The organism is Marivirga lumbricoides (genome assembly GCF_014636295.1).
GTDB classification, from domain to species: Bacteria; Bacteroidota; Bacteroidia; order Cytophagales; family Cyclobacteriaceae; genus Marivirga; species Marivirga lumbricoides.
The window spans coordinates 173,014-261,341 of the sequence record NZ_BMEC01000011.1; the positions used below are offsets into that span (position 1 = coordinate 173,014).

Annotated in this window: 68 protein-coding genes and 1 tRNA gene (1 of these 69 running past the window's edge); 42 read left to right on the forward strand and 27 right to left on the reverse strand. The window is 35.9% G+C overall.

Going from position 1 to position 88,328, the window contains the following annotated elements:
* Positions 1-1,007: the 3' portion of a dihydrolipoyl dehydrogenase family protein gene (locus IEV85_RS17095; protein WP_188465683.1), read on the forward strand. 478 nt of this gene lie to the left of the window's left edge; only the last 1,007 of its 1,485 coding nucleotides appear in the window; its start codon lies beyond the left edge, outside the window; it ends in the stop codon at positions 1,005-1,007.
* A gap of 114 nt (positions 1,008-1,121) precedes the next feature.
* On the forward strand, positions 1,122-1,691 hold the full coding sequence (locus IEV85_RS17100) for a hypothetical protein (RefSeq protein WP_188465685.1): 570 nt from the start codon (positions 1,122-1,124) through the stop codon (positions 1,689-1,691).
* Positions 1,692-1,785: 94 nt separating this feature from the next.
* Here IEV85_RS17100 and IEV85_RS17105 read toward each other — a convergent pair whose 3' ends face one another.
* The gene (locus IEV85_RS17105) at positions 1,786-4,995 is read right to left on the reverse strand and encodes an FG-GAP-like repeat-containing protein (RefSeq protein WP_188465687.1); all 3,210 of its coding nucleotides are present in this window, start codon (positions 4,993-4,995) and stop codon (positions 1,786-1,788) included.
* A gap of 27 nt (positions 4,996-5,022) precedes the next feature.
* Entirely contained in the window at positions 5,023-6,324 is a 1,302-nt protein-coding gene (locus IEV85_RS17110; RefSeq protein WP_188465689.1) for a PorP/SprF family type IX secretion system membrane protein, read from the reverse strand.
* A gap of 177 nt (positions 6,325-6,501) precedes the next feature.
* Here IEV85_RS17110 and IEV85_RS17115 point away from each other — a divergent pair, with 177 nt between their 5' ends.
* From IEV85_RS17115 to IEV85_RS17130, 4 genes are all read left to right on the forward strand, one after another.
* The gene (locus tag IEV85_RS17115) at positions 6,502-7,329 is read left to right on the forward strand and encodes a porin family protein (protein ID WP_188465691.1); all 828 of its coding nucleotides are present in this window, start codon (positions 6,502-6,504) and stop codon (positions 7,327-7,329) included.
* A gap of 470 nt (positions 7,330-7,799) precedes the next feature.
* A complete protein-coding gene (locus IEV85_RS17120) occupies positions 7,800-13,886 on the forward strand; it encodes a T9SS type B sorting domain-containing protein (protein WP_188465693.1) in 6,087 nt (2,028 codons plus the stop codon).
* A gap of 4 nt (positions 13,887-13,890) precedes the next feature.
* The gene (locus IEV85_RS17125) at positions 13,891-14,847 is read left to right on the forward strand and encodes a PorP/SprF family type IX secretion system membrane protein (protein WP_188465695.1); all 957 of its coding nucleotides are present in this window, start codon (positions 13,891-13,893) and stop codon (positions 14,845-14,847) included.
* 335 nt (positions 14,848-15,182) lie between these two features.
* On the forward strand, positions 15,183-16,670 hold the full coding sequence (locus tag IEV85_RS17130) for an alpha-amylase (protein ID WP_188465697.1): 1,488 nt from the start codon (positions 15,183-15,185) through the stop codon (positions 16,668-16,670).
* Positions 16,671-16,776: 106 nt separating this feature from the next.
* Here IEV85_RS17130 and IEV85_RS17135 read toward each other — a convergent pair whose 3' ends face one another.
* The gene (locus IEV85_RS17135; RefSeq protein WP_188465699.1) at positions 16,777-17,001 is read right to left on the reverse strand and encodes a hypothetical protein; all 225 of its coding nucleotides are present in this window, start codon (positions 16,999-17,001) and stop codon (positions 16,777-16,779) included.
* A 482-nt stretch (positions 17,002-17,483) separates the two neighbouring features.
* Between IEV85_RS17135 and IEV85_RS17140 the strand changes: the two genes are divergently transcribed.
* From IEV85_RS17140 to IEV85_RS17150, 3 genes are all read left to right on the forward strand, one after another.
* Positions 17,484-17,885, forward strand: a complete 402-nt coding sequence (locus IEV85_RS17140) for a hypothetical protein (RefSeq protein WP_188465701.1) — start codon at positions 17,484-17,486, stop codon at positions 17,883-17,885.
* Between the two features lie 31 nt (positions 17,886-17,916).
* A complete protein-coding gene (locus IEV85_RS17145; RefSeq protein ID WP_188465703.1) occupies positions 17,917-21,693 on the forward strand; it encodes an FG-GAP-like repeat-containing protein in 3,777 nt (1,258 codons plus the stop codon).
* Between the two features lie 286 nt (positions 21,694-21,979).
* Positions 21,980-22,819 (forward strand): endo alpha-1,4 polygalactosaminidase, encoded by an 840-nt coding sequence (locus IEV85_RS17150; RefSeq protein WP_188465705.1) that lies wholly within the window; start codon positions 21,980-21,982, stop codon positions 22,817-22,819.
* A gap of 106 nt (positions 22,820-22,925) precedes the next feature.
* On the opposite strand, the gene miaA is transcribed toward IEV85_RS17150, so the two are convergent.
* Entirely contained in the window at positions 22,926-23,837 is a 912-nt protein-coding gene (gene miaA / locus IEV85_RS17155; RefSeq protein WP_188465708.1) for a tRNA (adenosine(37)-N6)-dimethylallyltransferase MiaA, read from the reverse strand.
* 67 nt (positions 23,838-23,904) lie between these two features.
* Between miaA and IEV85_RS17160 the strand changes: the two genes are divergently transcribed.
* From IEV85_RS17160 to IEV85_RS17195, 8 genes are all read left to right on the forward strand, one after another.
* Positions 23,905-27,183 (forward strand): PAS domain S-box protein, encoded by a 3,279-nt coding sequence (locus IEV85_RS17160; protein ID WP_188465710.1) that lies wholly within the window; start codon positions 23,905-23,907, stop codon positions 27,181-27,183.
* 4 nt (positions 27,184-27,187) lie between these two features.
* Positions 27,188-27,565: a response regulator gene (locus IEV85_RS17165; protein WP_188465712.1), complete on the forward strand. Its 378-nt coding sequence runs from the start codon at positions 27,188-27,190 to the stop codon at positions 27,563-27,565.
* Positions 27,566-27,841 (forward strand): hypothetical protein, encoded by a 276-nt coding sequence (locus IEV85_RS17170; RefSeq protein WP_188465714.1) that lies wholly within the window; start codon positions 27,566-27,568, stop codon positions 27,839-27,841.
* Positions 27,838-28,599, forward strand: a complete 762-nt coding sequence (locus tag IEV85_RS17175) for an MBL fold metallo-hydrolase (protein ID WP_188465716.1) — start codon at positions 27,838-27,840, stop codon at positions 28,597-28,599. Before IEV85_RS17170 ends, IEV85_RS17175 begins: the two co-directional genes overlap by 4 nt.
* Position 28,600: 1 nt before the next feature.
* Positions 28,601-30,175, forward strand: coding sequence for an NFACT RNA binding domain-containing protein (locus IEV85_RS17180; RefSeq protein WP_188465718.1), 1,575 nt, complete (start codon positions 28,601-28,603; stop codon positions 30,173-30,175).
* 107 nt (positions 30,176-30,282) lie between these two features.
* Complete coding sequence (locus IEV85_RS17185) at positions 30,283-31,245, forward strand: hypothetical protein (protein WP_188465720.1); 963 nt, start codon at positions 30,283-30,285, stop codon at positions 31,243-31,245.
* Positions 31,246-31,247: 2 nt separating this feature from the next.
* On the forward strand, positions 31,248-33,806 hold the full coding sequence (locus IEV85_RS17190) for a CHAT domain-containing protein (RefSeq protein ID WP_188465722.1): 2,559 nt from the start codon (positions 31,248-31,250) through the stop codon (positions 33,804-33,806).
* Positions 33,807-33,817: 11 nt separating this feature from the next.
* Entirely contained in the window at positions 33,818-34,333 is a 516-nt protein-coding gene (locus tag IEV85_RS17195; RefSeq protein ID WP_188465724.1) for a YdeI/OmpD-associated family protein, read from the forward strand.
* Positions 34,334-34,496: 163 nt separating this feature from the next.
* Here IEV85_RS17195 and IEV85_RS17200 read toward each other — a convergent pair whose 3' ends face one another.
* From IEV85_RS17200 to IEV85_RS17215, 4 genes are all read right to left on the reverse strand, one after another.
* Positions 34,497-34,997 carry a hypothetical protein gene (locus IEV85_RS17200; protein ID WP_188465726.1) on the reverse strand — a complete coding sequence of 167 codons (501 nt, stop codon included), beginning with the start codon at positions 34,995-34,997 and terminating at the stop codon, positions 34,497-34,499.
* Positions 34,998-35,195: 198 nt separating this feature from the next.
* On the reverse strand, positions 35,196-36,134 hold the full coding sequence (locus IEV85_RS17205; RefSeq protein ID WP_188465728.1) for a hypothetical protein: 939 nt from the start codon (positions 36,132-36,134) through the stop codon (positions 35,196-35,198).
* Between the two features lie 98 nt (positions 36,135-36,232).
* Positions 36,233-36,793: a helix-turn-helix domain-containing protein gene (locus IEV85_RS17210; RefSeq protein WP_188465730.1), complete on the reverse strand. Its 561-nt coding sequence runs from the start codon at positions 36,791-36,793 to the stop codon at positions 36,233-36,235.
* A complete protein-coding gene (locus IEV85_RS17215; protein WP_188465732.1) occupies positions 36,794-39,061 on the reverse strand; it encodes an ATP-dependent helicase in 2,268 nt (755 codons plus the stop codon).
* Positions 39,062-39,187: 126 nt separating this feature from the next.
* On the opposite strand from IEV85_RS17215, the gene IEV85_RS17220 reads away from it, so the two are divergent.
* Together IEV85_RS17220 and IEV85_RS17225 are read left to right on the forward strand one after the other, a co-directional pair.
* Positions 39,188-40,513, forward strand: a complete 1,326-nt coding sequence (locus IEV85_RS17220) for a sensor histidine kinase (protein ID WP_188465734.1) — start codon at positions 39,188-39,190, stop codon at positions 40,511-40,513.
* A 122-nt stretch (positions 40,514-40,635) separates the two neighbouring features.
* Positions 40,636-41,211 carry a DUF3109 family protein gene (locus IEV85_RS17225; RefSeq protein WP_188465737.1) on the forward strand — a complete coding sequence of 192 codons (576 nt, stop codon included), beginning with the start codon at positions 40,636-40,638 and terminating at the stop codon, positions 41,209-41,211.
* 4 nt (positions 41,212-41,215) lie between these two features.
* Here IEV85_RS17225 and IEV85_RS17230 read toward each other — a convergent pair whose 3' ends face one another.
* From IEV85_RS17230 to IEV85_RS17240, 3 genes are all read right to left on the reverse strand, one after another.
* Positions 41,216-43,513, reverse strand: coding sequence for a sensor histidine kinase (locus IEV85_RS17230; protein ID WP_188465739.1), 2,298 nt, complete (start codon positions 43,511-43,513; stop codon positions 41,216-41,218).
* Between the two features lie 211 nt (positions 43,514-43,724).
* Positions 43,725-44,528 carry a 3'-5' exonuclease gene (locus IEV85_RS17235; protein WP_188465741.1) on the reverse strand — a complete coding sequence of 268 codons (804 nt, stop codon included), beginning with the start codon at positions 44,526-44,528 and terminating at the stop codon, positions 43,725-43,727.
* Between the two features lie 2 nt (positions 44,529-44,530).
* Entirely contained in the window at positions 44,531-45,910 is a 1,380-nt protein-coding gene (locus IEV85_RS17240; RefSeq protein ID WP_188465743.1) for a UDP-N-acetylmuramate--L-alanine ligase, read from the reverse strand.
* 309 nt (positions 45,911-46,219) lie between these two features.
* Here IEV85_RS17240 and dnaB point away from each other — a divergent pair, with 309 nt between their 5' ends.
* The 4 genes from dnaB to IEV85_RS17260 all read left to right on the forward strand — a co-directional run bounded on the left by dnaB (position 46,220) and on the right by IEV85_RS17260 (position 51,126).
* Positions 46,220-47,782 (forward strand): replicative DNA helicase, encoded by a 1,563-nt coding sequence (dnaB, locus tag IEV85_RS17245; protein WP_188465745.1) that lies wholly within the window; start codon positions 46,220-46,222, stop codon positions 47,780-47,782.
* A gap of 73 nt (positions 47,783-47,855) precedes the next feature.
* Positions 47,856-48,851, forward strand: coding sequence for a zinc-binding dehydrogenase (locus tag IEV85_RS17250; protein ID WP_188465747.1), 996 nt, complete (start codon positions 47,856-47,858; stop codon positions 48,849-48,851).
* A gap of 204 nt (positions 48,852-49,055) precedes the next feature.
* The gene (locus IEV85_RS17255) at positions 49,056-49,724 is read left to right on the forward strand and encodes a LytTR family transcriptional regulator DNA-binding domain-containing protein (RefSeq protein ID WP_188465749.1); all 669 of its coding nucleotides are present in this window, start codon (positions 49,056-49,058) and stop codon (positions 49,722-49,724) included.
* A gap of 136 nt (positions 49,725-49,860) precedes the next feature.
* The gene (locus IEV85_RS17260; RefSeq protein ID WP_188465752.1) at positions 49,861-51,126 is read left to right on the forward strand and encodes a sterol desaturase family protein; all 1,266 of its coding nucleotides are present in this window, start codon (positions 49,861-49,863) and stop codon (positions 51,124-51,126) included.
* Between the two features lie 67 nt (positions 51,127-51,193).
* Here the strand turns inward: IEV85_RS17260 and IEV85_RS17265 are convergent, their stop codons facing one another.
* A complete protein-coding gene (locus tag IEV85_RS17265) occupies positions 51,194-52,447 on the reverse strand; it encodes a cystathionine gamma-synthase family protein (protein ID WP_188465754.1) in 1,254 nt (417 codons plus the stop codon).
* Positions 52,448-52,562: 115 nt separating this feature from the next.
* Between IEV85_RS17265 and IEV85_RS17270 the strand changes: the two genes are divergently transcribed.
* From IEV85_RS17270 to IEV85_RS17285, 4 genes are all read left to right on the forward strand, one after another.
* Complete coding sequence (locus IEV85_RS17270; protein WP_188465755.1) at positions 52,563-53,060, forward strand: Lrp/AsnC family transcriptional regulator; 498 nt, start codon at positions 52,563-52,565, stop codon at positions 53,058-53,060.
* 208 nt (positions 53,061-53,268) lie between these two features.
* Positions 53,269-53,649: a rhodanese-like domain-containing protein gene (locus IEV85_RS17275; protein ID WP_188465757.1), complete on the forward strand. Its 381-nt coding sequence runs from the start codon at positions 53,269-53,271 to the stop codon at positions 53,647-53,649.
* The gene (locus IEV85_RS17280) at positions 53,646-54,404 is read left to right on the forward strand and encodes an EI24 domain-containing protein (RefSeq protein ID WP_188465760.1); all 759 of its coding nucleotides are present in this window, start codon (positions 53,646-53,648) and stop codon (positions 54,402-54,404) included. Before IEV85_RS17275 ends, IEV85_RS17280 begins: the two co-directional genes overlap by 4 nt.
* 16 nt (positions 54,405-54,420) lie before the next feature.
* Entirely contained in the window at positions 54,421-55,788 is a 1,368-nt protein-coding gene (locus tag IEV85_RS17285; RefSeq protein WP_188465762.1) for an NAD-dependent succinate-semialdehyde dehydrogenase, read from the forward strand.
* 73 nt (positions 55,789-55,861) lie between these two features.
* Here IEV85_RS17285 and IEV85_RS17290 read toward each other — a convergent pair whose 3' ends face one another.
* On the reverse strand, positions 55,862-58,024 hold the full coding sequence (locus tag IEV85_RS17290) for a glutamine synthetase III family protein (protein ID WP_188465764.1): 2,163 nt from the start codon (positions 58,022-58,024) through the stop codon (positions 55,862-55,864).
* 280 nt (positions 58,025-58,304) lie between these two features.
* On the opposite strand from IEV85_RS17290, the gene IEV85_RS17295 reads away from it, so the two are divergent.
* Together IEV85_RS17295 and mtaB are read left to right on the forward strand one after the other, a co-directional pair.
* On the forward strand, positions 58,305-60,140 hold the full coding sequence (locus IEV85_RS17295; protein ID WP_188465766.1) for a sulfatase-like hydrolase/transferase: 1,836 nt from the start codon (positions 58,305-58,307) through the stop codon (positions 60,138-60,140).
* Positions 60,141-60,230: 90 nt separating this feature from the next.
* Complete coding sequence (mtaB, locus tag IEV85_RS17300) at positions 60,231-61,550, forward strand: tRNA (N(6)-L-threonylcarbamoyladenosine(37)-C(2))-methylthiotransferase MtaB (protein ID WP_188465828.1); 1,320 nt, start codon at positions 60,231-60,233, stop codon at positions 61,548-61,550.
* Between the two features lie 265 nt (positions 61,551-61,815).
* Here mtaB and IEV85_RS17305 read toward each other — a convergent pair whose 3' ends face one another.
* The 4 genes from IEV85_RS17305 to IEV85_RS17320 form a co-directional block, all read right to left on the reverse strand.
* Complete coding sequence (locus tag IEV85_RS17305; protein WP_188465768.1) at positions 61,816-62,406, reverse strand: hypothetical protein; 591 nt, start codon at positions 62,404-62,406, stop codon at positions 61,816-61,818.
* Between the two features lie 142 nt (positions 62,407-62,548).
* Positions 62,549-63,586 (reverse strand): vWA domain-containing protein, encoded by a 1,038-nt coding sequence (locus IEV85_RS17310; RefSeq protein ID WP_188465770.1) that lies wholly within the window; start codon positions 63,584-63,586, stop codon positions 62,549-62,551.
* Positions 63,576-64,457: a hypothetical protein gene (locus tag IEV85_RS17315; RefSeq protein WP_188465772.1), complete on the reverse strand. Its 882-nt coding sequence runs from the start codon at positions 64,455-64,457 to the stop codon at positions 63,576-63,578. The genes IEV85_RS17310 and IEV85_RS17315 overlap by 11 nt, the downstream gene beginning before the upstream one ends.
* A gap of 1 nt (position 64,458) precedes the next feature.
* Positions 64,459-65,337, reverse strand: a complete 879-nt coding sequence (locus IEV85_RS17320) for a DUF58 domain-containing protein (protein ID WP_188465774.1) — start codon at positions 65,335-65,337, stop codon at positions 64,459-64,461.
* A 144-nt stretch (positions 65,338-65,481) separates the two neighbouring features.
* On the opposite strand from IEV85_RS17320, the gene IEV85_RS17325 reads away from it, so the two are divergent.
* The 3 genes from IEV85_RS17325 to IEV85_RS17335 all read left to right on the forward strand — a co-directional run bounded on the left by IEV85_RS17325 (position 65,482) and on the right by IEV85_RS17335 (position 68,535).
* The gene (locus IEV85_RS17325) at positions 65,482-65,850 is read left to right on the forward strand and encodes a DUF4296 domain-containing protein (RefSeq protein ID WP_188465776.1); all 369 of its coding nucleotides are present in this window, start codon (positions 65,482-65,484) and stop codon (positions 65,848-65,850) included.
* A gap of 3 nt (positions 65,851-65,853) precedes the next feature.
* Positions 65,854-68,256 (forward strand): endonuclease MutS2, encoded by a 2,403-nt coding sequence (locus IEV85_RS17330; RefSeq protein ID WP_188465778.1) that lies wholly within the window; start codon positions 65,854-65,856, stop codon positions 68,254-68,256.
* A gap of 205 nt (positions 68,257-68,461) precedes the next feature.
* Positions 68,462-68,535, forward strand: a tRNA-Arg gene (locus IEV85_RS17335).
* Positions 68,536-68,623: 88 nt separating this feature from the next.
* On the opposite strand, the gene IEV85_RS17340 is transcribed toward IEV85_RS17335, so the two are convergent.
* A complete protein-coding gene (locus IEV85_RS17340; RefSeq protein WP_188465780.1) occupies positions 68,624-68,854 on the reverse strand; it encodes a hypothetical protein in 231 nt (76 codons plus the stop codon).
* A gap of 19 nt (positions 68,855-68,873) precedes the next feature.
* Complete coding sequence (locus IEV85_RS17345; RefSeq protein WP_188465782.1) at positions 68,874-69,224, reverse strand: SH3 beta-barrel fold-containing protein; 351 nt, start codon at positions 69,222-69,224, stop codon at positions 68,874-68,876.
* Between the two features lie 138 nt (positions 69,225-69,362).
* Here IEV85_RS17345 and IEV85_RS17350 point away from each other — a divergent pair, with 138 nt between their 5' ends.
* The gene (locus IEV85_RS17350) at positions 69,363-69,641 is read left to right on the forward strand and encodes a helix-turn-helix domain-containing protein (RefSeq protein ID WP_188465783.1); all 279 of its coding nucleotides are present in this window, start codon (positions 69,363-69,365) and stop codon (positions 69,639-69,641) included.
* Complete coding sequence (locus IEV85_RS17355; protein ID WP_188465785.1) at positions 69,641-69,814, forward strand: hypothetical protein; 174 nt, start codon at positions 69,641-69,643, stop codon at positions 69,812-69,814. The genes IEV85_RS17350 and IEV85_RS17355 overlap by 1 nt, the downstream gene beginning before the upstream one ends.
* 240 nt (positions 69,815-70,054) lie before the next feature.
* On the opposite strand, the gene IEV85_RS17360 is transcribed toward IEV85_RS17355, so the two are convergent.
* From IEV85_RS17360 to IEV85_RS17395, 8 genes are all read right to left on the reverse strand, one after another.
* The gene (locus tag IEV85_RS17360) at positions 70,055-70,333 is read right to left on the reverse strand and encodes a hypothetical protein (protein ID WP_188465788.1); all 279 of its coding nucleotides are present in this window, start codon (positions 70,331-70,333) and stop codon (positions 70,055-70,057) included.
* Positions 70,334-70,360: 27 nt separating this feature from the next.
* Positions 70,361-71,599 (reverse strand): HNH endonuclease, encoded by a 1,239-nt coding sequence (locus tag IEV85_RS17365; protein WP_188465790.1) that lies wholly within the window; start codon positions 71,597-71,599, stop codon positions 70,361-70,363.
* Between the two features lie 12 nt (positions 71,600-71,611).
* On the reverse strand, positions 71,612-72,271 hold the full coding sequence (locus tag IEV85_RS17370) for a hypothetical protein (RefSeq protein WP_188465792.1): 660 nt from the start codon (positions 72,269-72,271) through the stop codon (positions 71,612-71,614).
* 105 nt (positions 72,272-72,376) lie between these two features.
* Positions 72,377-74,716, reverse strand: a complete 2,340-nt coding sequence (locus tag IEV85_RS17375; protein ID WP_188465794.1) for a hypothetical protein — start codon at positions 74,714-74,716, stop codon at positions 72,377-72,379.
* On the reverse strand, positions 74,706-74,987 hold the full coding sequence (locus IEV85_RS17380; RefSeq protein WP_188465796.1) for a helix-turn-helix domain-containing protein: 282 nt from the start codon (positions 74,985-74,987) through the stop codon (positions 74,706-74,708). The genes IEV85_RS17375 and IEV85_RS17380 overlap by 11 nt, the downstream gene beginning before the upstream one ends.
* Before the next feature lie 67 nt (positions 74,988-75,054).
* Positions 75,055-76,020, reverse strand: a complete 966-nt coding sequence (locus IEV85_RS17385; RefSeq protein WP_188465798.1) for a hypothetical protein — start codon at positions 76,018-76,020, stop codon at positions 75,055-75,057.
* Positions 76,007-77,305: a tyrosine-type recombinase/integrase gene (locus IEV85_RS17390; protein WP_188465800.1), complete on the reverse strand. Its 1,299-nt coding sequence runs from the start codon at positions 77,303-77,305 to the stop codon at positions 76,007-76,009. Before IEV85_RS17390 ends, IEV85_RS17385 begins: the two co-directional genes overlap by 14 nt.
* 275 nt (positions 77,306-77,580) lie before the next feature.
* The gene (locus IEV85_RS17395; RefSeq protein ID WP_188465802.1) at positions 77,581-78,201 is read right to left on the reverse strand and encodes a hypothetical protein; all 621 of its coding nucleotides are present in this window, start codon (positions 78,199-78,201) and stop codon (positions 77,581-77,583) included.
* Between the two features lie 238 nt (positions 78,202-78,439).
* Between IEV85_RS17395 and IEV85_RS17400 the strand changes: the two genes are divergently transcribed.
* From IEV85_RS17400 to IEV85_RS17430, 8 genes are all read left to right on the forward strand, one after another.
* Entirely contained in the window at positions 78,440-79,630 is a 1,191-nt protein-coding gene (locus tag IEV85_RS17400; RefSeq protein ID WP_188465804.1) for an ABC-three component system protein, read from the forward strand.
* Positions 79,627-80,121 carry a three component ABC system middle component gene (locus IEV85_RS17405; RefSeq protein WP_188465806.1) on the forward strand — a complete coding sequence of 165 codons (495 nt, stop codon included), beginning with the start codon at positions 79,627-79,629 and terminating at the stop codon, positions 80,119-80,121. The genes IEV85_RS17400 and IEV85_RS17405 overlap by 4 nt, the downstream gene beginning before the upstream one ends.
* A 2-nt stretch (positions 80,122-80,123) precedes the next feature.
* On the forward strand, positions 80,124-82,067 hold the full coding sequence (locus IEV85_RS17410; RefSeq protein WP_188465808.1) for a DUF3732 domain-containing protein: 1,944 nt from the start codon (positions 80,124-80,126) through the stop codon (positions 82,065-82,067).
* Between the two features lie 64 nt (positions 82,068-82,131).
* Entirely contained in the window at positions 82,132-82,320 is a 189-nt protein-coding gene (locus IEV85_RS24920) for a hypothetical protein (RefSeq protein ID WP_229712637.1), read from the forward strand.
* Between the two features lie 138 nt (positions 82,321-82,458).
* A complete protein-coding gene (locus IEV85_RS17415) occupies positions 82,459-84,072 on the forward strand; it encodes a site-specific DNA-methyltransferase (RefSeq protein WP_229712638.1) in 1,614 nt (537 codons plus the stop codon).
* A 5-nt stretch (positions 84,073-84,077) separates the two neighbouring features.
* On the forward strand, positions 84,078-86,738 hold the full coding sequence (locus IEV85_RS17420) for a restriction endonuclease (RefSeq protein WP_188465810.1): 2,661 nt from the start codon (positions 84,078-84,080) through the stop codon (positions 86,736-86,738).
* 31 nt (positions 86,739-86,769) lie between these two features.
* Positions 86,770-87,258 (forward strand): hypothetical protein, encoded by a 489-nt coding sequence (locus tag IEV85_RS17425; protein ID WP_188465812.1) that lies wholly within the window; start codon positions 86,770-86,772, stop codon positions 87,256-87,258.
* A gap of 6 nt (positions 87,259-87,264) precedes the next feature.
* Complete coding sequence (locus IEV85_RS17430; RefSeq protein ID WP_188465814.1) at positions 87,265-88,230, forward strand: DUF4238 domain-containing protein; 966 nt, start codon at positions 87,265-87,267, stop codon at positions 88,228-88,230.
* The last annotated feature ends 98 nt before the right edge of the window (positions 88,231-88,328 follow it).

Below are 88,328 nucleotides of genomic sequence, written 5' to 3' on the forward strand. Positions count from 1 at the left end.
TTGATGAGGAGCATATCCTTAGTAGCGATACCATTGAACACATGACTGATTTCCCCAAGAGCCTTGTAATTGTAGGTGCCGGTGTGGTAGGCTGCGAGTACGCTACTATTTTTTCAGGCTTTGGTCAAACTAAGGTATTTTTAATAGATAAGGGAGATAGCATTCTTCCTTTTGAAGATGCTGATGTGGTAGCTGTAATAGAAAAAAATCTGGAAGAACAGGGAGTGCATATCCATAGGAATTCTACATTAACAAAAATGGAGATTGTTAACGGAAAAGTGATGTATGAACTGGCCTTATCCGATGGACGCACCGAGACTTTTGAAGTGGAAAAAGCCTTAGTTTCTGTCGGCAGAGTACCTAACTACGAGAAAATCTGGTCGGATGCTGTACCTATTAAAATGAATTTAAGAGGTATTGAAGACCATGACACAAACACTTCAATTAAAAATATCTTTGCTATTGGAGACATTACTGCGGATATTAACCTGGTGAACGTAGGAGAATTGGAAGGACGATATGCAGTAGAGAAAATTTTTAGCCACCCTACAAAAAAACTGGTCTATGAAAACATCAGCACCATTATGTTTTTAAACCCGGAAGTGGCTGGTGTGGGGCTTAATGAAAAAATGGCTAAAGAGAAAGGTTATAATTATAAAGCTGTAACTGTGGATTATACTACCATTCCCAGAGCGATTGCCAAAAGAAATACACAGGGTTTTATTAAACTGTTGGTTACTAATGATGATGAAATGAAAGTATTGGGTATGCGCGTAGTGGGTGAACAGGCATCCTCAGCCATACAGGCAGTAGCATTATTAATCAGCATGAATAAAGGTATTGAGGAGCTGGCGGAGTGTGTACACCCCCACCCCAGCATTACGGAAGGCATTCAGGAAAGCGTGCGGGCACTATTGGGTAAATCCATATTAAAGTCCGGTCTGCTCAACAATAAGGTAAACTGCTATTGCTATGATTGCGAGAGAGGTGAAATTGAGAGCTTTTAGGTGATAATTGAATGAAATTATAAATTATTTGATGTCAGTATATTAGTAATTTAGCAATATTGATGTTTTTAACTATCATTCTTTATCCTCACAACTAGAATATATTAACCAAATGTGAAAATATTCAAGGTCGGAAATAACGAATTACATATTGAACCTAACAAGATTTATTGGGACAATAAGCTTCTAAACAGTCAATTAGAAAATCCAACACAAATCCGTTACGGACTTGCCCCTATTCAAATAGATATGTTCACAATAGGAACAAATTTCAAAATCCAACTTCGTAACGAAAATAAAGATCGATTGAATATATCACTTAAATCTTATTTCGGAATTGGGAAAACTAAAAAGCATCAACATTATAATCATATAGCAGATGTCATTTGGGATGCCTATTTCTCGATACTATTTACAGAACTGACACAAAAGTGGGAAAAGGGAGAAACTATTGACATAGATAAATTTCGCTTTGATCTTTATGGAATAACAAAATCAATCGGAACAAATAAGATAACTATAACCTTTGACGAGATGAAACTACTCCCAAGATTTGACCATCTTCTTATTAACTCTAAATTAAATACTGAAAAGTTTATAAAGCTACACTATTTAGATCATTGGAATTGGCCGCTAATTAATGAAATACTAAACCTGGGAATAAGAAAACATGAGGTGTATTAATAATAAGAAGTAGAAATCTTCTGGATATTATGGTAATGGAAATATGGAAAATAATTAAATAACCTTAATAAATCCATTCCAAAAAGCTCCCCTCCTACCTCAACAATGTAATACTTCCTGATTTGGCTATTTCACTGTCACCACATTTTATCACGTAGTAATATACTCCATCAGGCACAGGACTACCATTATCTGTTGTACCTTCCCAATCGTTATTGTATGGTTTCGCCTGGTAAATCCTATTGCCTTGCTGATCATAAATTTCCACCCCGCATTGGGTAAAATTCTCAATGTTCTCCACCTTCCAAAACTGCGCAATGGCATCATTGTTAGGTGAAAAGAATTTCATTGGTGTGATTCTGTCTCCGATATTGGTTTCTTCAACGATCACCGTCACTTCCGCACTTCCAAAGCAGCCGTTGGCATCTATACCTTCTACCTTGAAAGTAGTGGTGGCAGGTGGTGCAAATTCAATCTGGCTGCCAGTTTCATTTAACGTTTCTGTTCCCGCAAACCATTCATAATCCACTAAACCAGAAACTACTATTGAAACAGTATCCCCCGACTTGATTGTAGCACTTGAAGGGGTTAAGCTTACATTAGGCATAGGAAAAGTTTGAATCTGGATTTCTGAAAAGCCTTCGCAGCCGTTAGCATTTGCCACTGTTACAGAATATGTACCACCTTCATCCACCGTGATTTCAGAAGTTGTTTCTCCCGTGCTCCACTGATAAGAGGAAAATGCACCATCCACTGATAAAACAGTACTTTCGCCTTCACAAACAGTTGTTGAAGAAGCTTCAACGGCTACATTAAGTGCTCCATTCACAGTTATATCCTGCGAAGATTGAGATGTACAAGTGGCAAACCCATCATAAGAAACTTCCAAAGTAACTTCAAATGTACCCGCTGCGCTATAAGTATGGGTAGGGTTTTGAGATGAGGAGGTTTTCCCATCTCCAAAATTCCAGGAGTAGCGGGCAAGTGATTCATCTGCTACGGTAGACTGATTAGTGAAAGAAACAGCACTCGCAATGCAGGCAGAAGCAGGTAAACTAAAATTTGCTGCAGGAGCTGCAAGAAAAGCCACTTCTAATGTATCAGAATGAATAGTGGGACAAAAGCTATTCACATTGTCAGTAATCTCCACATGGTATTCACCTGAGCCTGAAGGGGCGTAAGTTGCACCGGTAGCTCCAGAAATGGGAGATGTTCCCTGGTACCACTGATAGCTAAAGCCTGGTGTGTTAGGAGATACATTTAGGGAAACAGGATCCCCTTCGCAGTAGGTTCCTGCACCTGATTGCTCTAAGAAAAAGGATGGTGCTGAAATTACATCTACAACAATGCTTTTAGTTTCAATAATACAGCTACCTACATACACATCAAGGTAGTAACGACCTGCTTTACCCGCATTAAAATTGGTTACATCTACGCTTAAACCGGTTGCGGAATACCCCTGTGGCCCTCGCCATTCATAAGAGGTTGCACCAACATCAGAAGCTACGTTTAAGGTCAACACACCTCCATTACATACCGGATCATTAGCGGTTAATGTAGCTGAAGGCAAAGTACCGGATGACACTATCGTTACGGTAACTGTTTCAGATACCTCAGCGCAACTTCCTCCATCAGATATAATAGATACGGTGTAATCTCCTGAAGAAGTAGCATTAGTTAATTCTATAAAATTATCCGAACCTGATTTTACAACGGCTCCATCCTTTCTCCACTGATATGTAAGACCGGGAATATCCTGAACCTCAAGCCTTACAGGATTACCTACACATGCATTTACCGGCCCCTCGGGAGTAATGATTGGTTTGATACATCTATTATTCCTTAGTACAGAAATTTTAGATGAAAAAATACCATTACTTGCATCATCCACACTTGCCAGGACAATGTCAGGTTTACTATCACCATCAATATCAGCAATCTTAATATTCCTGTTAATATAAGTAACAGGAATTGCCACTTTAGTAAAATTTAATCCAGTACCATCATTATTCAAGATATTAACAGTTCTGGCCGGGCCAACAGTAGCAACTGCTATATCTATGTTGCCATCTCCATCCACATCTCCAAAATCCAAACCCCAAGGTCTGCTATCTGTTGCTACATTACGTGCAGATCCAAATTGTGGAGCACCTCCTACCTGGCTAGTTTCATTAAGAAATATTGCTACAGCAGAACTTAAAAACAAAGTAGCTACTATATCAGGTTTATTGTCGTTATTGATATCCCCTACTTTCAGGTTAACAAAAGTACCGGGTGAATTATACTGATTAAAACTATTAAATGAGATGTTACCCGGAGTACTTTGGTTAGTGGCAATGTAAAACCCTCCACCATCTGTTAAAAATTGGTTGGCAACAATATCCGGTTTCCCATCACCATTTAAATCTTCCACATCCAAACCAGCTGTACTTTGAGCATTACCTACATTCAGTTCGATTATATTAGGATCAAAAGAAATGTTCCCCCCTACAGAAGTATTTTTAACAATTGAAATTTTATTGTGGGCCTGATCTGATACAACTAAGTCGGGCTTCCCATCCAGATCAATGTCTTTAATAATAATTCGTTTGGTAGAAAATCCCGTTAAAGAAATAGTGGTTGTAGAACCAAAAGTTATACTACCAGGTGTACTCATATTTTCTTTAATAGCAATTCTGTTTCCTTCATTTAAGGCGTCTGAAAACTCAGAAAACACCAATTCAGGCTTACCATCACCATTTAAATCGCCTACAGTTAGGTTTAATGTATTAAATGGTACACCAGCTGGGATTGTTGAGGAAGGACCAATATTACCAGGTGAGCCTTGGTTTTCCCATATCTTACCTCCGTTAATATTAGTGTAAGCACCAATCATATCATTTTTGCCATCACCATCCAGATCACTAACAACTACATCATATAATCCACCCCCACCAGGACCATCAATTTGCGTATCGAAATCTGTGCTTGCCACACCCTGCTGGCCACCATAGCTTAACATAAAATGTTCACTACTATAGTACAAACGAGTAGATGAGTTTAAAACAGTGATATTGTCATAAGTTGCTCCGGTGGGCACTTTAGCCTCTATCAATTGATCTGAAACTTCAGTGATTTCCCCTTCCATACTCCCAAAAAAAATTCTGCTGGCTCCTGTGAGGCCAACGCCTTTAACCTCTACTAATTGGCCTGCATAGCCTTTTTTAGGAGTCACAGATTCAATGTAAGTGCTTTGGCCAAGCGTATCTACAGCAAATGTGCAAAGGCAAAAAAATAGAAAATATTTGGATAAATAATGAAGCATATAAACTATTAAATGAACCTTTTGAATTTACTTTATATCAATAATAATCACTTTAACATTTTTAAATTTCATCAACTCTTCTGCAGCCTTTTTGTCTTTTTCGGCATCTCTTCTTGAGAAGGTTTCATAAATATAAACATAATAAATTCCGGTTTTCTCATTATAAAAAATATCAGATGTGACATCCTGATCCTTTTTTAACTTTTTCACTAACCTGTCAGCTGTATTAAAGTCTTTAAATTCCTGTACTACTACATAATACTTCTTCTTTCGTACCTGGTCTTCATCGCCACCTAACTGTACATCCTGACTGGAAAACCTTGGTGCTCTGTCGTTAGATCTATCCAGAGACTTCAATTTTGGTCTTTCAATAAGCTCTTTAATTTTATCACCAATGGTGAGTTTTAATTGAATCTCATGAGCCCCATCAGCAATACCATTAACTAATTTGCTTGATGGTTCGTAGGCATAGCTGAAGGACAGTTTTTTCATATTAAAACCAATAATTCCTGACATTCCATAATTAAGCCTGTAGGAGCCACCAATCCAGAAAGATTCATTGAAAGTAAGCGTGCTCAACAGTTCTACTCTTTTTCCAATAAGAGGAGAATAATGATAAATAGCATACATTTGAAAGGGTGAGTAAACATCCTCAATTTTCACCCTTCTTTTGTATCGCCCTGCTCCTCTGGTAACAATCTTAGAGGCTATCGGCTTTTTAAAATAAGCCATCAGAATGAATTCCTCGAACGGTGATATTTCAAGCGCCTCAAAATTCTGACTATTCACATATTGAAGTTTAAACAAGCGGGGCAGTGATGCTCCAATATTTATACCACTGGAGGTGGCTAACTTAAAGCCTACATTTGAGATAGGTTGTATATTATTGTTAAGAAAATTAGTTATTGCAGGATCGCTAAGGTCTTGTACTTGCGTAACATCAATACTGTTTGCAGTCAGGCCACCGGAAATACCGAAGTGAAATGTACTGTTCCTGGTTAAGTTCATTTTATAGGAATAGGTAGCTAAAAAGTCAGTAGTAGATAAAAGTCCTCGGTTAAAATGCCTTAATGTAGCCCCCACACCAAATTTCTTATAGGTGAAAGGAGATTCAAAAGTTAAAGTAGTTACTACAGGCGCCCCTTCTACTCCTCTCCACTGCTGACGATGATTTAACGATACATTTCGAAAAGGATAAGCAGCAACTTCAGCGGGATTGTATAAATAGGGAGTTGAATAAAAGTGGTTATATACGGGTAATTCCTGAGCTTCTGAAGGAAGCACAAGAAGTAATAAATAAAACAATAATGCAAAAATAAATTTGACCATAGAAAGGGTGTACTTTTATTCTCTCTTTTTGCAAATGATTAAAGAATTAATAGGCAATGTATTAAATACCTACTCAATTAACAGCATAACAAATAACAAATTTAACTTATTTTTAAGCATTTATTTCAGGATAGTGAATACCTTTAAGTAACTTTATAACCAGATTTCAACCTCTTTATGTATAATCTTAGAATAAGTAAAAAAAAAATTGATGATATTTTGAAAGTCGTTGCTCTTTCTCTCTTGATAACTTTTCTATCTGTGTTTAATAGCCAATTATTAAATGCCCAGATACTTATTGGCCCTAAAGCAGGCGCACGCTTCTCATGGCTAAAATATGAGGATTTTGCTAAAGATGAATATAAAAAGAAACCTGTATTTGGATATAGTGCTGGTATAACAACTGCCTTTAAGGTAAAAAAAAGGTTTTTACTGCAACTGGACATCATGTATGCGCAGAGTGGAAAAAAAATAGAAGGTATCACTGATCCTTCATTGGAAAATCATGCTAAATATCATTATTTAAACACTCCAATTGTATACAAATTGGACTTTAAAGAGACTTTAGGTAACAGGTCTTTCAAATGGTATGTAGGTGCAGGGCCCAATGTCAATTTCTGGCTGGGTGGCAAAGGCACTTTAGAATCTGTTGAATTGAGGGAAGAAAACATAGAAAGGCTTGATTACAAAATTATATTTGATAGTATCCCCGCCAGCCCTGAGTATGGAGGGTTATATATCAAAGAACCTAATAAGATACAGGTTGGGTTAATTGTTTCAACAGGTTTAGTACTTGAACCTAGTCCCGGCCAGTCATTAATGATTGATTTTAGGTATGAATGGGGACATAGTTATATGGCTCGAGAAGAAGGCAGATTTGCCAATGTAATAGCGTATGAGGATAATGTTAGGGCGCGAACACACGCTTTACAAATTTCGGTTTGTTATGTTTTTGATATAATTAACAGAGGCAAAAAGGTAAAAAAGATGTATTACGAAAACTAAGTTCTTATCCGTTCTATTTACAAAAACAATTCATACAGACTTTCTTAATATTGTCCATATCATTATTACTAAAAAAAAGGAAAATAAAACCTTTTAATAGGCTTTAATGAGAGTAATATCTTAAGTAGCGAAATTCTTCTATCTTTAATAATTACAAAAACCTTACATAAGTGAGATGAATATCATATTTCAAAAATAAATCGTCCCTGTAAACTTAGCATTTCAGGTATTGATTCAACTGATTTATTTTTCCAATATAAATTTAATCTTAAAAAATTGCTATTTCATCGATTTATTTATGGTTTTTATAAGAATTTAATGCATATACATTTACTTTAATTTATATCCATAATTTATATTTTCCTTACATATAACATATTAATTGTAATTACTACTCACCCTATAAGCTATCAATTTGCTATCATGCATCATATTTCGACTAAATTAAAAGCTAATAGTTCCATTGTACCATGAAAAAAATTCTACTACTACACATACTTACCTTATTTTCAATAGGTTACCTGAAATCCCAGGAGATTTGCAACGATGGCATAGACAATGATGGCGATGGCTTTATCGATTGTTTCGATGGAGACTGTTCAGAGAATAGCGATTGTGACGGATTCTATCTTGGAAACGATGCCTCTTGCGAAGCGAAACCTTCCGATTTCCCGGTTTTCTCACTCCAATTGGGTTATCAGTCCGTTGATTATGCTGCTAATAATTTGAGCAGAATAGCCATAGGCGACCTGGATAGAGATGGAATCCCTGAAATTCTATCGCAAAATCAAAACGGGAATCGTATTTTCCTCTTAAATGGGGATGATGCTACCATTAAATATGAAGCAACTATTAATAAGCCGGAATGGAGGGCTTCAATGGCTAACGTTCAGGATGATAATTGTGGTGAAGTATTTGTTGTATATAATGATGGTGGTTACAGAATAAGTTCATACGATTGTACACTTAACCACATTTGGACTTCAGAGAAATTGCCAAATGACCCTATGTTCATCAGCCATGCAGATTTCGATCATGACGGTAACCCCGAGCTTTACTATAAAGACGAAATAAGAGATGCGGTTACAGGTACACGTATTATTAAAAATTCAGGAACAAGTTGGAATAATATACCCGGAGGCCCGGTAGCAGTGGATATATTGGGAGATGATAAACTGGAATTAGTTTTAGGAAATAAGATTTACGCAGTTAACTTAGGTAACAGATCACAAGATGCTGGTTCATTAACTTTATTAAAGACAATGCCCAGTTCTTATCAGAATAAAAATGGAGGGTATGCCTCCGGTCAAAGTGCTACTACCTCAATAGCTGATTATAACCTGGATGGCAATCTGGATGTAATACTTACAGGGGCAAATTCCGGAAACGTATCAACCGTCTTCTTTTGGGATGTATTCAATAATACAGTTAAAACTTTTAGTGACCCTTTCGGTGGTGGTAGCTATCAATATGGCTGGAAAAGAGGGATGGGAAGAGTAAATATTGCGGATTTAGATGGTGATGGACAACTTAATGCTGCCTTTGTATCAGGAAAATACCTGTATGCCTTAGATGAAAATTGGGATTTGCTGTGGAGAGAATCCGTAAATGAGGAAACATCCGGTATTACGGGTTGTACTTTATTTGATTTTAATGGAGATGGCCAATCAGAAGTGGTCTACAGGGATGAAGATTACCTCTACATCATAAATGGTAATAATGGTAGCGTTAATACGCAAATCCATTGCAGATCAAGAACCTCTGTAGAGTATCCTATTGTAGCAGATGTTGATGCGGATGGTTCAACTGAAATCTGTATTGTTTGTACGAGTGAAGACTATCGGACAGGTACACCAGGTAGAGATCTTGGTACTAATGACCCTTCTGAAGTAAGAATATACAAATCTGCCGGGGAGCCATGGGTGCCTGCCAGAAGGTTATGGAACCAACATGGCTATTTCAATGTAAATATCAATGACGACTTGTCAGTTCCTATAAACCAGCAAAAACATCACCTGGTTTGGTCAAATGGAACTTGTGCAGCTGGGGCGGTTCGTCCTCTAAACAGCTTTTTGAATCAGTCTCCTTTCTTAAGTTCTGATGGTTGTCCTACCTATGCTTCACCTGACTTGAACATCATTGAGTCTACTTTTACTGTTTCTCCTCCTACATGCCCGGATGAGAATTTTACTGTAAGCTTTGATTTTGAAAACATAGGAGATGTTCCTTTATCCGGAGAAGTACCAGTTACATTTTATGACGGTGACCCATTAGTAGCAGGAACCAATAAATTAAATACTGTATTGATAACACTTAATAGATTTGCAGTAGGAAGTGTGGGATCAGCTGTGGATCTGATAGTGAATGGTACAGGTGGCCAATTTACTTTATTTGCTTCTTTAAATGATAATGGATCCAGTACTCCAACACCTATAACCCTCCCAAACACCAACTTCCTGGAGTGTGATTATGCCAATAACATAGTTTCTGCAGCTGTAAATCCCGTTCCTTTTGCGCTTTCAGCTGAAACTACTAATAATATAACCTGTTCTGCAAGCACGGTTGCTCCAAATGGTTCTGCAAGAGCATTTAGACTTCTTGGAACTACTGAAGAAACTGCAGCATACGACTTCTATTGGTTCAATGGCACTACAGTAGATAGTACACCTGATTATACCGGTGCTATTTATACAGGCTTAAGTGCAGGTACTTATACTGTATTTGCTTCAAACAAATTAGTAGGATGTACTTCTGATACTGTACAAGTGGAAGTGAAAGATAGCATAAGAACAATTAACGCTAATATTACAGTAGAGAGAGGAAACAGTAACTGCGAAAGTCCTAATGGGAAATTAAAAGTTAGTGTGAATGGTGGGGAGCCTGTAGGAAAATTTACATATGAGTGGTACGAAGGCAATACTGTTGGTGGTGGATTACAAATAAGCAATAGCCAGGTAGCCAATGGTTTAAAAGCAGTTACTTATTCGGTTTTAGTAACTGAAAAGGCCACAGGCTGTCAAACTATTGCATCTGAAGTAGTACCCGATTCAACCAGTATTCCTGTAGTGACGGCATTAGCAACGGATATTGCTTGTTCCGATCTCAATTCAGGAAGTCTAAGTGCTTCTGTAGACGGAGTAACTGCTGGCTATACCTTTGAGTGGTTCAGAGGAGTTAGTGAAAAACCAACCCCTGATTTCACAGGGAGTACAGTGAACAATTTACCAAAAGGTACTTATGTTGTAAAAGCTATAAATGATGTTTCTAAGTGTGAATCATTACTTGACACTGTTGTCATTAATCAAACACTCGCTCCTGTAATAAATTCTATTTCAAGCACAGAAGATAACTCTTGTGACAGGAACACCCCCAATGGAACTGTAACTGTTTCCATTGCTGGTAATCCTTCAGAGCATACCATGGAATGGTTTAAAGGTGCTAATACTTTAGCAATAAACCGTGTAGGAAACGGACTATCATTAGGTAATCTGGAGGGCGCTTCTGAGTATACAGTAAAGGTTACAAATAACATTACAGGTTGTTTTGTTACTGAAAGAGTAAATGTTATTAGAAAAATTGTCGTGCCTGAAGTAAGTCTCATTTCAGATCCTGTAACAGCCTGTTCGCCATATAATGGACGAATCGAAGCTACTGTAGATGTAGATACGGAAAGTGATTACACCTTTTCGTGGTACATTGGAAAACAAGCAAAGGCCACTCCTGACTTTAGTGAAACAGGAAATGTTTTGGACAACCTTGAACCCGGTTTTTATACAGTTCAGGCTTTTCATAATACCCGCAGATGCTTAGCAGATGAAGTATTTATTGAGGTGATAGACCAGGCTATAGTTGCAATAATACAAAATGAAAGTGTCATAACTTTACCAAACACTTGTTCTTCCAATGATGGTGTATTAGAGGTTTCTGTGAACTCTCCCAATAACACTTCAGGGTTTTTGTTGGAATGGTATAATGGCACATTAACAACAGGAACTCCATTTTTTACTGAAACAGGGGTTAAAGTTTCAAGGGCTGCTAACTTGGTATCAGGAATTTATACTGTTGTAGCTACCGATTTGGATAATGGATGCTCTAATTCCCAGGTATTTAACTTACCTTATGCCGATTCACATTTACTAAAAACTACATCCGTAGTAAATAATACAAACTGTATGCCTGATGATGAGGGTGAAATCACAGTAGATTTAACACCAACACCACTAACCGGTTTTGATAGATCTAATTATACTATCAATCTTTATATTGGTGATGATTTAAGTGTACCACCTATTGCAAGTCAACCAGGTGTTGTTAATCAGGCAAACTATACTTTTATAGGATTATTAACTGGCACATATACTATCCAGGCTATAGCAGATGCAACATTAGGTAACTGCTCTGTTTATTCTTTTGCAGAAATTGAATTAGTTGCTACTGACCCTGTAATTAACACAGTAAGTAAAGTTCCCAACACTAATTGCTCTTTGCGTTTTGCAAATGGCTCAATAGAAATTGATATTGACAATGGTTCAGATCCATCAGACTATAGAATAAACTGGTTTGAGGGTGAAGATACTTCTACACCACTAAGTATAGGAAGTACAGCAGGAACCAATGGTGAAGTCGCTACAGGCTTAATTGAAGGTAGTTATACAGTTGAAGTAATTAATGACAACACAGAATGTTCAACAATTCGGACTTTCCGCATAGTTGATAACCCTATGGTGATTTCTATACCTTCCAATGAATTGGTTGTTTCACCCGTAACAAGATGCGACATCAACAATGGAGAGGCAACTATCAATAACGTTTATGAAAATGGAATTGTAGCCAATATCGCTAATTATACTTTTGAATGGACTGATGATAGTGGCAACATTCTTGCTAATAACACAAATACCATTTCAGGGCTTGCTGAAGGCACCTACTTTGTAAAAGCAACAAGCACTACAACAGATTGCGAGTCATCATTAATTGAGTTCTCCATTGAAACTGATATAACTGAGCCTACAATCAGCTTAATTTTCAGAAATCCTGAGCGATGTGTTTCTCCTGTTGCAAGTGAACTGCGAGTGAATGCTACAGCGCCTTCTACAACTTTTTCTTACACATGGTATAGGGGAACTAATACTTCCGGAGCTTTTATACAAACAGGACCTGATCTCCTGGGTGAACCAGCCGATTTTTATACAGTTGAAATCACGGACCAAACTTCTAATTGTGTGTATACTGAAACCTATGAATTAGTGGAAGAGATAAATGCTGTTAATATTTCATCCTCTGCCACTGCGGTAACCAATTGCGACACTGATAATGGATCAGTATTCGCTACAGTAACTTCTTCAGGAAACTATTCCTACACCTGGAGAGACGTAAATGGAAACATAATAGGTACAACGAAAGAAGTAGAAGATCTGAGTGTTGGAGAATATACTGTGGAAGCAATTGATAATTCAGATGCTTTCTGTACAAGTACCGCCACTGTGCAGGTAGTGAATGATGAGGTTACTCCTCAGCTTTCTATAGTACAGGTTGCACCACTATCAGTTTGTGATCTATCTTTAGCAAACGGTGCTGCAAGAGCAACTGTTGATGGCGGCTTTATTGGGTACACTTTTGAGTGGTTTGAGGGTACTTCAGCAAGTGGTAGTATAGTTTATGTAGGTCCTGAATTCTCAGGATTGAGAGACATTACTTACACTGTTAGAGTGACAGATAATATAACCCAATGTATCAATGTAGCTAGTATTACTATCACTGCTGACATCCCGGAAGTGGAAGCTCCTACTATAGAAGTAATTTCCAATGATGTCCATTGCCAAATAGATAATGGAGCATTAAGAGTAGATGTTGGTGGCAATACGGGAAATTATCTTTTTAACTGGTATAGGGGAAATAATGCAAATGGAACCCCTTTTGCTACTGGTGATAGAATTACTGAATTATCAGCAGGAGAATATACGGTAGTTGCTACTGACCTAAGAACTGGTTGTGTTTCTCCACCAGTAACTGCTGAAATATTTGAAAATTTAGTATACCCTGAAATAAAGATAGAAATACAAGGTACGAATTGTAATGAAGACAATGGAGCTGCCTCTATTTATATCACAGGTGCAGTAGAAATTGGCAGAATAGAATGGTACAATAGTTTTGGTTCCCTGGTTGCTACAGGTCCTAACATAGACGAGGTGTCATCTGGAACTTATGTGGTAAGCGTTGAAACAGCTAATGGCTGTTCGGTTGAGGAAGAGTTTACTATTATGTCCGAAATAAATGCTTTCAACGGAATATCAAGAAACGGTGACGGATCAAACAGCTATTTTAAGATTGATTGTATAGAACAGTATCCTAGAAACAATGTTAAAATCTATAACAGAGCGGGAACATTAGTTTACGAAGCAATAGGTTATGACAATAATAACATCAAATTTGATGGTGTATCTAATAGAGGTATTAATATGCTTGGAGTAGACTTACCTGATGGTACTTACTTTTATGTAATTGAAAAGAATGATGGTTCTAAGATTCAAAATGGTTATTTAGAAATTGTAAATTAAAATTATGTTTAAAAATTTTAAAAATAAGTCTTTAAATCTGTTAGCGCTCCTGTTATTGTTAACAGGTACTTTAAAGGCTCAGCAATATCCTATTTACTCGCAGTATATTTTCAATGGGCTGATCTTAAACCCTGCATATGCGGGAAGTCATGTGCAGTTGAGTGCTTCTGCTATGTATAGAAATCAATGGGTGAATTTTGAAGGTTCACCCAAAACATTGTTTTTCAGTGCGCACACTTCTCTAATGAAGGAAAAAATGGGGCTTGGACTAATCGTTAATAATGATAAAATAGGAAGCTATTCTAATCAGAATATTTATGGCAGTTATGCTTTCATTATTAAAATGCCCAGAGGTAAGTTGGCAATGGGAGTTCAGGCAGGTCTCAATATTTTATCGGCAGACTTTAAAGACCTCAACTTAGATGACCCTGGTGATGTTTCTTTTGCAAGTGTAAAAGGTAATTTGAAGCCAAATTTTGGAACAGGTGTTTATTATTACAACAAAAAATTTTATGCAGGTTTCTCAGTTCCGTTTTTACTAAATAATGGATACGGTGAATTAAATTTGGAAAACACCTTAAATGAGATCAGATCTGCCAGGTATTATTATCTTAATGGAGGCTTAATGCTGCCTATGAACCGTAATAAAACAGTTCATTTACAGCCCTCTGTTCTCATAAGAGGACAGGAAGGGGCACCTCTGAATTTCGATATCAACACGAGTGTGCTCTTCTATGACCTATTAAATGTGGGGGTATCCTATAGAAATATTGATGCTGTTATCTCATATATAGATTTTAAGTTAAGTGAATCTTTCCATTTTAGCTATTCTTACGATTGGACAACCTCCGATATTAGGAAAGCCTCCAGTGGTACTCATGAATTTATGCTTAATTACAGAGTTCGTTTAAGAAATATTCATGACAATGTGATTTGTCCGAATTTTCATGAGTTTATGTAATACGAGGGTATAAAAGATTAAATATCATTTTGCATATTAATTATAATGCTAGATGGCTTGATTTTAGCATCTTATTATATTTTATAAAATTAGAATATTGAAATACATACAATATTTCACCTGATTCCGCAGAATCACTTGTGAAATACTTAATTGAATCATTTACAAAATTTTGAACAGTTGAAATCATTCTCAAGAAAGTTACTAAATGTGGTGAAAACACCTCATATTGAGTAAAAAGCAGTGCTTATATAAAAATTGACAAGTCAAAATTTCAATTTTAAGGTATATTTATTTGGTGCATGATTTGATAGGTGTATTTAAATTAATCATAAATGCACAACGAAAATCAAACCCTCATACAATTTTTCCATTGGTATTATCCTGTCGATGGATCACTTTGGAATAGACTTAACGCAGAATTAGAGAATTTAAAAAACCTCGGAATTACCAAAATTTGGATTCCCCCTGCAACAAAGGCAGATGGTGGTTCAAACAGTGTCGGTTATGACATCTATGATTTGTATGATCTCGGTGAATTTGATCAAAAAGGATCTATAAGAACTAAATACGGAACAAAAGAGGAGCTCCTAAAAGCCATAGAAAATGCGCATCAACTGGGAATAGAGGTTTTAGCTGATGCGGTTCTAAATCATAAAGCCGGGGCAGATGAGGTAGAAACAGTAACAGCTGTTGAAGTAAAGCCTACAGATAGAAATGAAATCCTTACTGAGCCTTATGAAATTGAGGCATTTACCAAATTTACTTTCCCCGGCAGGCAAAACAAATACTCCAAATTCATTTGGGACAGGTCCTGTTTCTCAGGTGTGGATTATGATAATAAAAACGAAAGATCCGCTATTTTTTCTATAAGGAATCCCTTTGGAGATGACTGGGAACAAGTATGTAGTGAAGAAAATGGAAATTATGACTATCTGATGTATTCCGATATTGAGTACAGAAATCCGCAAGTTAGAGAAGAGGTAAAAAGATGGGGAGAGTGGATGATGGAAGCTCAAAAAATAGATGGCTTTCGTCTGGATGCGGTAAAACACATTCCGCCAGATTTCTTGAATGATTGGATAGATTATTTAAGAGAGAAAAAAGGGCCAGAGGTATTTTTTGTAGGAGAATATTGGGAAAACAATATAGAAAGTTTAAATCACTTTATGGATTGTACGGAAGGACGTATGAATTTATTTGATGCACCTCTTCATTACAATTTCCATATCGCTTCTACAGGAGGAAACCAGTATGATCTCCGGCAAATATTTGACAATAGTCTGACTCAGATAAATCCTACTAAAAGCGTTACTTTAGTTGATAACCACGATTCTCAACCCCTGCAAGCTTTAGAGTCTCCAATTGAAAATTGGTTTAAGCCTTTAGCTTATGCATTGATACTTTTACGGGTAGATGGCACCCCGTGTATTTTTTACCCGGACCTGTATGGTGCAAAATACACAGATAAAGGTGCAGACGGTCAGGATCATGAAATCACGCTCCCAAAAGTAGAGGAACTGGAGAAATTACTTAGCGCAAGGCAAAATTATGCCTACGGAGATCAATACGATTATTTTGATCATGATACTTGCATAGGTTGGACAAGGTTAGGCATTGAGGAAAAAGAAAAGTCAGGATTAGCCGTGGTAATAAGCAATGGTGATAGCGGTTCTAAAGCTATGGAAATGGGGCAGGATTTTGCAGGTAAAAGATTTATTGATTTAATGGCCAAATCTAAAAAAGAAGTGGTAGTGAATAAAAGTGGTTGGGGTGAATTCCTCTGTGAGGCAGGAAGTGTATCTGTATGGGTGCAGGTTTGACACTAATTAGAAACATCAATTGGATTAAGCTTCAGTCAATAACTATAATAAGTCTCCATTTTGCGGCAAAACTTACCCTGCTAAGCAGGGTAAGTGATTTTATTAATCAAGCCTGAGTGAGTAGGTTCAATCCATTATGCTTTCTTCTTACCTGAAAAAAAACATTTATTTCTTCATAGATATAATAACTTAGTAAATGATCTCTTTGTGAGGCGAGAGTGGTATCTCTATGCTTTTCGTCAATCTCATCTCCATTAACCAATATAAAACCTGCATTCATCAATACAACGCCTTTTGCGCTAAGTCTTAAAAAAAAATAAAATACTTTCAAAACTCATTGTAAAACTGCAGAAACAGCAGACAGCGCAACAAAATCAATTAGAGAGTTTATCCTGTTAAAATTCCAAAATTGATCAGAATGCTCACAACCGGGGAATTCTGAATGAAGGGACAGGTGTGTATTTAGTAATCAGAACAATATTACTAAATTACTTATCTGAAAACATGGAATCATTCATAGCTGAAAAAAATGAAGTTATCATTCAAAAACTAATGTAAGTTTACTGGTTTCGTTATTTCAATTGACGTAAGATACATTTGCTCTCTTCCGGTGCTTTTATCTGCTCAACCTTACATCCTATAAATCGCTGCAAGATAATTACTTATATTTGACTCGGATTTATATTTATTTAACATACTATCCTACAGTTGATGGTTAATCTTGTTTAATAGAATTTTTAATAAATACGAATAGAAAAAGTAATCATTAAATTGACTTACTGAACTTTTTGAGTTAAAACAACTCCTGAAATTATGAAAAGAAAATCCAATATTTTTATTTTCATTATGATGACCTCCTCCGTAGCATACTTTCTAATTCAGAGGCCTTTATCCAGCTGCACAAATTTCACTTCTTTAGATGAAATTCTAAATTTTCCATACAGCAGTTTTAACAGAAATTTACCTATTGGTGAGGTTGTATTTATTAGTAAAAAATCAACTGCATATTTAGCATTAGCCAAATATACTAAGGCATACTCACAAGACATAACATTGCTTTTACATGATGCAAAGGTAATAATAGAGCATACAATCCATAAGAGCAGAGGTATTGCCAATGGTAATTCTAACAATTATAAATCGTTGAAGAAAAAAGGCTTTATCATAGTACTATTACATTTTATGTCTTTCGCACACAATAACACACAATTTTGAAAAAATCAGCTAACTATTAATTAACCAAAACATGATAAAAATTAACCTAACCACTTTTCTCATTTTATGCAGTTGTATTTGTACATATGCTCAAATCAACTTTCAGCAAGTACTTCCACCAGCGCCAGCACCTCAGATCATTCCTGTATTTGAGGAAGTAGAGATGGGTGCGATGGCATATGCAGATGTAGACGGCATAAATGGCCTTGATGTATTAATTACAGGAACAAATAATAAGAATGAGCTTATTTCCAAACTTTACATCAATGATGGAACCGGTAATTACACTGAAAAGATCGGAACCCCATTTGTTGGAGTAACAGAAAGCTCTGTAGCCTTTGCTGATGTAGATGGTAATGGAAGTCCTGATGTTCTTATTTCCGGCTATAATGGTACTGAGCCCTCCACCCTACTTTACACCAACGATGGGCTTGGAAACTTCTCATTAAGCAGCGTAACCTTCGAAGGGGTTCGGGAATGCGACATTGCTTTTGCTGAAGTAGATAATGTTCCGGGACCAGATGTATTGATAACAGGCAAAAACAGTGCTAACCAACTAGTAGCTGAGCTTTACCTGAATGATGGAACGGGGGCTTTTACTTCTAAGCCTGTATCTTTTGGTGGTATAAATAAAGGGGCTGTAGCGTTTGCTGATATAGATGGGAATGGTACACAAGATGTTGTAATTACAGGCTTGTTTGTTTCTGAAATATCACCAGGGGCAACACCTGCAGCCTCAACAAAAATTTATGTAAATGACGGAAATGCAGGATTTACCCCTCTCTCAGGTACAGCTTTTCCGGGAGTAAGGGAAAGCGATGTAGCTTTTGCTGATGTAGATGGCGATAACACACAAGATCTCTTATATTCTGGTTTCAATAGCTCAGGCATGCCTATTACTAAGCTCTATACCAATGAGATAATTAGTGGTAAGGCAAACTTTACAGAAGTATCCACACCTTTTGATAACTTAGGAAATAGTGCTGTCGCTTTTGCTGATGTTGATGCAATAAATGGTCCGGATGTATTAATCACAGGAACAAATAGCACCAGCAAACCGGTAAGTAAACTTTATGTCAATAATGGAAGTGGTGTTTTTAGTGAAGCGAGCGGCTCCTCTATAACCAATGTGTCTAGAGGTGCAGTGGCCTTTTTAGATATGGATCTCGACAATAATCTTGACCTGGTAGTCTTAGGACGTGATGTGACCAATAAACCCATTACCAAAGTTTATTCCAATAATAGTACGGGTGAATTTAACATAGCTACTGGTATGCCTTTTACCGGAGTGCGCGTGAGTTCTTCTGCTTTTGCTGATGTAGATGGAAATGGTACAATTGATGCCATCATTTCTGGTACTACTGATGATAATGAAACTATTACCAAATTGTATATTAATGATGGAAACGGAAATTTCACTGAAGATACCAGCGCTCCTTTTGTAGGAGTTGGAAATAGTGCGGTAGCTTTTGCTGATGTAGATGGTGAAAATGGCCCTGATGTGATGATTTCAGGACTTACCAACTCATTACCTGAAGAGTATTTAACTTTGCTTTATATAAATGATGGTGCTGGCAACTTCACTAAGGTAACTGATCCGCTTTCCAAGAACCTCATTGGGGGTTCTATTGCATTTTCTGATGTAAATGACGATGGTTTTCAAGATGTTGTAATTACGGGAATAGACAATAGTATTACTAAGTTCACTAAATTATCTACTAACAATGGCAGCGGTAATTTTTCAGAAAATACAGGAACTGCTTTTACTAATCTTACTGGAAGTTCTATTGCTTTTGCTGATGTAGATGGTCAAAACGGGCCTGATCTAATCATTTCAGGAGAAAGTGATGACTTTTTTGCACCAGGAATCACAGAGTTATATCTCAACGATGGAAGCGGAAATTTCTCTTTAAAAACAGGTTCCGGCTATACTTTCACACCTGTAATAAATAGCTCAATTGCTGTAGGAGATCTTAATGGCGACAGTAGTGATGATTTATTGGTTACCGGGCTTGATAATTCTAATACACCAGTTGCAACGCTTTATTTAAACAATAATGATGGAACAGGAAGATTTACCAAAGTTAATGGAACCCCTTTTGAAGCCGTTGAAAATGGTTCAGTTGTTATTGCAAACATAGATGGAGTTGATGGAAACGATATAATCATTTCAGGAGAAAATGCTTCCGGTCAATATATTACCAAGCTATATACAAATAATGGCAGTGCCGTATTCACTGAAGTGACAGGTTTACCTTTTGACGGAGTTTTCGAAGGAGACATATCTTTAGCAGATGTGGATAGTGATGGACTGCTGGACGTGTTGATTACTGGAAAAAACAATTCAGGAATCAATATTTCTAAACTGTATAGAAATACAACTGATTTTGTATTGCCTACCATCACATCTCCTGCTACTGTTTCAGTAGACGAAAACGTAATTCTCAGTTTTTACACTGCCACAGCAGATGAAGAGGTAAGCTTTAGTTTAGGTAACACAAAAGATGAAGCATTTTTCAAAATAAATGGAGCTGCTATCAGTTTTATAAATGCACCAGACTTTGAAACTCCTCAGGATGCCAACGCAGACAATGTATACCTCATAGATTTGATAGCTGTTGATAAAGGTGGCAATGAAGTTAAAAAAGAAATAGCCATAACTGTGGTTGATGTAAATGAGTCAGGCCCGGTAATTACCTCACCAGCTTCAGTTTCGGTAGAAGAAAATGTCACAGGTACAGTTTACACTACCACTGCGGATGTAGCTGTTACCTTTAGCTTAGGTAGCAGTAAAGATGAAGCCCTTTTTAGCTTAGCAACCAATGATATCAGTTTTAAGAGTTCACCAGACTTTGAAACTCCAAAGGATGCCAATTCCGATAACGTATATAAATTAGATCTTATCGCTACAGATGGCGATGGAATTATTACTACTAAAGCGATACAAATTATCGTTACTGATCTAGATGAGACTTATCCTATATTCACTTCAGCAGCCACTGCATCAGTAGCGGAAAATACAACAGGAACTATCTATACAGCCATTGCTACCGGTACTAATCCAATTACCTATAGTTTAGGATCTGACAATGATGAAAGCTTTTTCGATATTGATGAAAACACTGGCGAAGTTACTTTCAACAGTATACCTGACTATGAAAATCCATCTGACGCAAATGCTGATAATGATTACGTAATAACTGTTATCGCTAGTGATGGAGTCAATTCAGCTAATCAGGTGGTAACTATTACAGTGACTGATGTAGTGGATGAAACGCGACCTTCTGTAAGCATCACTAGTGAGGCTTCTTCACCTGTTAGTGAAGCATTTGATGTGGAAATAACATTTAGTGAAATGGTAACAGGCTTTACTAAGGAAGACTTAATACTTACAAACGCCATGGCTAATAACTTCTCCGGAAATGGTACTGTATTTAAAGCCACTGTTACACCAATGCAAACCGGAACTCTAACAATATCAATAGCCGCTGAATCGGCAACAGATGCATCCGGAAATGGCAATATAGCAGCGGACTTCAGTATTGGAGCAGTGATTGACGTTCTATCATCAGGAAAGCAAATTGATATGCAATTACTGGTCTATCCTAATCCAGCAACTGATTTTATTAGAGTAGAAACAAATCGTAAAGTAGATAGCTATCAATTACTAGATGTGAATGGTAAGCTGCTCAAAACCCTACATACAACTGATGAAGAAATTGAAATAGGTGATTTGGATTTAGGTGTATACTTTATTAAAGCAATTATTAACAATCAGTTTGAAGTAAAGAAATTTATCAAAAAATAAATTCTATAAGTAAAAAAGCTCTATTTCGAAGAGAATCCGAGCTTACTTAGTTTTTTCAATCTTTATAAAGAAGGCCATGTTCAATTGGTCTTCTTTTTTCAGGAATCATTCTAAATACATGTTGAAGCATTAACTAAGATTCACTTTGTACAATATACATGATATTCTTTATTTATTTTAAGCTAAAGATTCTAAAGTAATTTGAAGAAGAAACACCATACAACTGTTTTCCATCTATAGATTTTTTAATTATGCTTACATTTACATTCCCAAATCAAAATTTCATATGAAGGCTTATATTTTATTTACCGCTTTAGTATTTACATTACTCTCCTGTGGCGATGACGATATTATAACAGATACTACAGAAAAGCCATCAGGCTCAGACAAAGCCCTAGCGGTATATAATAACGCCTATATTGAGAATTACGAGCCTGATGAAATTGAATATATTGTATTAAATGCTACAGATGCCTATGTACTGATGGATCCATTCCAGGAGAATATTTCAGAATCCATTCAGATGATGAAAGCCAATGGAAATGAAGTGGGAGCCTACATAAGTATTGGTACAGGTGAAGACTGGCGAGAAGATTTTACTGACTTAAAACCCTATCTTGTTGATCAGCAGTGGGGAGAATGGCCCGGAGAGTATTTTGTAAATAATACCACAACAGGAATTATTGACGTAATGAAAGCCCGTATTGATAAAATAGCGGCCTGGGGTTGTGATTGGGTAGAATTTGACAATATGGACTGGGCATTATATGATGAAGTAAGAGATGCTTATAATTTAGAAGTTACCAAGGAACAAAGTATATCGTATTTTCAGGAATTATGCGAATACGTTCACGAGAAAGGGATGAAATGCATGGCTAAAAACTTTGTTGAAAATGCCGGGAATTTCGATGGGGTAACCTATGAATCTTACAATAATGACAAAAACTGGTGGGATCAATCCGGAGCCCAAAGCTTTTTAGATGCAGGAAAACTAGTGGTTATTGTTCATTATAATGAAAGCAACTGCAACAAAGTGTATTCAGATTATATGGACATTTACAACAAAGATATTTCTTTCATCTGCGAAGGTACCGGTGTTAAAAAATATATTCATTATAATGAGTAATTTAACACCGTATTAATATATTTAAAAGGTTAAATAAAGAAGGTTTTAATAGATCGCAAAGAAAGACTACGAATGAAATAATTGGCAACGCTTTATTATCTCTCTCTTACATATCATTCTCAATCGCTTTAATAATTTCAGCTTCCTGGTTAGGATGAAACCATTGAAACTGCTGGTCTTTTTTAAACCAAGTGAGCTGCCTTTTGGCATACCTCCTGCTATTCCGCTTTAAGAGTCTCACTGTCTCTTCCCTATCGTATTGGCCTTCCAGAAAGTTAAATATTTCAGAATAACCCACTGTTTGTAATGCGTTTAAATCTTTAAAAGGTAATAACTGCTCAGCTTCTTCAAACAAACCCTCATCGATCATTTGATCCATTCTTCTATCAATTCTCTCGTAAAGGATTTCCCGTGGTCGCTCCAGCCCTATTTTAGTGATAGCAAAAGGTCGTTTTACTTCCCGGCTCTGCTCACGATAAAAACTCATGTTTTTACCAGTGGTTTGGTATAACTCCAGTACCCTGATAAGTCGCTGAGGATTATTTTGATCTACAATTTTATAATAGTCCGGATCTACTAAAGCAACCTGCTGCTGTAAATATCCAATTCCTTTTTCGGTAAAGTCCCTATTTAATTTTTCCCTGATGGCTGAGGGGATGGCAGGCATCTCATCAATTCCTTCACACAAAGCTTTTACATAAAGTCCCGATCCACCCACTACAATTACTACCTCTTTAGTTTTAAATAGGTCATCAAGTACATTAAGGGCGTCCTTTTCAAATTGTCCTACATTATACTCGTCTCGAATGCTTAGAGTATTAATGAAATAGTGAGGTACCTCCTGCATTTCTTCCGCTGTAGGTTTAGCCGTTCCAATATTTGTTTCTTTGTAAAACTGCCGGGAATCAGCAGAAAGAATTTCAGTATTGAAATACTTTGCCAGTTTTACCGACAAGGCCGTTTTGCCCACAGCTGTAGGCCCAGCGAGTACAATTATCCTTTTAGAATTATTATTCAATTGATTACTTTATTCGTTACGAAAGAATTAAATTGTGCGATCTAAATATTGCTTAAATCAACATACCTTGGATTTACAAAATTACGATAAAGAACAATTAATAAAAGAGATAGAAAAACTCCGTTTGGCGTTGTACCAAAACAAGTACTTCCGCAAAAATGCAAAGTCTCATACATCTAATTATTCTTTTGAAGATAGTATTGACCTGAGCATGGAATTTACTGTAGATGGCAAGCTGATAAAAACCAACAAAAACTGGCGCAAGTCTCTGGGCTATACTATCGAGGAGTCCGGTAAACTTTTTATCAGAGACATACTGCATCAGGAAGATTACCCTGCTTTTCGAAATATGAAAGTAAAGGTAGGAAAAGATGGGGTGCAATCTTTTATAGATACGCGCTTAAGCACTAAATCAGGAGAAATACTTTATGTAAGCGGAAGTATTTTTCCCAATCAAAAAGGGCACCTTACTGCTACCTTTCATGATATTACGCACCAGGTAAATGCAGAAAAAGCGCAGAACCTTTATTACAACATCACTAATCTTACTTTGCTAAGTAATGATCTGGATGATCTATTTAAATCGGTACATAATATTTTAAACCAAACCATAGACGCCCGCAATTTCTTTATTGCACTATTCGATTTTGAGCAAAACCTCTTAAATTTCCCGTACATTTTTGATGAGCACATAGCCAATAGCCCCACCACGCAATCGCTGGATCTCAGAAAGGGTATCTGTGAATATGTTTACCACCATAAAAAACCTCAGATACTGAAGGAGGCACAAATTATGGAGTTAATATTGGAAGGAAACATTATACAATATGGTCCTATCCCAAAAGCTTTTTTGGCAGTTCCTTTTCGCACGGAAAAAGGTATTCCGGGAGTAATAGGGCTACAAAACTACCGGGATGAAAATAGCTTTAGCAAGCGAGATTTAGAATTGCTTAATTTTGTTTCCGCACAGGTAGTACTGTCTGTAGAAAGAAAAATAAACACAGAGAAAATCGCTACTCAGGCTGCCAGATTACAATCTATTTTCGACAGTAGCAACCACCTCATATGGTCATTAAACAGCGATTACTTACTTACTTCCTTTAACCACAATTTTTCTTACGAAATATTAAAACACTATGGTTTTAAACCAAAGGAGGAGCATTCTATAAAGGAAAAGAAGCTGTTTGAATTATTACCGGAATCGCAATATGCTTTCTGGAAAGGGAAATTTGATGAAGTGCTAAGAGGCAATCCTCTTACATTTGAAATCAAATATAAAGATGCTGCCAGCGACAGGCTCAATTGGAAAGAAATTTACCTCAACCCTATTCACACAGAAAATGGCGAGGTAAAAGGAATTTCAGGCATAGCACACGACATTACAGAAAAGAAAGTGGCTGAGCTGAAAATTCAAAAAAGTGAAAGCCGCTTCAGAAGGATTTTTGAATCTTTTCAGGATATTTATTTCAACTGCCGGTTCAATGGAGAGGTTATCCTTATAAGCCCATCAGTAAAAGATATGATTGGTTACTCTCAGAAAGACGTAACGGGTAACAACGTAACCAATTACTATCTTTATACCAAGAAGACCAAAGATTTATTGAAAAAGCTGGTGGCAGAACGTAAGGTTCAGAATTTTGAAGCAACCTTAATTACCAGTGATGGAAGGTTGGTAAATTGCATTTGCAACGTAAGGCTGGCGAGAGATAAAGATAGCAGAGAAGTAACAATAGAAGGTGTGGCAAGGGATATCACCAAGCTTAAACAGGCTAATAGAGAATTGATACACGCTAAAAACGTGGCTGAAAATTCATTAAAAGTAAAAGAACAGTTTTTGGCAAATATGAGCCATGAAATACGCACCCCTATGAATGGTGTAATAGGGATGGTGGATTTACTTTCACAAACAGCTTTAAATCCCGAACAAAAAAACTTTGTACAAACAATTAAACGCTCTTCCGAAACACTTCTGACTATTTTAAATGACATTCTGGATCTATCAAAAATAGAAGCAGGAAAAATGAAAATCCAGCTTCAGGTAACAGAAGTGCAGACACTATTCGAGAAAGTGCTATCACTTTTCCACCAGTTAGCGAGAAGTAAAAACATCAACCTGAGCTACAGAATTGACAAAAATGTACCTAAATACTTAATGCTGGACGAAACAAGAATACTCCAGGTACTCTCTAATTTAACTTCTAATGCCTTAAAATTTACTGAAGACAAGGGCCGGGTCATTCTCCATCTATCGAAGGAATTGAAAGATGACTTATACCGTATTTCCGTAGAAGACACAGGCATAGGAATTTCACAAAATGATCAGCAAAGGCTTTTCCAGTTATTCAGCCAGGTAGATAATACCAGTACTAAAAATTTCAGTGGTACAGGACTTGGGCTGGCCATATCAAAACAATTGAGCCACATGATGGGAGGTGAAATTGGAGTTAGCTCAGAGCCAGATCAGGGAAGCGTATTTTGGTTTTCAGTAGCCGGCAGCCTTCCTACAGAGCAACAGGTAAAGGAATATACAGAAGCGAAAAAGAATAATAGCGAAACCAAGAAATTACACTTTAGTAACGAAAAACCACCTTTCATCTTAATTGTGGATGATAACACCATCAACAGACAAGTAGCCAGCCAGATTTTAATGAAATCCGGCATAACCACAGACCTTGCTGCAGGAGGCCAGGAAGCAATTGATAAAGTTAAAACCAACGATTATGATTTGATTTTAATGGATATTCAAATGCCACACATGGATGGAGTTACAGCAACCAGACACATTAAATCGCTGGAAAAACATTCACCTCCTATTATAGCAATGACGGCCTATTCTATGAAAGAAGATAAAGACAAATTCATTTCAATGGGCATGGATGATTACCTGGCCAAACCCATTGTTTCGGATATCTTAATTTCCAAAATTGTTAATTACTTGCCGGATTTTGCTGTTAATGAAGAAAAAAATGATGCTTCTAAATATAACAATATACCTGAAATAGCAGTTAAAAGTGAGGTGATAGATCAAAGTACACTTCAACAACTTAGGAAGTATGCAGATAAAGAAACCATTAATTCTTTTTTTGAAGAATTTGAAATAGAGGCTAAAGGTTTAATTCTGGACAGTATCAATGCTGAAAAGACCTCGGACATACAAAAAATTTTAAGTAATTTGCACACTTTGAAGGGGAATGCAGGCACGCTGGGAATCAGAAGTCTGGAAAGTCAGGCAAAACAAATTGAACAGGACCTGAAAGAGGAGAAAACTGAAAACCTGAGTAGGAATTTAAACAACTTACTGGAAAATTTTAATAAATTTACTGATCAGTATCAGTCAATCATATAATAACATGGCAGAAAATAAAAAAGTACTCATTGCTGAAGATAGTTCAGTTATCCAAAACCTAACGAAGAAAATCTTAATGATGCAAAATTATAGTATCCATTCAGCTAAAAACGGGAAGCAAGTGATGGATATATTAGCGAAAGAAGATTTTGACATCATCCTGATGGATATTAACATGCCAATAATGGATGGTATGGAATGCTCCAAGGCTATTAGAAGCTTAGATAATAAAGAGAAAGCCAACATTCCTATCATTGCTATAACAGGAAATGCAAAAAACTACAGCATTGAAGATTTTAAAGAAGTGGGTATTAATGAATATTTACCAAAGCCACTCAACTTTGATCAATTAGTAGAAACAGTGAAAAGATTATCCAGTTAAATGCAGATAAAATACACAAATTCATTTTTAAATAAACTGGAAGATGTCTTCTCAGAATCTGATTATATCCTGAGATACGAGAAAGGGAATTTCAAATCAGGATATTGTGTATTGAAGGATCAGAAGATAGTGATTATCAATAAGTTTTTTGATACAGAAGGCAAGATAAACTGCCTTGTTGATCTGGTAAAAAACCTTGATCTGGATGTAAAAGCTTTCAGCGATAAAAACAGAAGCTTCTATTTAGAATTGAAACAAACGCAATTAGCACTTTGAAAATTACATTTCTAGGAACAGGAACTTCCCAGGGAGTGCCGGTTATTGGCTGCCAGTGTGAGGTGTGCCGGTCATTGGACTTCAGGGATAAACGACTTAGAACAAGTATACACATTGAAGTAGATGAAAAAAGCCTGGTTATAGATACCGGGCCGGATTTCAGGGCTCAGATGCTCAGGGAAAGAATTGACCACCTGGACGCGGTATTGATGACGCACGAGCACAAAGATCATACTGCAGGCCTGGATGATGTGAGAGCCTATAACTTCAAGCAGGATATGGATATGCCTGTTTATGGCAGAAAACCTGTTTTAGAACAAATTGAGAGAGAATTCTCCTATATTTTTGCTAGTAATAAGTATCCTGGTATTCCCAGGGTAAAACTGCACGAAATCATAAATGAACCTTTTGAAATAACAGGTACAAAAATACTTCCCATAAATGTACTCCATTATAAATTACCTGTTTTTGGCTTTAGAATAAAAGATTTTACCTACATAACCGATGTAAACTATATTTCTGAAGAAGAAAAGCAAAAAATAAGAGGTAGCAGTGTGGTAGTGTTAAGCGCACTTCAAAAAAATGACCATCTCTCCCATTTCAACCTGGAGCAAGCCATTGATGTGGTTAAAGAACTTGAAATTCCTACCGCCTATTTTATACATATGGGACATCGTATGGGATTACACAGTGTAGTTGAAGAAGAATTACCTAAAGGCATGCACCTGGCCTATGATGGTTTGAAACTGGAGCTTTAATATGCATAATAATTATTACGCTTTTCGTGCTTTAGTACAGGAACTACAAAGCATTATTACTGGCAGTACATTGAATGAGTGCTTTAGCCAAAGTAAAGATGAACTCATTCTGGTCTTTGAGAATGAGCAGAAGAAGCCATTTTACATTAAGGCTTCTTTAACCCCTGAATTTTCATGCATTTGCTTTCCAGATAATTTTGCCAGAACCAAGAAAAACAGTGTGAACCTTTTTGAGGAATTCATCGGTCAGCACTTAACTGAAGTGATCCAGTACCAGAATGAACGCTGCTTCAGTTTTCACTTTACCAATGGTTTAGCATTGCTGTTCAAAATGCATGGAAATCGTTCCAACATCGTGGCTTTTGAAGGAAATGATGCCTTTAAGCTATTTAGAAGTAATTTCCCACAGGATCTGGAACTTAGTCTGTCAGAATTACACAGGCCTATTGAACAAAGTGAAGAAGCATTTTTTAAAGCGGAAGGCAACTACAAGAAGATTTTTCCTACTTTCGGTAAATTAATCAGTAAATATTTAGAGTCAATATCTTTAGCTAATAAACCCCTGGAAGAACAATGGGAAATAATACATTTATTGCATAAAGACCTACTCAATCCCCGCTCCTTTTATACTGTATTGTGGGAAGATGAAATATACTTTTCCCTCGTTGCGGTGGGGGAAGTGCTTCATGAAGAAAAAAGTATTACAGAAGGTATTACCCGATTTTTCTATACTTATTCCAAAGAAAATTTCATCAGAAAGGAAAAAAAGCAACTTCTGAAGACACTGGAAAAAAAGCGGAACCAAAACATTAATTACATTAGTAAATCCAGAACTAAACTACAGGAAATTCAGGATAAACCAGGCTATAATGAACTGGCAGATATCTTAATGGCCAACTTACACCAGATTCCTCCCCATGCAAATGAAGTGGAACTGTTTAATTTCTATACGAATGAGCCAGTAAAAATCTCCTTAAAAACCACTTTGAGTCCACAGAAAAATGCGGAAAACCTTTATAGAAAATCAAAGAATCAAAAAATAGAACTGAATCAGATTGAAGAAGCCATTGCCTCAAAGGAAACCGCTTTAGCTGAAGTGGAAAAAGAGATTGAAATGATAAGTGCGGCTGAAGACGTAAAAAGTATAAAATCTTTCATTAAAAGAAACCCTAAAGCTGAGCATGCACAAGTGGAAGAAAGGGTACCCTACAAAAAATTTGAAACTTCCGGGTTCACTATATTGGTAGGAAAAGGGGCGAGAGAAAACGATGAACTAACATTAAAATACGCTAAAAAAGATGACTTATGGCTTCATGCCAAGGACGTCAGTGGTTCCCATGTTATATTAAAACAACAAAGTAATAAGCCTTTTCCCAGGGAGGTGATAGAAAAAGCTGCTCAACTGGCTGCATTTTATTCTAAAAGAAAAACAGATAGCCTTACACCAGTTATTGTTACTCCTAAAAAATTTATTAGAAAGCCAAAAGGTTTACCTCCAGGCTTAGTACATGTGGATAAAGAAGATACAATTCTTGTTACTCCTAATGACTGGTGGACTGCCAATCCTAAAGTTTAGTTACTTATACTGCACCAAAAAGCAAGAAGAATTTCTCATTAAGGTAATTCACATTGCATACTTTCAAGATTAACTTTACCTTAGCCATTATATGTAATCGCTAATAGATGAGATATATTCAAATACTACTCTTTTTACACTTTATTACTGTGGGGCTCTCTTTAAAAAGTTGGGCTCAAGGCTGTAGCGATGCAGGTTTTTGCACCATGGGAGCCATGCGGCCTGATCAGAATTTTAATGGAAATCCGATAATAAGATTGCGCTCTGTTTCCTTTAATTTTTATGAAGGACAGAGTAATAACTCCGCCATCATTCGAGCAGGTATAGTAGATCTCAGTTTCGAAACTAAAAGCGAAGTTAATCTGCAATTCAAAGTTCCCTACATGTGGATAAATGGCAATTTCGGAAAGACATCAGGAATAGGTGATATTTCTTTAAGTGCCACTAAAGAAATTGCTGACATTTCGGACTATAAGTTATTAGCTACAATGGGGGCTAAAATACCTACAGGACATTCTGATTTAAAACAACAATCTCATGATGTGGTACTGCCCATGTACTACCAGGTTTCACTTGGTACATATGACCTTGTATTAGGCTCTTCATTAATCAACAGAGAGTGGCTATTTTCAGTAGGTTATCAGCAGCCCATCATCCATCAGAATGAAAATTCTTTTGGGGCCGACCCGGTTGAATGGGGATGGTACCCGGGACCGGGAGGTTTTGATTATGTGCAAAAACATGATGAAGCTGTTGACTTAAGGCGTGGAGCCGACATCATGATAAGAATAGAACGTAACTTCAGGCTCTCCCGACTCAATTTCAACTTTGGTATTCTTCCCATCTATAGAATTACTAAAGATCAGGGCAAAGATGAAACTGGTGAATACCAAAAACTACCGGGAACTACGGGGTTAGCACTTTCTGCTCTGGCAGGAGTAGGGTATCGGTTCAATATTTTTTCTTCACTGAAGCTTATCTATGGCCAAAAAATTACAGACAGAGATTATAACCCTGATGGCCTTACCAGAAAACACGTCCTCAACCTTTCCTATAATTATAACTTTTAAAAATGCGTGCTACTCTCCTCTTTATTTTACTGCTTCATGTTGTAAGCCGTATCTCCGCTCAGCAAATACCTCAATTTTATGAAGAATACATAAACCGATCTAAAAATCAGAACCTGGATGTTTTAATATCTGAAGTAAAAAACCTAAATCACATTGAAGGAAAAACAGCTTTACTAGGCGAACTCTATCTTTTAAAAGGAAGAAATGACCTTTCACTTAACTATTTTGATTCCGCCCTTTCTGAAAAGAAACAAGATTCTCACTTCAATTCTTCTGAGCTTTATTGCAGAACTTTAAGCAATAAAGGAATTTTATTATGGAATGAAGGAAAAGATGAACTGGCACTGGAGCACCTTCAGCAGGCTCTTTACCTAAGGAATAAAAGAGAGCAGCTGGACCATAATATTCTGGCTGACAATTTTAATAACCTTGGTCTAATTTATAGTGGAATAGATTACGATGAAGCCATTGATTTCTATAAGAAATCTCTCATTTTATATGGAGAAAATAAAGACGTAAATCTCTCAAAGATTATACAAACTACTATCAATATTAGCTTACTGGAAGCTAGCAAAGGAAATTACAAGCAATCGTTATCGGCACTTAATCAGGCAATGGAAGATTGGAAAAAAGTATTTCCGGATCCAACCACCACTGAAGCTTTTATACTCGTAAATTTAGCTAATAATTATTCAAAAATTGGTGACCCCGTTTTGGCAGAATATAATTATCTGGAAGCTATAGAAATCTATAAAAATGCCTTAGGAGAAAAAAACACAGAGTTAGCCAGTGCTTACATGTTGCTAGCTGACGTTTATAAAAACCAAAATGAATTTAAAAAAGCACTAAATTTTAATCAAAAAGCACTTATCTCTAATAGTTTTGAATTTTCAGATACAGATGTCACTCAAAATCCTGAGTTAGATGATGCCATTAAACCTTATAATCAACTAATTATACTTCTCAGAAAATCTGAGATTTTTGAAGCATACTACAATAGCTATTCTCTTAAAAAACAACATCTTCTGCTGGCACTTGAATCACTGGAGTCAGCTGATCATTTAATTCAAATATTAAGAAGTAGCCGTACAAGTAAAAAGGATTTACTTGCCTTAAGTGAGTTAGCTTCGGATGTATATGAAAATACTCAAAGAATTACCATAAAACTAAATGAGGTTTCTTTATTCACTAAAGAGCACTATAAAAAGGCACTTTTATATGCGGAAAAATCAAAGGCTTCTTCACTACTAGGTGCTTTGGCGGAGTCAGAAGCTAAGTCTTTTGGAAAAATTCCGGAAACATTGCTCACCGAAGAAAACCAGCTTAAAAACGAAATAGCCTATCTAAGCACACAACTTTCGCTTGCTTCTACTATAAAGAATGAAAGCTTTGCCGAAAAATTGAGAGAAGATCTGTTTCAGAATAAAAGTCAGTATGAGACACTGGTTAGCACCATCAAAAATGAGTATCCTGATTACTACAACCTTAAACATAATTTGCAGGTAGCAAACCTTTCCTCCATCCAAGCAGGACTGGAAACGGGGGAAGCTATACTCAATTATAGCTATGACCGGGATATAAATGAAATTTATCTGTATTATATCAGTAAAAGAAAGTTTGAAGTATATCGGATAAAATCTTCCAACGAAATAGATAAGTGGATAAGAGCCTACAGAAACACGCTTTCGTACAACCTGAAGAAAGAATTTGAGCAGATTTCCTATCAGCTCTTTACTAAGCTGCTACCTTTTAAGATTGAGAAAGAAATAAACAGATTAACTGTAATTCCTGACGGAGATTTAGCAAAAATTCCATTTGAGGCTTTACTCACCTCGAAGCCTGACAATAGCACTAACTATTCAAGCCTTCCTTATCTTATAAAAGAATATGAAATCAATTATGGGTTTTCAACCACCTTACATTTGGCCGACAAAAAACAAATATTTAATAAAGAAGCTTTGTTGGTTGCACCAGTGAGCTTTCAATCTTTATCATTGCCTGATTTACCAGGAACAAGCACCGAAACTACTTTAATCAGTGAAATATGTGGAAGAAACAACATACATCCCAGCTTATTAAGAGATGTTAAAGCCACTGAAAATAATTTTAAAAACAGTGAATTAAAGAGATATCAATTTATTCATTTTGCTACTCATGGACTTGTTGATATTGAAACTCCTGAACTTTCAGGTGTTTTCTTTAACAAAGCTGACTCAGCAGAAGATGGAGTTCTTTATGCCGGGGAGATTTACGCTTTAGAGATTAATGCGGACCTGGTTTCTCTCTCAGCCTGTGAAACGGGTTTAGGAAAAATCAGCAGAGGAGAAGGTGTTTTGGGACTTGGCAGGGCTTTTTCTTATGCAGGTGCAAATAACCTGATGGTTTCCATCTGGAAAGTAGCTGATAGCTCAACAGCCGCCCTGATGGGAGATTTTTATACTAATAGCATTGGAGAAGGTGAAACTTATTCCTCAGCCTTAAGAAATGCAAAATTAGAAATGATCAGGTCAGATTCTTCTTCTCCTTATTTCTGGGCTCCTTTTATTTTATGGGGTAAATAGGTCTTATAAATATGAAAAAGCTGACTTCTAAAATCCGTAAATTTGATTCTAACCTTTGGTATTATCATTTTTCTATACCTGATGAAATTGCCAAGGAGGTGATAATTGGTGATAATAAACGCGTTATTTGCACTGTGAATGGCGAATTTTCATGGCCTGCTGCCATTATGAAGAGTGAGCACTATTGGTTCATTCTTGTTAATAAATCTACCATGAACAAACTATCACTACAGGAAGGGGCTTCAGTGGAAGTTACCTTAGAAAAGGACAATTCAACTTATGGTTTCGAGATGCCTGAGGAGTTTCAGGCACTAATTGATCAGGATGATGAGGTTAGTCAATATTTCCATCAGCTAACAAAAGGTAAGCAGAGAAGCTTAATTTATATCATCACCAAAGTTAAAAGCCCTGACAGCCGACTCAGGAAGGCACTGGCAATAGGTTACCACCTGAAGGATGTACAAGGTAATCTTAATTTCAAACTGCTGAATGAAACCATTAAAGCTTTCAATAACAAAGCTCTTTAAATAAAAAATCCACTCCTAAAGCTTTGGCTTTAATGAATGGATTTTGAATAGAGTTTAATTATATGCTTATATGTAATCTAAAATCAGATTACACAATGGGTAATCAATTGATGCTGACTTTCAGACTCACATCATTGATTGTTGTGTAATTGCCTAATAGGCGCTATTTAATTGAAACTACTAGTTGAGTACCCCCTTCTTCAAAAGTAAACCCTCTGTATAAATGTGCTATATGGCCATTGTAATCTAACATTTGCTTGCTCTCATTTACTACTACCTGTATAATAATATCCTCTACCTCAGGTTTTTTCATTTTTAAATTCATATCTATAGAAGCCAGCAAATCTCTAACATTTTGCTTTTCCCATCGGTTGTTTAAAAACAAATAAAAGCCAGGGTTTTCATCAGTAACATATACTACCTGATTAAACCTTATATTCTCGTATCCCTCTAAATCAGCTTTTAATACTTTAGGAACCAGAATATCGTAGTCAAAATCATTCAACTTAACTTTCATACTGCTGGTTACTTTCGCATAATCACTTCCTAAAACAGGACTCTGAGCTTTAAGCTTCATGCTTAAACCCAATAAAGTAAATAGCACAATAAGCGCAATCACAAATTTGTGATCCAAAACTCGAAGACTTCTATTATATGTTTTCATGGCAATAAACTTTATAATTGGTGACCACTCATCTGGGAGAGCGCTTCTGGCGATTAGCTTAAAATCACCTTAGAGCTTTACCCCACTTAGTAATCATTGATTTATTTTGTTATTCAAAAGTCACAATAAATCATAGGAAGAACATGAGTACTTTGCCGAAATTTTCATTAGGTGATTCACCTAGGCATTAGCCAATTGCTATAAAACAGCCATTTTCTCGTTTGCTGCGTCCAAAATAAGTATTCTATCCATAAATAATTTATTCCCTATCATTCCCCTCATTCCACTGAAATACATTAAAAGATTTTGAACCATAGAAGTACCTTCAATATAGGTGACATAATTTAAGGGAATAACTTCGTTACCAAATGTTATAGAACCTCTACTTGCTATATTATGTACTTTTAATGGGTTCCCTAATGAATTAGCCTTATAAGTTTGCTCCACAGCACCTGAAGTTGCCAATTTACCCCATTGCTCATGGTTTGTAATTAATTCAAAAGCACTACTACCGGAGTCGTAGTAAAGCAACGTTTCTTCACCACTCACTTTTGCAGGAAGTAAAACTTTCCTCTCTCTAAATTGAAATGGTAAAATTGACTCCTTTTTTACCTCTTCGGGAAAAGTATTTAAAAAATGAATTGTATGATGTTTAAAATCAAAAGCTACCACTTTATGCTCAAGGATATCTGCGCCTAATGTGCCTATTATATTTACTGCTGATGAATTCAGGTCTATTTTTGCTCCGTAATTAAGAGTACGGACATCATTTGTTGAGACAGCAACATTTCCGAGGGTAAAATTGAAAGCTCGTTTTTCATCTAACCCTGAGCTAAATATATTCTGATCTTTCAAAGATTCTAAAGTTCTACTGTAAAAAAGAGTGGAATGTGAACCGAGGTCAAATTGCATATAAAATGTATCGGGAATTCCCTCTAACAGTACAGGCAATAGTAAGGCAGAAATCTCACTATCATTATTGGCTGTCCATTTAATTTTTAAAGTATCTTCTCCATTGGAAACCCTTAATTGGTTATCAGGCGGAGTGAATTTTTTTTCAAAATAAAAGTAGCCAAGGATAGCGCCAGATAATAATAAAAGCAATAAAGTAAACGCTGTAATTTTAATAATTCTCATGATGCAAAGGTTTAAAAATCCTGTGCAAAACTGGGAATAAGAAAGTTGTTAGTAAGCGTCAGTGATATGCCAATTATATGACATTCATAAAAACCATGTTATAATAGCTGATAAGTTACCTTTAGCTGATCTAAATTTCCTCTGGAAATGATGGTTCCCAATCTAAAAATCATTCCAATATTTGTACAGTAACTCCCTAAGAGTACTAGTAAAATCAGAGGAGTTGTTAGCTGAAAATAATTTTGAACAAAAGGACTTACAGAAAGCAAAACGGAAACCAGTAGGGTCCAAATAATCTGAAAGTTCAAAATGAATCTACCGTTTTTATTTACCAAAGGATTTGTTTTATACTTTCTCCAAAGAATGAATGGAAAAACAATATTCCCGAAAGGAATTAAGATGAATGTTAAAGCAGATATATTGATCAATTTTAATTGGTCGGTCAGCTCATCGCTCAACTGATCATTCCTGTTATTTATACCAATGAGTTCTGAAGGTTCTACCCCCATTAACTTGGAAAGCACAGTTAGCGTATGGCCTTTCGGGACAGTTTCTCCAGCCTCAACCCGCTGAATAGTTCTTAAAGATAAACCGGATGCATCAGCCAATTCTGACTGAGTTAAGCCCTTATTCTCCCTATATTCTCTGACTTTTAGCATTTAGTCCATGATACGAAGTTTGGCAAATGTTAATAAAAGGGTCTTCTCACCAAAATTTTCAAATTCGATAGTCGCCTTTCTATTAGCTCCTTCAATATCCATCTTTTTAACTTCTCCAAAACCAAACTTCGGATGTTCTACCCGCATTCCAGTGTCAAGTTTTCTGGTGTCACTAGGCGCAAAATCTGCAGAAGGTGTATGAAGTTTCTTGCCCGGCGGTACTTTATTGCTTTCAACTTTCCTTTGTGCTACCAGGTTTCTGGCATAATTACTTCCACTAACTCCTGAATTAAGGCTGCCCATTGGCTCCGGATTATTAAATTTTCTATCTACCTTAATAAATTCAGGTGAAATTTCTTCAATAAACCTGCTCGGCTCACAACTTTTAAGCCGCCCGAACCTGTAACGCGTTAAGGCATAGCTAAGAGTGATTTTTTCCATTGCCCTCGTAATCGCCACATAAAAAAGCCTTCTTTCCTCTTCCAAATCAGCGCGACTATTTAACATCATCTGAGAAGGAAATAAATCTTCTTCCATCCCAACTACATACACATGCCTGAATTCAAGACCTTTAGCAGAGTGAATTGTCATCATATTGACATAATCTGTGTCATTAGGGTCATCTTTATCTGCATCAGTAAGCAAGGCTACATCTGCAATAAAAGCTTCTAATGATTTATCTTCCTGCCCAGGGGTATCAACAAATTCCTTGATAGCGTTTAAAAGCTCCTGAACGTTTTCATACCTATTGAGTCCTTCAATGGTTTTATCATCATACAGCTCTCTTAGCAATCCTGACTGCTTAGCTATAAATGAAGCCGTTTCATACGCATCTGCTCTCTCTATTTTAATTTTGAAAGTTTTAATCTGATTGACAAAATTCTCTACAGCATTAGCTGTTCTGCCAGGTAAGAAATTTCTAATATTTTGCAGCACTTCCCAAATGCTTTTGTCATTCTCGAAAGCTGCAATTACAATTTTATCTACTGAGCTGGCACCAATTCCTCTTTTTGGCAAGTTGATAATCCTTCTGAAGGATTGCTCATCATTTTGGTTGATGGTGAAGCGCAGATAGCCGAGTAAATCTTTAATCTCTTTTCTTTGGTAGAACGAGAGGCCTCCGAAAATACGATAAGGGATATTCATTTTCCTTAAGGCTTCCTCCATTGAACGAGACTGGCTATTTGTTCGGTAGAGTATGGCAAAATCCTTATTCTGCAACTTTTTATTGTTTCTATCTTCAAATATGGAAGAAGCCACAAGCCTACCCTCTTCATTATCCGAAGTAGACTTTATTAAATGTACCAGCTCACCACTGTCATTATCTGTCCAAACATTTTTCTGCAACTGAGCTGAATTTTTTAGAATGACAGAGTTGGCCGCATTAACAATATTTTGGGTGCTTCTGTAATTCTGTTCCAGCTTAATTACGCGTAAATCAGGATAATCTTTTTCAAAATTCAAGATATTCTGGATATTGGCGCCACGGAATGCATAGATACTCTGTGCATCATCACCCACCACACAAATATTTTGATGGACAGATGACAATCTTTTTGTAATTAAATACTGGGAGATATTAGTATCTTGAAACTCATCAATCATCACATACCTGAAACGCTGTTGGTATTTATTCAGCACATCCAAATGATCCCTAAATAATACGTTGGTATTAAACAAAAGATCATCGAAATCCATTGCTCCTGAACGGAAACATCTTTGTACATACTCTTTGTAAATAGCGCCCATTTTAGGTTTCTGAGCCTGCTCATCTTCAGATATGTATAAAGGATTATTGAGGTAATTCTGCCACGAAATCAAATTATTTTTGGCGCCTGAAATACGATTATATACAACATTATGTTTATATACCTTATCGTCCAATCCCATTTCCTTTACAATACTTCTTATGAGCGACTTAGAATCATCTGTATCATAAATTGTAAAGTTGCTGGGATAACCTAATTTATCAGCTTCAGAACGCAGAATTCTAGCAAACACGGAGTGGAAAGTACCCATCCAAAGGCTTCTAGCATCAGTGCCTGCTACCTTTTCAATTCTGGCACGCATCTCCTTTGCTGCTTTATTGGTAAACGTTAACGCTAAAATGCTGAATGGATCCACGTTTTTCATCCTGATTAAATGGGCAATCCTATAGGTAAGCACTCTCGTTTTTCCTGACCCGGCACCTGCTATAATCATGGTAGGGCCATCTAAATTTTCAACGCCTTCTCTCTGTGGGGAATTTAACTCTTCTAAATAATCCATAGACAAATTTATAACCAATTCCTCACTTCACATCGTAATTAGGAGGAAATATCAACATATCATTAATTCTTATCTAAAAATATTTAAAGGCTGATATTTTTTAGCTATATTATATTTTATTAGCGTATGAAAAAAGGGCACCAGTACAAATTGAACCCGTTTTTGTTATCATTTTACAATAGCGAGGTTGACGCAGAATTTAATAAAAATTTCTTTAAGCAAGACCTCTATGCCCTCAGGCTCGTGATTGGACTTGGAGCTATACTTAGTCTTGTATTTGTCTTCATAGATATGTGGAGATATGAGAACAATAAATTGGTTTCAGCCATTTTCAGAAGTGTAATAGCACTAATTCTTCTAATCTTTGGAGCTTCTACTTTCTTTTTTAAAGATAAGCACTATGCCCTTACTCAACTTATAGCAATGGCCGTGTCATTTTTTGTGGCAGGAGTATTTTTTATGCACTATCATTTCAATGAAGACCCTGCGTTCGATATTTTCCTGTCCAATATTTTAATGGTTTTAATTTTTATTATTTCTACCATTATGGGCTTCCGGTTTAGATATGCTATTTTAATAAATACTTTCTTTTTTGCTACTTATATAATATATATTCAGCTATTCAACTATTCTACAATTGCTTCCCGGCAAATTAGTCAGCTAGCTGTAATTTATTCTGTGGGATTTTTAGCAGCTTATTTATTGGAAAGGCAAAAGATCAACCTTTTTCTAAGTAAGAAAGAGCTTCATGCAGAAATTCAAAAGGTAGATAACCTAAATAATATAAAAAATAAGCTCTTTTCCATTATTTCGCATGATGTTCGCGGCCCGATAGTCTCTTTAAAAGGAATTGTTTCCTTATTTAACAAAGAGGCACTCACGCACGAGGAATTTAAAACCCTCAGCAAAGACCTGGAGAAGGATTTGCAAAACACTTCTATTTTAATGGACAATCTTTTGGCCTGGTCTAAAAGTCAGATGGAAGGCATAGCACTTAAAAAGGTTAAAATTGATATATGGCGCGAAATAAAATCCCTGGAAGAGCTATACAGAAATCAACTCATTTCTAAAGCTATTTTATTGAAAGTAAAGCCTGAATCTAATATTTTAATAAACGGAGATAGAGAAATGATTCAGATTATTCTAAGAAATCTGTTTTCTAACGCCATTAAATTTACTCCTCATGGGGGAGAAATTTCCATCTCCGGTAAACCAATGGATAGAAATTATATGATCATTATAAAGGATTCTGGCCCCGGAATAGAACCTGACAAGCTTCAGAGTCTTTTTGAAATCAATAAAAACAATGTTGTTGGCACCTCATCCGCGAGCGGGGCAGGTATTGGCCTGATGCTGGTAAAAGAATTTATTGATGCAAACGATGGTCAAATTAAATGTGAAAGCTCTGTAGGAAAAGGTACGGTTTTTAAAGTGTTTCTACCCATGATCTAACATGATTGTTTTTTCAAATGGAACTTTTCCAGCGAAAAATTACTACTTTAACAAGTATTTAATTATTCCAGATAATTAGTCAATAATTAGGCAGAACAAAGGAATAGCTATAATTTTACGACATGATTTTAATAGGGAACACAGTAATATCAGAGGACATAAAAGATAAAAATTTTGTGTGTAATCTTGAAAAATGTAAAGGAGCATGTTGTGTAGAAGGAGACTTAGGCGCACCTCTTAATAAAGAAGAGCTGCCTATCATGGAAGAGATTTACGAAAAAGTAAAGCCCTATCTTTCTTCTGAAGGAATTAAGGCAATTGAAGAACAGGGCACCTACATAAAAGATTGGGAGGGTGATTACAGCACTACCACAATTAATGAGAAGGAATGTGCTTATGCCATCTATGATGAGAAAAACATTTTAAAATGTGGAATTGAAGAAGCTTATAATGATGGCAAGATAAATTTCAAAAAACCTATTTCTTGCCACCTCTACCCTATCAGAATCACTGCATATGAACAATATGATGCATTAAATTATGACAGGTGGGAAATCTGTAATCCTGCTTGCGACTTTGGTGAAAAATTGGGCGTTCCTTTATACAAATTTGTAAAGGATGCACTTATCCGTAAATATGGTGCTGAGTGGTATCAGGAATTAGTGAATGAAATTGAGAATAAAACAGAAACAGAGTAAGTACTTAAGCTATTTCAGGTAACTCAAGCGCTTGCTCCTTTCTTTGGTTGGGCAGAATGATTTTAAACTCGCTGCCCTCTCCCTCTACAGATTTTACTTTTATTTGCCCATTCAGTTTATCAATGGTTTCTTTCACTATATATAAACCAATTCCTGAGCCTTTGCTACTATCTGTAGCTCTGAAAAACATTTCAAAAATCCTCTTTTGATACCTCTTATCAATGCCTATCCCGTTATCTGAAACACAAATAACTGCTTCATTTTCAGTATTTTTCACCTCAACTTTTAGGTAAGGATTTGAAGCCTTAGGGTTATAATACCTGATAGCATTAGAAATAATATTACTAAAAATAATCATTACTCTTCTCTTGTCCGAGTAAAATTCGCATTGCTGGTCAATCTCTAATACATATCTAATCCGTTCAAAATTTGGTAAGTATTTAAAGTTATCCAACGTATCCTCAACGATCCCTGCAAATTCTATAAGTTCCTTCGAAACCTCCAACCTCGAGTTTCTTGAAAGGTTGATAATATCTTCAATAAATTCATCAAGCTTAGTGACGCTCTTTTCAATTAGATGCAGGTATTCATCTGTTTTTTCTTTATCCTTTTCCAGTTTAGCCAGATAAATTAAACCTTTTACTGAACTTAAAGGAGCTTTTAAATCATGTGAGGCACTGTACACGAAGCTATCTAATTCGCTGTTGAGCTTAGTGAGTTCCTCATTTTGTTCCTTCATTCGTTCCTGAGCTATTTTAATGGCTGTTACATCTCGAATAGCACCATCAAAGTAATTAATGCCGTCCTCTCCAACAGTTAACATGCTGCTTAATAAACCTGTGAAAGTCTCTCCATTTTTCCTTTTAAATAGGACTTCAACATTAGTATACTGCTTCTCTCTGATCAATCTTTCTCCTAACCTTTTCCGATCTTTAGCATCCGCGTATAGGCTTGGCAATGAACTATTATTATAAAGCTCTTCCTTGGAATTATAGCCAAACATGGTAACAAAAGCTTCATTTACATAAATGAGACCTTTCTCTGCAGTGCTTCGGTATAATGCTTCAGAAATATTCTTATTAACAGAAGCTAAAATCTTTTCACTTCTTTCAATTTTTTCCTTATTGAAATAACTTTCAGTAATATCTGTTGTAAGGCAGGCTGCTCCTATTACTTCATTCCCTATTACCACGGGAAGTATTTTAGAACTTACAACCTTAACAACTTCTTCACCTTCTTTATATTGATCAATATAAACTGACTCCTTTCCTGACAATGCTATTCCAACACGCTCCTTAATTCCTTCAAACCTATTTGCAATCTGAGGTTGTTCTAAAATATTCATCCCTACTTCCGGAACAAGACCAAAAATAGACTTTACATGTCTGGTAAAATTTTTATTAAACGCTACCAGGTTAAAGTTAGAATCCACGTACCACACAACTGAATCAAGGCTATCAAAAATTGCACGTAAGCTCGCTTCCTGATGAAATGTTTGACCTACTTTTGCGCTTAAACGATTTTTAAAATCTTTCTTCAGTGCCAGCAATTGATCCTTCATCTTACTATAATCCCTGATTGTAGTATTTAAAATTCCGTAAACAGATGCAAAAGGATCATCTTTTTCCACTTCATTCAACTTAACAGAATTGATATTTTCCCATGATAGTTGTGAGATCACCTCAAATACTTTTCCTATCTGGCTTTCAACCGCTTTTTTCTGTTGAATATTTTCCTCTTGAAGCTGCTGTACCATTTGAATTAGTTCCTGCTTGTTTAATGATTGAAGTTTCATTGTATCAACAGTTGTTTCCTTTTTAGAACTATTGTTTAAGGCGCAATCAAGAGCTTCCTCCATACATCTTACTTTTTGGATTCCTTTTAGATAAGTTGGCTTTTGAAGATCAAACATATCAAATATTACTTTGGCTATACCATCATTTATATAGAGTATATTTTTCCATTTGTTTATAAATTCAGGCATCAAGAAAGTCTCCTTCTTTCTTGCAGAAAAAGGCATATTTTTTAGACCGGTGGCGTCAACAATTAAAGTAAGTTTTTCTGACTTACTTCCCTTAAATTGATAAGCATTTAATAGTTTTTGAAAGAATGCGATGGACTTATCTCTATCAGCCTCGCCTGCGGAAAACACGTATAATATTCTTTCTTCAACCAGAACAAAATAACAGCAATAGTCCTTGAAATGAGTAATATTATGCTCATCAAGCAGCCTGTAATTGTACTTTCCGGCTAATAAATAACTTGTTAATTGAATAAATTTATCAGAACCTAAAGAATGCATTTCTTATCAAGAATAACATTAAAGATAAGATAAAGACAATTTTTGTTTTCTACTAATGAGACCTAAATCTTTTTAATGTATGATTCTGGCTAAATTCAAACAATAAATGGAAGGAAATACAATATCATCAAAGATGTAAATCTTTTAAGTAATCAGGGAATAATCCATTGCCTGAAAACACATAGTTATTCCCTGATTAATATTTTGTAATCTATCTTTTAAAGCCTCTCAGCTTTATTTCAGTAAGTTTTCTCTTGGTATCCATTGGGAAATCACCTTTCATCATCCAGTCATAATAACCAGTTTCCTTTTTTAAAACTTCCTCAACTACCATTCCTTTAAACTTTCCAAAATTGAATACTTCTATACTTTTTTCGTTAAAAACGAATCTGCCGGCAAGGTCAACCATATTTTCATTAGTAAGTTGATGTAATGTTTCCACATCATTTTCTATAGTTCCAATTACGTTTCCCTTCAAGTCCTTAAGTGTTTGCCCTTCATACTTTTTCACTTGAGCATCAAGCACTTCCAATGTGGCCATTGTATCTGCTTCAGCACTATGTGCATCAACTAAATCCTTATTGCAATAAAATTTATAGGCTGCAGTTAGTGTCCGTTTTTCCATCATATGAAAAATTTTCTGTGCATCCAGAAGCTTTCTTTTAGAAATATCGAAATCTACATCTGCCCTTAAAAACTCTTCTACTAATACCGGTACATCAAACTTTAGAATATTAAACCCTGCCAAATCGCATCCTTTTAAAAAAGTAGCCAACTCTTTAGCCATGGCTTTAAAAGGCGGTTTATCTTTTACATCTTTATCGTAAATACCATGAATAAGACTTGATTCCAAAGGGATTGTACGCTCAGGATTTACCTTTTCTGTGTTATTGATAACCTCACCTCCCGGCATTACTTTAATGAACGAATATTCCACTATTCTATCAGAAACAATATTAGTTCCTGTGGTTTCAAGATCAAAAAATACCAGTGGGTTTGTGAGTTTTAAATACATAATTAAGAAACTAATTCGTTTGCGATGGATTTGAAATTTATATGATTAAAATGCCCTGAACTTAAAAAAGCAAATGTGCATTTAGAGTGGCTGGCTTTGAATTCCTTCATGGCGTTCACCAGTTGATCAGCATCATTAAAATAATGAATAGAAGATCGGTCAAACGCCTTTTGTATCTCTTCCTCAGTGTATCCTTTGCCCTCTTTCAGCTTAAGGTTATTGGGATTTACAAATACAAAAGCCTGGTCAGCATGTTTCATGGTACCGCTATATTCTTTCATATAGTCAGGATCTAAACTACTGAATGTATGCAGCTCATAAGCTACACATAATTTATTGTCCGGATATTGATAATGCAGGGCGTTTACAGTAGCCTTAAGTTTTGAAGGCGCATGAGCATAATCTTTATATACAAAATTACCATTGGACTCTGCCAAAAGCGTTAACCTGTTTTGAGCTCCTTTAAAAGAAGCAATAGCCTCATAAAAAGTTTTTTGAGCTATACCTACAGCTTTGCAAACTTCATAAGCTGCACTAATATTCTGCAAATTATGTTTTCCGAAAACTTTAACCTCAACTTTATCTTTGTCAGGCGTAATGAGGTAGGTTTTGCCATCCTTTATCTCCGATGGATGGGCATTATAAGGCAATTTCCTGACATCTTCTCTTTCTTTAGAGCCTACAATATTGGCAAGATTGTCTGCTTCACAATAAATTAATGATCCTGCTTTAGGGGTTTTGTCAGCAAAATCATCAAACTGCTTTGTGTAATCATCTAATGTAGGGAATACATTTTTATGGTCCCACTCGATACCTGAAATGATACCAATGTGATGGTCGTACTTTAGGAATTTTGACACAGGATCCAATTTGGAAGATAAATATTCATCACCTTCAATTATGATTATTGGAGCATCAGAAATAGAAACAGTTAGGTCAAATCCTTCTAATTCAGCACCCACCAGATAATCAAAAGCTTTACCAGCATACTTCAATACATGCATTATCATTGCTGTGATGCTACTTTTTCCATGGCTACCCCCCACCACTATTCTTTGCTTGTTTTCTGAAAGCTTTTTGATAAACTCGGGAAAAGAATAGATTTTTAAACCAAGTTCTTTGGCCTTTAATAGTTCAGGGTTATCTGCCTGAGCATGCATCCCTAAAATTACAGCATCAAGGTCAGCAGTAATTCTTCCTGCATCCCATCCATTTTCAGGTTTAATTCCGGCTTTTTCTAACTTACCCGCAGCAGGTTCATATATTTCATCATCAGAACCACTCACTTTCAAGCCTTCTTTATGCAGAGCTAATGCTAAATTATGCATTACACTTCCACCTATCGCTATAAAATGTACTTTTTCAATATCTTTTAACTTCATTTGTTTATCACTAGCTTTTAATTACCACTAACTCACCCAAAATATTGGGACAAAATTTTATAATTATATACCTACCAACCTCAGGATCAATTAATCTGATAAGTCTGTAAAGGATAATATATCTTTGCTTACCTCCGTTTATTATAAGAGATTTCCAAAAATAGAATAAAGTTAGTGCCGCGGCAAATTAAACTGAGTTTTTCAGTGTTGATAACCTGTGGAAAACTTGTCGGAAACTTGGTTGGTTTTAACTACGGTTAATGATTTTATTAAATTAGCTTTGTTAGTTCGAATTTAAGATAGGGGAATATGGAATCAAATAAATCGTCAGCTGCAAGGCTTGGCTATAAATCAAAAAAGGCTGAATTTGGTAATAATTTAGGCAAAATACCGCCTCAGGCCGTAGATTTAGAGGAAGCAGTGCTTGGCGCTTTAATGTTAGAGAAAGATGCACTTACCAATGTAATAGATATTCTAAAACCGGAAAGTTTCTATAAAGATGCGCATGAAGAGATCTATAAAGCCATCGTAACACTTTTCAACAATTCGGAACCCATTGATCTTTTAACAGTTACCAACCAACTCAGAAAATCCGGGAAACTCGAGGTTGTTGGGGGCTCTTATTATATTACAGAGCTCACTTCAAGAGTAAACTCTGCGGCAAATATTGAGTACCATGCAAGAATTATTGCGGAGCAGGCAATTAAAAGACAGCTGATAAAAATTTCAGGTGAAATACAGAACGATGCTTACGAGGATACAATAGATGTTTTTGATTTACTAGATAGAACCGAGCAGGAGCTTTTTGAAGTGACTAACTCAAACATTAAAAAGAACTATGCTGATATGCATTCCCTGATGAAGGATGCATTTAGAGAACTTGAGGAAAGAAGAAATCACACTGATGGCTTAACAGGTGTACCTACTGGCTTTTCTGCTCTGGACAGGGTAACTTCAGGATGGCAAAAATCTGATATGGTAATTATAGCTGCAAGGCCAGGTATGGGTAAAACAGCTTTTATTGTTTCTGCTTTAAGAAATGCAGCAGTAGATTTCAAGCAACCGGTAGCTATTTTCTCTCTGGAAATGTCGGCCGTTCAGTTGGTAAACAGGCTAATCTCTTCTGAAGCTGAGTTGGATAGTGAAAAAATTAAGAAGGGTCAGCTGGCAGATCACGAGTGGCAGCAACTGGTTTACAAAACAGCCAGTTTGACAGAAGCACCCATTTTTATAGATGATACCCCTGCCCTTTCCATTCTTGAACTTAGAGCAAAATGTAGGAGACTGAAGCAACAGCATGACATACAACTGGTTGTAATTGACTACTTGCAGCTTATGTCAGGTGATACTTCTAAATCAGGTGGTGCCGGAGGAAACAGGGAGCAGGAAATTGCTTCTATTTCAAGGGCTCTTAAAAATATTGCAAAAGAATTAAATGTCCCGGTTATTGCACTTTCACAGTTGAGTAGGGCTGTAGAAACCCGTGGCGGAGATAAAAGGCCTCAACTTTCCGATTTGAGGGAGTCCGGTTCAATTGAGCAGGATGCCGATATGGTAATGTTCTTGTACAGACCTGAATATTATGGAATTACCGAAGATGAGAACGGTCTATCAACCACCAATGTGGGTGAAGTAATTATTGCCAAACATAGAAACGGTTCCTTAGAGACTGTTCCTTTGAAATTTATTGGTCGCTTTACCAAATTTATGGATTTGGATTCGCCAGGCATGGAACAAAGCGGCCCGGGTTACGGTACAACATTTCCTTCAGCTGCGGGCATTCCTTCTGATTTTGATTCTCCGGGCGCTATTACAATGCCAAGCAAAGCGAATGGCAACAGCAGTAACGATAATGACGAAGCACCGTTCTAGAAGTATTGTGAAAACATAGTTGCCGCAAACAACTTTACTTTTCAAGAGTGTTTAATGAATTATTTTTTCAGATATGAAAGCTTTGATACTGAGCGCACCTAATGAAATTCAAATTGTAGAAAAGGATATTCCAGTGATTGGAAAAGGAGAAGTGCTACTTAAGGTAAAAGCTGCTGCTCTGAATCACAGAGATCAATTTATAAGAGAAGGAAAATATCCAGGAATACAGATAGGTACTATTTTAGGTGCCGATGCTTGTGCAGAAGTTGTAGAAGTAAAAGATGAAGAAGACAAAAAATGGTTGGAGAAGATGGTAGTAATCAATCCAAACATTAACTGGGGTAACAATACACTGGTGCAGTCCAAAGACTATCATATTTTGGGCACACCTTCAGATGGTGTTTTTGCTGAATATATTAAAATCCCTGCACACAGGCTGGCGGAAAAACCTTCATTTTTAGACACTAACAAAGCTGCAGCTTTGCCTTTGGCAGGTATGACGGCATACAGAGCACTTTTCCATCATGGAAAGTTAATGAAAGGAGAAAACGTGCTGATCTCCGGAGTAGGCGGAGGTGTAGCGCAGTTTGCCTTTCAATTTGCTATTGCTGCCGGAGCAAATGTTTATGTAACCTCTGGTGAGGCTGATAAGAGAGAAAAAGCCAAGCAGTTAGGTGCTAAAAATGCTTATAACTATAAAAGTGAGGATTGGATTAATAACGCCAGAAAGGAGTCAGGGGGATTTGATTTGGTAATTGATAGCGCAGGAGGAGATGCTATTAATGACCTCATTAAAATAATGAACCCTGCCGGGAGAATAGTGTTTTATGGAGCTACTTTAGGTAAACCCAAATCTCTTGATGTTCACAGAATGTTCTGGAATCAGATTACCCTCCAAGGTTCTACCATGGCTAATGATGAAGAATTTCATGAAATGGTGAAGTTCGTAGAAGAACATAAAATTACACCAATAGTTGATTCAGTAACAGGTTTTGATAGCATTATAAAAGCTTTTGATAAAATGAAAGCGGGTGAACAGTTTGGGAAATTAGTAGTAAGCCTCGAATAAATAACGCCAAGTCCTTTTCCGTTTTATTGATTTGTGCTTAATTAGGAAATGACTTTGCGCTTCTTATATAAAAAGCATCCACATGTTTATACCTTAAAGAAGAGGCTTCTCCTGAGCTTTGCACTTTGTTTAGTAGTTATTTTTATACTAATATTCTTAAAACCCTTTGATACAGGTGAAAAGCACCTGCCTAACAAAAACCTTATGCTGGCAGGATACGGTATCTGCATATTATTTGCTGACTTTATTCTGATAACTCTGGAAAAAACCTGGGTTTTTGGATTGAAAAAAAGCTGGACTTTAACTACTGAAATAGCTTACCTACTAGGCCTTTTCATTATTTCATCCCTGATGATTTATCTTTACGATTTACTCATCACTAAACAAACTGCTATTACCTGGGATTACTTTGCCACCTATAGCTACCGCTTTACCGTTCCATTTGCATTATTATTGTTACCTTTTATCGCTTATTTGAGAATCAAGTACGGAAAAGTAATTTCACAGCAGCAGTTGATCAACCCAAACATTTCACTTTCAGGCCAGAATAAAGAGGATCATCTGGAAATTTCGCTTCAACAACTTCTTTGTTTAAAAGCCGAAGACAATTATGTCCGAATCATTTATTTGAACAAAAACATAGAAGTACAAGAAGTACTGATGCGCAATACATTAGCTGCAATGGCCAGGCAAGTTCCTCAATTGAGCTACTGCCATCGTTCCTACCTTGTAGCTCACTGGCACATCAGGGAGTTAACCGGGCACAAGCAAAAAGCCCATATTATGCTGGAACAATATCCAAAAGAAATTCCTGTTTCCTCTGCACATTACTTAGCCATTCAAAAGAAAATGTCGGCTAAATTTCACCCCTAGCACTATATTATTTCACCACAATTCTGCTGAATAACCCCAAATTTATACCTGTACGCCACTTCACTTTTCTTTAAAAGCTTACTTCAACTACCTTATGAAGGCATTTAATAAAGGTTTAAATTCCAAATAATGAGTTATGAATGTTTATGCTTACATCACACCCATCGTGGTACTATTATTCCTGATAGAAATAATTATCACAGTCCGCTTTCAAAAGAAGAACTATCCTTTTCAGGATACTATGACCAACCTGGGCACAGGTATTGGCAACCAATGTATTAATTTGGCAGTAGCATTTTTTGTATACAAATGGTATGGCTTCTTATATGAGTTAACACCTTTGAGAATAGAAGCTACGTGGTATATGCTCATTCTTTTACTACTGCTTCAGGACTTTATTTTTTATTGGTTTCACCGATTGGGTCATTCCATGAATATATTTTGGGCGGCACATATGGCACATCATTCATCTGAAGAAATGAACCTCTCTGTAGGAATAAGAGCCAGCTTTACCCAAAGACTTTTCCAATTTGTATTTTTCGATTGGATCCTCGTGGTGATCGGATTCTCCCCTGAAATGGTTTATGCGATGGCTGCAGTGCATTTATTATTAGCCTATTGGCACCATACCTCTATAATCAATAAAATGGGCTGGTTTGAAAAATTCTTTGTCACTCCTTCTCATCACAGGGTACACCATGGGGTAAATCCTCAATATATAGATAAAAACTACTCTGAGTTTCTAATTATCTGGGATAAACTGTTCGGTTCATTCGAGCCTGAGAAAGAAGAAGTTTGTTATGGAGTAACCCACCCACCAAGGAGCTGGCACCCTATCGGTTTAAATTTTCAGTTTTGGAAACAATTATGGGAAGATGCGAAAAGCACCCCCTATGTTTGGGATAAGATCAGAATATGGTTTATGCCTACCGGCTGGAGGCCAAGAGGTATAGATGCAGAACCTGCCGGTAAAGTAATCGGCTACAATAAATCTCAGCAGGTAAAATATCAAAGTGAGCCTCTTAAACACAGTAAAAGCTACCTCATCATTCAGTTATTTATCGGGCTTGTTTATATGGCTATTACGATTAATATGGAGCTTGAATTTAATTTTTGGGAAAGATTCATTCTCTCCAGCGGTTTATTTATGATGATCATCAGCTGGAGCGGTATTTTAGAATCTAAGCCCTGGGCACTGGGAATGGAAGTGGCCAGGCTATTATTCATGGCCTTCTCTATGATTTTTGTTCTCCATCAATCAGGTTTAGCCTCCTTAACAGAATGGACTACCTTTTTAATCCTCATTATTGCCGGAGCCAGTATTTCGTACGCAAGCTTCTATTTTAGAAAACCTGTCACAAAAGCAAATACCTCCCGAAACACCAGCATCAGCAATTCCTGAGACACCTTCTGCAATGCCTGAAAGTAAAGAGAAGATACTTACTTTAGTAGTACCTTCTCTTTACTTTTTAAACTTTTTCCAGTGCCTGGTTTATATCCCAAATAATATCCTTTGCATCCTCAACACCAATAGAAATTCTGACCATTTTCTCAGTGATTGACATCGCCTGACGTAGGTCATAATCCACATCAGAGTGGGTCATGGTAGCGGGGTGTTCCGCTAAAGACTCGGTACTGCCTAAACTCACCGCCAATTTAATTAGCTTCATTGCATTTAAGAACCTAAAAGCTGCCTTTTCACCTCCCTTTATATCAAAAGAGATCATGGCTCCATTAGAAAGACATTGCTTTTTAAATATTTCATATTGTCTGCCATCCGACTCTTTCAAATTGCCCAGATAGTATACCTTCTCCACCTTGGGATGGTCATTCAGAAATTGTGCGACCAACTCGGCATTCAATGCTTGCTTTTCCATTCTGATTTTCAAGGTTTCTAAGCTACGCATCAATAGCCAACCGGTATGAGGGCCTGCCATGTTACCCATAAAAGTTCTAAATCCTTTTACGCGCTTCATTAATTCAGCTGAACCCAGACAGGCTCCGGCTACTAAATCACTGTGGCCTCCAATATATTTCGTAGCTGAATAAATAACCATATCAGCTCCTAACTGTAGTGGATGCTGCCATACTGGCCCCATATAAGTATTATCAACACCGATATAAATGGGTTGTTCCTCAGATTTGATCTGATCAGCTATTTCCCTAAACATACCGATGTCAACGAGAGAATTTGTAGGATTAGCCGGGGTTTCGAGGTAAATAAAAGAAAGTTTGTCCTTCATCCCGCTTTTCTCAAGCTTCTCTAAAACCGCAGTTTTGTCCTCAAAAGGTGTAACACCTATTGATTGAATACCAAATTTTGGTAAAACCTTAGTAATGAAATGATCTGTACCACCATAAACAGGCATGGAATAGAGCACCAGGTCACCGGGTTTGGTAAACTCCATCAACATACTGCTTATAGCTCCCATACCGCTTTCAAAAATAGCTGCATCTTCAGCTCCATCCCAAAGAGAAAGCCTGTTTTCGGTAATTTGTAGGTTAGGATTATTTAATCTACTGTAAATAAGACCTAACTCTTCATCTGCATTTTTTTCACGCTTTCCATAAGCTACTTCAAAAAAAGCCTTCCCATCTTCTGCCTTTTTAAAGCAAAAAGTGGAAGTCTGAAAAATAGGACATTTAATAGACCCCTCAGAAAGTTCCGGCTTGTAACCGAAAGACATCATCTGGCTCTCAGGAGAAAAAGTATGATCATTCATAATTCTATATTTTTTGTTAAATTTAGAATAAAAAACTTAAATCTATTTCATTAAGGAAAATAAATCTATTATTACATATATTTATAGATCAATAACCTAAATTATAATTCTGAAAATGATCGAAACCGAAAATCCTTCTTCTATCAGGTTAGATTCGATAGATATTAATATTATTCGCCAGTTACAAAATAATGCAAAAATAACCAACAAAGACCTCGCCTCGCAATTAGAATTAACAACCACTCCTATTTATGAAAGAGTAAAGAGGCTTGAAAAACTGAAAGTAATTGAAACTTATGTGGCGCTTATTAATCCTGTTAAAGTAGGTAAAGGATTGATGGCTTTATGCATGGTAAGGCTTGAAAAACATACCAAGGAAAAATTAGCTGCATTTGAAAAACATGTTGCAAACATTCCTGAAGTGGTTGAATGCTATCATTTAGCAGGCCAGTATGATTATCACTTAAAAATTCTTGTTCGCGATATGAACGCATTCCAGCATTTTATAGTGAATAAACTATCCACTAACGAAAACCTTGCTAATGTGCAAAGCTCTTTTGTGATGTCCAGGATAACAGACACTACAGCGGTACCTCTTACTGAGGAATCGTAAAGCCAGAAAACTGACTCTTTCTCAAGCAAAAATTAATAAAACCACCAGGTATCAATTAGAGTATACATTTTTAAGGAAAGCAATATTTAGCGAAGTTATATGAATATTGAAAAGTTTTTAGCGCAATATTTGAAATTTTAACCGCAAGCTAACTGTTGATTATCCTGTAATAAATTTTCAAGATTGAAATCTATATAAAGCCATGCACATGAAGAACAGCATTTTAATAATTTTAGTATTTATTCCTCTTTTATCATGCACCCAGGATCCTAAAGATATAACCATTGAGCAATTCCGGGAGGTGAACATAGATAGTAAAAAGAATTTTCTTTTAGATGTAAGAACGGTAAATGAATATAATTTCAGCAGAATAAAAAATAGCATCAATATAGATGTACTGGATGAGGAATCCTTTAAAAATCAAATAAAGAAACTGGATCCATCCTTAAACTACTATGTTATCTGCCGGTCGGGAAACAGAAGTATGAAAGCAATAAGAAAAATGGAAGCACTTGGTTTCAAAAACTTATATAATATAACAGGAGGCATGCTGGAGTGGGAAAAACAGCAACTACCTGTTGAAAAATGAAAAGATTTATAAGTGAAGCAGGCAACTCATTCTCTGGATATTTTACTGCTGTCCGATTTATTAATAAAAATAAATTATGGACCTATATTTTAGGAGCTGCCTTTTTCAATCTCTTTGCTTTTGCTTTTGTAGGAATAGTGGCCTGGCTCTATACAGGCAAATTAATTAATGCTTTCTACAGTTTTCTCTCCTTCCCGGAAACTTATCAGGAATGGAGTGGCATTCTTCAAATACTTCTGAGTATTGGCATCAGGTTATTACTTCTGGTAATGTATTTTAGCCTTTTCAAATATATAATTCTATTCATTTTTGCCCCTGTATTGGCTTTTATATCTGAAAAAACGCAGAATATCCTTCATCAGGAAAAAAGAGTACTTAAAATACATTTTGTATTGCGTGACATAATCAGAGGTATGATTTTAGCCTTGATATTAATATCTCTGCAACTGGTATGCTGGCTAATTCTTTTATTGCTTTGTTTCTCCCTCCCCTTTCTGGCACCCTTTTATGCACTTCTGCTTTTCTTCGTAGAAAGCTTTTTCTTTGGTGCATCAATGATGGATTACAGAAATGAATACTTCCACCTTTCTGTGAAACAAAGTCTCGATAAAATTTTCTATCATAAAGGTTTCGCATTTGGCAACGGTTTAGCATTAAATCTGTTTATACTTGTACCTGTGATAGGTGTTTTAATAGGCCCGCCAATTGCGGTTATAGCAGCTGCAATAGGGGCCAATAAATTGATTAAACCTTAAATTAAATCTATTTTTTATGGCAATAGAAAGCAGAAACCCTTTAACAAATGTGGTTGAAAAAACTTTTGAAGAGGAATCAGATAAAAATATAGAAGACAAGCTGATTAAAGCTGAGCTTGCTTATACAAAATGGAAGAACACTTCATTTGAAGAAAGAAGTAAGTTAATGAAAAAGGCTGCTGAGGTACTGAAGAAGAATAAAGAAGCATATGCCAACATTATGACAATAGAAATGGGCAAAGCAAAAAGAGAAGGCATTTCGGAAATAGAGAAATGTGCCTTAGCTTGCGAATATTATGCGGAAAACGCTGAAGACTTTCTGGCAAATGCACCGTTAGATGTACCTTCCGGAAAAGCCTATATAGCACATGATCCGATGGGGATTGTGCTGGCTATTATGCCATGGAATTTCCCTTTTTGGCAAGTATTTAGATTTGCTGGGCCAAACTTAATGGCCGGAAATGTTGGCCTTCTTAAGCACGCATCTAATGTTCCTCAATGTGCATTGGCCATTCAGGAAGTTTTTCAGGAGGCGGGGTTCCCAAAAGAAGTTTTTCAAAGCTTACTAATTGGCTCCGGAAAAATCAATAGTTTAATTGATGATGATAGAGTAAAAGCTGTCACACTTACAGGCAGTGAGGGAGCAGGAATAAAAGTAGCTGAAAGAGCAGGAAAAAATCTTAAAAAGTCAGTTTTAGAACTGGGTGGTAGTGATCCTTTCATTGTGCTTAAAGATGCTGATATTGAAAAAGCAGCAAAAACGGCAGCAAAAGCAAGGATGATCAATAATGGCCAAAGCTGTATTGCAGCCAAAAGATTTATTATAGAAGCTTCTATTGCAGATGAATTTCTGGAAGTATTTAAAGCTGAAATGCAGGCCATCAAATTAGGCGATCCGATGAGCGAAGAGTTTGATTATGGTCCGATGGCGTCAGAAGATTTTGCTGAGGATTTGCTCAAACAAGTAAGTAAATCGGTTGAGATGGGAGCTGAAATCATTACAGGTGGTAAGAGACCGGACAGAGAGGGCGCGTTTTTTGAACCTACTATTCTATTTAAAGTAGAGCCGGGAATGCCTGCTTATGAAGAAGAGCTATTTGGCCCAGTGGCAGTAGTGCTGATTGCTGAGGATGAAGAGGAAGCTATCAATATAGCCAATGATTCCCGCTTTGGCTTGGGTGGTTCTCTTTGGACTAAAGACATTGTAAGAGGACAACAAATAGTTCGGAAAATAAACAGCGGATCTGTATATATTAACCAATTGATGGCTTCACATCCGGCCGTGCCATTCGGTGGGGTGAAAAAAAGTGGTTATGGAAGAGAATTATCCCATCTGGGAATAAAAGAATTTGTAAATCAGAAAACAGTCTGGATAGCTGAATAAAAAACAGCATTAACCATAAACAAAAAACGCAGCAACTTGCTGCGTTTTTATAGTTTAGGTTATTGGTAAGTAATTATCTTAAGAATAATAATTCTCTGTACTTCGGTAAAGGCCAGATTTCATCATCAACATAAAGCTCAAGTTTATCAACTGCATATCTGATTTTATCAAAGAAAGCTTCTTTTACCTCATCGCAGTATTTGGTAGCTCTCTCCTTATGATCAGCTATCTCATTTAGTTCCTTACGCTTTTCAATCATTTCATGAACCAGACTTCTTAAATCTTTAGTGAACCCACTGATTAATTCAATGTTTTTTACGATCTCACTATTGTCTAAACTCAGGTCGCTAAGATTTTTAGCATTTTGAGCTAAAGTATTCTGATACTTTACAGCTGTTGGAATGATTTGGTTTAAAGCAATGTCACCTATCAAACGTGATTCTATCTGGATCTTCATCATGTAATTCTCCAAATAAATCTCATTTCTAGCCTCCAACTCTTCTGATGTCATAACCCCATGTCTGGAGAATAGATCTTTTGATCTTTTCGAAAGAAATGCCTCAATGGCTCTTGGGGTATTTTTAACATTTGGCAGACCTCTTTTTTCAGCTTCTTTTTCCCATTCTTCTGAATAACCATCACCCTCAAACCTTACTTTTTTGGACTCTTTTATGTACTGACGTAGAATATTTACTATCGCAATTTTCTTATCAGTTCCTTTATCCATTTCAGTTTTCACTGCTTTGTGGAATAAAGTAAGTTGCTCAGCTACAATAAGGTTCAAGACAGCCATGGGTTGTGCCACGTTTTGGTCAGACCCAACCGCTCTGAACTCAAATTTGTTACCTGTAAAAGCAAAAGGAGAAGTTCTGTTTCTATCGGTGTTGTCCATGATAATCTGAGGAATTTTGTCTATTCCCAATTTCATGTACATATTGTCACCTTTATCAATCTTAATATTACCCTTTTCTTCTAACTCATTTAAAACAGAGGTAAGTTCAGTTCCTATAAAGACTGACATAATAGCCGGAGGAGCCTCGTTAGCACCTAAACGATGGTCATTTCCAGCTGAAGCGATTGAAGCTCTCAGTAAATCACCATTTTCAGCAACCGCCTTAATAGTATTAACAAGGAATACAAGGAATAAAAGGTTTTCACGAGCACTGCTGCTTGGCTGGAATAAATTAACACCAGTATTGGTAATTAAAGACCAGTTATTATGCTTTCCGCTTCCATTCAAACCAGCAAATGGTTTTTCATGAAATAAAACCTGTAAATCATGTCTTTCGGCTACACGTTTCATCACATCCATCATTAAGCTGTTGTGATCTGTAGCAACGTTAATATCTTCAAATAAAGGAGCCACTTCATACTGGCTTGGCGCTACTTCATTATGTCTCGTACTTACAGGAATACCTAATTTCAGTGCTTCAATTTCAAAATCCTTCATGTAATTGTAGATTCTGCTTGGAATAGCTCCAAAATAGTGGTCATCCAATTGCTGACCTCTTGCAGGATTATGTCCAAACAAAGTTCTGCCAGAAAGCATTAAATCCGGACGAGCTGAATAAAGTGCTTTATCTACCACAAAGTATTCTTGCTCACAACCTAAAGAAGCATTTACTCTGTTAACATTTCTATCGAACAACTGCACCACTTTGGTAGCTGCTTTATCCACTGCTTCAACAGCTTTTAATAAGGGTGCTTTATGATCTAAAGCCTCACCAGTATAAGAAACGAAAATAGTAGGAATACATAAAGTTCTGCCCCACACAAATATAGGAGAAGAAGGATCCCATGCAGTATAACCTCTTGCTTCAAAGGTAGTTCTTAAACCTCCGTTTGGAAAAGAAGAAGCATCAGGCTCCTGCTGTACCAGCATCGAACCTTCAAAAACCTCAATACCTTTTTTTGCATTAAAGAATGAATCATGCTTTTCAGCTGTAGAACCGGTTAAAGGCTGAAACCAGTGAGTATAATGAGTTACACCTTTACCGATAGCCCATGATTTAACAGCAGAAGCAATCTGATCAGCAATATCCATATCAATTCTCTTGCCTTTATCAATTGCATGACTAACCTTCTTAAAAACATCCGGAGCTAAAGCAGCTTTCATTTGTTCTAAAGAAAATACATCATTCTGGAAATAATCTGAAATTTTGTTAGAGGGTGCCTCAATACGTTCTGTTGTTCTTTTCTGAACAATATCGAGTGCGCTAAATCGAATATGAGCCATTATTTTAACTTTTTAGTTTAAATCTGATGTCAAATTTAAGAATTTTTTGAAATTTCACTCTATTTAGGATCAAATTCTATCCTTTTTTGCAAAATATTTATTTTTCACCCCTTAAGTGACTCAAATTTTCAAGTATTATTAAATTATTATTTCTTTTTGAAATTAATCGGAAGCTTGTGACCTTTGTCGCACTAAATTTTTAGTGAATGATTCCGAGCACCAACGGAAACAATTGAATAATATAAACAGGTAGTGACTGTTAATAATTAAACTTATACACTTGAAAAACAGAATTATATTCCTACTCCTTTACGGACTTGGCTGGATTGTCCTATTCGCCATTTTCCGTATTTTATTTTATATATACCAATTCCCCTTACTGGAAAGTGTAAGCCTCCGGAACATATTGATTTCATTTTATTACGGATTTCCGCTGGATCTCTCATTTACTGCTTACATTCTGGCTATCCCTACCCTGTTAATCGCTTTTACCAGTATTTTTTCAGCGCACATTATTAGGCCGGTGATGAAGGCATATTCAGCATTAATTGTACTGTTTGTGGTATTGGTTCAGACTGTAGACCTGGAATTATTCAGGACATGGGGTTTTAGAATTGATAATACTCCATTGAAATATTTAAACACTCCTGCCGAAATGTGGGCCTCTTCAGCTTCCTCTCCAATTTTACTCCTGATTATAATTTTTACTTTTGCTGCAGTATCTATCAATTATGGACTAGGAAAACTAATAGATCGTTCATTCAAGTTATTTCCTTCTCTGAAAATTTATTACTTCCCTGTATTTATTTTGTTACTGGGTTCGTTAATTATTCCCATCAGAGGGGGATTACAGTTAGCCCCCATCAACCAAAGTATCGCCTATTTTTCTACTGATGATATTCTTAATCAGGGTGCGCTGAATGCTCCATGGGTATTCTTTCACAGCGTTATTTCATCAGAAGGTGAACCTACTAATCCATTTGTTACAATGGATTTCGAAAAGGCTGAAGCCTTAGTAACTCCGTTGTATAAGAATGAAAAAGTATCTCCGCAATTGGTCAATAAAGATAGCCTTAATGTAGTACTTATTGTATGGGAGAGTTTTACCTCCAATGTGGTGGCTCCATTAGGTGGTTTAACCGGGGTGACTCCTAAATTTGAGGAATTAATGAAAGAAGGAGTATTGGTTGAGGGCATGTATGCCAGTGCTTCACGAAGCGATAAAGGTTTGGTAGCATTATTAAGTGGCTACCCTTCCCAGGGAGATGAGTCGATCATGAAGATTCCAAACAAGACTAAAAAATTACCTGCCCTGGCACACGACTTTAACAATGCAGGTTATAAAACCAACTATTATTATGGAGGTGAACTTGAGTTTGCCAACATGAAATCCTATTTAATCAACAGTGGGTTCGAGAACCTGTTTGGAAAAGAAAGTTTTGATGAAAAAGATATGAATTCCAAATGGGGAGCACATGACGATGTAGTATTTAACAAACTCCTTAGTGATATGGAACATACTGAAACTCCATTTTTCACTACGCTATTTACCCTAAGCAGCCACGAGCCGTTTGAAGTTCCGGTAAAACCTGTTTTTGAAGGTACAGATGAGAGAAGTTTGTACTTAAATAGCTTGCATTATACTGATGAAGCACTATTTAATTTCTTACAAAAGGCAAAAAAGCTACCTTCCTATGCAAACACGCTATTTATAATAATTGCAGATCATGGCCACAGACTTCCTGAAAATGTACAGCCCCAGGATCCTGAAAAGTATGAAATCCCTTTGCTATTTTATGGAGCCCCACTGATAAGAAAGGATTCTGTAGTACATAAAATTTCTCAGCAGACAGATTTAGCCGCTACTTTATTGAACGAACTAAAAATGGATGCTTCAGCTTATAAATGGAGCAATAATATTTTTAATCCTGAAGCTCCGGAATTTGCGCTGGCAACTATGAAGAATGGATTTGTTTGGATGGATACGCTGGGAGCAGTTTCTTACGAATACCAGGGGGAAAAGATAATTTATAATACTCATCCAAAATCAGATAGCGTGCTGCAGCTTGGCAAAGCACATTTACAGCTCACATTTCAGGATTACTTAAATAAATAGTATCTTTGCACCTCTGAAAAATCATTATGCAATTACTATGGAATAGTATCATTACTATAAACCCTATTAATGGCAGCAAAAAATGAAGTAATGAAGAAAGTAGCATTTTACACTTTAGGTTGCAAACTCAATTTCTCCGAGACCTCTTCCATTTCCAGGATGTTTGAAGGCAGAGGCTACCAGAAAGTTGAATTTCAGGAACAGCCGGATATATTCATCATTAACACATGTTCTGTTACTGAAAATGCGGATAAAAAGTGTAAGAAAATAGTAAAGGAAGCGAAAAAGATCAATCCGGAAGCCTTTGTTACCATTATTGGTTGCTATGCTCAACTTAAACCAAAAGAAATTTCTGAAATTAAAGGTGTAGATGCCGTTTTAGGGGCAGCCGAAAAATTTCAGTTGATAGATAAATTAGACGGCTTCACAAAAAAAGATAATCCTCAGGTTTTAGCTTCTGACATCAAGGAAGCGCAAACTTTTAACAATGCCTTTTCCATTAATGACAGAACACGCACTTTCTTAAAAGTGCAGGATGGCTGCAATTACCATTGTGCCTTCTGTACCATACCCTTGGCCAGGGGCAAAAGCAGAAGTGACACCATTGCTAATATTGTTAAAAGCGCTGAAGAAATCGCTTCTAATGAAGTGAAAGAAATTGTACTCACAGGTGTAAACACAGGCGATTTTGGTATTCAGGAAGGAAAGAGAAAAGAAAGGTTTATTGATCTGGTTAAGGCTCTTGACCTTGTTGAAGGAATTGAGAGATTTAGGATTTCAAGTATAGAGCCTAATTTATTAACAAATGAAATTATAGAATTTGTAGCCCAGTCAAAAAGGTTTGTTCCTCATTTCCATATCCCTTTGCAAAGTGGCAGCAATAAAATATTGCGTGCAATGCGCAGACGTTACCTTCGGGAGCTCTATGTTGATAGGGTCACTAAGATCAAATCACTAATGCCAAATTGCTGTATTGGTGTAGATGTAATTGTAGGCTTTCCCGGTGAAACAGAGGAAGATTTTCTGGACACCTATCATTTCCTAAAAGACTTACCTGTATCTTATTTGCATGTATTCACTTATTCAGAAAGAGCCAACACAACTGCGGATGAAATGGAAGGAGTAGTACCTTTAAAGATCAGGAATAAGAGGTCTAAAATGCTTCGCAGCTTGTCCGAAAAAATGAAGCGTGCATTTTACGAACAAAATGTAGGCCGCGAAGAAGTGGTCCTTTTCGAAAATGATGTAAAAGAGGGATTAATGGAAGGCTTCACTGACAATTATGTCCGTGTACAAGCTAAATATGATCCTATCCTGGTAAATGAATTGAAAAAGGTGAAGTTGACTTCAATCAATCAGGAAGGATTAATGGAGGTAGCTGAAGTAGAAACTGAGGTACTGGTGCACTGAGAAGGTCATATACTTTCCGCTATATCATGGCAGGGATAGACAACACATCTGGCCATTCCTACAGGAATGCTTTTGATTTTTGTTGCATACAATAAAAGATTGCTGCGCTCGCAATAACCAGTTGATTTTAGGTGATACTTAATTACTAAGATTGCTTCGTGCCTCGCTATAACCATCAATTCGTTGTAATTGCACCGCTCTATCCAATAATTAAAAGATTGGTGGCTATGCATGAAATAACCAGTCAGCGGTTGAAGATTGAATGTTATTGTCTATCCTCCTGATCTTCTTCAAAAAGTGAATTAACCCACCCTTTCCAGTCTTTTCCGTTTTCTCGCCTTTCTTCCCTCCTTTCTCTTCTCTCACGCTTTCTTTTTCGTTTTTCCCTTGCTTTCTTTCGTTTTTCCCTGGTTTCTTTACTTATGATATAATGAACGGATACGGCTACAGGAAAGTCAAACCAGTCTTCGTGGCGGAAGTGGTAGGCAGGTTTAAAATCAGCCGAAACGGTAACCGGAAGTGCAGGTACTTTCATTTCAATCCCCGCCATCAAATCAACTCCAACCGTAGCCCCGTAGTCCTTTAATGTTCCCAGATGAGCCCCTGCCCCAACATAAAAGTTTAAGCCTTTACCTAAAATTGGTAAATGATATTTAGGTAAAATGGTGGCGGTAAACTCATTTGCACTTACTTCCAGCAATGCTTCACCAGTAAACCTTTTATAGAACTGTTGCCTTACACTCACTCCAAACTGGTTGTCTCCAAAGCGAATTCCTACTGCAGTTCCATACTTTTGGGAATGAACAGAAAGAGTAGAAAATTGAAATAATATGAAAGTGACAATTATAAATCTCATAGAGGCAAGAACGTAATTGCTTTAGAAATATTGGAAAATTCCTATATGAAGCTGATGATTTAAATACAGATAAAGTTTACTAAATACTTGGATTAACATTATAAAGCAAACAAAGTGAACTCGAGTTAGCTTCACATGCAGTTTAATCAATCAAAATATTACTAAAGAAAGTAGATTTAGTAAAGAGCCACAACAGAAGAAAAACGATAGCCCATTTTAAATAGATATCATAATAATCTCTAGTGTCCTTATAACGGGTCTCTTTAATTTCTGCTTTTTCAAACTGGTCAATTATATTAAATACATTTTCAAGGGCAGCATTGTCTTCCGCCCGATAGAATTCTCCGCCTCCAATTTTGGCTATTTCTTTTAATCCGCTTACATCCATGCTATTTTCGATGTAACGTGTTCGTCCGAAGAAATCCTTCCCATAAGGCACTTTCCCTTCCTTACCGATGGCAATGGTGTAAATCTTGATGTCATAAGCATTCGCCAGATTGGCTGCGGTAACAGGGTCTATATTACCTGCATTATTTTCTCCATCACTCAATAAAATCATTACCTTCGATTTAGAATCTGATTCCAGCATTCTATTGGTTCCCACTGCCAGGCCACTACCTATAGCTGTTCCGGAGCTTTCAATCATATCGAACCCAATGTCTCTTATATAACTTTTCAACAAATCGTAGTCAGTTGTTAAAGGTGATAATGAGTAGGCTTCTCCGCTAAAGATGACTATACCTATTCTATCCTGAAACCTTCCGTCAATAAAATCTGTGGCTACTCCCTTTGCTGCTTCCAGTCTGTTAGGCGTAAAATCCTGTATCTTCATGGATTCGGATATATCCATTACTATCATAATATCAATACCTTCAGTCCATTGTTCTACCCTTTCATTAGTAAGCTGTGGACGCGCCAAAGCTAAAAGCATTAACAAGGCAGAGCAGAGTAATAAAAGAATAGGAATTACTCTCAAAACTGCAGAAAAATCACTGGTAAGTGAATCTTTCTTCAGGGCGATGGGAATTTTAGGACTCAACCTGCCTTTAATCCACTCCACAAGGAAGTAAACAATAGGCAAAGCAATCATTAAATAAAATACCCATTGATTTTCGTACTCAAAACCTTTAAATGTTTCAGGTTTAAACCACCAAAAACTAAACCAATCGTTATTTTGCATGTGACTCCAATTCTTTAATGCGCTCGTTAAAAATAAGATCAGCGTAATCGATCAAGAAAACAAAAGCACCTGATAAATTATCATTTTTCGCAGAAGAGTAAATACTTCTGTCCATTTGTTGTAAGTTTTTGTAAAGTTCATCATTCTGATGTAATGCATGAATTTCTTTACTTGTCAATTTGGCATAAGGCTTTAAACTGATTGTTTCCAGATGCTTTTTCCATAAAAACAGCAGTTTCTCCACTTCATCAGCTCTTGGCTGGCTGGCTTGAGGTTTAAATACTTCAAGAAACTTCTCATGTTTTCTTTTCAACTTCCAGATTTTCCACCTTAAACGGATTTTTTTACCGAAAAGTACCAGCGTTAAAATTATGAGAATTAATAAAACTACTAAAATAGCAATAAGTAAAGGGTAGTTGAACTCCTTTTCAGTAGCCACAAAGCTAGTATTTGTTTTTAAGCTTAGGCTATCAGTCACAACAGGAATCATTTCCTGCAAAAAGATTGTATCTCTCTTTGTGAAGCTGCTTACACTATCCGATTCCAGAATTTCAAAAACCGGAAGCCTTAAGGTTTGAATGCTTTCAATTTCGTAGCTATCTAAAGTGTAAACAGCGCTATCAAAGCTAATTGTGCTGTCTGATTTTGTTGAGAAGTAATCTTTTCTGATAAATTCAAATGGCGAAAAATCATAGGTTGAATCAGGAAAAATGATCAACTTATCAGAAGGATAGCTTACTGACAATGTAAATTGAACAGGTTGCCCTATAGCCATACTATCCTGTAAAAAATGACCTTTAGGTTGTATTTGTTGTGCTGTAGCAGAATAGCCCGTAACCAAAATGAGTAGCCCAAATATTATTCTTATCATGCTATGCCTTCTTTTTAGTTCGGTTTCGAAGTGTGAATAGTTTCATTAAGCCTGGAATAAAGTCCTCCTGCGTATCTATAAGCACATAATCTGCCTGATTTCTTTTGCATAAATCTCTTAAATTCTCAGACTGTCCTCTGTTAGTTTGTCTGTATTTGCTTTTAAAAGCACTACTTGAAGTGTTTACCCATCTGACTTTACCTGTTTCTTTATCTCTCAGGGGTACAATTCCCAACATTGGTAAATCAGTTTCCAGCCTGTCTTTCATATGGATTACTACTAAATCATGCTTTCTGGCTAATGCCTTTAAGTGAGGCTCAAAACCTTCATCAACAAAATCACTGATGAGAAAAACAACGCTTCTTCTTTTTAGCATTCCCAGCAGGTAAGAAAGTGCCTTATCAAGATTAGTACGTGGGGAGACAGCTCTTAAATTAAATAATCTGTTAATGATATTGTAACCGTGCTTTTGTCCCTTACCGTTTTTAATATAAAGCTCTCTTTGATCTGAGTAACAAATCATTCCTACCTGGCTGCCTTCCTTTATGGCAGAAAGAGTGAGTACTCCTGCGATTTCTTTAGCTATATCTACTTTTTGCTTTCCTTCAATGCCAATTTCCTGTGATGCACTGACATCCACTAAAAAATAAACGTTCTGTTCTTTATCTTCTCTGAAAGTTTTTACGAAAGTGCCATGTCCTTTAGCGGAAACATTCCAGTCGATGGTACGCACATCATCCCCATACTGATAAGGGCGTACGTCATCAAACTCAAGCCCTGAGCCTTTGAATACAGAATGAAAGTCACCTTGCATCTGACTATTCACAGCTTTTCTAATTCTTATCTCGTATTTTCGAAGCTTTTTAAACAGCTCCCTCATAAGCTTATCATTAAAATAAAAAATTAATTTAAACTAATCTTCAATATAAAGAACGAAAGAAAGTACGATAATTGTTTTTCACAGTTGTCTGAAATAGCTTTGGCAGTAATTTTGTACTATAAACGGCAAATTAGCATAAATACAATGAGAAAACTGACTTATCTGGTTGCAATATTAATAATTGTTTCGTGTACTCAAAAGAATGAAATACCTAAAGGCATTCTTCCGCCCGAAAAAATGGCAAATATTCTTTCTCAAATATATGAGGCTGAACATAAGGCTACCAATATTGGATTAAAGTATGATTCTCAGAAAGTAGTGCTAAGACATTACGAACTAATGATTTTAGAGCAGAATAGTACCACAGATTCTATTTACAAAGAAAGTTTCACCTATTACCTTGAGCATCCTGAAAAGCTGGAAACAGTGTATGATATTGTAATTGACAGCATGAGTTTGAGAGAACAAGTGATGGATGCAAACAGGGAAAAAGCAAATAATAAAGCGAAATAATTTATGATTTTACCGGTTGACTTTGAGCAACGCATAGGTTTTGATAAAATCAGAACACATATAAAAGAAGCATGTATTAGTACATTAGGTCAGCAGGTAGCTGACAAAATGGCCTTTCTTTCTGACTTTGATAAAGTAAAGCATTTATTAATTCAAACGGATGAATTTAAAGACATTCTTCAATCAGGAGAGTATTTTCCATCGGGAAACTATATTGATGTCAGTCATTTTCTGAAAAGAACTAAAGTAGGCAATACTTTTCTGACGGAAGAAGAATTTTTTGATCTTAAGTTAAGTTTAAAGACAATTTTGGAGTGTATTTCCTTTTTTGATGAATTTGAAGAAGAGTACCCTACCCTTTTCCAGCTCAGAAAAGCTGTAAACCTTGATGAATCACTTTATCAGGCAATAGATGAAAAAATTGATGAAAGGGGAGACTTAAGAAACAATGCCAGCCGTGAGCTGCAGGAAATAAGAACGAAAATATTCAGAGTTCAGGCACAATTACGTAAAACTACTGAGCAGGTATATCGTCAGGCTTCTCAAAATGGCTTTACTCCTGAAGATGCCTCAGTAACCATAAGGGATGGAAGGCTAGTAATTCCTGTTTTGGCAGAATACAAAAGACGGATTAAAGGATTTGTGCATGATCAGTCCGCTACCGGCCAAACTGTTTACATTGAGCCATCGGAAGCGCTGGAAATGAACAATGAAGTGCGGGAATTGCAGTACGAAGAGCGCAGGGAAATTATCAGAATTCTAACCGCTCTTACCAATAAAGTAAGACCACAATTACCTTATCTCGAAAAAGCTTATAAATTTTTAGGCATTGTAGATTTCATTAGGGCAAAGGCCAGGTTCTCTATGTCTATTGAAGCCTATATGCCTCTCCTAGAAAATAAGAGAGTACTGGATTATAAAAAAGCGGAACATCCACTTCTTAAAATAAGTCTATCGGAATCCGGGAAAAAAGTTGTCCCATTAAATATCAGATTAACTGCTGATAAAAGAATTCTGATCATTTCAGGGCCCAATGCCGGAGGTAAATCTGTTGCTTTAAAGAGTGTTGGATTGTTACAATACATGCTGCAATGTGGAATTCTTATTCCTGTACAACCTGAGAGCACCTGCGGAATTTTCCAAAGAATATTTATTGACATAGGTGATCAGCAAAGTATAGAAAATGATTTAAGTACTTACAGTTCACATCTTCAAAACATGAAAAATTTCCTCAATAAAGGAAATAAACAGACTTTATTTTTGATTGATGAGTTCGGTACCGGTACGGAACCTCGCTTTGGAGGAGCCATAGCGGAATCTATTCTTGAAAGACTTTATGCAATGAAGGCCTTTGGGGTAATTACCACGCATTATGACAATATCAAAAACTTTGCTGTAGGCCATCCAAATGTTGAAAATGGTGCGATGAAATTTGATCAAAGACACCTTGAGCCACTTTATGAATTAGAAATGGGTAAGCCCGGTAGTTCTTTCGCACTGGAAGTAGCTGAAAAAATGGGCATCCCGCATGAGCTTATTGAGGCTGCCAAAGGTAAAATTGGGGAAGAAAGAGTAAATTACGACAGGTTACTGAATGACTTAGGCAAAGAGAAGAGACAACTGGAGCAAAAAACGAAAGAAATTGCACAAAAAGAACTTACGCTTGAGAAAAGTGCAAAAGAATACCAGGAACTTAACAGCTTTATCAATGAACAGAAGAAAAGCATTATTGTAGAGGCCAAGCAGCAGGCAAAGTCTATACTGAAAGAGGCTAATAAACGGGTAGAGCAAGCGATTAGAGAAATAAAAGAGTCTCAGGCCGATAAAGCTAAAACACAGCAGGCAAGAGAGCAGCTTAAGCAATTTGAGGCCAAAGTAGAACTTAGTGCCCAAGAAAAAAACAAACCAAAAGTTGCACAAAAAGATAGCTATCAGCCTGCTAAGGGCGATATTAAAGTGGGCGATTTTGTTCAAATTAAAGGGCAGGGTACTATTGGTGAGGTGCTTTCACTCGGCAATAAGGAAGCAGAAATTATGCTGGGTGACTTAAAATCAAAAGTAAAGTTGAACCGACTTGAGAGAATGTCAAAAAATGCTGTTAAAAAAGAGCATAAGAGGTCTATTTCCGGAGGATCTACAGGCATGATAGAGCGCTCCACAAATTTCCGTCAGCAGCTTGATGTACGCGGACAGAGAGCAGAAGAGGCCATCAGTTCAGTTGACAAGTTTATTGATGACGCGATGGTTTTAGGCTACCATGAGGTAAGTATTTTACACGGAAGAGGTGATGGCATTCTAAGGAAATTCATCAGAGACTATTTGAGACAGTACAATTATGTGAAGGCTTTGAAAAATGAGCATGAAGAAAGAGGTGGGGATGGTATTACATTGGTAACACTAGATTAATTATTTTTTTTACTGTGCTTCATTTTATCTTTAAAGCTGATTTTAAAAGAGTTATATAATATGAAGAAAAGAATTAACGCTTTTTTTCAACATTAAATGAGAAATCTATTGTTTAGAAAAAGTAAAATTCATTTCTTTGCACTCGCTAAAGGGAAAAGCCCTTTTAAAAACATCAAAAAGTCTTTTCTTTTAGACACCAATTTATGGTCCGTTAGCTCAGCTGGATAGAGCAACTGCCTTCTAAGCAGTAGGTCTCAGGTTCGAATCCTGAACGGATCACATAAAAGCCCTTCACTTAATTGTAAAGGGCTTTTTTATTTATTAGCTGGTAACATAGTTGGTAAATCAATCATCTACCTTTATGTTTTCACGCCTCCACACCTTCCGGCCATAGTTCATCAATTTTGTTTTCCGCAATATCTCTGAATGTATCGAAGCGAAGACGAACCAAAGTTAAGGTATCACTAAACAGACCGTCACCGTCCAGTTCCTTATCACATTCAACACTCTCAAACCCTTTCAAAGCCTCCTCTAAAGCATTCATATTTGATTCAATACTTTCTAATCTTGAAATTTGTTCTTCTACTGTAAGTTTCATAATTATCGTTTTTGAGTTATTAATAAATTGTTATAAAATTTTCTACTTTGAAACATCTAAAGCCTTGAGCATCTAAATCGAAATAATGAAGCACCTTTGGAGAGCTGGCATTGTTGCTAGTTCCTTTCACCATGGTATGTACATCCTTCAAGGTGCCAACTGCTTTTCTTAAGCTGCCATCTTTTTTCTCGTAAGCGAAATTCACCGCTCCTTTGGCCATGCTCTTTGCCAACCTGTAAAGCTGCCATGCTTTAGCCAAACAAACCGCCATAGCTTTGCCAGTGCTTTTTCTGATCTCATGCGCTCTTTTGAATACAAATGATCTGAAGTTTTTCTTTTCTGCTGGTATAGTGTTTCTTAAATCTTTCATCTTATCGTTTCTGTTTGATTATCTTAAGACAAATATAACAGCAACAATAATACTATCCAACTAAAACAATAATTATTTTATTATTTATTATCTTTTCCGTTAGATTTATTATATTTGTACATGACTAAATCAAACAATATGCTACTGATAAAAGAATTAATGAAGGAAAAAGGCATCTCCGGAAAGGATTTGAGCCAAAAGATGGATATTACAGAAAATAGTCTCTCTTTAATCATAAATGGGAAGAGACAGCCACGATATGAAACCCTTATTCAAATTGCCGATATACTGCAGGTGGATATTAGAGACTTATTCAAGCCTACTAAAACAAATGAGGAGGCGACAGATTTGTATGCTAAAAATTCAGCTGGTGAATTTGTCAAGGTTGGAGCCATTAACTCTAAATTGATTGATTAATGAAAGAGCCAAATAAGATATTGGAAGCTGTCCTGGATAGTTTAAGCATTGAAGACCTGGAAAAGATGATTAAGCAGAAGAAACAAAAGCAAGGAGTTAAGCCACTTACTGAATTGGAGTCATACAGGCTATTAATCCGACAGAAACTAAAAGCTAAGATGTTTAAAAATTAACCGGGGCCGCGATACACTAGAAACCACTCTTTGTAACTGGCTCCCGGTTGGTTGAATTTATTCAGGGAGAAAATGAAAACCTGATTCATTCAGTATTTTTTTAGTGTGTCGCGCACGTACGCGTGAGTGACTACGGAAAAACCTTTTATTCTTCCCTTTATGATAATTCAATACTACTGTAATTTCTATAATTATATTCCTCTCTACGCATCTATACGCGTTACAATCGGTTTAAATCTTCTAATTATGATTAACATTTATTCGCGCTAGTTCCCTCCGTACATCTCCTTTCTTTTCGGTCTCTTCTTCAGCTCTGAAATAATAGAGTAATGTATTAATATGGCTCCCAACCACCATCTTTTTATCAATTAAGGGAACGTTATTATCCGATTGAATCATTGCGAAAAAATCCCTGAACGTTTTCGACTGGATGTATTTTAAAACCCTCATCGCATCGCATGGGTTTAGCTGATCTGCTACCTGCTCTTTTACTATTTCTATTGTATAATCAGTTTTCATCACTTTAATTTTTTAATACATTTCATCTTAACCAATTTCAATTTTACTTTTTCGTTTGTACATCTGCTTGCCGTTTTCATCTTTGCTTGACTGTCTATAATTATCAAATTTATCACCTTTCGTAGTAACCCGATGTACTATCTCCGCATGTGAAAATTCTTGTTCGTTTTCTGGCGGTCCATCATAATCTTTATCCCTCAGAAAATAAAAAGGATCCTTACCCATAAATGCGCCATCATCTTTTAACTTTTTAACTACAAGGAAAGCCAAATTCCTTTCTTCCGGCTTCAATGCACTCCAAAGTGGTACCAAATCTTTATGGCTTGAGTGCTTTCCGTATAATTTCAAAAAAGCCTTTAAGTCTTCAGGATATTCTAAAGGGGATGGGGATTTATTTTTTTTAATAGCACTATCTTTAGTAGTACTACTAAGATTGCCCTTTACCTTATCCTTTTCCTTTCCCTCTCCCTTATCCCTTACCTTAGTGTCTTTTGAGGTAACAGACACCCTCTCTTCACCCTTACCAAACCCTCCGTATAGGGTGGTAAAAGAGTTTGCCAAGGCTCCAGCTATATATTTATGATGAACTAAATACTTCAGATTTTCAATAAGACGACCCTCAGGTTTTATTCCATTTGATTCTATAAATTCTAAAGGATCCTTATTAGACTTTCGTTTATTGCATTCTCCGCAGGCTGATATTAAATTGTAAGAGTTATTATCTCCACCTGCAAATACTGGTTTGATATGGTCTATTTCAAGCTTACTTTCCTCGAAAGTATTATGACAATAACCACAAGTATAATTATCCCTCTTTTTTATACTGGCAGCTTTGGTCTTCTCAATATTGTATATTGGATCGTTAACGATTGTAACTCTTCCCTCACGTTGCTCATTCTGAAGCCAAGAATCAGTTTCAGGGTATTTTCTAAAGTTCTTTACATAAGAAGCTCCTACACCTGCTGATGCATTCAAAATACATTTATATGCCTTAGGATAATGCTGTTGCTTAAGCCATTCCGTAAAAAACAGCTTTCTCCCTTCATCAACTTTAATAACTCGCTGCTTATCTTTATTTACAGCTGATAAAAAGCTATCTAAGTCTATCTTAATACCCAGCTTTAAACCTGTCATGTGAGTGTTTATGACCCATATACCCTCAAAAGATAACTCATGCTGGATAAACAGGTACAGCAGTTTATCATTTGGCTCAAGCATTTGAAACCATTCGAGAGAAGTGAGGTCTTCATTTAGAAAATAACTCATATACCCTTTTATTTAAACGTCACTAAGTAATCTCTTCAAAATATTTAATTTGTCTGCCTCATTAAGAAGGTTCTTATTTTTACTTCCTAAGGTTTCTCTAAATGGATTCATTCTACCTATAGATAATCTAGCAGCCCCCGAAATATTTAAACCCATATCTTGAAGCTCCTTGCATGATTCTGCAATTCTAATTATTGCATCATATGCAAACTGTTGATTAGCAGTCTTAAGAGTCACAGTATAATGTGTATTTAATTTCTCTTCATTAAGTATGAACTTACCGTTCCTAACTTCAATACAATCAAAGTGAATTCGTCTTCTATTAGAAATATTTACCAATAACTTAGCTTCATCTTCATATTTAAGCATTGCTATTTTCCTTTCATTAGGAATAGGATAAAGCTGCAATAGAGCTTCTTCGCTCACTTTACGTCCATTGATTTCCCCTCCTCCATCTTTGGTCAGCTCTTTTAAATACTCCTTTTCAAAATATTGAATCGGCCCAATAGATCTGATTTCCTGATATTTTTCAACTGTGAAATCATTTTTTTCAGTAAATTTGTTATAAAGTTGTTTTTGAAAGTTTAATCGTTCTATCCAATCGATATTTGCTTTCTTGTTCAATGTTAATGCCTCTTGATCTAACATTGATGTAAAATCTGATTTTGCCATTATTGTGTTTTTATAAGTGATTAATTAATATTCAAATGTCTATGAATATGATTTTACCTGCTACCCTAACTACCCCGATACATGAATTAGGGTAGGTTATTTTAATTAGGTAAGGAAGTTCTTATTGATATACTTTTGGGAGTTTTGGCCATCTGTGATAAACTGATTGAATCCGTGCTTATCTACATTCGTACTACTTACAGGCTTACTCTTAATAGCATGATACAATTTGCCCATATCCCCATGTAAGCGAGCATCGCTAAAGCCTCCATTACCTGTTCTCATAGCCATATCCATAAAAGGATTGTAATATCCACCGTTACGATTTTTGTTATTATAATCCATGAAGATGCTGGCTGCGTTTTTATTCATCACTCCGATCAGTTCACCTTTTTCAGCTTCAAATGCGGTTCCGTCTTCACCATAAAATTTAGTTCCTCCGGCAGTGTGTGACTTGCCTCCAACTTCCTGCAAACCACCTTTGCCAAACTTAGGTAATCCGACACCTGAAATCTTAGCTACATTTCTTAGACCTGTGGAAATAGCTGCACCTGCTGCAATACCTCCCAGAACCGGCCCAACAAACGGGATGCCTGCCAATGCTGCATAAGCTGATTGCGCTGCTTTGTAGGTGTCTATTGTTGTTTGTGCGATAGCTGCTGCTTTCCCTACCGCTGTCTGCTCTCCGAAGATAGTAGCTATATTGGCATAGGTCTGGCTAACTAATTCCAGTTCATTCGCTTCTTCTGCTGCTTTAATTTCTGTTCTTGCCTGGCTATACTTCTCCTCGATTAAAGTAATTTGCCTCTGTAGAAGCTCTGCATTCTGGATACTATCTTTTGCTGCCTGAATTTCTAACTGCCTTTGCTGATCGAGTTCGGCAAGTCTAATAGCGGTTTTGCTAGCTCCTTGCGCTCTTAGTCCAGATAGCTCTTCTTCAAATTCAATTGCCTTGCGTACCTTATCTTCTGCTGCCAATCTATCGGCCTCATCTTTGGCTATTCTGGCTAATTCCTCATTCTTTTCTTTTTCAAGCCTGAGTTCTTCAGCTACTTTTTCGGCTGCTGCTTTTCTCTCCTCGTCTAATTGCTTAAGCTTTTCTGCTGACATCTTAGCTTCTTCAGCTGCTAGTTCAGCGTTACGGGCTTTTTGTTGATTGGCTATTCCCTGGCGAATGCTGTTTTCCAGATTACGAACGGATATTCTTTTTCCGGTTGCAGCTGCTTCAAAGTCGGTACGCTGTGCAATGAGTTCGGCTAGTTCCTTTTCATCTTCACGGGAGGTGTCATTAAGGGATTGTTCCAATTCCATACGCTTAATCTTCAGGTCTAAGAATTTTTGTTCCTGGTTCAATAGATCGTTCTGCGCTGCTTGTGCTGCCTGAGCTGCTTTAATCCTTTCACGCTCTGAAACGGTAACATCTTCAGCTATGGACTTTTGACGTTCAAATTCATTATTCAACCTTGCACGGTTTTTAATGAGGCTTATTTCGGTTCTTTCTATTTGCTTACTGAGTTCATCTAATTGCTTTCCGGCTTCAATGCCTCCTTTTACAGCTTCAGACACTCCACCTATGGTATCTTTAAATGATTCTTTGATAACTGCTAATCCTGCTTTAACATTTCCGTTCAGTATCATAGCCAATCCGGCAAATGCTCCGTCGGCAAGTTCCTGAACCAATCCTTTTAACCTATTAAGCACCGCAAAAAATGGACGGGTAACGGATGTGACCGCATCGATTCCCTGTTGTGTAGATAGGAAAGCGGAGACTAAGGATCCGAGCAATACCACAATGGCACCAATTCCGGTAGATATTAGAGCAACTCTAAAGAGCTTCAATCCTTTGGTAGCTCCGCTGGTCGCAGTAGTGGAGGCTAAGGTTGCTTTTGCTTTGGTGGCAATTCCTTTCGTTACCTGGCCTAAGCCTGGTATCATTCTATCGAGTTGCTCAGTGGCTCCCTCAATAGCACTGGCGTAATTACCAATATTTATCTTTTGCTTTTCTAACTGCGATACGTTTTCACCTATGAAATCATTATTTTCATCAATGCGATTGTTTATGATTTCTAGATTCCTGGCATAATCCTTAGATGTCTTATCGAGTTGGCCCCGGACCCTTATTAGTTCCCTGTTATTATCCTTTGCTGCCTGCTCTGTTTTGATCTGCTTATTTAATGCATCGTTCAACCCTGCAATGGATGTGGTAGATTCAGCCAATACCTTTTTATTGGTCTGGTAGCTTTGGTTCAGGTTCTTTAATGCAGCATCATTTTTCACATAGGCTTTGGCCTGTTCATCTGTGAATTGCCCCGTTTTCTTAAGCTCAGCCTGCAGTAGCTTTTGTTCATCCTTAATTGCTTGCTGCTGTTTCAGTAATTGAGCTTGCCTGCTTTCCAACGCATCTACATCGATGTCTAATTCCGCTATAACGATTTTATCTGCCATGGCCCACCCTTCTTTTAGATGAAAAGTAAGCTTCTATGTCAGCTCTTCTGAATCTCGTATTTCTACCTATTTTCTCATATGGAAGATTATCTTCCAGCATGAGTTTGTGAACTGTAGGCAAGCTAATCTTGAACTGCTTTGCAACTTCTGCCCTGGTTAAACGCTCCTCCGGATTGGTATCCTTTACGGCTTGTTGTTGGGCTGGATTACTGCGAATAATTTCTTCTATTCGTTGTAATCTTAGATTTATCTCTTCAAATGGGTTTTGCATGACATAACATTTTTGTTTATGTCCGCTAATTTGAAAAGCTGTTAAAGGGCATGCGACCCCACCTACCCTATTTGGCTTTAGGGTTCAATAAGAATGGATTGTAGTATTTTTGGTTTTTGTCATTATCCAGCATCCTTTCCTTTTCTAAATCTTCATTGCTTTCTGGGTTGAATAGCTTTGCTAGACTTTTTCTATCTGCATTTGCATGAAAAGTATTCTTAAATATTTCCGATAGTATGTAGGATGAATGATGGTTTTCCCTATAGTCTTTAGAAAAATAAAGCCAAATGGACTTCAAAAACATAGTGCTATATTTTTGATGAGCATAAATTTTTTGGTTCCAAACTAACTGATCATCCTTCTTAGTTATTAATGGCTCATCATCGCAGTATTGATTTGGCTTTTGTAAATCCTCTATTACTTCCTGATAATAATCTTTGGCATCATCCCGGCATATTTCAATTAAGGTTTTTGACTTCCACTCTTTATTTTCCTCACTTCTCTTATCAATTAACCTATAACTTAGATAATTCTTATAAATCTCAGTCTTCACCGTAAGCCCTCTCATTTCTTCATCTTTCAATAAATCCTCTAGCAGAGTAGAAATATATTTAATAAAATGATCTTCCGTGATTTGTTGATTCCCTTGGACATCTGAAATGTTTAATTTGGTGTTGTACAAGCTTTCAATGTCTGATTTAGCTGTTTTAAACTCAAAATTATTAGAATCGATATTAACCCACGAAGCAGCATGACTAACTCTTTCTCTAAAACTTAAATCTATTCTCTCTCCTTGATCATTCCTATAATAAACTTTGTCCGACCAAAAAAACTTGAACCAGTTAAAATCATTTTGAAATATATTTTTAGCATTATCTACATTACAATGTACAAGTCCATTAGATATTATTTTCTTATGAAACTTCTTAACGAATGAGCCATCATATGAAGTATCCCATACTAGTTTACCGCTTTTTGCATCTCTAATTTGAATATCTATTTTCCTATCCATCATTTCTCTAAATTTCATCATACTGGTTAGTAAATTTTTGGGCCCTACTAGCAAGAATCTGTTCCACATTTTCAAAAGTATTCACAATAATAGTTTTTCTCTTTTGAGCATCTACTTTTGTGTAAACCCTTTCGTTTACTGAGCTGTGAGCATGTCCAACTTCTTCGTTTCTAATGAAGGTATCTATTCCCAAAGCGTAAAGTAAAGAGTTGTAAGAATGCCTCCCGGTGTGATTATGGACCTCTTCAGGTTTTTCTATGCCGGCTTTTCTACAAATATTCTTAATTTTTACATTTAGGGTTTGCTGAGCTATCGGTGGAAATAGCTTTCCGGTTGGGTTCAATGATTTGTATTGTGCTAGGATCGGGTGACTGTATTTGTGGATAGTGGTACTAACTACTGTTTGAGCTTTATTCTTTGTATTTATCCAATGAATAAAACCGCCAGATATATCTCTAGCTCTCAAGTTTGTGGCTACTGTTATCCTTAAACCAGTAAAAGAAGTGAGCAAAAATATATCTCGAGCTAATAATTCTTGATCAATTAGCCCCTCAATATTCATTATTGCTTTTATCTCATTCCAATTTAAGGACCTGGCAACTTTGTTTGTTTCAGTTACATGGTATTCTTGAATAGCTTTTGTTATCTCTACTTCCCTGGGTAATTTTTTTATTAAAAGCCGAAGGTGTGTGAAATGTCTCGATACTGTACCGCTTGCTAATGGCTTCTTCTTAATTATTTTACTATTCCATGTAAATTCATCTTTCTCTTTTGATAAATAGTTTTCATATGATTCGAGAAATATTAAATCTAAATCCGAGAATTTCAGATACTCTTTACCTTTCAATTTTGAGAAGCGAGATAAGTACATTAGCACTGGCCGTGCTGTTCTCATAAAATTATCTGAATTGGTGGTTTCTGATTTTATGTAATTATCCAATGAAGTCAATACATTTTCAGAATAATCTGGACTTATTGAGGGATCTACTTCAGATAGTTTTGACTTGATATAAGCACCATCGATTTTATAAACTTTACTTTTAGCATCCAAGTATATTGATTCAATCCTTTTTTCATATTCATCTAGCAGCTTGTTTCTCTCATCCCTAGATTTATCTTCCCCTCCGCTTTTCTTGAACCTACCTTTTGTCTTTTTTTTCTTTGGGTCAGGAAAGTTCCATTCACTCTTTTTAGCTTTAATACCTGTACTAAATTTTATCCGAACATCTTTGCCATCGGTCAATTGAGCCATTATCCTAGACTGATTCGCTTTCTTATCGCTATAATAAAAATTTACTGATGCCATAGACAAATATACTAAATTGGTAACATAGCTGGTAAATATTCTTAATCTTTATTAATCTTCTAATACGACATCTTACTAAAAACCCTCTATAATCAGCTATTTGATGTCTTTTTGTATATCACTCGGTAAGATAAAATCTATAATTTGATTCCTGAACGGATCACCACTTCACTAAATAAAACCCCTTAAATTCCATTTAAGGGGTTTTTTAATGACCAATGTGCAACAAATCATCAAATTGTTGCACAAAATCTATCGATTGTTGCACTAATTTATCAGGCTGTAATCTGACTAATCTTGTGCTTTCGGTATGCTACAGATAAGTCCTGCCAAGCATCATCAATAGAGAAATAGTTATCAATAGAGTCAGTTTGCTTCCAACAAATTAAATGTTTTGGCGTGAGCTGAAAGTAATAAAATTCATCTTTTTCCAAAACACGGTAAACAGGGATATCCATTCTACCATTGTCGAGTAATAAATAGTGGCACTTAAAGGGAAAAGAAGAATTACTTGCAGTAGAATAAAAATAGCAATCGTACTCCCCTTGGTGTACCAAATATAGATGTTCAGTTGTCTTGTTGAGTTTCAATTTACCTACAGGGCTTAACTTCTCACAGTTGACCAACTGCCCTTCTACATAAGTATAATTTTGAAAGGTACTCTCTTTACCAAAATCTATAACATTCTTAGTTTCTGCATTAAAAATTTCTCCATTATAATAAGTCCATTTACCTTGGGTAAGGTATGTACTGAAAAGATTCAATTCAGGTATATATTCGAACATAAAGTAATATGTTTTCTCTGTTCCATTTTCTAAATATGCATGGGTAACTAAACAAGATTGGTAAATATTCTCTGCCTCAAATATTCCGCTATTTGGTGATAGTAATTTCATAATTAATATTTCTTTTCTCTATATAGCTTAATTCACTACCGCTCTTCAACATGAAATTTTTCACTCAAATAGGAAACTGAATTGATTGACAACCTAAACAGTTAAGTAAAATTTTAATAGTTTAAAAAAAACTTTAGATTGCAAGTGATAATAACCTGGTCAAAGGCAAATGAAATATCATACATTAAGGATTTACTTAGTGCTGAAAAATAGAAAGAGTTGAATTAAAATTTATACTATGGCTAAAACCCTTACCGATTTTTCAGCAAAGGAACCCTCTCTTGGTTATTTTTATCAAATCAAGTATGCTTTACTAATCTTACTATCTAATTCTAAAGAGCTTGAAAATCCAAAAATTAAAATTGAGAACTTAGATGATGTGGAGATTGAAGATGTGAATACTCTTAAACTTATGCAAACTAAGTTGCATATTAAAAACAAGGCTAACTTGACTGATGGAAGTGTAGATTTTTGGAAGACAATTAGAATATGGGCAGAACATATAAACAATAGCAGAATTGATATTGATAATACCATTTTTAATTTAATTACAACTGAAAAAATACCTACATCAAGCTTACTATTCAGATTCAAGTCTAATATCACCCTCGATAGCCATGTATCAGAAATAGTAGATAGTTTGGATAAAATTTCATTTGAATCTAAAAATGTAACCAACCAAAAAGCATATATGGCTTATCAAAGCCTTTCTCTTGAAAATAAGCGGAAACTAATAAAACGAATAAGGATTTTAGACAACTCAATCGGAATCACAGAAATTAATTCCAAAATTAAAAAGGAGTTGATATATTCAACTTACCCTAATTCTTTAGATGCATTCCTTGAAATTTTAGAAGGTTGGTGGTTTACCAAATCAATTGAAAATTTAACATCTCAAATAGATTCTATTAGTGCAAGTGAATTACAGTTGAAAATTGCAAATATAAGTGACACCTTTAAATCGGATAATTTGCCAAATCATTTTCCTCAGCAGTTAGAAATTACAGATGATGATGTGGAAAGTTTGAAAGACAGGACATTTATTAAGCAATTGGAAATAATCAACATAAAGACTAAGTCAAAAACTTTAAAGAGAGCAATTAGTGATTTTAGAAGAGCTTTTGAACAACGTTCAAAATGGTTAAGACTACACTTACTAAATCCTGAGGAAGAAGAGCTTTTTGATTCTAAATTACTTGATTATTGGAAAAATATTTATGACATAATGTGTGATGAAGCAGAAGATAGAAATATGGAAGAATTACCTGATTTAGGAAAGAATTTTTATTTGGAACAATTTGCTAAAACTTGTCCCCAAGTTAAAATTCGAGAAAAGTTCAATGAAGATTATTTAACAAGAGGGAGTTATCAAATCCTTGCAGATACAAAAAAAATTGGATGGCATCCTAATTACAAAAAAGAGCTATGAGTATTGGATGGACAGAACGTAATACCATTGTAGCCAATCTTTTTAACCCTGCTTTTTGCGGAGAAATTATAAGGATTGCTATAAAAGAATATAATAAACATTCCAAAACGGAATTCCCTTACGCATTTGCTTTTTTAATATTACCAATCGTATTACATAATGATACAAGAAAGAGAATGCCAAGGTCAGTTACGACTTACTTTTTTGTTTGGGTTGAGAAAAATGATGACTTATTTTTTGATTTTGCCAAACGTACAAAAAGCATGGTTAAATATACAAAAGAAGCCATGATGTTTTTATTAGCTCATAAAAAGTTAGAAATAAATGAACATGCTAAATTAATTGCTATTGGTTCTGGATTAAAAATAATGAAAAAGGATGAATACGAAGAATACAATAATATTTTAAAAAAAGCAGCAATGCTTGGTAAGTGGCTGTCTACCACAAGTGATGTTAAATCCATATACTCATTTTTAAGAATTACACCATAACTATGCAGATACAAAAAATTATATTATTCAGTCATAAAGGGGAACAACGGATATTGTCATTCAATCTCGGAGAAGTTAATATAATAACAGGGGAATCTAAGTCAGGAAAGTCTGCATTAATAGAAATAATAAATTATTGTTTAGCTTCAACATCCTGTGATATTCCTGAGGGAATTATACGAGATACTGTTTCATATTTTTCGATTCTATTAAAATTTAATGATAACAGCTCTGCCTTCATTGCACGAGAGAATCCAAATGTAAAGGGTCAACAGACTTCCACCTCTGTTTACCTATCACGTAGTACAGGTGATAACATTCCGAATTTCGAAAACATAATTCCCAATATAAATATAGATGCTCTAAAAGACTTTTTAAGTCGAAAAATTGGAATCTCGGAAAATGTTCATGTTCCTGATTCACTAACACGAGAGCCTCTTAAAGCTAATTTTAAACACTCACGATTTTACTGCTACCAACCACAGTATTTAGTTGCTGACCCATACCAACTTTTTTATAATCAAAATAAAGAATTTGTACCACAGTCGATTAAGGATACCCTTCCATATTTTTTAGGAGCAGTTAATGAAAATTCATTAGCCATCGAAAGTGAGATTAATCAACTTAAAAAACAACTAAATCGACTCCTACGAGAAAAAAGAGAAGCAGAAAAAATAGAAACAGAAGGAATAAGTCAAGCTTATTCTTTAATAGAAGAAGCAAAAGAAATTGGGATTATAGAGAATACTCCAAACCCTTCACAGCAAAAGGAAATATATTCAATTTTAAATTATATAGTCAATTGGGAATACCAACCCCTAACTGTCACAGCAGAAAACTCAGGGTTAAAAGATTTAATTGATAAAAGGAATGAGCTAAAAGATGACCTTAGCAAAATCTCGGATAACAAAAAAGCTGCCTCAGATTATTTAAAAAATTCTTTCGGCTATTCAGCAGAAGCCAAGCAGCAAGAAGTGAGACTTGAATCGATTAATTTGTATTCTGATAATGTGGAAAATGAATCTTTATGCCCATTGTGCGAAAACGAATTAGAAAGTCCAATTCCATCAATTGAAAACATTAACAATTCTCTGAAGACAATCCGAGATGATTTAAAATTTACAAAGGCTGAGAGTCCAAGAATCCAACTTTACTTAGATTCTATTGATGAACAATACCATTCAATAGAGACAGAATTAAAGACTATAGAAAAAAGCATTTCAGCTTTATATTTAGAAAATGAAAAAGCAAGAACAATTAGAGACTTAAATATTCGAAGAGGTAAAATAATTGGGCGTGTAAGTTTATTTTTAGAAAGTATTGATGTAGAGGAAGAAACCGAAGGTACTGAATCTAAAATAGAAAATTTAAAATCACGTATTCTCGACCTTGAAAAGATAGTTGACAGTGAAAATGAACGTGAACTTTTACTTTCGATTTTAAATAAAATTAACTTGCAAATGAGTAAGTGGGTTGAAGAATTGGATGTTGAATACGTCCGAAATCCAATTCGATTCGATATAAATAAGTTGACAATGTTCATTGATTCTGAAACTAAACCAATTGCATTGCCACAGATAGGCAGTGGAGCAAATTGGGTTGCTTATCATCTGCTTATCGTTTTTGCCTTACATCAACATTTCATCCAACATGATAGACCCGTACCTAATTTTATAATTATTGATCAACCTACTCAGGTATACTATCCACCTGACAAAACTGATGATGTTGTTGAAGTTAGCGCTGATGAAATAGCTGTTAATAAAATGTTTAACTTTATATTTAAGGTTGTTTCGTCATTAAATCCAAAATTGCAGGTTATTATTACTGACCACGCATTTCTCAAAAATAAAAATTTTGAGGACTCTGTAGTTGAAGTATGGAGAGACGGATTAAAGTTAATTCCAAATGATTGGTTAACAATCGATGGTAAAAGAACTGAATAAAGGTATTTTAAAAAAGAATACTACAACCAAGTTAAAATTAATTAAGAGAAAAGTATAATTATATATGGACGGAACAAGTCTGACACCTGAACAAGAAAAATTAAATGCTTTGAGGGAGGTACTACCCGAAGCTTTCACAGAGGGGAAAATAGATTGGGAAAAACTGAAAGCAACTCTTGGAGAAAACATCAACTTCTCGAACGAAAGATATGTACTCAATTGGGCAGGAAAAAGTGATGCATTTAAAATCTAGCAAACACCAACCACTAAGACCTTAACACCTGCCAAAGATGAAAGCATAAATTTTGACGATACGGAAAATATATTTATTGAAGGTGAAAATCTTGAAGTATTAAAAGTACTACAGAAAAGCTACTTCGGGAAAGTAAAAATGATTTACATAGACCCACCTTACAATACAGGAAATGACTCTTTTATATATCCCGACAAGTTTAGTGAAAGCAAAGCCGATTATGAAAAGCGTGTAGGCGACAAAGATGAAGAAGGGTATATGACCAAAGATGGTATGTTCAAAAAGAATAGTAAGGAAAATGGACAATACCATAGCAATTGGCTCAATATGATGATGCCAAGACTCTACTTAGCCAAAAATCTGTTACGACAAGACGGAGCCATATTTTTATCTATTGATGACAATGAGGTCCATAATCTACGGTTATTAATGGACGAAATTTTCGGAGAAGAAAATTTTATAGCTTCCATCATATGGGAGAAGAAATTTTCTCCGCAAAATGATGCAAAGTGGTTTTCTGATAACCATGATTATATTTTATGTTATGGAAAGAATAAAGAAAATTGGTTCCCTAATTTATTAGAGCGAACAGAGGCAATATTAAAGAGATACAAAAATCTTGATAATGATGAAAGAGGAGTATGGACATCAGGCGATTTATTAAGAAAAGATGTTCAAAAGGCGGGCTTGTATACAATTACATCACCAAAAGGAAATAAATTCAATCCACCTTCTGGTAGAAGTTGGCGGTTTTCTAAGGATAAATACGAAGAGCTACTGAAAGACGACAGGATATGGTTTGGAATTGATGGTAACAATGTGCCAAGATTAAAGAGATTTTTAAAAGATGTACAAGATGGTATAAAACCTATGACAATTTGGAAACATCAAGAAGCAGGTCATAATCAAGAGGCGAGTCAAGAACTAAGAAAGCTTTTTGATGGGGAATCATACTTTGAAACACCAAAGCCAATAAAACTCTTAAAGAAAATCTTAAAAGTTGCAACCAAGCAAGATGATGTCGTTCTTGACTTTTTTGCAGGTTCAGGGTCTATCGCACATGCTGTGATGGACTTGAATAAAGAGGACATGAATAACCGAAAATTTATTTGCGTACAACTACCTGAAAAGATTAATGAAAAAAATAAAGCTCACGAGGCAGGCTACAGCAACATTGCAAATATATCTTTAGAAAGAATCCGCAGAGCGAGTAAAATTATAAGTAAGGAGCTAAATGAAAGCAAAAATACGTTAGAGTCAAAAATCACAAAATTACAAGAAGAAATTCCTACCGATGAAACCATATCTGAAATTGCAAATCTTAAAACCAAAATCAACCAATTAAATAATCAGGATTTGGGTTTTAAAGTATTAAAATTGAATGAAAGTAACTTCAAGCAATGGCAACAAATAGGGGGAAAAGATGCCAAGGCATTAGCAGAGCAAATGAAAATGTTTGTTGATCCCGTATCCAAATCTGCAACAATTGAGAACATGGTCCATGAACTTCTTTTAAAAAGTGGCAAAGATTTGAATAGTAGAATTGATAAAATAAATGACATTTATAAAATCAATGGTGATGAATTAGTTTTCATCTTAGAAAAAGCTACGCAGGAAATTATTGATTCAGTAATTTCTGAGAAACCAATGAAGGTAATTGCCTTAGACAAACTCTTTAAAGGTAATGACCAATTAAAAACAAATGCCGTTCTACAAATGAAAGATGCAGGAGTGGAATTTAAAACGATATAAACTCTATGAAATTAACGTTTGAATCCGATCTTAACTATCAGCAGGAAGCTATAAAATCCATAACAGATTTATTTGAAGGGCAACCGTTGGAAGATTCTATTTTGGAATTTAATCTAAAAGAAGAAGGTACTTTGAACTTGATAAATGGAGTTAGTAACAATCTGATTATATCTAAAGAACAAATACTTTCAAATCTCCAAAACATACAAAAGAAAAATAATATCCCTATTTCAGGGAAATTAGATGGGATGAATTTTTCCGTAGAAATGGAAACGGGAACAGGTAAGACATATGTTTATCTGCGTTCCATTTATGAACTAAATAAATTGTATGGATTCAAAAAGTTTGTGATAGTAGTACCATCTGTTGCTATCCGTGAAGGAGTAATGAAAAATTTGGAAATCACTCATAACCATTTTCAAACGCTTTATGATAATGTTCCTTTAAGTTTTCAAGTTTATGACAGCTCTAAAGTTTCCGCTTTGAGAGGTTTTGCGACAACTAATAATATTGAAGTCTTAGTAATCAATATTGATTCATTTGCCAAAGATGAGAATGTTATAAATAAACCTAATGATAGGCTTAATGGACAAAAACCCGTTGAGTTTATTCAAGTTACCCGTCCGATTGTAATTGCAGATGAGCCACAAAATATGGAAACAGAAAAACGTATTGCGGCTATTGATAATTTAGATGCACTTTGTACACTTCGCTATTCTGCAACTCACAGGAACCAATATAACCTCACCTACAGTCTCAATCCTGTAAAGGCTTATGATTTAGGACTTGTAAAGCAAATTGAAGTTGATTCCATCATTGAAGAAAATGCTTACAATGATGCTTTTTTGCAATTAGATTCTATTAAACCGACTAAAACAAAAATTAGTGCTAAGATTTCCATCAATATTAATGAAAATGGGGGAGTCAAAAAGAAATCAGTAACCGTAAAAAAAGGCGATGATTTGTACAAACTATCTAACGAAAGAGAAATTTACTCAGATGGCTACATTGTCGATGGAATTGATGCCTCAAACCAATGCATTTCTCTTTCAAACGGAAACATACTCTATAAGGGTGATAGGCAGGGAGGTTTAACTGATGAAGTATTGAAATTTCAAATTCGTAAAACAATTGAAGAACACCTAAAAAAGGAGAAACGGCTGAATAAAGAAGGTATCAAAGTTTTATCCTTGTTCTTCATCGATAAAGTTGCGAATTATAGAGCTTATGATTCAACTGGTAATCCTGAAGAGGGGAAATTTGCTAAATGGTTTGAAGAAATTTATATGGAATACATATCAAAACCTGCCTTTAAAGAGTTGGATAAATTTCCTGTGCAAGAGACCCATAATGGCTATTTTTCACAAGATAAAAAAGGTGCTTTCAAAGACACCTCGGGTGAAACCAAAGCGGATGATGACACATACAGTTTAATTATGAAAGACAAGGAAAAATTGTTGGGATTAGATAATTCACTTCGTTTCATTTTTTCTCATTCTGCTTTACGTGAAGGATGGGATAATCCTAATGTTTTTCAGATTTGTACGTTAAATGAAACCAAATCAGAAATTAAGAAACGTCAGGAAATTGGCAGAGGATTGCGTTTGGCGGTTGATCAAACAGGAAAAAGAATTTACGACCAAAATATAAATCGCTTAACAGTTATTGCTAATGAAGCTTATGATGATTTTGCCAAAGCTTTACAAAAAGAAATTGAGGACGAATGTGGGGTAGCATTTACAGGAAGAATCAAAAACACAAGAGACCGAACCGCTATTAAGTACCGTAAAGGATTTGAAGCCGACCCAAAATTCTTGGAAATCTGGGAAAAGCTAAAAAATAAAACCACTTATAGAGTAGACTATAAAACAGACGAGTTAATTAAGATGGCATCGAAAGCCATCAAGGAATTACCTGAAATCAAATCACCTTCCATTCGTTCAACGAAAGTTCAAATTAATATGACAGATGAAGGTGTTGACACAATGTATGCAGGAGATAAGGTTGAATCTTATGGGGGCTACTCATGGAAAATTCCTGATGTGTTAGGGTATATTCAAAGCAAAACAGAATTAACAAGGTCAACAATCGAAGAAATATTAAGTAATTCAGATAGAATTAAAGACATTATCATCAATCCGCAATTATTTTTAGATTTAGCTACACACGCTATTAAGAGAACTTTGTACAATTTAATAATTGATGGAATAAAGTATCAGAAAATTGGTGGTTCTGAATATGAAATGGCATTATTTGAAGCTCAGGAATTGGAAGTATATTTGAATGACTTTTCATTTAAGGTTTCTGACTCTTCAAAAACCATTTATGAAGAATTTGTTCCTTTGGACTCAGGGGTTGAAAGTAAATTTGCCAAGGACTGCGAAACTAGCGATCAAATTAAATTCTATTTTAAACTTCCAAATTGGTTTAAAATACCTACCCCAATTGGTAATTACAATCCTGATTGGGCATTAGTATTTGAAGATGATAAGAAAATCTATTTTGTTGCTGAAACCAAAGAAACAGGCACTCCACAAGTCGACTTATCAAAACTTAGTGGAGATGAGCAAATGAAAATAAAATGCGGTGAAGCTCATTTTAAAGAATTCTCTGACCTGGAATATAAAGTTGTGAATAAAGTAGGTCAGTTAGTACCATCATCCTAAAAGGAAATGAAAAAGAGCAATTAATTTGAAAGTGAAAACAAAGACAATACATTTCATAATAGGTGCGCCCCTTACAGGAAAAACTCACTTTATAAAAAGTAATTATAGTGAGAAGGATAAGTATTATGTAATTAATTACGCTGATACTTTCCACAATGAATTTGGCAATTATGACCAATTTGAAGAGTCAGAAAGATTGCTTAAAATTTATAATACAATTGCCCCTGAACTACATGAGAATTTTCACTTTGATGATAAAGACTTGATAATCGAATTTTGCTCAGGCTTTGAAGAACATGATAAAGACCTGAAGGAATTGATAACATTGGCAAAAAACACAAGGGCGGAAGTAAAAATTACTCAAATGCAAAAAACATTTGAGGAAGCACAAAAATTAAAATTGTTAGCTACTGAGGACGAACATTACTACTCATCTTATTATTTGAATGATCATCGTCATGAGCTATTGTGTAACTTTTTTCAGGATATGCAATTAACCGAGCATTTAACCGATAACTGATTAAATATGGATTACAATTTTTATAGCAGAAAAGCTGAATCCATTACTCAAAAGCAGTTAGATTGGATTGATGAAAATATTGAATCTATATCTCAGGAAGAGGGTATTCTTTTTGTATTTCAAGGTGATTATGAGACATTATTTTTCACAGATTCACACCTTTATTTCCCTAATAGAACTACAAAAAGAAAGATAAATTATAGTGAAATAAAAAAAATAAGAAGAGCAGGAGATACTCTTTTAGAGCTACGCACAGTTGAATCAGAAGTGTATTCAATAGTGCTTGTTACCGCTGTGGATAAGGTTAAAATTTTTCAAGTTTTAGAATTACTAGTCGAAAACTTTAAAGCAGGTATAAAAACTACTTTTGACGATGCGCATCAAATCTTCAATGAATTTACAGTTTTAAAACATCCGCCTAAGCAATTTCAACATAAGTTACCTCAGGTTTATTTAAAGCAATTTGGCTACTTAAATGGTAATCAATGGAAAGTTTCTGTTCTACAGAAAGGAGAAAAATTTATTAGGCAAAAAAGTATTGGGAATTTCACATCAGAAACCAATGTGTTTGATATCGAAAGTGAAGATGATAGGTTTCCAAGAATTTTTGAATCACTAAATACGGATTTAGAAAATCTCTACCATGAAATGTTGAAAGACATCTCAGATAATAAGGTAGTTTCAGACAAATGTTGGGCAATAATAACGCAACTGACACCAAATTTAATGGTTCGCTCTGACTATTGGAGAAGTTTTGTCAATGATATTTTGAACAGCCCTAATAAAATAGCCTTTTTAGATGTCACCCTTAGTGTGCATGTGAATTCTAATGAAGAACTTCGTGAATTAAAAACCAAAGATTTCTATAAAATTATAAGTGAAGGTGAGATAACACAGACCAAATTAAACAAGATATTGATACATTTTTTAAATTACATATTTCGTAACTACTCAGGTGCTAAAATAAAATAATTTTTCATGTTGTGTGGATAAGTTTCCAATTAAAAAGTAGCCTGAAACATCATGGGGGTAATTTAATTGGCGAATAGCTGAAAATCAGCTTAATGAGG

Excerpts from the sequence above, each read along its gene's own strand:
- IEV85_RS17105 (WP_188465687.1), bottom strand. The coding sequence starts at position 4,995 with ATGCTTCATTATTTATCCAAATATTTTCTATTTTTTTGCCTTTGCACA.
- IEV85_RS17110 (WP_188465689.1), bottom strand. The coding sequence starts at position 6,324 with ATGGTCAAATTTATTTTTGCATTATTGTTTTATTTATTACTTCTTGTG.
- IEV85_RS17115 (WP_188465691.1), top strand. The coding sequence starts at position 6,502 with ATGTATAATCTTAGAATAAGTAAAAAAAAAATTGATGATATTTTGAAA.
- IEV85_RS17120 (WP_188465693.1), top strand. The coding sequence starts at position 7,800 with ATGAAAAAAATTCTACTACTACACATACTTACCTTATTTTCAATAGGT.
- IEV85_RS17125 (WP_188465695.1), top strand. The coding sequence starts at position 13,891 with ATGTTTAAAAATTTTAAAAATAAGTCTTTAAATCTGTTAGCGCTCCTG.
- IEV85_RS17130 (WP_188465697.1), top strand. The coding sequence starts at position 15,183 with ATGCACAACGAAAATCAAACCCTCATACAATTTTTCCATTGGTATTAT.
- IEV85_RS17140 (WP_188465701.1), top strand. The coding sequence starts at position 17,484 with ATGAAAAGAAAATCCAATATTTTTATTTTCATTATGATGACCTCCTCC.
- IEV85_RS17145 (WP_188465703.1), top strand. The coding sequence starts at position 17,917 with ATGATAAAAATTAACCTAACCACTTTTCTCATTTTATGCAGTTGTATT.
- IEV85_RS17150 (WP_188465705.1), top strand. The coding sequence starts at position 21,980 with ATGAAGGCTTATATTTTATTTACCGCTTTAGTATTTACATTACTCTCC.
- IEV85_RS17165 (WP_188465712.1), top strand. The coding sequence starts at position 27,188 with ATGGCAGAAAATAAAAAAGTACTCATTGCTGAAGATAGTTCAGTTATC.
- IEV85_RS17170 (WP_188465714.1), top strand. The coding sequence starts at position 27,566 with ATGCAGATAAAATACACAAATTCATTTTTAAATAAACTGGAAGATGTC.
- IEV85_RS17180 (WP_188465718.1), top strand. The coding sequence starts at position 28,601 with ATGCATAATAATTATTACGCTTTTCGTGCTTTAGTACAGGAACTACAA.
- IEV85_RS17185 (WP_188465720.1), top strand. The coding sequence starts at position 30,283 with ATGAGATATATTCAAATACTACTCTTTTTACACTTTATTACTGTGGGG.
- IEV85_RS17190 (WP_188465722.1), top strand. The coding sequence starts at position 31,248 with ATGCGTGCTACTCTCCTCTTTATTTTACTGCTTCATGTTGTAAGCCGT.
- IEV85_RS17195 (WP_188465724.1), top strand. The coding sequence starts at position 33,818 with ATGAAAAAGCTGACTTCTAAAATCCGTAAATTTGATTCTAACCTTTGG.
- IEV85_RS17200 (WP_188465726.1), bottom strand. The coding sequence starts at position 34,997 with ATGAAAACATATAATAGAAGTCTTCGAGTTTTGGATCACAAATTTGTG.
- IEV85_RS17205 (WP_188465728.1), bottom strand. The coding sequence starts at position 36,134 with ATGAGAATTATTAAAATTACAGCGTTTACTTTATTGCTTTTATTATTA.
- IEV85_RS17210 (WP_188465730.1), bottom strand. The coding sequence starts at position 36,793 with ATGCTAAAAGTCAGAGAATATAGGGAGAATAAGGGCTTAACTCAGTCA.
- IEV85_RS17215 (WP_188465732.1), bottom strand. The coding sequence starts at position 39,061 with ATGGATTATTTAGAAGAGTTAAATTCCCCACAGAGAGAAGGCGTTGAA.
- IEV85_RS17220 (WP_188465734.1), top strand. The coding sequence starts at position 39,188 with ATGAAAAAAGGGCACCAGTACAAATTGAACCCGTTTTTGTTATCATTT.
- IEV85_RS17225 (WP_188465737.1), top strand. The coding sequence starts at position 40,636 with ATGATTTTAATAGGGAACACAGTAATATCAGAGGACATAAAAGATAAA.
- IEV85_RS17230 (WP_188465739.1), bottom strand. The coding sequence starts at position 43,513 with ATGCATTCTTTAGGTTCTGATAAATTTATTCAATTAACAAGTTATTTA.
- IEV85_RS17235 (WP_188465741.1), bottom strand. The coding sequence starts at position 44,528 with ATGTATTTAAAACTCACAAACCCACTGGTATTTTTTGATCTTGAAACC.
- IEV85_RS17240 (WP_188465743.1), bottom strand. The coding sequence starts at position 45,910 with ATGAAGTTAAAAGATATTGAAAAAGTACATTTTATAGCGATAGGTGGA.
- dnaB (WP_188465745.1), top strand. The coding sequence starts at position 46,220 with ATGGAATCAAATAAATCGTCAGCTGCAAGGCTTGGCTATAAATCAAAA.
- IEV85_RS17250 (WP_188465747.1), top strand. The coding sequence starts at position 47,856 with ATGAAAGCTTTGATACTGAGCGCACCTAATGAAATTCAAATTGTAGAA.
- IEV85_RS17255 (WP_188465749.1), top strand. The coding sequence starts at position 49,056 with ATGCTGGCAGGATACGGTATCTGCATATTATTTGCTGACTTTATTCTG.
- IEV85_RS17260 (WP_188465752.1), top strand. The coding sequence starts at position 49,861 with ATGAATGTTTATGCTTACATCACACCCATCGTGGTACTATTATTCCTG.
- IEV85_RS17265 (WP_188465754.1), bottom strand. The coding sequence starts at position 52,447 with ATGAATGATCATACTTTTTCTCCTGAGAGCCAGATGATGTCTTTCGGT.
- IEV85_RS17270 (WP_188465755.1), top strand. The coding sequence starts at position 52,563 with ATGATCGAAACCGAAAATCCTTCTTCTATCAGGTTAGATTCGATAGAT.
- IEV85_RS17275 (WP_188465757.1), top strand. The coding sequence starts at position 53,269 with ATGAAGAACAGCATTTTAATAATTTTAGTATTTATTCCTCTTTTATCA.
- IEV85_RS17280 (WP_188465760.1), top strand. The coding sequence starts at position 53,646 with ATGAAAAGATTTATAAGTGAAGCAGGCAACTCATTCTCTGGATATTTT.
- IEV85_RS17285 (WP_188465762.1), top strand. The coding sequence starts at position 54,421 with ATGGCAATAGAAAGCAGAAACCCTTTAACAAATGTGGTTGAAAAAACT.
- IEV85_RS17290 (WP_188465764.1), bottom strand. The coding sequence starts at position 58,024 with ATGGCTCATATTCGATTTAGCGCACTCGATATTGTTCAGAAAAGAACA.
- mtaB (WP_188465828.1), top strand. The coding sequence starts at position 60,231 with ATGAAGAAAGTAGCATTTTACACTTTAGGTTGCAAACTCAATTTCTCC.
- IEV85_RS17305 (WP_188465768.1), bottom strand. The coding sequence starts at position 62,406 with ATGAGATTTATAATTGTCACTTTCATATTATTTCAATTTTCTACTCTT.
- IEV85_RS17310 (WP_188465770.1), bottom strand. The coding sequence starts at position 63,586 with ATGCAAAATAACGATTGGTTTAGTTTTTGGTGGTTTAAACCTGAAACA.
- IEV85_RS17315 (WP_188465772.1), bottom strand. The coding sequence starts at position 64,457 with ATGATAAGAATAATATTTGGGCTACTCATTTTGGTTACGGGCTATTCT.
- IEV85_RS17320 (WP_188465774.1), bottom strand. The coding sequence starts at position 65,337 with ATGAGGGAGCTGTTTAAAAAGCTTCGAAAATACGAGATAAGAATTAGA.
- IEV85_RS17325 (WP_188465776.1), top strand. The coding sequence starts at position 65,482 with ATGAGAAAACTGACTTATCTGGTTGCAATATTAATAATTGTTTCGTGT.
- IEV85_RS17330 (WP_188465778.1), top strand. The coding sequence starts at position 65,854 with ATGATTTTACCGGTTGACTTTGAGCAACGCATAGGTTTTGATAAAATC.
- IEV85_RS17340 (WP_188465780.1), bottom strand. The coding sequence starts at position 68,854 with ATGAAACTTACAGTAGAAGAACAAATTTCAAGATTAGAAAGTATTGAA.
- IEV85_RS17345 (WP_188465782.1), bottom strand. The coding sequence starts at position 69,224 with ATGAAAGATTTAAGAAACACTATACCAGCAGAAAAGAAAAACTTCAGA.
- IEV85_RS17350 (WP_188465783.1), top strand. The coding sequence starts at position 69,363 with ATGCTACTGATAAAAGAATTAATGAAGGAAAAAGGCATCTCCGGAAAG.
- IEV85_RS17355 (WP_188465785.1), top strand. The coding sequence starts at position 69,641 with ATGAAAGAGCCAAATAAGATATTGGAAGCTGTCCTGGATAGTTTAAGC.
- IEV85_RS17360 (WP_188465788.1), bottom strand. The coding sequence starts at position 70,333 with ATGAAAACTGATTATACAATAGAAATAGTAAAAGAGCAGGTAGCAGAT.
- IEV85_RS17365 (WP_188465790.1), bottom strand. The coding sequence starts at position 71,599 with ATGAGTTATTTTCTAAATGAAGACCTCACTTCTCTCGAATGGTTTCAA.
- IEV85_RS17370 (WP_188465792.1), bottom strand. The coding sequence starts at position 72,271 with ATGGCAAAATCAGATTTTACATCAATGTTAGATCAAGAGGCATTAACA.
- IEV85_RS17375 (WP_188465794.1), bottom strand. The coding sequence starts at position 74,716 with ATGGCAGATAAAATCGTTATAGCGGAATTAGACATCGATGTAGATGCG.
- IEV85_RS17380 (WP_188465796.1), bottom strand. The coding sequence starts at position 74,987 with ATGCAAAACCCATTTGAAGAGATAAATCTAAGATTACAACGAATAGAA.
- IEV85_RS17385 (WP_188465798.1), bottom strand. The coding sequence starts at position 76,020 with ATGATGAAATTTAGAGAAATGATGGATAGGAAAATAGATATTCAAATT.
- IEV85_RS17390 (WP_188465800.1), bottom strand. The coding sequence starts at position 77,305 with ATGGCATCAGTAAATTTTTATTATAGCGATAAGAAAGCGAATCAGTCT.
- IEV85_RS17395 (WP_188465802.1), bottom strand. The coding sequence starts at position 78,201 with ATGAAATTACTATCACCAAATAGCGGAATATTTGAGGCAGAGAATATT.
- IEV85_RS17400 (WP_188465804.1), top strand. The coding sequence starts at position 78,440 with ATGGCTAAAACCCTTACCGATTTTTCAGCAAAGGAACCCTCTCTTGGT.
- IEV85_RS17405 (WP_188465806.1), top strand. The coding sequence starts at position 79,627 with ATGAGTATTGGATGGACAGAACGTAATACCATTGTAGCCAATCTTTTT.
- IEV85_RS17410 (WP_188465808.1), top strand. The coding sequence starts at position 80,124 with ATGCAGATACAAAAAATTATATTATTCAGTCATAAAGGGGAACAACGG.
- IEV85_RS24920 (WP_229712637.1), top strand. The coding sequence starts at position 82,132 with ATGGACGGAACAAGTCTGACACCTGAACAAGAAAAATTAAATGCTTTG.
- IEV85_RS17415 (WP_229712638.1), top strand. The coding sequence starts at position 82,459 with ATGATTTACATAGACCCACCTTACAATACAGGAAATGACTCTTTTATA.
- IEV85_RS17420 (WP_188465810.1), top strand. The coding sequence starts at position 84,078 with ATGAAATTAACGTTTGAATCCGATCTTAACTATCAGCAGGAAGCTATA.
- IEV85_RS17430 (WP_188465814.1), top strand. The coding sequence starts at position 87,265 with ATGGATTACAATTTTTATAGCAGAAAAGCTGAATCCATTACTCAAAAG.